103 protein-coding genes, 1 tRNA gene and 3 pseudogenes (1 of these 107 only partly in view) are annotated in these 115,343 nt (G+C 61.3%); 49 read left to right on the top strand and 58 right to left on the bottom strand.

Annotated features, from left to right (window positions below; all coding sequences use genetic code 11):
- Positions 1-69: 69 nt before the first annotated feature.
- The 8 genes and pseudogenes from K1X80_RS03030 to pilM all read right to left on the bottom strand — a co-directional run bounded on the left by K1X80_RS03030 (position 70) and on the right by pilM (position 7,160).
- Positions 70-1,644, bottom strand: a complete 1,575-nt coding sequence (locus K1X80_RS03030; RefSeq protein WP_120731330.1) for an SPOR domain-containing protein — start codon at positions 1,642-1,644, stop codon at positions 70-72.
- Positions 1,645-1,654: 10 nt separating this feature from the next.
- A complete protein-coding gene (aroB, locus tag K1X80_RS03025) occupies positions 1,655-2,755 on the bottom strand; it encodes a 3-dehydroquinate synthase (protein ID WP_057958082.1) in 1,101 nt (366 codons plus the stop codon).
- 147 nt (positions 2,756-2,902) lie between these two features.
- Positions 2,903-3,421: a shikimate kinase AroK gene (gene aroK, locus K1X80_RS03020; RefSeq protein ID WP_057437234.1), complete on the bottom strand. Its 519-nt coding sequence runs from the start codon at positions 3,419-3,421 to the stop codon at positions 2,903-2,905.
- Between the two features lie 4 nt (positions 3,422-3,425).
- Positions 3,426-4,757: a type IV pilus secretin PilQ gene (locus K1X80_RS03015; RefSeq protein WP_220172948.1), complete on the bottom strand. Its 1,332-nt coding sequence runs from the start codon at positions 4,755-4,757 to the stop codon at positions 3,426-3,428.
- Positions 4,758-4,826: 69 nt separating this feature from the next.
- Positions 4,827-5,210 (bottom strand): annotated as a pseudogene (locus tag K1X80_RS03010) (pilus assembly protein PilP); the annotation flags it as partial.
- Between the two features lie 128 nt (positions 5,211-5,338).
- Entirely contained in the window at positions 5,339-5,959 is a 621-nt protein-coding gene (locus K1X80_RS03005) for a type 4a pilus biogenesis protein PilO (RefSeq protein ID WP_057958080.1), read from the bottom strand.
- A complete protein-coding gene (locus K1X80_RS03000; RefSeq protein ID WP_057958079.1) occupies positions 5,956-6,507 on the bottom strand; it encodes a PilN domain-containing protein in 552 nt (183 codons plus the stop codon). The genes K1X80_RS03005 and K1X80_RS03000 overlap by 4 nt, the downstream gene beginning before the upstream one ends.
- On the bottom strand, positions 6,507-7,160 hold the full coding sequence (pilM, locus tag K1X80_RS02995) for a type IV pilus biogenesis protein PilM (protein WP_057958078.1): 654 nt from the start codon (positions 7,158-7,160) through the stop codon (positions 6,507-6,509). Before pilM ends, K1X80_RS03000 begins: the two co-directional genes overlap by 1 nt.
- 220 nt (positions 7,161-7,380) lie before the next feature.
- Between pilM and K1X80_RS02990 the strand changes: the two genes are divergently transcribed.
- Positions 7,381-9,822, top strand: a complete 2,442-nt coding sequence (locus tag K1X80_RS02990) for a penicillin-binding protein 1A (protein ID WP_370693729.1) — start codon at positions 7,381-7,383, stop codon at positions 9,820-9,822.
- Between the two features lie 210 nt (positions 9,823-10,032).
- Here the strand turns inward: K1X80_RS02990 and K1X80_RS02985 are convergent, their stop codons facing one another.
- From K1X80_RS02985 to rpmE, 3 genes are all read right to left on the bottom strand, one after another.
- Positions 10,033-11,301, bottom strand: a complete 1,269-nt coding sequence (locus K1X80_RS02985) for a malic enzyme-like NAD(P)-binding protein (protein ID WP_057958076.1) — start codon at positions 11,299-11,301, stop codon at positions 10,033-10,035.
- A 182-nt stretch (positions 11,302-11,483) separates the two neighbouring features.
- Positions 11,484-12,290: a thermonuclease family protein gene (locus tag K1X80_RS02980; protein ID WP_057958075.1), complete on the bottom strand. Its 807-nt coding sequence runs from the start codon at positions 12,288-12,290 to the stop codon at positions 11,484-11,486.
- A 14-nt stretch (positions 12,291-12,304) separates the two neighbouring features.
- Positions 12,305-12,535, bottom strand: a complete 231-nt coding sequence (gene rpmE / locus K1X80_RS02975; protein ID WP_029296053.1) for a 50S ribosomal protein L31 — start codon at positions 12,533-12,535, stop codon at positions 12,305-12,307.
- A 202-nt stretch (positions 12,536-12,737) separates the two neighbouring features.
- Between rpmE and K1X80_RS02970 the strand changes: the two genes are divergently transcribed.
- The 10 genes from K1X80_RS02970 to K1X80_RS02925 all read left to right on the top strand — a co-directional run bounded on the left by K1X80_RS02970 (position 12,738) and on the right by K1X80_RS02925 (position 25,663).
- Positions 12,738-14,957 carry a primosomal protein N' gene (locus tag K1X80_RS02970; RefSeq protein ID WP_057437227.1) on the top strand — a complete coding sequence of 740 codons (2,220 nt, stop codon included), beginning with the start codon at positions 12,738-12,740 and terminating at the stop codon, positions 14,955-14,957.
- A gap of 180 nt (positions 14,958-15,137) precedes the next feature.
- Positions 15,138-16,874 (top strand): arginine--tRNA ligase, encoded by a 1,737-nt coding sequence (gene argS / locus K1X80_RS02965; protein ID WP_057958086.1) that lies wholly within the window; start codon positions 15,138-15,140, stop codon positions 16,872-16,874.
- Position 16,875: 1 nt separating this feature from the next.
- A complete protein-coding gene (locus tag K1X80_RS02960) occupies positions 16,876-17,577 on the top strand; it encodes an SPOR domain-containing protein (protein WP_115127198.1) in 702 nt (233 codons plus the stop codon).
- A 255-nt stretch (positions 17,578-17,832) separates the two neighbouring features.
- Entirely contained in the window at positions 17,833-18,363 is a 531-nt protein-coding gene (hslV, locus tag K1X80_RS02955) for an ATP-dependent protease subunit HslV (protein ID WP_017738857.1), read from the top strand.
- Between the two features lie 39 nt (positions 18,364-18,402).
- Positions 18,403-19,740 carry an ATP-dependent protease ATPase subunit HslU gene (hslU, locus tag K1X80_RS02950; RefSeq protein ID WP_057437226.1) on the top strand — a complete coding sequence of 446 codons (1,338 nt, stop codon included), beginning with the start codon at positions 18,403-18,405 and terminating at the stop codon, positions 19,738-19,740.
- Positions 19,741-19,902: 162 nt separating this feature from the next.
- Positions 19,903-20,280, top strand: coding sequence for a gamma-butyrobetaine hydroxylase-like domain-containing protein (locus tag K1X80_RS02945; protein ID WP_057437225.1), 378 nt, complete (start codon positions 19,903-19,905; stop codon positions 20,278-20,280).
- Between the two features lie 250 nt (positions 20,281-20,530).
- The gene (gene phaC / locus K1X80_RS02940) at positions 20,531-22,210 is read left to right on the top strand and encodes a class II poly(R)-hydroxyalkanoic acid synthase (protein WP_057958071.1); all 1,680 of its coding nucleotides are present in this window, start codon (positions 20,531-20,533) and stop codon (positions 22,208-22,210) included.
- A 156-nt stretch (positions 22,211-22,366) separates the two neighbouring features.
- Positions 22,367-23,224 carry a poly(3-hydroxyalkanoate) depolymerase gene (gene phaZ, locus K1X80_RS02935; protein ID WP_057437223.1) on the top strand — a complete coding sequence of 286 codons (858 nt, stop codon included), beginning with the start codon at positions 22,367-22,369 and terminating at the stop codon, positions 23,222-23,224.
- 102 nt (positions 23,225-23,326) lie between these two features.
- On the top strand, positions 23,327-25,009 hold the full coding sequence (phaC, locus tag K1X80_RS02930; RefSeq protein ID WP_170059437.1) for a class II poly(R)-hydroxyalkanoic acid synthase: 1,683 nt from the start codon (positions 23,327-23,329) through the stop codon (positions 25,007-25,009).
- Between the two features lie 27 nt (positions 25,010-25,036).
- The gene (locus tag K1X80_RS02925; protein ID WP_120731324.1) at positions 25,037-25,663 is read left to right on the top strand and encodes a TetR/AcrR family transcriptional regulator; all 627 of its coding nucleotides are present in this window, start codon (positions 25,037-25,039) and stop codon (positions 25,661-25,663) included.
- Between the two features lie 98 nt (positions 25,664-25,761).
- On the opposite strand, the gene K1X80_RS02920 is transcribed toward K1X80_RS02925, so the two are convergent.
- The gene (locus K1X80_RS02920) at positions 25,762-26,121 is read right to left on the bottom strand and encodes a hypothetical protein (RefSeq protein WP_220172654.1); all 360 of its coding nucleotides are present in this window, start codon (positions 26,119-26,121) and stop codon (positions 25,762-25,764) included.
- 42 nt (positions 26,122-26,163) lie between these two features.
- On the opposite strand from K1X80_RS02920, the gene K1X80_RS02915 reads away from it, so the two are divergent.
- On the top strand, positions 26,164-27,060 hold the full coding sequence (locus K1X80_RS02915) for a LysR family transcriptional regulator (RefSeq protein ID WP_057958069.1): 897 nt from the start codon (positions 26,164-26,166) through the stop codon (positions 27,058-27,060).
- 82 nt (positions 27,061-27,142) lie between these two features.
- Here K1X80_RS02915 and K1X80_RS02910 read toward each other — a convergent pair whose 3' ends face one another.
- The 3 genes from K1X80_RS02910 to K1X80_RS02900 all read right to left on the bottom strand — a co-directional run bounded on the left by K1X80_RS02910 (position 27,143) and on the right by K1X80_RS02900 (position 28,956).
- The gene (locus tag K1X80_RS02910; protein WP_220172653.1) at positions 27,143-28,108 is read right to left on the bottom strand and encodes a phasin family protein; all 966 of its coding nucleotides are present in this window, start codon (positions 28,106-28,108) and stop codon (positions 27,143-27,145) included.
- 11 nt (positions 28,109-28,119) lie between these two features.
- Entirely contained in the window at positions 28,120-28,542 is a 423-nt protein-coding gene (locus K1X80_RS02905) for a phasin family protein (protein ID WP_057437211.1), read from the bottom strand.
- Between the two features lie 138 nt (positions 28,543-28,680).
- Positions 28,681-28,956, bottom strand: a complete 276-nt coding sequence (locus tag K1X80_RS02900) for a polyhydroxyalkanoic acid system family protein (protein WP_038445377.1) — start codon at positions 28,954-28,956, stop codon at positions 28,681-28,683.
- 155 nt (positions 28,957-29,111) lie between these two features.
- Between K1X80_RS02900 and ubiE the strand changes: the two genes are divergently transcribed.
- The 13 genes and pseudogenes from ubiE to K1X80_RS28435 all read left to right on the top strand — a co-directional run bounded on the left by ubiE (position 29,112) and on the right by K1X80_RS28435 (position 39,246).
- The gene (ubiE, locus tag K1X80_RS02895; protein ID WP_003209306.1) at positions 29,112-29,882 is read left to right on the top strand and encodes a bifunctional demethylmenaquinone methyltransferase/2-methoxy-6-polyprenyl-1,4-benzoquinol methylase UbiE; all 771 of its coding nucleotides are present in this window, start codon (positions 29,112-29,114) and stop codon (positions 29,880-29,882) included.
- The gene (locus K1X80_RS02890; protein ID WP_128593008.1) at positions 29,882-30,505 is read left to right on the top strand and encodes an SCP2 domain-containing protein; all 624 of its coding nucleotides are present in this window, start codon (positions 29,882-29,884) and stop codon (positions 30,503-30,505) included. Before ubiE ends, K1X80_RS02890 begins: the two co-directional genes overlap by 1 nt.
- Positions 30,502-32,106, top strand: a complete 1,605-nt coding sequence (gene ubiB, locus K1X80_RS02885) for a ubiquinone biosynthesis regulatory protein kinase UbiB (protein ID WP_220172652.1) — start codon at positions 30,502-30,504, stop codon at positions 32,104-32,106. Before K1X80_RS02890 ends, ubiB begins: the two co-directional genes overlap by 4 nt.
- 64 nt (positions 32,107-32,170) lie before the next feature.
- On the top strand, positions 32,171-32,563 hold the full coding sequence (gene hisI / locus K1X80_RS02880; protein WP_029296001.1) for a phosphoribosyl-AMP cyclohydrolase: 393 nt from the start codon (positions 32,171-32,173) through the stop codon (positions 32,561-32,563).
- Between the two features lie 2 nt (positions 32,564-32,565).
- A complete protein-coding gene (locus K1X80_RS02875) occupies positions 32,566-32,898 on the top strand; it encodes a phosphoribosyl-ATP diphosphatase (protein WP_029295998.1) in 333 nt (110 codons plus the stop codon).
- 27 nt (positions 32,899-32,925) lie between these two features.
- Positions 32,926-33,204 carry a twin-arginine translocase TatA/TatE family subunit gene (locus K1X80_RS02870; RefSeq protein WP_038445371.1) on the top strand — a complete coding sequence of 93 codons (279 nt, stop codon included), beginning with the start codon at positions 32,926-32,928 and terminating at the stop codon, positions 33,202-33,204.
- Between the two features lie 10 nt (positions 33,205-33,214).
- Positions 33,215-33,622: a Sec-independent protein translocase protein TatB gene (tatB, locus tag K1X80_RS02865; protein ID WP_057958066.1), complete on the top strand. Its 408-nt coding sequence runs from the start codon at positions 33,215-33,217 to the stop codon at positions 33,620-33,622.
- Positions 33,619-34,410 (top strand): twin-arginine translocase subunit TatC, encoded by a 792-nt coding sequence (tatC, locus tag K1X80_RS02860; RefSeq protein WP_057958065.1) that lies wholly within the window; start codon positions 33,619-33,621, stop codon positions 34,408-34,410. The genes tatB and tatC overlap by 4 nt, the downstream gene beginning before the upstream one ends.
- Positions 34,407-35,114 carry a 16S rRNA (uracil(1498)-N(3))-methyltransferase gene (locus K1X80_RS02855; protein ID WP_120731318.1) on the top strand — a complete coding sequence of 236 codons (708 nt, stop codon included), beginning with the start codon at positions 34,407-34,409 and terminating at the stop codon, positions 35,112-35,114. The genes tatC and K1X80_RS02855 overlap by 4 nt, the downstream gene beginning before the upstream one ends.
- A 121-nt stretch (positions 35,115-35,235) precedes the next feature.
- A pseudogene (locus tag K1X80_RS28450) lies at positions 35,236-36,249 on the top strand (methyl-accepting chemotaxis protein); the annotation flags it as partial.
- Positions 36,250-36,279: 30 nt separating this feature from the next.
- Positions 36,280-37,152, top strand: coding sequence for a methyl-accepting chemotaxis protein (locus K1X80_RS28445; RefSeq protein ID WP_370693728.1), 873 nt, complete (start codon positions 36,280-36,282; stop codon positions 37,150-37,152).
- 186 nt (positions 37,153-37,338) lie between these two features.
- Positions 37,339-38,544: pseudogene (locus K1X80_RS28440) on the top strand (methyl-accepting chemotaxis protein); the annotation flags it as partial.
- Positions 38,533-39,246, top strand: a complete 714-nt coding sequence (locus K1X80_RS28435) for a methyl-accepting chemotaxis protein (protein ID WP_408980321.1) — start codon at positions 38,533-38,535, stop codon at positions 39,244-39,246. The pseudogene K1X80_RS28440 and the gene K1X80_RS28435, both read left to right, overlap by 12 nt.
- 15 nt (positions 39,247-39,261) lie before the next feature.
- Here the strand turns inward: K1X80_RS28435 and K1X80_RS02840 are convergent, their stop codons facing one another.
- The 22 genes from K1X80_RS02840 to hutC form a co-directional block, all read right to left on the bottom strand.
- Positions 39,262-39,996: an amino acid ABC transporter ATP-binding protein gene (locus K1X80_RS02840; RefSeq protein ID WP_057958061.1), complete on the bottom strand. Its 735-nt coding sequence runs from the start codon at positions 39,994-39,996 to the stop codon at positions 39,262-39,264.
- Positions 39,989-40,948 (bottom strand): amino acid ABC transporter permease, encoded by a 960-nt coding sequence (locus tag K1X80_RS02835; protein WP_057958060.1) that lies wholly within the window; start codon positions 40,946-40,948, stop codon positions 39,989-39,991. The genes K1X80_RS02840 and K1X80_RS02835 overlap by 8 nt, the downstream gene beginning before the upstream one ends.
- A 123-nt stretch (positions 40,949-41,071) precedes the next feature.
- A complete protein-coding gene (locus tag K1X80_RS02830) occupies positions 41,072-41,869 on the bottom strand; it encodes a transporter substrate-binding domain-containing protein (RefSeq protein WP_057958059.1) in 798 nt (265 codons plus the stop codon).
- 221 nt (positions 41,870-42,090) lie between these two features.
- The gene (locus K1X80_RS02825) at positions 42,091-42,891 is read right to left on the bottom strand and encodes a transporter substrate-binding domain-containing protein (RefSeq protein WP_198799420.1); all 801 of its coding nucleotides are present in this window, start codon (positions 42,889-42,891) and stop codon (positions 42,091-42,093) included.
- 229 nt (positions 42,892-43,120) lie between these two features.
- A complete protein-coding gene (gene mdoH / locus K1X80_RS02820; RefSeq protein ID WP_057437190.1) occupies positions 43,121-45,691 on the bottom strand; it encodes a glucans biosynthesis glucosyltransferase MdoH in 2,571 nt (856 codons plus the stop codon).
- Positions 45,684-47,411, bottom strand: coding sequence for a glucan biosynthesis protein G (locus K1X80_RS02815; RefSeq protein WP_057958074.1), 1,728 nt, complete (start codon positions 47,409-47,411; stop codon positions 45,684-45,686). Before K1X80_RS02815 ends, mdoH begins: the two co-directional genes overlap by 8 nt.
- A 266-nt stretch (positions 47,412-47,677) precedes the next feature.
- Entirely contained in the window at positions 47,678-48,115 is a 438-nt protein-coding gene (gene dtd, locus K1X80_RS02810) for a D-aminoacyl-tRNA deacylase (protein ID WP_057958057.1), read from the bottom strand.
- On the bottom strand, positions 48,112-49,083 hold the full coding sequence (pip, locus tag K1X80_RS02805; protein WP_220172651.1) for a prolyl aminopeptidase: 972 nt from the start codon (positions 49,081-49,083) through the stop codon (positions 48,112-48,114). Before pip ends, dtd begins: the two co-directional genes overlap by 4 nt.
- Positions 49,084-49,421: 338 nt before the next feature.
- The gene (locus K1X80_RS02800; RefSeq protein WP_128593011.1) at positions 49,422-49,790 is read right to left on the bottom strand and encodes a hypothetical protein; all 369 of its coding nucleotides are present in this window, start codon (positions 49,788-49,790) and stop codon (positions 49,422-49,424) included.
- A gap of 7 nt (positions 49,791-49,797) precedes the next feature.
- Positions 49,798-50,274, bottom strand: a complete 477-nt coding sequence (locus K1X80_RS02795) for a hypothetical protein (RefSeq protein ID WP_128593012.1) — start codon at positions 50,272-50,274, stop codon at positions 49,798-49,800.
- Positions 50,275-50,372: 98 nt separating this feature from the next.
- A complete protein-coding gene (gene hutG / locus K1X80_RS02790; protein WP_057958054.1) occupies positions 50,373-51,188 on the bottom strand; it encodes an N-formylglutamate deformylase in 816 nt (271 codons plus the stop codon).
- 29 nt (positions 51,189-51,217) lie between these two features.
- Complete coding sequence (gene hutI, locus K1X80_RS02785) at positions 51,218-52,423, bottom strand: imidazolonepropionase (RefSeq protein ID WP_057958053.1); 1,206 nt, start codon at positions 52,421-52,423, stop codon at positions 51,218-51,220.
- A 15-nt stretch (positions 52,424-52,438) separates the two neighbouring features.
- Positions 52,439-53,848 carry an amino acid permease gene (locus K1X80_RS02780; RefSeq protein WP_057437175.1) on the bottom strand — a complete coding sequence of 470 codons (1,410 nt, stop codon included), beginning with the start codon at positions 53,846-53,848 and terminating at the stop codon, positions 52,439-52,441.
- Between the two features lie 92 nt (positions 53,849-53,940).
- Complete coding sequence (gene hutH / locus K1X80_RS02775; protein ID WP_115127187.1) at positions 53,941-55,479, bottom strand: histidine ammonia-lyase; 1,539 nt, start codon at positions 55,477-55,479, stop codon at positions 53,941-53,943.
- Positions 55,480-55,498: 19 nt separating this feature from the next.
- Positions 55,499-57,022 (bottom strand): histidine ammonia-lyase, encoded by a 1,524-nt coding sequence (hutH, locus tag K1X80_RS02770; RefSeq protein ID WP_057958073.1) that lies wholly within the window; start codon positions 57,020-57,022, stop codon positions 55,499-55,501.
- 136 nt (positions 57,023-57,158) lie between these two features.
- Positions 57,159-57,983 carry a glycine betaine/L-proline ABC transporter ATP-binding protein gene (locus K1X80_RS02765; RefSeq protein ID WP_220172650.1) on the bottom strand — a complete coding sequence of 275 codons (825 nt, stop codon included), beginning with the start codon at positions 57,981-57,983 and terminating at the stop codon, positions 57,159-57,161.
- Positions 57,980-58,831 carry a proline/glycine betaine ABC transporter permease gene (locus K1X80_RS02760; RefSeq protein WP_057958051.1) on the bottom strand — a complete coding sequence of 284 codons (852 nt, stop codon included), beginning with the start codon at positions 58,829-58,831 and terminating at the stop codon, positions 57,980-57,982. Before K1X80_RS02760 ends, K1X80_RS02765 begins: the two co-directional genes overlap by 4 nt.
- Positions 58,832-58,903: 72 nt before the next feature.
- A complete protein-coding gene (locus K1X80_RS02755) occupies positions 58,904-59,872 on the bottom strand; it encodes an ABC transporter substrate-binding protein (RefSeq protein ID WP_057437168.1) in 969 nt (322 codons plus the stop codon).
- A gap of 68 nt (positions 59,873-59,940) precedes the next feature.
- Positions 59,941-61,410, bottom strand: coding sequence for a cytosine permease (locus K1X80_RS02750; RefSeq protein ID WP_220172649.1), 1,470 nt, complete (start codon positions 61,408-61,410; stop codon positions 59,941-59,943).
- A 175-nt stretch (positions 61,411-61,585) separates the two neighbouring features.
- Complete coding sequence (gene hutU / locus K1X80_RS02745; protein WP_057437164.1) at positions 61,586-63,271, bottom strand: urocanate hydratase; 1,686 nt, start codon at positions 63,269-63,271, stop codon at positions 61,586-61,588.
- A 391-nt stretch (positions 63,272-63,662) separates the two neighbouring features.
- The gene (locus tag K1X80_RS02740; RefSeq protein WP_057958049.1) at positions 63,663-64,223 is read right to left on the bottom strand and encodes a HutD family protein; all 561 of its coding nucleotides are present in this window, start codon (positions 64,221-64,223) and stop codon (positions 63,663-63,665) included.
- A complete protein-coding gene (gene hutC / locus K1X80_RS02735; RefSeq protein ID WP_169959940.1) occupies positions 64,220-64,999 on the bottom strand; it encodes a histidine utilization repressor in 780 nt (259 codons plus the stop codon). Before hutC ends, K1X80_RS02740 begins: the two co-directional genes overlap by 4 nt.
- Before the next feature lie 78 nt (positions 65,000-65,077).
- Here hutC and K1X80_RS02730 point away from each other — a divergent pair, with 78 nt between their 5' ends.
- Positions 65,078-66,442, top strand: a complete 1,365-nt coding sequence (locus tag K1X80_RS02730; protein WP_128593016.1) for a formimidoylglutamate deiminase — start codon at positions 65,078-65,080, stop codon at positions 66,440-66,442.
- A 338-nt stretch (positions 66,443-66,780) separates the two neighbouring features.
- Positions 66,781-67,089, top strand: a complete 309-nt coding sequence (locus K1X80_RS02725; protein ID WP_057958046.1) for a DUF6124 family protein — start codon at positions 66,781-66,783, stop codon at positions 67,087-67,089.
- Positions 67,090-67,137: 48 nt separating this feature from the next.
- Here K1X80_RS02725 and K1X80_RS02720 read toward each other — a convergent pair whose 3' ends face one another.
- From K1X80_RS02720 to K1X80_RS02695, 6 genes are all read right to left on the bottom strand, one after another.
- Complete coding sequence (locus tag K1X80_RS02720) at positions 67,138-67,707, bottom strand: lipocalin family protein (protein ID WP_032862264.1); 570 nt, start codon at positions 67,705-67,707, stop codon at positions 67,138-67,140.
- A 30-nt stretch (positions 67,708-67,737) separates the two neighbouring features.
- On the bottom strand, positions 67,738-67,992 hold the full coding sequence (locus tag K1X80_RS02715; RefSeq protein ID WP_038445326.1) for a lipoprotein: 255 nt from the start codon (positions 67,990-67,992) through the stop codon (positions 67,738-67,740).
- A gap of 237 nt (positions 67,993-68,229) precedes the next feature.
- The gene (locus K1X80_RS02710; RefSeq protein ID WP_057437154.1) at positions 68,230-69,240 is read right to left on the bottom strand and encodes a class 1 fructose-bisphosphatase; all 1,011 of its coding nucleotides are present in this window, start codon (positions 69,238-69,240) and stop codon (positions 68,230-68,232) included.
- A gap of 111 nt (positions 69,241-69,351) precedes the next feature.
- A complete protein-coding gene (locus tag K1X80_RS02705) occupies positions 69,352-70,689 on the bottom strand; it encodes a DUF3999 domain-containing protein (RefSeq protein ID WP_220172947.1) in 1,338 nt (445 codons plus the stop codon).
- A complete protein-coding gene (locus K1X80_RS02700) occupies positions 70,689-73,760 on the bottom strand; it encodes a DUF2339 domain-containing protein (protein ID WP_220172648.1) in 3,072 nt (1,023 codons plus the stop codon). The genes K1X80_RS02705 and K1X80_RS02700 overlap by 1 nt, the downstream gene beginning before the upstream one ends.
- Positions 73,761-73,916: 156 nt before the next feature.
- On the bottom strand, positions 73,917-76,367 hold the full coding sequence (locus K1X80_RS02695) for a glycogen/starch/alpha-glucan phosphorylase (protein ID WP_220172647.1): 2,451 nt from the start codon (positions 76,365-76,367) through the stop codon (positions 73,917-73,919).
- A gap of 240 nt (positions 76,368-76,607) precedes the next feature.
- Here K1X80_RS02695 and K1X80_RS02690 point away from each other — a divergent pair, with 240 nt between their 5' ends.
- Positions 76,608-77,042 carry a YkgJ family cysteine cluster protein gene (locus tag K1X80_RS02690; RefSeq protein ID WP_032862271.1) on the top strand — a complete coding sequence of 145 codons (435 nt, stop codon included), beginning with the start codon at positions 76,608-76,610 and terminating at the stop codon, positions 77,040-77,042.
- 206 nt (positions 77,043-77,248) lie between these two features.
- Here the strand turns inward: K1X80_RS02690 and typA are convergent, their stop codons facing one another.
- Positions 77,249-79,069 carry a translational GTPase TypA gene (gene typA / locus K1X80_RS02685; protein WP_053140412.1) on the bottom strand — a complete coding sequence of 607 codons (1,821 nt, stop codon included), beginning with the start codon at positions 79,067-79,069 and terminating at the stop codon, positions 77,249-77,251.
- Between the two features lie 139 nt (positions 79,070-79,208).
- The gene (gene thiI, locus K1X80_RS02680) at positions 79,209-80,663 is read right to left on the bottom strand and encodes a tRNA uracil 4-sulfurtransferase ThiI (protein WP_057437149.1); all 1,455 of its coding nucleotides are present in this window, start codon (positions 80,661-80,663) and stop codon (positions 79,209-79,211) included.
- Between the two features lie 333 nt (positions 80,664-80,996).
- Here thiI and glnA point away from each other — a divergent pair, with 333 nt between their 5' ends.
- The 3 genes from glnA to ntrC all read left to right on the top strand — a co-directional run bounded on the left by glnA (position 80,997) and on the right by ntrC (position 85,385).
- On the top strand, positions 80,997-82,403 hold the full coding sequence (gene glnA, locus K1X80_RS02675; RefSeq protein WP_057958042.1) for a glutamate--ammonia ligase: 1,407 nt from the start codon (positions 80,997-80,999) through the stop codon (positions 82,401-82,403).
- A gap of 463 nt (positions 82,404-82,866) precedes the next feature.
- Positions 82,867-83,952 (top strand): nitrogen regulation protein NR(II), encoded by a 1,086-nt coding sequence (gene glnL, locus K1X80_RS02670; RefSeq protein WP_057437145.1) that lies wholly within the window; start codon positions 82,867-82,869, stop codon positions 83,950-83,952.
- Positions 83,949-85,385, top strand: a complete 1,437-nt coding sequence (ntrC, locus tag K1X80_RS02665) for a nitrogen regulation protein NR(I) (protein WP_057958041.1) — start codon at positions 83,949-83,951, stop codon at positions 85,383-85,385. Before glnL ends, ntrC begins: the two co-directional genes overlap by 4 nt.
- A 312-nt stretch (positions 85,386-85,697) precedes the next feature.
- Here the strand turns inward: ntrC and K1X80_RS02660 are convergent, their stop codons facing one another.
- The gene (locus K1X80_RS02660) at positions 85,698-86,138 is read right to left on the bottom strand and encodes a hypothetical protein (RefSeq protein WP_057958040.1); all 441 of its coding nucleotides are present in this window, start codon (positions 86,136-86,138) and stop codon (positions 85,698-85,700) included.
- On the opposite strand from K1X80_RS02660, the gene K1X80_RS02655 reads away from it, so the two are divergent.
- On the top strand, positions 86,137-86,592 hold the full coding sequence (locus K1X80_RS02655) for a tRNA (cytidine(34)-2'-O)-methyltransferase (RefSeq protein WP_057437141.1): 456 nt from the start codon (positions 86,137-86,139) through the stop codon (positions 86,590-86,592). The two genes, K1X80_RS02660 and K1X80_RS02655, sit on opposite strands and share 2 nt — an antisense overlap.
- A gap of 157 nt (positions 86,593-86,749) precedes the next feature.
- Here the strand turns inward: K1X80_RS02655 and secB are convergent, their stop codons facing one another.
- From secB to K1X80_RS02640, 3 genes are read right to left on the bottom strand one after another with little or no spacing between them, the layout of a single operon-like run.
- Positions 86,750-87,235, bottom strand: coding sequence for a protein-export chaperone SecB (gene secB / locus K1X80_RS02650; RefSeq protein ID WP_057437139.1), 486 nt, complete (start codon positions 87,233-87,235; stop codon positions 86,750-86,752).
- Positions 87,236-87,279: 44 nt separating this feature from the next.
- Complete coding sequence (gene grxC, locus K1X80_RS02645) at positions 87,280-87,534, bottom strand: glutaredoxin 3 (protein WP_115127178.1); 255 nt, start codon at positions 87,532-87,534, stop codon at positions 87,280-87,282.
- A gap of 1 nt (position 87,535) precedes the next feature.
- On the bottom strand, positions 87,536-87,949 hold the full coding sequence (locus K1X80_RS02640; protein ID WP_029295907.1) for a rhodanese-like domain-containing protein: 414 nt from the start codon (positions 87,947-87,949) through the stop codon (positions 87,536-87,538).
- 151 nt (positions 87,950-88,100) lie between these two features.
- Here K1X80_RS02640 and gpmI point away from each other — a divergent pair, with 151 nt between their 5' ends.
- The 4 genes from gpmI to K1X80_RS02620 all read left to right on the top strand — a co-directional run bounded on the left by gpmI (position 88,101) and on the right by K1X80_RS02620 (position 93,283).
- Positions 88,101-89,627: a 2,3-bisphosphoglycerate-independent phosphoglycerate mutase gene (gene gpmI / locus K1X80_RS02635; protein WP_169989250.1), complete on the top strand. Its 1,527-nt coding sequence runs from the start codon at positions 88,101-88,103 to the stop codon at positions 89,625-89,627.
- A 257-nt stretch (positions 89,628-89,884) separates the two neighbouring features.
- Positions 89,885-91,171 carry a murein hydrolase activator EnvC gene (locus K1X80_RS02630; RefSeq protein ID WP_169989249.1) on the top strand — a complete coding sequence of 429 codons (1,287 nt, stop codon included), beginning with the start codon at positions 89,885-89,887 and terminating at the stop codon, positions 91,169-91,171.
- A gap of 29 nt (positions 91,172-91,200) precedes the next feature.
- Positions 91,201-92,508, top strand: a complete 1,308-nt coding sequence (locus tag K1X80_RS02625; protein ID WP_057958036.1) for a S41 family peptidase — start codon at positions 91,201-91,203, stop codon at positions 92,506-92,508.
- Position 92,509: 1 nt separating this feature from the next.
- Positions 92,510-93,283: a divergent polysaccharide deacetylase family protein gene (locus K1X80_RS02620; RefSeq protein WP_198817967.1), complete on the top strand. Its 774-nt coding sequence runs from the start codon at positions 92,510-92,512 to the stop codon at positions 93,281-93,283.
- Between the two features lie 3 nt (positions 93,284-93,286).
- Here the strand turns inward: K1X80_RS02620 and K1X80_RS02615 are convergent, their stop codons facing one another.
- The 7 genes from K1X80_RS02615 to K1X80_RS02585 form a co-directional block, all read right to left on the bottom strand.
- The gene (locus K1X80_RS02615; protein WP_057444609.1) at positions 93,287-94,042 is read right to left on the bottom strand and encodes an ABC transporter substrate-binding protein; all 756 of its coding nucleotides are present in this window, start codon (positions 94,040-94,042) and stop codon (positions 93,287-93,289) included.
- 66 nt (positions 94,043-94,108) lie between these two features.
- Positions 94,109-94,879, bottom strand: a complete 771-nt coding sequence (gene hisF / locus K1X80_RS02610; protein ID WP_003171107.1) for an imidazole glycerol phosphate synthase subunit HisF — start codon at positions 94,877-94,879, stop codon at positions 94,109-94,111.
- A 9-nt stretch (positions 94,880-94,888) separates the two neighbouring features.
- Positions 94,889-95,626 carry a 1-(5-phosphoribosyl)-5-[(5-phosphoribosylamino)methylideneamino]imidazole-4-carboxamide isomerase gene (hisA, locus tag K1X80_RS02605; protein ID WP_038445290.1) on the bottom strand — a complete coding sequence of 246 codons (738 nt, stop codon included), beginning with the start codon at positions 95,624-95,626 and terminating at the stop codon, positions 94,889-94,891.
- 39 nt (positions 95,627-95,665) lie between these two features.
- Positions 95,666-95,923, bottom strand: a complete 258-nt coding sequence (locus tag K1X80_RS02600; protein WP_029295898.1) for a DUF2164 domain-containing protein — start codon at positions 95,921-95,923, stop codon at positions 95,666-95,668.
- A complete protein-coding gene (gene hisH, locus K1X80_RS02595; protein WP_057437127.1) occupies positions 95,923-96,561 on the bottom strand; it encodes an imidazole glycerol phosphate synthase subunit HisH in 639 nt (212 codons plus the stop codon). Before hisH ends, K1X80_RS02600 begins: the two co-directional genes overlap by 1 nt.
- Entirely contained in the window at positions 96,561-97,154 is a 594-nt protein-coding gene (gene hisB, locus K1X80_RS02590; RefSeq protein ID WP_003218037.1) for an imidazoleglycerol-phosphate dehydratase HisB, read from the bottom strand. Before hisB ends, hisH begins: the two co-directional genes overlap by 1 nt.
- Positions 97,155-97,408: 254 nt before the next feature.
- A complete protein-coding gene (locus K1X80_RS02585) occupies positions 97,409-99,070 on the bottom strand; it encodes an OFA family MFS transporter (protein WP_057958034.1) in 1,662 nt (553 codons plus the stop codon).
- A 296-nt stretch (positions 99,071-99,366) separates the two neighbouring features.
- On the opposite strand from K1X80_RS02585, the gene K1X80_RS02580 reads away from it, so the two are divergent.
- The 6 genes from K1X80_RS02580 to K1X80_RS02555 all read left to right on the top strand — a co-directional run bounded on the left by K1X80_RS02580 (position 99,367) and on the right by K1X80_RS02555 (position 106,353).
- Positions 99,367-101,586, top strand: a complete 2,220-nt coding sequence (locus tag K1X80_RS02580) for an AsmA family protein (protein WP_220172646.1) — start codon at positions 99,367-99,369, stop codon at positions 101,584-101,586.
- Positions 101,583-102,650 (top strand): A/G-specific adenine glycosylase, encoded by a 1,068-nt coding sequence (mutY, locus tag K1X80_RS02575; RefSeq protein WP_057958032.1) that lies wholly within the window; start codon positions 101,583-101,585, stop codon positions 102,648-102,650. The genes K1X80_RS02580 and mutY overlap by 4 nt, the downstream gene beginning before the upstream one ends.
- The gene (locus tag K1X80_RS02570; RefSeq protein WP_198799412.1) at positions 102,647-102,919 is read left to right on the top strand and encodes an oxidative damage protection protein; all 273 of its coding nucleotides are present in this window, start codon (positions 102,647-102,649) and stop codon (positions 102,917-102,919) included. The genes mutY and K1X80_RS02570 overlap by 4 nt, the downstream gene beginning before the upstream one ends.
- 103 nt (positions 102,920-103,022) lie before the next feature.
- Positions 103,023-103,098 (top strand) — tRNA-Phe (locus tag K1X80_RS02565).
- Between the two features lie 207 nt (positions 103,099-103,305).
- Complete coding sequence (locus K1X80_RS02560) at positions 103,306-103,974, top strand: hypothetical protein (protein WP_057437122.1); 669 nt, start codon at positions 103,306-103,308, stop codon at positions 103,972-103,974.
- 303 nt (positions 103,975-104,277) lie between these two features.
- Positions 104,278-106,353 carry a TonB-dependent siderophore receptor gene (locus tag K1X80_RS02555; RefSeq protein ID WP_057437686.1) on the top strand — a complete coding sequence of 692 codons (2,076 nt, stop codon included), beginning with the start codon at positions 104,278-104,280 and terminating at the stop codon, positions 106,351-106,353.
- 29 nt (positions 106,354-106,382) lie between these two features.
- Here K1X80_RS02555 and K1X80_RS02550 read toward each other — a convergent pair whose 3' ends face one another.
- Positions 106,383-108,023 (bottom strand): glycosyltransferase family 39 protein, encoded by a 1,641-nt coding sequence (locus tag K1X80_RS02550; RefSeq protein WP_220172645.1) that lies wholly within the window; start codon positions 108,021-108,023, stop codon positions 106,383-106,385.
- Between the two features lie 326 nt (positions 108,024-108,349).
- Between K1X80_RS02550 and K1X80_RS02545 the strand changes: the two genes are divergently transcribed.
- Positions 108,350-109,258: an alpha/beta fold hydrolase gene (locus tag K1X80_RS02545; protein WP_186625107.1), complete on the top strand. Its 909-nt coding sequence runs from the start codon at positions 108,350-108,352 to the stop codon at positions 109,256-109,258.
- Between the two features lie 70 nt (positions 109,259-109,328).
- Entirely contained in the window at positions 109,329-109,742 is a 414-nt protein-coding gene (locus tag K1X80_RS02540; protein ID WP_220172644.1) for a hypothetical protein, read from the top strand.
- Between the two features lie 255 nt (positions 109,743-109,997).
- Here K1X80_RS02540 and gabP read toward each other — a convergent pair whose 3' ends face one another.
- Positions 109,998-111,389 (bottom strand): GABA permease, encoded by a 1,392-nt coding sequence (gene gabP, locus K1X80_RS02535; protein WP_057437117.1) that lies wholly within the window; start codon positions 111,387-111,389, stop codon positions 109,998-110,000.
- Between the two features lie 553 nt (positions 111,390-111,942).
- On the opposite strand from gabP, the gene K1X80_RS02530 reads away from it, so the two are divergent.
- From K1X80_RS02530 to K1X80_RS02510, 5 genes are all read left to right on the top strand, one after another.
- Entirely contained in the window at positions 111,943-112,716 is a 774-nt protein-coding gene (locus K1X80_RS02530; protein ID WP_128593020.1) for an ABC transporter ATP-binding protein, read from the top strand.
- 13 nt (positions 112,717-112,729) lie between these two features.
- Positions 112,730-113,482, top strand: coding sequence for an ABC transporter substrate-binding protein (locus K1X80_RS02525; protein WP_057437113.1), 753 nt, complete (start codon positions 112,730-112,732; stop codon positions 113,480-113,482).
- 74 nt (positions 113,483-113,556) lie between these two features.
- Complete coding sequence (locus K1X80_RS02520; protein WP_057437111.1) at positions 113,557-114,252, top strand: ABC transporter permease; 696 nt, start codon at positions 113,557-113,559, stop codon at positions 114,250-114,252.
- 38 nt (positions 114,253-114,290) lie between these two features.
- Positions 114,291-114,980: an ABC transporter permease gene (locus tag K1X80_RS02515; RefSeq protein ID WP_029295855.1), complete on the top strand. Its 690-nt coding sequence runs from the start codon at positions 114,291-114,293 to the stop codon at positions 114,978-114,980.
- Positions 114,961-115,343, top strand: the 5' end (the start) of a protein-coding gene (locus K1X80_RS02510; RefSeq protein ID WP_220172643.1) for a methyltransferase. 841 nt of this gene lie beyond the right edge of the window; 383 of the gene's 1,224 nt are visible here — the first part of the coding sequence; its start codon is at positions 114,961-114,963; its stop codon lies beyond the right edge, outside the window. The genes K1X80_RS02515 and K1X80_RS02510 overlap by 20 nt, the downstream gene beginning before the upstream one ends.

Below are 115,343 nucleotides of genomic sequence, written 5' to 3'. Positions count from 1 at the left end.
TCAGGGCTGCACGCTGTTGTAGTTTTTTTGAGGTGCTGGGAGGGCGACCTGGGTAAGGTCGCCGGTTCTTCAGCGAGTTGTTGCGAGTTCTTGTTGAACGCTGGCAACAGTGCGAGGCCAAGGTTTACCAGCCTGGACCTTCGCTGGCAAGGCTTTGATAGCGGAATCGGCAGCCGCACGGCTCGGGAAACTGCCGTAGGTGATCACGTAGAGAGGCTTGCCGTTGAGCACTTTCTTGAAGTAACGGTACTCGCCGCCGTGCTCTTTGACGAACGCCTGGGCGTTGCCTTCGGAGCTGGTGCCGAGGATCTGCACCACATAGTTCTTGGCCGGTTGGCTGCCGTACCAGCCGCTGCCGGCAGCAGCCTTGGCCACGGTCACCGGTTTTTCAGCAGGCTTGGCGGCTGGCGCGGGCTTGGCCACCGGGGCTGGCGTCGGCTTGACCACTGGCGCCGGGGCTGGCTTGGCGGTGGCAACCTGGGTCGGCGCAGGCGTTGGCTTGGCCGCCGGCACAGGTGCCGGGCTGGCTGTTTCACCAGGTGGCGGAGCTACGGTGGTAACGGTCGGCGGCGTGGCGCTGGAGCCTTCTACCGGCACACCGTCGTCGCCTTCGGAGATGGCGCCGGCCTCTTCTGCCAACGGGCCACGCATGACCGGCTGGCCAACCATCGGCAGGTTGGTAGGCTGGCCGGAACCGGCAAACTCAACGGCAGGTGCGCCATTGGTGGTGGGCTTGCCCAGTGGCAGTTGTGCCTGCTCGGTAGGCGCGCCTGGTGCGGTCGGTGCCTTGCTGCGGCCAGGAATCAACCAGGCGGCGGCTACGGCAACCACGACAACGGCAGAAATCGCCAGTACGTGTTTCTTCGGCATGGTGAACCCCATCTTTGGACGCTTAACCGCAGAGCGGCTGGCAATCATGGCTTCGATCATTGCATCGCGGGCAACCTGGTTGATGGTGCCAGGCCAGCCGTCGGAGCTTTCGTGAATATCAGAGATCTGCTGGGCAGAGAAAAGTTCGATGCCCTGGCCGGCACCTTCAAGGCGCTGGGCCAGGTACTCGCGGGTTTCTTCTTCTTCGTAGGGCTGCAATTCGATGACGTGAAACAGCTCTTGCTCGCCACTGAGCTGCTCCAGATCGGCAATCAGCGACGCCTCACCGAACAGGAAGACATGGGGACGACCTTCCGGCGTACCCGCCGCCAGGGCCAGCAACGCTTCCAGGGCGGACTCGTCGAGCTGCTCGGCATCGTCCACCAGCAGGTAGACTTCCTGGCCGGTCAGGCCCAACTGCACCACTTGCTTGAGAATTGCGGCGGGCTCGGCATTGGCCACGTCCAGCGCCTGGGCAACCTGGCGCAACACGCCTGCCGCATCGCCGGCACCACGGGCGGAAACCACCACGCTCTGCACCGATTGCTTGTTAGTGCTGGCCACCAGGGCCTGACGCAGCAAAGTCTTGCCGCTGCCCAGAGGGCCAGTGACCACCAGCAGCAACTGGCTGTAGCGCGCCAGGTGATGCAACTGCCCCAGCACCGGCTTGCGCTGCGCAGGGAAAAACTTGAAACCGGGAACCCGTGGCGCAAAAGGGTCGTGGCTCAACTGGTAATGGCCGAGGAAAGCCTCGTCGGCATGCAAACTAGTCATCGGGATCTGGTTAACCTTTCAGCTGGGCCAGGGCGCGGTAATCCGCTCCCAGCGTGGCCTGTAGAATCTCTTTCGGATAATCGTCGGTCACTACCGCTTCGCCCATTCGGCGCAACAGCACCAGACGCAAACGACCATCGATCACTTTTTTGTCTATCGCCATATGTTCAAGGAAATCAGCCTCGGTCATCTCCTCAGGGGGGATGACCGGCAACCCGGCGCGCTGGAACAGGCGGATACCGCGATCACGCTCTTGGACACTGATCCAGCCCAGGCGTTGCGACATCTCCAACGCCATCACTGTGCCAGCCGCTACGGCCTCTCCATGCAACCAGACACCATAGCCCATGTGAGTTTCAATCGCATGGCCGAAGGTGTGGCCCAGGTTCAAGGTGGCACGCACACCAGACTCACGTTCGTCGGCATTGACCACCAGCGCCTTGGCCGCGCAGGAGCGGGAGATAGCTTCGGTCAGCGCCACCTGATCCAGGTTGCGCAAGGCATCGACGTGCTCTTCAAGCCAGGTCAGGAACGGCTCGTCGCAGATCAACCCGTACTTGATGACTTCCGCCAGGCCCGCCGACAGCTCGCGGGGCGGCAAGGTGTTGAGGGTAGCGGTGTCGATCAACACAGCATTGGGCTGGTAGAACGCGCCAACCATGTTTTTGCCCAGGGGATGGTTGATCCCGGTCTTGCCGCCCACCGACGAATCGACCTGGGACAGCAGGGTGGTCGGCACCTGGATAAAGTCCACACCACGCTGGTAACAGGCCGCCGCAAAACCGGCCATGTCGCCGATCACGCCGCCACCAAGGGCCACTACCGTGGTCCGCCGGTCGTGGCGCGCGGTGAGCAGGCCGTCAAAAATCAGCTGCAGGGTTTCCCAGTTCTTGAAGGCTTCGCCGTCGGGAAGAATCACCGAGATCACCGAATACGCCGCAAGGCTGCGACTCAGGCGCTCAAGGTAGAGCGGCGCCACGGTCTCGTTGGAGATGATCGCCACTTGTCGCCCGGCAATGTGCGGCGCGAGCAACTCGGGCTGGTCCAACAAACCCTCGCCAATATGGATCGGGTAGCTACGCTCGCCAAGATCGACCTTAAGTGTCTGCATGTGTCCCCGCGCTGAAGATGGAAGCAGGCATCCTGCCCTGTATTAACGTTGTCGGCACCGTCGAGATCGGACGCTGCCTGATGGCTCTACGCCACACCTCGGACGGCTGTAACGCGCTGCCGAGGATAGCGCATTTCGGCCCTGGCTTTAACGGGGCGGCAGTTGCTGCAGGCGCTCGAGAATGTCGATTACGACCATGCGCGGTGGCCGTTCATCGGTTTCCACCACCAGATCGGCGATTTCCCGATAAAGCGGATCGCGCAGCGCCAGCAAGTCCCGCAGGGTTTTCTCGGGGTTGGCGGTGCGCAGTAATGGCCGGTTGCGGTCACGTGCGGTGCGCCCGACCTGCTGCTCGACCGACGCATGCAAATAGATCACCCGACCGCCAGCATGCAGCGCCCGCCGATTTTCCTCGCGCATCACGGCGCCGCCGCCGGTGGCCAATACCACGCCATCGCAGCCGCACAGCTCGGCAATCATTGCCTGCTCGCGATCACGAAAGCCCAGCTCGCCTTCCTTATCGAAGATCCACGGGATATTGGCGCCCGTGCGCAATTCAATTTCCTTATCGGAGTCTTTGAATGGCAGGCGCAGCTCTTTGGCCAGCAAACGGCCGATGGTGCTTTTTCCAGCCCCCATCGGCCCTACAAGAATCAAATTTCGCACAGAATCAACGACTCACAGCAATCGCCTGGTTATTCATAATACGCGGAGTCAGGAATACCAGCAGCTCGGATTTTCTTTGGGCAACCACATCACGCCGGAAAAGGCGGCCAAGATACGGCACATCGCCCAAAAATGGCACTTTATCTACCACCTTGCTTTGGTTTTTGGAGAAAACCCCACCGAGGACGATGGTCTCGCCGTCCCTGACCAGAACCTTGGCGTTGACCTCGTTCTTCTTGATCGGCGGCACATCGTTGAGTTTGTTCAGGTAGTCGGGCTCATCCTTGGTCACCCGAACCTCCATGATCACCTGGTCATCGGGGGTGATTTGCGGCGTCACCTCCAGGGACAGCGAGGCTTCCTTGAACGAGACCGAGGTCGCCCCCTCGGACGTGGCTTCCTGGTAAGGAATCTCGGTGCCCTTGAGAATCCGCGCAGTTTCCTTGTTGGAGGTGACCACCTTGGGCTGGGAGATCACTTCGCCATTGCCGCCTTTTTCCATGGCCGTGAGTTCCAGGTCCAGCAGCACGTTATCGGTGATAAAGGCGATGCCCAGGCCGGAGCTCGGGCTGACCACGCCCAGGTCAACGAACGGTGAGCTATCGGGCGACTCGCCCTCACCGGACGGTTTTTTATCGACCCCGCCCCCACTCCAATTACCTTTACTGCGCAGCAACCCGCCCCAGCGCACCCCCACGCTTTTGTCATAGTCGACATTGGCCTCGACTATCCGCGCCTCGATCATCACCTGGCGTACCGGCACATCCAACTGACTGACGATGCGCCGCAGCTCCTCCAGGCGCTCGCCCGTCTGGTGGGCGATGATGTTGTTGGTGCGGTCATCCACCGTCACCGAACCGCGCTCATCGGTCGCCCCCTCCAGCCCGGTCACCGACTGGAACAGCTTGGCCAGCTCAGACGCCTTGGCGTAATTGACTTGCAGCAGCTCCCGACGCAGTGGCGTCAGCTCGGTCATCAACTTGTGCGACTCCAGGGCCAGCAACTCCCGTGCGGCCAGTTCCTCGGCCGGGGCCACCAGCAGCACGTTGGCGGTCACCCGCCGGTCCAGGCCCTTGGCCTGCAACACCAGGTCCAGGGCCTGGTCCCACGGCACGTCCTTGAGGCGCAGGGTTATCGAGCCTTGCACATCATCACCGGCCACCAGGTTGAGCCCGGCCACATCGGCAATCTGCTGCAAGACGGCGCGCACCTCAATGTTCTGAAAGTTGAGGGACAGCCTGTTGCCGGTAAATGGGCCACGCGCTGTGTTCAAGGGCGAACTACCGGGAGGAGGCAATTGAATCAGGTCGATTCGCTTGGGCACAGCCTCAGTCATCGGTGCTGTGAACGCTATCCATAGCGCCACACCGAAGGACGAAATAATCCTTTTCATTTTTTGCTTCCGTTATGAGTTCACGTTCAATACCAAAGTGCGCGGACGCTCAAGCCAGGCGCCCTCACCATCGGGGAAAAGCTCGACCAGCTCCAACTGCCCCTCATGGATCGCCACGACGCGCCCATGATCAGTCCCCAGGTAATCCCCCACCGCCAGGCGATGAACACCCGCTGCGCCGCGTAGCAGGGCAAACGTCTGCGCGCCCAGCGACAGGGTGCCGACCATCTGGAACTGATCCACGGCAAACCCTTCGAGAAACTGCCGGGGGCGGTCGAGGTCCGGCGCAGGTCCAGGCTTGCCGGTAGGACGACTGGCGGGCTGGTCCGGCGGCTGGAAGGGGTCACGCAGGGGTGGCGAGCTGGAGACAAACCGTGATCCCGGTCTCGCCACGGGCACCTCATCCGCAAGAGGCTGCGCTTGCTGGCGAATCGTTTGCAACTCGTCATTCAGTGCCTGCAACTGCGGGTCACTGTCGCATCCAGCAAGCAATACCAGGCCCAGGCCCACAACCTTGAAACGGCTCATGGCAATGCTCCCTGCTCGCTGTACCTGTAGGTCTTGGCGAGCATCGTCAGGCTCAACAAGGCCCCACCCTCGGAATCCGCAGGGCGAATGACAAAGTCATGCAGGGTAACGATCTGCGGCAACCCGGCCACGCCACTGACGAAGGCCAGGAGGTCGTGATAGGTGCCTAGCAGCTTGAGCTGCATCGGCCGCTCGACGAACACCGGCTGCACGTGTTCATCCAGCACACTGAGCTGCTCCACCAGTACCCCGCTGAGCTGCCCCAGCCGAGTGAAGTCGTCCAGCAGACCGGGCATTTGCCTCAGCGTCGGCATTTGGCGCAACTGTTCAGTGAAGGCGGTGCGCAGGGTTTCAAGCTCGCGCACCACGCTGTCATGCTGCGCGGCTTGCCGGGCTTTGGCAGCAAACTGCTGGCGCAGGCTTATCTCTCCCACCTCGTGACGCTGCAAGACCTCGCGCGCGCTGCTCAGGTAGACAGCATTCCCGACCATCAGCACCAGCAAGGCAAGCACCGCGCCCACCACAATCCGGCCAGCCAAAGGCCAGTGGGCGGTGTTGCGGTACAGCGTGGAGAGTTGCGGGAGTGCCAGCCCTGACAGGCTGGACCCAAGGCTCACCGCAGCGTCTCCTGATGCTCCCCATGGTCCACCATCAACTGGAAGGCGCTACTCGCACCGCCCTCCTCGGCCCGTACATGGCGCAGATTAGGCGCACGCAGGGTATTGGAGGCTTCCAGGCTACGCATCAGCCGGGTGACATCATCGCTGGACACCGCCGTACCAGTGACCTCCACCGATGTGCCACTGACGCTGACCTCGCTCAGTTGAACCCCATCTGGCATGGCGCGGGCCAACTGGTCGAGCAACTCCTGGCCCGATGTGCGATGGCCCTGGAGGTCTTCGACCACCTTCATCCGCTCCATCAGTTGCTGACGCTGCTCACGCAGTTCGTCGATGGTCTTGATACGCGAATCCAATACCGTGACTTGCTTGCTCAAGTGGTTGTTACGAGCCACCTGCCGATCAATCGCGCGGTCGATGACCCGGTCGGCCAGCCAGACGGCGACCAAGGCAATAGTGGTAATTGCCAACAGGAAAATCAGGAAAAATTTGCGACGGCGCTCAGCGCGTTCTTCACGCCAGGGTAAAAGGTTGATTCTTGTCATCAATCGAAACTCCTGAGGGCCAAACCGCAGGCGACCCGCAATCCCTGGGCATCGGCAGCCCATTGTGCACTATTGATCCCACTCCCCGGCGCTATCCGGGCGACCACCTGATCGGTCATCCGCGCCAGGGCAAACGCCTCTACATCCACCACTCGAGCAACCAGGCCGGCCATGGCCAACACCGCTTCGCGCGCTTCTACCTGCTCCTTGAGGCATGCCACAAGCAGCACATCAACATAACCGGGTTCACGACTCGATGGGCCCTGGACCTGAAAATCAATTGCAACCTCATCCAACGGATAAGGAATGTACTGGTCAGCTTCGCAGCGCAGGCGCTGCTCCATCTCGCCTGCTTCAAGCCCCGCCTCCAGCGCAACCACCCGGCTGATCACCGAAGGGCCCGCCACGGCAACCGCCGCATGGGCGACCTGGGTCTGCGCCCGGAACAATGCCTTGGAAAGGGTCTGCGCGACAACCTCCAGATCAACGATATTACTGTCGACTACCGCATGCCCCGGTAAAGCCTGGCTCGCATACGCGTGCACTGCATATCCATCGCCGGCGCGGGCCAGCTCCAGAACCTTCACGCCGCTGTCCTGGATGTCCACCCCCAGCACGGTATCGGCTTTTTGCCTGAAAAATCCCTTTCTCATAAAACTCCCTAAAGCTTTGCCTGTCTCAGGGCTGGTCAGTTCCGGGCTTGATGCATTCGGTCGGCTCGGTTGAGCGGCGCCCATGACGCCCCGAGGCGAAAAATGCTTTAATGCCCAGCGTTTTTTCCCGCTTTTTATCTGCAGGTCGGGTCGATACATCCTTAGTCATGCCTATCCCGACACCTAACCCATTCTTTTCTCTGGAAATCCAAAAGCCTTGATTCGTCTGCTGAAGTTTTTCGGGTACTCCTTCGTCGCTATCGTTTGCGGGCTGCTGCTCGTGTTCAGCGGCGCCTATCTCTACCTTAGTCCGGGATTGCCCTCGGTAGAGGCCCTGAGAAGTATCCAGTTGCAGATTCCTTTGCGGGTCTACAGCAGCGATGAAAAACTGATCGCGGAGTTCGGCGAAATGCGCCGCACCCCGATCCGTTTCGCCGACATTCCACCCAATTTCATCAATGCCCTGTTATCGGCCGAAGACGATAATTTTGCCAACCACTATGGCGTGGACCCCAGCAGCCTGGTGCGTGCAGCCACGCAGCTGGTAAAAAGCGGACACATTCAATCGGGCGGCAGCACCATCACCATGCAGGTGGCGAAGAACTTCTTCCTCACCAGCGAGCGCAGCTTCTCGCGCAAAGCCACGGAAATCCTCCTGGCGCTGCAGATCGAACGCCAACTGACCAAGGACGAAATCCTTGAGCTGTACGTCAACAAGATCTACCTGGGCAATCGGGCCTATGGGATCGAGGCAGCGTCCCAGGTGTACTACGGCAAGTCGATTCGTGATGCCAGCCTGGCACAAATGGCAATGATTGCCGGCCTGCCCAAGGCCCCGTCACGCTTTAACCCGCTGGCCAACCCGGCCCGCAGCAAGGAGCGCCGCGACTGGATCCTGGGGCGCATGTACAAGCTGGGCAAGATCGACCAGAGCGCCTATGAAAGCGCGGTGGCCGAGCCGTTGAACGCCAGCTACCACGTGCCGACGCCCGAGGTCAGCGCGCCGTATATCGCCGAAATGGCCCGCGCCGAAATGGTCGGCCGCTATGGCAGCGATGCCTACACCGAAGGTTTCCGTGTCACCACGACCATTCCGAGCAACTTGCAGGAAATCGCCAACCACGCGGTGCATGAGGGCCTGATCGCCTATGACCAGCGCCACGGCTACCGTGGGCCGGAATCGCGCCTGCCAGGCAAGACCCTGAGCGCCTGGACGGTTGAACTGGGCAAGCAGCGCTCCATCAGCGGCCTGGATCCGGCCATCGTCACCCAGGTTAAAAAAGATGGCGTGCAGGTCCTGACCCGCAGCGGCGAAGAACATGTGGCATGGGACAGCATGAAGTGGGCCCGCCCTTTCCTGAACACCAACAGCATGGGGCCGATGCCCAAGCAGCCATCTGATGTGGCCCAGGTCGGCGACCTGATCCGCGTGCAGCGCCAGAAGGACGACAGTCTGAAATTCAGCCAGGTCCCGGTCGCCCAGGGCGCCCTGGTCTCCCTGGACCCGCAGAACGGTGCGATCCGCGCCCTGGTCGGTGGCTTCGCCTTCGAGCAGAGCAACTACAACCGCGCCACCCAGGCCAAGCGCCAGCCGGGCTCCAGCTTCAAACCGTTTGTCTACAGTGCCGCGCTGGATAACGGCTATACCGCCGCCAGCCTGGTCAACGACGCGCCTATCGTGTTTGTCGACGAGTACCTGGACAAGGTCTGGCGTCCGAAGAACGATACCAATACCTTCCTCGGTCCGATCCGCGTGCGCGAGGCGCTGTACAAGTCGCGCAACCTGGTGTCGATCCGCTTGCTGCAGGCGATGGGCGTGGGCAAGACCATCGACTACATGACCCGCTTCGGCTTCAACAAGCAGGACCTGCCGCCAAACCTGTCCCTGGCCCTGGGCACCGCGACCCTCACGCCAATGGAGATCGCCACCGGCTGGAGTGTATTTGCCAACGGCGGCTACAAAGTCACGCCGTACCTGATCGACAAGATCGAAAGCCGCAACGGCGACACACTGTTTCTCGCCAACCCACCGAGCGTGCCCAACGGCGTCGTCGCCAGCGATGGCCTGGCTGCACCGGCCAACGGCGGTATCACCATCGAACCGACACCCGGTGCTGCACCCACTGATGCCACGCCGGCTCCAGCCGCACCAGCGGTGGCGGAGCGGATTGTCGATGGCCGCACCACCTATATTCTCACCAGCATGCTGCAGGACGTGATCAAGCGCGGCACCGGCCGCCGCGCCCTGGCCCTGGGCCGTACGGACCTTGCGGGCAAGACCGGTACCACCAACGAATCCAAGGACGCCTGGTTCTCCGGTTATAACGCCGACTACATCACCACCGTCTGGACCGGCTACGACCAGCCAGAAAGCCTCGGTCGCCGCGAATACGGCGGCACCGTCGCCCTGCCGATCTGGATGAGCTACATGGGCGGCGCCCTCAAGGACAAGCCGGCCCACACCCAGGCCGAGCCGGAAGGCATCCTCAGCCTGCGCATCGACCCGATCAGCGGCCGCGCCGCCGCACCGGGCACGCCGAATGCGTACTTTGAACTGTTCAAGAGCGAAGACACGCCGCCGTCGATGAATGAACTGGGCAATGGCGTGGCACCGGGCAGCCCGTTGCCGGCGGATGAATCTGCGCCGATCGACTTGTTCTGATCAACACAGATTCAACTGTGTGCGGGCTTGTGTGGGAGCGGGCTTGCCCGCGAAGACGTCGGCCCAGCAAACATTGATGTTGACTGACCCACTGCTTTCGCGGGCAAGCCCGCTCCCACATTGGACGGTGCACACTCCCCCCGTTTTGCAGCCACAAAAAAAGCCCCGACTCGCAAGAGCCGGGGCTTTTTGTTGGTGCGCTACAACGGCTTAGCCGTTGAACACATCATCCACGCTTTGCAGCGGGTAGTTCTTCGGATACGGCAGGGTTGCCACACCTGTCTCGATGGCGGCCTTGGCCACGGCATCGGAGATCACGGTGATCAGGCGCTTATCCATTGGTTTTGGAATGATGTACTCACGGCCGAATTCCAGCTTGGCGCCACCGTAGGCGTCGCATACGTCCTGGGGCACTGGCAGCTTGGCCAGTTCACGCAGGGCGTTGGCGGCAGCCACTTTCATCTCTTCGTTGATGCGCTTGGCGCGAACGTCCAGGGCGCCACGGAAGATGAATGGGAAGCCCAGTACGTTGTTGACCTGGTTCGGGTAGTCCGAACGGCCAGTGGCCATGATCACGTCATTACGGGTGGCGTGTGCCAGTTCCGGGGCGATTTCCGGATCAGGGTTCGAGCAGGCGAACACGATCGGGTTGGCCGCCATGGACTTCAGGCCTTCAGCGCTCAGCAGGTTCGGGCCGGACAGGCCAACGAACACGTCAGCACCATCCAGTGCGTCAGCCAGGGTGCGCTTGGAGGACGGGTGGGCAAACATCGCCTTGTACTGGTTCAGGTCGGTACGCTCGGACTGGATCACGCCCTTGCTGTCGACCATGTAGATGTTTTCAAGGCGCGCGCCCATGCTCACGATCAGCTTCATGCAGGAGATAGCCGCTGCACCAGCGCCAAGGCAGACGATTTTCGCGTCGGACAGGGTTTTGCCAGCGATTTCCAGGGCGTTGATCATGCCGGCCGCAGTAACGATCGCGGTGCCGTGCTGGTCATCGTGGAATACCGGGATGTCGCACTGTTCGATCAGGGCCTTTTCGATCTCGAAGCACTCAGGTGCCTTGATGTCTTCCAGGTTGATGCCACCAAAGGTGATGGAGATGCGCTTGACGGTGTCGATGAAGGCTTGCGGGCTTTCGGAGTCGACTTCGATGTCGAATACGTCGATGCCGGCAAAGCGCTTGAACAGTACGCCCTTGCCTTCCATCACTGGCTTGGAAGCCAATGGGCCGAGGTTACCCAGGCCGAGAATCGCGGTGCCATCAGAAATCACTGCAACCAGATTGCCCTTGCCGGTGTATTTGTAGGCCAGTTCAGGATCGCGGGCGATTTCACGCACGGGCTCGGCTACACCGGGGCTGTACGCCAGCGACAGGTCGCGTGCGGTAGCAGTGGCTTTGGTGAGCTCGACACTCAGCTTTCCTGGACGAGGATGGGCATGATATTCGAGAGCGGCAGTTTTCAAATCAGACATATCGGCATTCCGCTTTTTACTGTTGGACGACGGACCGCCGAGGATACTCGCCTCGCAAAGTCCCTACAAGACTGGGTAGTCACCGGTGTCAAGGGCCCTGCCCTACGACTTTCGGCCAAGAGCCACGGGATACAAGGCCTACAACTGTTCACAATCGACAGAAAAAATGTCTACAATTTTTCTTATTGTGCCAATTGCAGCATGCCGGGATCGGTCAAGGGGAGCAGCCAGCGCGCCTGGCCACTTTTCAGGCCGCCACGCCGGGAGCGATCCAACACCCAGCCACGGGCCTCGATATCCTGGCCTTGCAGGCGCTTGAGCAGGGCATTGTCGAATTGCCCGACCAGATTGGGTGCAACCCGTAATACCAGGGAGTCCTGCAGTTCGATCCAGATCCCGCCGCGATTGCGTTCGACCTTGCTCACGCGACCGCTGACTACGGCGAAGCCCGACTGCTGGATTTGCCCGGCTTCTTGCACAGGCGACTGACGCCACAGGCCCAACCTGGCTGCGCGCGCACTGCGCTCGGCAGCTTGCTGGCAGGCGACCAGGTCGACATTGGGGGCCACCGCCACCAGGAACCCGAGCCCCTCGGCGAGCAGTTGGGCCTCCAGATTCGCGCCGTTGGCCCCATACAGATGGGCCAGGGTTCGCCCATAACGGTCCTTGCCCTCGCGACCTGGCACGACCCCGACCCGACCGTCGCTGGCATCCACCAAGCCTTGCAGGCGTTGGCGCGCAGCCACGGCGAACGGCTCGTCCGGGCGGCCTTTCTTGCCGGTCTCAGGCGCATTGACGCCGATCATGCGCACACTGCGCCCGTCCTTGAGACGGACGGTGTCGCCATCCACCACGCGCTGTACCTCGAAGGTGCTGACCGCCGCAGGCGCAGGGCAAAACACCTCGGCCTGGGCGGTCGACAGCCAGATCGCAGGCACAAAAAAGGCGCCCGCAAGGGACGCCTTCTTCATAAGCAGGTAAAAGCCCATCAGGCTTTCGAACCTTACTCTGCAGCAGCTGGAGCTTTCTTGCCGAAAGCACCGAAACGGTCGGCGAAGCGCTGTACACGGCCGCCAGTATCCAGAGTCTTCTGCTTACCGGTGTAGAACGGGTGGCACTCGTTGCATACGTCAGTGCCCAGTGGCTTGCACAGGTTCGAACGGGTTTCGAACTTGTTGCCGCAGCTGCAAGTAACTTGGATGGTTTCGTACGCTGGATGGATATCGGCTTTCATGGTGTCTTCCTCAGGCTAGCGTGCCGCCACTCGACACTATTGTCGAATACCGCACGTAATTAGGCCGCGGATTCTACCAGAGCTTTTTAAACGCGCAAGCGCCGCCATGCCCCCTTTCATCAGAAACTGTGGCAGGACACTCCCCTGCGGGTCTGCTAGGCTCGCGCCCTTCTCCACCGCCTGCCATATGAGAACCTCCCGCGTGCCCGACGCCATTTTGCGCCTCGCCCTGCCCTCGCCCCTGCGCCGTCTGTTCGATTATCGGGCGCCTGCGGGTGTCGTGCGGTCGCAGTTGCAGCCGGGGATGCGCGTGCGCGTGCCGTTTGGCCGACGGGAGATGATCGGGATTCTGATCGAGGTGGCGGACCACAGCGAAGTGCCGGCAGAAAAGCTCAAGCCGGCCCTGGCCATCCTCGATGCCACGCCGCCGCTGCCGGCGTCGCTGTTCAAGCTGTGCCTGTGGACCTCCCAGTACTACCAGCACAGCCTGGGCGATACCTTGAGCTGGGCCTTGCCGGTGCTGTTGCGCCAGGGCGAGTTGGCCGAGGCCCGCCAGGAGCGTTTCTGGTCGATGGCCCCCGGCGCGCGCCTGGACGACCCACGCATCGCCCGCGCCCCGCGCCAGCGTGAGGCCCTGGCCACCCTGGCGCAGCATCCCCATGGCGTTGCTCACCAGTTGCTGAGCAAGCTGATGTTGAGCAAGGACAGCCTCGACCTGCTGCTGGCCAAGGAGCTGGTGCAAGTGGAAATCCGCCGCCACGCCCCCGGCGAACGCCATGAACACTGGCTGGCCCAACCGGAATTGCCGCTGAACCCGGAACAACGCGCGGCCTTTGAGGCCATCAGTGCCGGTGCCGACAGCTTTCACGCGTTCCTGCTGGCCGGTGTCACCGGCAGCGGCAAGACCGAAGTCTATTTGCAACTGATCCGCGAAACCCTGGAAGCCGGCAAGCAGGCACTGGTGCTGATCCCCGAGATCAACCTCGGCCCCCAGACCCTGGCGCGCTTCGAGCAACGGTTCAATGCACGGATCGCCCTGGTGCACTCGGCCGTCAACGACCGCGAACGCCTGGAATCCTGGCTCGCCGCCCGGGACGGCGAGGCCGACATTATTATCGGCACCCGCTCGGCGCTGTTCACGCCGATGAAAAACCCCGGCCTGATCATCATCGACGAAGAACACGACGGCTCTTATAAGCAGCAGGAAGGCCTGCGCTACCACGCCCGCGACCTGGCCCTGGTGCGTGCGCGCCAGGAAAACATCCCGATTGTGCTTGGCTCGGCCACCCCCTCCCTGGAAAGCCTGCACAACGCCTACACCGGGCGCTACGGCCTGCTGCGCCTCAACGAGCGCGCGGGCGGCGCCAAGCAACCGCGCTTCCTGCGCCTGGATGTGAAAAGCCGGCCACTGGACAGCGGTATTTCCGGGCCGATGCAACAAGCCATTGGCCAGACCCTGGCGGCCGGCCAGCAAGTGCTGGTGTTCCTCAACCGCCGGGGCTTTGCGCCGACCCTGCTGTGCCATGACTGCGGCTGGATGTCCGAGTGCAACCGCTGCGATGCGCGCATGACGGTGCACCAGCGCTCCGGCGAGTTGCGCTGCCACCATTGCGGCCATGTGGAGCGAGTGCCACGCCACTGCCCGCAATGCGGCAAAGTCGACCTGCGGCCGGTAGGCGCCGGCACCGAGCGCGCCGAGGAGCGCCTGGGGATTCTGTTCCCGGACTTCCCGGTACTGCGGGTGGACCGCGACAGTACGTCGCGCAAGGATGCGATGAACCAGCTGTTCGCCACGATCCAGAAAGGCCAGCCGTGCATCCTGGTGGGCACGCAGATGCTTGCTAAAGGTCATCACTTCCCCCGCGTGACCCTGGTTTCGATCCTGGATGCCGATGGCGGCCTGTTCTCCGGGGACTTTCGCGCCAGCGAACGCATGGCGCAGCTGATCGTGCAGGTCGCAGGCCGCGCCGGGCGTGCCGAAGAGCCTGGCAAGGTGATCATCCAGACCCACCTGGCCGACCACCCATTGCTGATTCAGCTGACAGAACAAGGCTACTTCGCCTTCGCCGAGCAGGCCTTGAGCGAGCGCCGCTCCGCCGGTTTGCCCCCCTTTGCGCACCTCGCGCTGTTGCGCGCCGAGGCCCATAAACCGGGGCAGGCCGAAGGTTTCCTGGATGAAGCGTGCAGCGCGGCTGAACGTTTGCTCGGCGAGCTGGGTCTGAGCGGCATCGAGTTGCTGGGCCCCGTGCCTGCACCGATGGAGCGCCGCGCCGGGCGTTATCGCGCACAGCTCCTGTTGCAAGCCACCGCCCGCGCGCCGCTGCATCGGCTATTAAGTAGCTGGTTGCTTGCTCTGGAGCAAATGCCCAGCGGGCGACAGGTGCGATGGTCATTGGATGTCGATCCGGTGGATTTGTACTGATAGGTAAATCGCTATCGTCGGCAAGCCAGCCTACATTTTGAACGGTGGGCTTGCCCGCGATGAGGCCCGCAGGTCCAGTAACCGACCTTGATGGTTGGCAAGCCCGCCCTCGCACCGGATAATGTCCAGTTTTTCCACCTGCGCATCGCGCGCCGCCGCATGCGGTCGAAAGAGAACACCATGAAAGACACAATTCGCCAGTTGATCCAACAAGCCCTCACCCAACTCGTCAACGAAGGTGTGTTGCCTGAAGGCCTGACGCCGGCGATCCAGGTGGAAAACTCTCGAGACAAGACCCACGGCGACTTCGCCAGCAACATCGCGATGATGCTGGCCAAGCCCGCGGGCATGAAACCGCGCGACCTCGCGGAAAAAATCATTGCCGCGCTGCCATCTGATCCGCAGGTCAGCAAGGCCGAAATCGCCGGCCCCGGTTTTATCAATATTTTCCAGAACACCCAGGCCCTGGCTTCGCGCCTGGACGCAGCCCTGGCCGACGCCAAGATCGGCGTGCGCAAGGCCGGCCCGCTGCAGCGCGTGGCCATCGACCTGTCGGCCCCCAACCTGGCCAAAGAGATGCACGTCGGCCACCTGCGCTCGACCATCATTGGCGACGGCGTGGCACGGGTCCTGGAGTTTCTCGGCGACACCGTGATCCGCCAGAACCACGTGGGCGACTGGGGTACCCAGTTCGGCATGCTGATGGCGTACCTGCAAGAAAACCCCATCACCAGCAACGAGCTGTCGGACCTGGAAAACTTCTACCGCGCCGCCAAAAAGCGCTTTGACGAATCCGAAGAGTTCGCCAACCGCGCCCGTGGCCTGGTGGTCAAGCTGCAGGCCGGCGACCCGGAGTGCCTGGAGCTGTGGGCACGTTTCCGCGATATTTCCCTGTCCCACTGCCAGAAAATCTACGAACTGCTGAACGTCAAACTGACCATGGCCGACGTGATGGGCGAAAGTGCCTACAACGACGACCTGATCAACGTGGTCAACGACCTCAAGGCCAAGGGTCTGCTGGTTGAGAGCAACGGCGCCCAGTGCGTGTTCCTCGAAGAATTCAAGACCGCCGACGGCGAGCCGCTGCCAGTGATCATCGTCAAGGCCGACGGCGGCTATCTGTACGCCACCACCGACCTGGCGGCCGTGCGCTACCGCAGCGGCGTGCTGAAAGCCGATCGCGCGCTGTACTTCGTCGACCAGCGCCAGTCCCTGCACTTCCAGCAAGTGTTCGAAGTGGCGCGCCGCGCCGGTTTCGTCACCCACCCGATGCACATGGAGCACATGGGCTTCGGCACCATGAACGGCGCCGACGGCCGCCCGTTCAAGACCCGCGACGGCGGCACCGTGAAGCTGATCGACCTGCTGAACGAAGCCCAGGAGCGTGCCTACAACCTGGTGAAAGAAAAGAACCCGGAACTGGCCGAAGCCGACCTGCGCAATATCGCCAAGGTAGTGGGTATTGGCGCGGTGAAATACGCCGACCTGTCCAAGCACCGTACCAGCGACTACAGCTTCAACTTCGAGCTGATGCTCAACTTTGAAGGCAACACCGCGCCGTACCTGCTGTATGCCTACACCCGTGTGGCGGGCGTGTTCCGCAAGCTGGGCAAGGATTTCAGCGAAGTCGAAGGGCAGATCGTGCTGGACGCGCCCCACGAGCAGGAACTGGCGGCCAAGCTGGCGCAGTTCGGCGAAGTGCTCAACAGCGTGGGCGAGAAAGGTACGCCACACATTCTGTGCACCTACCTGTATGAAGTCGCCGGGTTGTTCTCCAGCTTCTACGAGAACTGCCCGATCCTGAGCGCCGACGACGAAACGCAAAAGCAAAGCCGCCTGCGCCTCGCCGCACTGGCTGGACGGACCCTCAAGCAAGGCCTGGAACTGTTGGGCCTGGAAACTCTGGAGCGTATGTAAGTTGGCAGCCAAGAAAAAACCTGCACCCAAGCGCGGCGCCAGCCGCTACCAGGCACCGGCAAAACAACCGATCCCGGGCTGGATGTGGCTGGCCATCGGCCTGTCGGTCGGTGCGTTTATCGTGTTCCTGATGAAGCTGGAGCCGGGCCAGGGCGAAGACGTGAAGCGGGTCAAGCAGGAGCAGCAGAAGGCCAGCAAGATCGCCGAAGCGAACAAGACACCGCCGAGCCCGACCGCGCCGGTAAAGCCGAAGTACGACTTCTACACGTTGCTGCCGGAATCGGAAGTGATCGTGCCGCAAGACGCCGTGCCGGAGAAAACCCTGCCGACCCCGCAAGTACCGACCACCCCGGTGACCCCGGCAGAAGCGGCGAAGATCGACACCGCGCGGGCCCAGGCCGCACTGGCCGGGATTACCCCGCCACCGGCACCACCGGTCGCCACCACCAAGGCGGCGCCGGTGACCAAGTTCTTCCTGCAAGCGGGCTCGTTCCCCAAGCAGGCGGATGCGGACCGAGTGCGGGCGCAGATTATCCTGCTGGGGCAAGCGGTAACGGTGGAATCCGGGACGGTGAAGGAAGCGACCTGGTATCGCGTGCTGGTGGGGCCGTTCAGCAACCGTGAACAGCTGACCGTGGCGCAGAAACAACTGGCGGGCGCGGGCTTTAGCAACCTGTTGTTACAACAACGCCAGAGCCGCTGAGCCGCAGCCAACACGGATCAACTGTGGGAGCTGGCTTGCCGGCGATGACGGTGCATCAGTCAATATTTTCAGTGACGGGTGCACCGCTATCGCAGGCAAGCCAGCTCCCACATTGGTTTTATAGGGCTCTCGAGCCTGTGCCAGTGCGCTAGACACCACTCGTCCGCGCACCCTTCCTACGGTTGAAATCTCCCCCGCCACCCCCATATGAGTTCCATCAGGGCATTTTCGCCCCGCAGCGTGGAGACTCTCCCCTTGACCACCATCGTTTCAGTTCGTCGCCACGGCAAAGTCGTCATGGGCGGCGACGGCCAGGTTTCCCTTGGCAATACCGTGATGAAAGGCAACGCGAAAAAAGTGCGTCGCCTGTACCACGGCCAGGTCCTTGCCGGTTTTGCAGGGGCCACCGCTGACGCCTTTACCCTGTTCGAGCGTTTTGAAGGCCAACTGGAAAAACACCAGGGCCATCTGGTGCGTGCCGCCGTCGAACTGGCCAAGGAGTGGCGCACCGACCGCTCCCTCAGCCGCCTCGAAGCCATGCTCGCCGTCGCCAACAAAGACGCGTCCCTGATCATCACCGGCAACGGTGACGTGGTTGAGCCCGAAAACGGCCTGATCGCCATGGGTTCCGGCGGGGGCTATGCCCAGGCCGCAGCCAGTGCCCTGCTGAAAAAAACCGACCTGTCGGCCCGGGAAATCGTCGAGACCGCCTTGGGTATCGCCGGCGATATCTGCGTGTTCACCAACCACAACCTGACCATTGAGGAGCAGGACCTCGCGGAATAAGCCCGTCGGCTTTTTCCTGCTTGAGGACCACACACCACTATGTCCATGACTCCCCGCGAAATCGTCCATGAACTCAATCGCCATATCATCGGCCAGGACGATGCCAAGCGCGCCGTTGCCATCGCCCTGCGTAACCGCTGGCGCCGGATGCAACTGCCCGAAGAATTGCGCGTTGAAGTAACCCCCAAGAACATCCTGATGATCGGCCCGACCGGTGTCGGCAAGACCGAAATCGCCCGGCGCCTGGCCAAGCTGGCCAACGCACCGTTCATCAAGGTCGAAGCCACCAAGTTCACCGAAGTCGGCTACGTGGGCCGTGACGTCGAGTCGATCATCCGTGATCTGGCCGACGCCGCCCTGAAACTGTTGCGCGAACAGGAAATGACCAAGGTCAGCCATCGCGCCGAAGACGCTGCCGAAGAGCGCATCCTCGACGCCCTGCTGCCACCGGCACGCGCGGGCTTCAATGAAGACGCCGCTCCTGCCTCCGATTCCAACACGCGCCAGCTGTTCCGCAAGCGCCTGCGTGAAGGCCAGTTGGACGACAAGGAAATCGAGATCGAAGTCGCCGAAAGCGCTGGCGTCGATATCTCGGCGCCGCCTGGCATGGAAGAAATGACCAGCCAGTTGCAGAACCTGTTCGCCAACATGGGCAAGGGCAAGAAGAAAAGCCGCAAGCTCAAGGTCAAGGACGCGCTCAAGCTGGTGCGTGACGAAGAAGCCGGGCGCCTGGTCAACGAGGAAGAACTCAAGGCCAAGGCCCTGGAAGCCGTCGAGCAGCACGGCATCGTGTTTATCGACGAGATCGACAAGGTGGCCAAGCGCGGCAATTCCGGCGGCGTTGATGTCTCCCGCGAAGGCGTACAGCGCGACCTGCTGCCGCTGATCGAAGGCTGCACGGTGAATACCAAGCTGGGCATGGTCAAGACTGACCATATCCTGTTTATCGCATCCGGCGCGTTCCACCTGAGCAAGCCAAGCGACCTGGTGCCGGAGCTGCAAGGCCGCCTGCCGATTCGCGTGGAACTCAAGGCGCTGACCCCGGGCGACTTCGAACGCATCCTCAGCGAGCCACACGCTTCGCTGACCGAGCAATACCGCGAGCTGCTGAAAACCGAAGGCCTGGGGATCGAGTTCCTGCCAGACGGTATCAAGCGTTTGGCGGAAATTGCCTGGCAGGTCAACGAGAAGACCGAGAATATCGGTGCCCGTCGCCTGCACACCCTGCTTGAGCGCCTGCTGGAGGAAGTATCCTTCAGCGCCGGCGACATGGCGGGCGCGCAGAATGGCGTGGCGATCAGGATCGACGCCGACTACGTCAACAGCCACCTGGGCGAGTTGGCGCAGAACGAAGACCTGTCTCGTTATATCCTGTAAGGCTTACGCAGGAACCGCTCTGCTTTAATGTGGGAGCGGGCTTGCTCGCGAATGCGGTGGGTCAGTTTATGCAACTGTGACTGACCCACCGCATTCGCGAGCAAGCCCGCTCCCACATTTTAAAGCCGGTTCCTTCAGGATCATCCACGAGCGGTTCCCCCAATGTCTAAAATGCCCACCGCCATCAATCTGCACAAAGCCTCCAAGACCCTCTCGCTGACCTACGGTCCCGACGAGGTCTATCACCTGAGCGCCGAACTGCTGCGGGTGCACTCGCCTTCCGCCGAGGTCCAGGGCCACGGCAAACCGATCCTGCAATTCGGCAAGCTGAATGTCGGCCTGACCAAGATCGAACCTGCCGGGCAGTACGCACTGAAATTGACCTTCGACGACGGTCATGACAGCGGACTGTTCACCTGGGACTACCTCTACCAACTCGCCGTACGTCAGGACGCGCTGTGGGCCGATTATCTTGCCGAGCTCAAGGCGGCCGGAAAAACCCGCGACCCGAGCCAGTCCGTCGTCAAGCTGATGCTCTAAATCAAGCCTCTTGCTCATTAGTGGGCATTTTCTAATTTCATCTGCTTGAATGCCCTGTGGTGTGACCAAAGATTGGTCCGCTTGCGCATTAAATAAAACTCGGGTAACCAATGGAGTTGGCAAGTTCCCTGCATTTTACGATGCGGTATCAACGGTCACCCGAGCAGCAGTACCAGGCTTGTGTTGTGCCTCGATAATTGGGTGCACAGCGGTACCCGGTACTCGTCTTTCGGACAATGGAGCGTCGTGGATGAGTAACAAGAATAACGATGACTTGAAACGCCAGGCCTCGGAAAACACCCTGGGGCTGAACCCGATCATCGCATTACGGAAAAAGGATTTACTGGCTTCTGCGCGCATGGTGCTGACCCAGGCCATCAAGCAACCCCTGCACAGCGTCAAGCACGTCGCCCACTTTGGCGTCGAATTGAAAAACGTGGTGTTCGGCAAGTCCGAGCTTGCCCCTGAAAGCGATGACCGTCGTTTCAACGACCCGGCCTGGAGCCAGAACCCGCTCTATAAGCGCTACCTGCAAACCTACCTGGCGTGGCGCAAGGAACTACACGACTGGATCGGCGACAGCAACCTGTCGGAGCAGGACATCAGCCGTGGGCACTTCGTCATCAATCTCATGACCGAAGCCATGGCCCCCACCAACAGCGCCGCCAACCCGGCAGCGGTCAAACGCTTCTTTGAAACCGGCGGCAAGAGCCTGCTCGATGGCCTCTCGCACCTGGCCAAGGACCTGGTGCATAACGGCGGCATGCCGAGCCAGGTGAATATGGGCGCCTTTGAAGTGGGCAAGAGCCTGGGCACCAGCGAAGGCGCGGTAGTGTTTCGCAATGACGTGCTGGAGCTGATCCAGTACAAGCCGATCACCGAGCAGGTGTACGAGCGCCCACTGCTGGTGGTGCCGCCGCAGATCAACAAGTTTTATGTGTTCGACCTGAGCCCGGACAAGAGCCTGGCGCGTTTCTGCCTGCGCAATAACCAGCAGACCTTTATCGTCAGTTGGCGCAACCCCACCAAGGCCCAGCGCGAATGGGGCCTGTCGACCTATATCGAAGCGCTGAAAGAGGCGGTCGACGTGGTCACGGCGATTACCGGCAGCAAAGACATCAACATGCTCGGCGCCTGCTCGGGCGGCATCACCTGCACCGCGCTGCTGGGCCACTATGCGGCGCTGGGCGAGAAGAAGGTCAACGCCCTGACCTTGCTGGTCAGTGTGCTGGACACCACCCTCGACACCCAGGTAGCCCTGTTCGTCGATGAGCAGACCCTGGAGGCGGCCAAGCGCCACTCCTACCAGGCCGGCGTGCTGGAAGGCCGGGACATGGCCAAGGTGTTCGCCTGGATGCGCCCCAATGACCTGATCTGGAACTACTGGGTCAACAACTACCTGTTGGGCAATGAGCCACCGGTGTTCGACATCCTGTTCTGGAACAACGACACCACGCGCTTGCCGGCGGCCTTCCACGGCGACCTGATCGAACTGTTCAAGAACAACCCGCTGATACGGGCCAATGCCCTGGAAGTGTGCGGCACCCCGATTGACCTCAAGCAGGTGACGGCCGACATCTACTCGCTGGCGGGCACCAACGACCACATCACGCCGTGGCAGTCCTGCTACAAGTCGGCGCAACTGTTTGGCGGCAAGGTCGAGTTCGTGCTGTCCAGCAGCGGGCATATCCAGAGCATCCTCAACCCCCCCGGCAACCCCAAGGCGCGTTACCAGACCAGCGAGAGCATGGGCGAGAAGGCATTGGACTGGCAGGAAAACGCCACCAAGCATACCGACTCGTGGTGGCTGCACTGGCAGGGCTGGCTAGGGGAGCGTTCGGGCAAATTGAAGAAGTCGCCTGCGAACCTAGGCAATAAAGCCTACGCGGCGGCGGAGGCTGCACCAGGGACATACGTTCACGAGCGCTAAGGCCACACTTTTGTGTGATTGCAATGAGATCAAATGTGGGAGCTGGCTTGCCTGCGATAACGGTGGGTCAGCCAACACATGTACTGACTGACCCGCCGCTATCGCAGGCAAGCCAGCTCCCACATTGACCGCAGTAACACTTCACAGGGCTTGAGCATGCCGCAACCGTTCATCTTCCGTACCATCGACCTGGATGGCCAGACCATCCGCACGGCGGTACGACCGGGCAAGTCTCACTTGACGCCACTGCTGATTTTCAACGGCATCGGCGCCAACCTTGAGCTGGTGTTTCCGTTCGTCCAGGCCCTGGACCCGGACCTGGAAGTGATTGCCTTTGATGTACCCGGAGTGGGCGGGTCATCGACACCCAGCCGCCCCTATCGCTTTCCCGGCCTGGCCAAACTCACCGCGCGCATGCTCGACTACCTGGACTACGGCCAGGTCAATGCCGTCGGGGTTTCCTGGGGCGGCGCCCTGGCACAGCAATTTGCCTACGACTACCCGGAGCGCTGCAAGAAGCTGATCCTGGCCGCCACCGCCGCCGGTGCCTTTATGGTGCCCGGCAAACCGAAGGTGTTATGGCTGATGGCCAGCCCGCGGCGCTATATCCAACCGTCCCATGTGGTACGCATCGCGCCGATGATTTACGGCGGCTCGTTCCGCCGGGATTCAAAACTGGCCGCCGAACACGCAAGCAAAGTGCGCTCGGCCGGCAAGCTGGGCTACTACTGGCAGCTGTTTGCGGGCCTGGGCTGGACCAGCATTCACTGGCTGCACAAGATCAAGCAGCCGACCCTGGTGCTGGCCGGCGACGACGACCCGCTGATCCCCTTGGTCAATATGCGCATGCTGGCCTGGCGCATCCCCAATGCGCAGTTACACATCATCGACGACGGCCATCTGTTCCTGATTACCCGGGCCGAAGCGGTAGCACCGATCATCATGAAGTTTCTCCAGGAGGAGCGCTTGCGCGCGGTGATCCATCCGCAGCCGGCGCCCCATAGCCACACCTGAGCGGTATCGGGTCAGGACGACCCCTACGCGCAACTTGGCCAGAACCGACTATGGTTCTGAATTGGCGTGCTTGTTGGCGAATTGACGAAGGAGTGTTGACCCATGCGTGACAGACCCGTAAACGTCCCGGCGCCTACACCCGCCGCGTTCATCAATGCACAAAGTGCAATCACCGGCTTGCGTGGCCGGGATCTGCTATCGACCCTGCGCAGTGTCGCCGCCCACGGGTTGCGCAACCCGTTGCACAGCGCCCGGCATGCGTTGGCATTGGGTGGGCAACTGGGCCGGGTGCTGCTGGGTGAGACCGTGCATGAACCCAACCCCCACGACAGTCGTTTCGCCGACCCTACCTGGGCCCTCAACCCCCTGTACCGGCGCAGCCTGCAAGCGTATTTAAGCTGGCAGAAACAAACCCGGCACTGGATCGACGACAGCAGCCTGAGCGAAGACGACCGCGCACGGGCGCACTTTGCCTTCTCGTTGCTCAACGATGCAGTGTCACCGTCCAACACCCTGCTCAACCCGCTGGCGATCAAAGAGCTGCTCAATTCCGGCGGCCACAGCGTGGTGCGCGGCGTAAGCAACCTGTTCGATGACCTGCTGCACAACAATGGCCTGCCACGCCAGGTCACCAAGCAAGCGTTCGAGGTGGGCAAGACGGTAGCGACCACGCCCGGTTCGGTGGTGTTTCGCAATGAGCTGCTGGAGCTGATCCAGTACAAGCCCATGAGCGAAAAACAGTACGCCAAGCCACTGCTGGTGGTGCCGCCGCAAATCAACAAGTACTACATTTTCGATTTAAGCCCGGCCAACAGCTTCGTGCAGTACGCCCTGAAAAACGGCCTGCAAGTGTTTATGGTCAGTTGGCGCAACCCGGACGTGCGCCATCGCGAATGGGGCCTGTCGACCTATGTGGCGGCGCTGGAGGAAGCATTGAATATCTGCCGGGCGATCAGCGGCGCCCGCGAAGTGAACCTGATGGGTGCCTGCGCCGGCGGCCTGACCATCGCCGCCCTGCAAGGCCACCTGCAGGCCAAGCGCCAACAACGGCGGGTCGCCAGTGCCACTTACCTGGTAAGCCTGCTGGACAGCCAGATCGACAGCCCCGCCACGCTGTTTGCCGACGAACAGACCCTGGAAGCGGCCAAGCGCCGTTCCTACCAGGAAGGGGTGCTGGATGGCCGCGACATGGCCAAGGTCTTTGCCTGGATGCGTCCCAATGACCTGATCTGGAACTACTGGATCAACAATTACCTGCTGGGCAAGGAGCCGCCGGCGTTCGACATTCTGTACTGGAACAACGACAACACCCGCTTGCCGGCGGCCTTGCACGGCGATCTGCTGGATTTCTTCAAGCACAACCCCTTGAGCCATCCCGGTGGCCTGGAAGTCTGCGGCACGCCCATCGACTTGCAGAAGGTTACCGTCGACAGCTTCAGCGTGGCCGGGATCAACGATCACATCACCCCGTGGGACGCGGTCTACCGTTCGACCTTGCTGCTGGGCGGCGACAAACGTTTTGTGCTTTCCAACAGCGGGCATATCCAGAGCATCCTCAACCCGCCGGGCAACCCCAAGGCGAACTTCGTCGAGAACCTCAAGCTGAGCAGCGATCCGCGCGCCTGGTACTACGACGCCAGCCACATCGAGGGCAGTTGGTGGCCGCAGTGGCTTGAGTGGATCCAGCAACGCTCCGGGGTGCAGCGCGAAACCCTGACAGCCCTGGGCAACCAGAACTACCCACCGATGGAAGCAGCACCGGGCACCTATGTGCGGGTGCGCTGAGCTCAACGATCAGATTAAGAAGACTGGATGAAAACCCGCGACCGGATCCTTGAATGTGCCCTGCAGTTGTTCAACCACAAGGGCGAGCCAAATGTTTCAACCATGGAGGTGGCCAATGAAATGGGGATCAGCCCCGGCAACCTCTACTACCACTTCCATGGCAAGGAGCCCCTGGTACTGGGGCTGTTCGAGCGCTTTCAGGGGGAGTTGGCACCGCTGCTCGACCCGCCGCCGGATGTGCAGTTGGCGCCCGAGGATTACTGGCTGTTCCTGCACCTGATCGTCGAGCGCATGGCGCACTATCGGTTCCTGTTCCAGGACCTGTCGAACCTGGCCGGACGCTTGCCCAAACTGGCCAAGGGGATTCGTAACCTGCTGACCGCGCTCAAGCGCACACTGGCCTCACTGCTGGCACGGCTCAAGGCACAAGGGCAGTTGGTCAGCGAGACCCAGGCACTGGGGCAGTTGGTGGAGCAGATCACCATGACCCTGCTGTTCTCCCTGGACTACCAGCGGATCCTGGACCGCGAGGCCGAGGTGCGGGTGGCGGTGTATCAAGTGATGATGCTGGTGGCACCGCACCTGTTGATGCCGGCGCGGTTGGCCACCGAGCGTTTTGCACTACGCTACCTGGACGACACACAGCCCTTGTAGGCCGGCGACTTACAAGTCTGCAACCAACATTGACGGAGTTACCTCGTCATCTATTGCTGTTGCAACTTTCCGCTATTGCTTTTCCCACTTGGCAATTATCACAGGCGCCAATGTATTACGCCGGCAGCCTCTTTGAAGTAACCATCACCGAAAACCCTGATCGACGAATAGCGCATAACGATATGGGTAACTTTGAATACGATCGCAAACACACTCTTGAGCACTGCGTTCACCGGCGCTTTCTTTTCCTTCTCAAGAGCCCCCGTGCCCCACGCCACCTGATGCAGACGGCCAGGGCAGCGAACCACGGGTGGAATTTCAAATTCGTGCAAATACCTAACCAAACCGATAGGTGGCATCATCAAGCTCTGTAACATGATAGGTAACACGAAAGATTGACCGTATGTAACATGCCCGAGTTTTATAATGACGATTAAAGAGTAACGACGTAGCATCATTATAAAAAACGTATTACATATCTCTCAGCGAAAGGGATTCTTGTGGATATCAGATTTCTCGAAAGTTTGATTGCCGTCATCGAGACCGGCTCAATCGCCGCAGCGGCGCGCAGGGAAAACCTTACCGCCCCGGCGATCAGCCAGCGTATCCAGGCGCTTGAACGCTCTCTTTCCTGCGAATTGCTCAACCGAGCGGCCCATTCTGTCGGTCCTTCCGAGCAGTGCCTTGTACTCTTGCCGAGCATTCGCGCCCTGATACAGGGCTGTGCACAACTACACGACGAACTGGATGCGGGCGGGCTGTCCGGCGACCTGCGGCTGGGAGCCGTGTCCACGGCATTGACCGGTATCCTGCCGCAGGTCATGGAACAACTACTGGTCGCGGCACCACGCTTGCGCCTGCGGATCACCCCGGGCGATTCGCGCAACCTTTATGAACAGGTCGTCGCCGGCGAGTTGGACGCTGGCATCATGGTGCGACCGCCCTTTGCGTTGCCTAAAACCCTGACCCTGGAAGTGTTGCGGCGCGAGTCATTGATGATTCTTACAAAAGCGCCTGTCGAACCCGGTGAAATTGCCTCGACCATTCTCTCCCACCCGCTGATCAGCTATGACACCAATGCCTGGGGCGGCCAGATCGCCCAGCAGTACCTTCAAGACCACCAATTACAGCCAGATGTGCTGTGCAATCTGGATGCCTTGGAGGCGATATCCCTGATGGTCGCCAAGGGCATGGGCGTATCCCTGGTGCCGGCATGGGCCGGGTTGAAGACCGACGATGTGTACGCAACACCAACAAGCCACACGAACGCCTACCAGCGGGAGATTGTTCTGCTCTACCGATCAACCCCGAGGCGGCCCCAGGCATTGAAGGTACTCAACAACCTGCTGATGCAAACCTGCCGCGAATCCGAGGCCCCAGGCGAGCCCGACCGTTAGACGTGTATCACTGTCGGTGTTCCACCCGCCAAAAAAAACGCCCGGCCTTTAAGGCCGGGCGTTTTTACACGTCCCCCGAAAATCAGGACTGACTGGATGGCGTCGGGGTTGCCGGCGTTACAGTCGGGGTCGCCGCGGCCGGCGTCGGCGCAGTGGCCGAGTTGGTCGCAGGTGCCGGGGTTGCAGGCTTGGCCGCGACAGCTGGCTTGGGCGCTGCAGGCTTCTTGGCTACGGCGGGTTTCTTCGCCGCGGGCTTTGCAGCAGGTTTCGCGGCCGGTTTGGCAGCGGGTTTGGCTGCAACTGGCTTGGTCGCCGGCTTGGCGGCAGCGGTTTTGGCCACTGGCTTGGCGGCAGGTTTGGCGGCAGGTTTGGCTGCCGGCTTGGCCGCTGGTTTTGCCGCAGCTTTGGCCGCTACCGGCTTCTTGGCTGCTGGTTTGGCTGCTGCCGTTTTCGCCGCTGGCTTGGCTGCTGCCTTGGCCGCAGGTTTAGCTGCTGGCTTGGCTGCAGGTTTGGCTGCAGGTTTGGCTGCGGCCTTGGCCAATGGCTTGGCCACGGTTTTCGCTGCTGGTTTGGCCGCAGCCGTTTTCGCGGCCGGCTTGGCAGCAGGCTTGGCCGCCGCTTTGACTGGAGCGACTTTAGCGCCGGTCAGCTTTTCGATTTGCTTGGTCAGGGTATCGACCTTGCTGTGCAGCGCCTTGACTTCATTGCGGCTAGGCACACCCAGGCGCGAAATAGCACTGTTCAGGCGCTTGTCGAGTGCGCCTTCGAGTTCGCCCCAAGTACCCAGTACCTGTTTTTTTGCATCACTGATACGGGACTTGGCAGAGCTCGCGCTCGCCTTGGCCGCATCGACTTGCTTGCCCACTGTGCTCTTGGTCAACTTCTCGGCCTTCTCGCCGTCTTTAACCAAAGTCTCGAAGAGTTTGCTACCGTCACTGTCGATCTTCGAGTACACGCCTAAACCAGCCAGCCAGATCTTGCGGGAGTATTCTTCAACTTTCCCGACCCAAGAGCTGCCTTCTTTCTGAGTAGTCTTTTTAACAGCCATCCGATGTCTCCTTAGTGTTTACGCGCGACACGTTCGAGCAATGCCGTTAGCTCATCGAGCTTAGCAGAGAGTGTCTCCACGTCATGTTTAGACGCAATGCCGATTCGATTCAAGGCACTTGCAACACGCTCGTCAAAAGCCTTCTCGACTTTATCCAGTTGCACTTCGACGCGACCTTTGACGCTGGAGACATTGCTCTTAACGTAATCAATCTGACTGTTGGCGGCATCAAGTTGTTCATTCACAACTTTTTTGCCTTTACTTTCAACATGTTGACCCGTCTTAACGAGTTCCTTGAAGTACTCGCTGCCTTCGCTGCCGACCTTCGCGTAAGCCCCCAAACCCGCCAACCAGATCTTGCGAGCATAGATTTTAACGTCGCTCAGGGCGCTGATTTGGGTGTCGATTTTTTTCTTCAAAATAACTTTGGCCATGGTGCACCTCACGCATAAAAGGGTGGAGGAACTGCCCACAGGAGTTGAGGGCTGAGTACAAAGTAGGGAGAAAAATTAGAATCGGCACCCTAAGAACGGCGCAATCGACCGGCACCCAATGCGGCGCGCGGTCGCAGATCAGGCCAGGGCCTTATCCAGGGCCTTCTCGATTTCGGACTTGATAGTGCCACTCATGGCCGACATCAACAGACCCAGTTCCACGTCGATCCGTAACGAATCCTCGGCCACTTTCAGTGTGCCTTTGACGCCGGAACGCTTGAGGTTCAACGTGTCGCCAGACCAAGACGGCTCCAGGCCATATTGTTCCTTGAGTTTATGCGCCAACTTCTCGGCTTTCGCCCTGGCAGCTTCCTTACCCAGTGCGTGGGCACGTTCAATCTGAATGCGGGCCATTTGAATGACTCCTCGTTATAAAGACGTATTGAGCACCCTACTCACCCGCCATGCGGCAAAAGGTCTCGGTGGCCACCCATCTTACCTTCAGCCTTGCCAAGACAAAGCATGCCTTGGGGATTAGAATGCCCCCATTCTCTTTTGGTGACAGCGATATGACTGATCAGCGCAAAGGCAGCGATGCCGAACCCACCACTCACTTCGGCTTCAAGAACGTCCCGGAAAGCCAGAAAGCGGAAAAAGTCGCTGAGGTGTTCCACTCCGTGGCCGCCAAGTACGACCTGATGAACGACGTGCTGTCGGGTGGCATGCACCGCCTGTGGAAGCGCTTCACCATCGAATTGTCGGGCGTGCGCACCGGCAACCGGGTGCTGGATATCGCTGGCGGCACCGGCGACCTGGCAGCCAAGTTCTCCAAGCTGGTTGGCCCCACCGGCCAGGTGGTATTGGCCGACATCAACGGCTCGATGCTCAAGGTCGGCCGCGACCGCCTGCTGGACAAGGGCGTGGCGGGCAATATCGAGTTCGTCCAGGCCGACGCAGAAAAGCTGCCGTTCCCCGACAACCATTTCGACTGCGTGACCATTGCCTTCGGTCTGCGCAACGTGACCCACAAGGAAGACGCCCTGCGCTCGATGCTGCGGGTGCTCAAGCCGGGCGGGCGCCTGCTGGTGCTGGAGTTCTCCAAGCCGACCAACGCGCTGATGTCCAAGGTCTACGACACTTACTCATTCGCCTTTATGCCGCTGATGGGCAAGCTGATCACCAATGACGCCGAGAGCTATCGCTACCTGGCCGAGTCGATCCGCATGCACCCCAACCAGGAAACCCTGAAGTCGATGATGGTCGAGGCCGGTTTCGACCGCGTGACCTATCACAACATGACCTCGGGCATCGTTGCCCTGCATCGCGGCATCAAGCCCTGATGTTGTTCACCGGCCTTCTCGCCAGCGTCGAACACGGCCTCAACCGTGTCCTGCGCCTGGACAGCACCGCCCTGGCGCGGCTGGCGCACTTGCACGGCAAGATCATTGCCGTCGATTGCAGCAGCCCGGCCTTGCAGCTGTTTATCCTGCCCAGCGATGAAGGCCTGATGCTCGCCGCGCACTGGGCCGCCGATGCCGACTGCACCCTGCGTGCGCCAGCGGCGAGCCTGCTGCGCCTGGCTTTGAGCCGCGACAAGACTGCAATCCTGCACGGCCCCGATGTGACCCTTGAAGGCGACAGCGCGGTGCTGATGGACCTCGCCGCGGTGCTGCAAGACCTCGATCTGGACTGGGAATACGAGCTGTCGCGCTGGCTCGGCCCGGTGGCCACCCAGTTGATCGGCGGGCACCTGCGCAGCCGTTCGCGCTGGTACCAGCAGGGTTTCGCCAGCCTCAATCAGAACCTCGCCGAATACCTGAGCGAAGAATCGCGCACCCTCGTCGGACAACGGGAAGCGGAAGCGCGCTTTCGTGAACTCGACCAGGCCAAACTCGACCTGGAACGGCTTGAGGCGCGCTTCGAGCGCCTGAGCCGCTCCCTTGATCCAAGCGATAACGCATGAAGCTGCTCGCCGTCCGCCGTTTGTTCCGAATCCAACGCGTCGTCATTCGCTATCGCCTCGATGACCTGCTGTTTGCCCTGCCGCTGCCGTGGTTCCTGCTGGCGGTGCGCTATGTACTGCCGTGGCGCTGGTTCCCGCGCAAGACCCTGGACCTGAGCCGTGGCGCGCGCCTGCGCCTGGCACTGCAGGACCTGGGGCCGATCTTCATCAAGTTCGGGCAGATCCTGTCGACCCGCCGCGACCTGTTGCCCGAAGACATCGCCGACGAGCTGATGCTGTTGCAGGACCGCGTGCCACCGTTCGACTCCCAGCAGTCGATGAAGCTGATCGAAGAACAGCTGGGCAAGAAAATCAGCGAAGTGTTCAGCCGTTTCGACGTCGAGCCCCTGGCCTCGGCCTCGGTCGCCCAGGTGCACGCCGCACAGCTGAAAACCGGCGAAGAAGTGGTGGTCAAGGTGATCCGCCCCGGCCTCAAGCCGATCATCGGCCAGGACCTGGCGTGGCTGTTCATTCTGGCCCGCGCCGCCGAGCGTTTCTCTGCCGATGCACGCCTGCTGCACCCGGTGGACGTGGTCGCCGACTACGAAAAAACCATCTACGACGAACTCGACCTGTTGCGCGAAGCGGCCAACGCCAGCCAGCTCAAGCGCAACTTCGAAGGCTCGACGATGCTGTATGTGCCGCAGGTCTATTGGGACTGGTGCCGGCCAAAGGTGCTGGTGATGGAGCGCATCTACGGCGTGCAAGTCACCGACCTGGCGACCCTGGCCGACCAGCGCACCGATATGAAGATGCTCGCCGAGCGTGGTGTGGAAATCTTCTTCACCCAGGTGTTCCGCGACAGCTTCTTCCACGCCGACATGCACCCCGGCAATATCTTCGTCAGCACGGTGAACCCGTGGAGCCCGCAGTACATCGCGATCGACTGCGGCATCGTCGGCAGCCTCACGCCCGAGGACCAGGACTACCTGGCGCGCAACCTGTTTGCCTTCTTCAAGCGTGATTACCGGCGCGTGGCGCAGTTGCACATCGACTCGGGCTGGGTGCCGGCCGAGACCAAGCTCAATGAATTCGAAGCGGCGATCCGCACCGTGTGCGAGCCGATCTTCGAAAAACCGTTAAAAGATATTTCATTCGGCCAGGTGCTGATGCGTCTGTTCCAGACTGCGCGGCGCTTCAATATGGAAGTGCAGCCGCAGTTGGTGCTGCTGCAAAAGACCTTGCTCAATATTGAAGGCCTGGGCCGCCAGCTGTACCCGGACCTGGACCTGTGGAACACCGCGCAACCGTTCCTCGAACGCTGGATGCGCGAGCGGGTCAGCCCGAAAACCCTGCTGGGCAACCTGCAAAGCCAGGTCGAGCAACTGCCGCACCTGGCCAACATGACCCGCGACCTGCTGGAGCGCATGTCCCAGCTCCACGCCAAGGACCCGGCGCCGCCGTGGCACCAGCGCAAGGACGACTGGTTCCTGCGCCTGCTCGGCGCGGCGCACCTGGGCGGTGGCGCGGTGCTTGCCGCCGGTGGACCGTTGAACGAGCTGGGCCATTGGCCGGCCGGGATCATGGTCGCCGTGGGCCTTTATCTGGTCGTGCGTCGATAGGTCGACCGGTTATACACTGTTGCACATTGCCGGGGCGGGTCGCGCACGGCTGTCGGAGTCGAAGATGAAAGACTGGCTGGACGAGATCAAATGGGACAGTGATGGCCTGGTGCCAGCCATTGCCCAGGACCACAAGACCGGGCGCATCCTGATGATGGCCTGGATGAACCGCGAGGCCCTGAGCCTGACTGCCGCCGAGCAGCGTGCCATCTACTGGTCACGTTCCCGTGGCAAACTATGGCGCAAGGGCGAAGAGTCCGGGCATGTGCAAAAACTGCACGAAATGCGCCTGGACTGCGACGCCGACGTGATCGTGCTGATGGTCGAGCAGATCGGCGACATCGCCTGTCATACCGGCCGCCACAGCTGCTTCTACCGGGTGTTCGAGAACGGCGCGTGGAAAACCGTCGAGCCCGTACTCAAAGACCCGCACGCCATTTACTCGGCAGGACATTGAACATGAGCGATACCCTGAACCGTGTGGCCCAGGTGCTGGAGGACCGCAAAGGTGCGGACGCCGACAGCTCCTATGTCGCCAGCCTGTACCACAAGGGCCTGAACAAGATTCTGGAAAAACTCGGCGAGGAATCCGTCGAGACCATCATCGCCGCCAAGGATGCCGAGATCAGCGGCGATTACAGCGATGTCATCTATGAGACTGCCGACTTGTGGTTCCATAGCCTGGTCATGCTCGCCCAACTGGGGCAGCATCCACAGGCCGTGCTGGATGAACTGGACCGTCGCTTCGGCTTGTCCGGGCACGCCGAAAAGGCCTCGCGCCCGTCCGCCTGAATAACTTTCTGACTGAGGAATTGCAGCATGGGCATTTTTGACTGGAAACACTGGATCGTTATTCTCGTGGTAGTCGTCCTGGTGTTCGGCACCAAGAAACTGAAGAACCTGGGCACCGACGTCGGCGAGTCCATCAAGGGCTTTCGCAAGGCCATGAACGACGACGAAAAACCGGCCGATACCGGCGCAAACCCGGTCCCGCCGGCACAGCCTGTACACCCCCAGGCAGCCCAGCCGATCACCGAGCGCCGTACCTTCGACGTGCAGGCCGAGAAAGTCGAAGAGCCGTCCCGCAAAGACTCGTGAGCACTGACTAATGTTTGGTATCAGCTTCTCTGAACTGCTGCTCGTCGGCCTTGTTGCCCTGTTGGTGCTGGGGCCTGAACGCCTGCCCGGCGCCGCACGCACGGCCGGCCTGTGGGTCGGGCGCCTGAAACGCAGTTTCAACGCCATCAAACAGGAAGTTGAACGGGAAATCGGCGCCGACGAGATTCGTCGGCAGCTGCACAACGAACATATTCTGTCCCTGGAGCAGGAGGCGCGCAAAATTCTCACGCCCCAGCAACAGGCGCCGACACCGGTTGAACCGGTGGCCGAGCAGAGCATTGCGCCGGTGGCCGAGACGGCCCCGATCGCCACGCCCGCTCCTCCAGCAGAGCCCGCGCCGACGCCCGCCGCGTCGCCCGCTCCCCACGACCCTACATTGCCGCCGCGAGCCCCATGAGCGCTGATAAACCGGAAAACGACCAGCATATGCCGCTGGTCTCGCACCTCACCGAGTTGCGCACCCGCTTGCTGCGGTGTGTGGCGGCGATCTTTGTGATCTTTGCCGGGCTGTTTGCCTTTACCCAGCAGATCTACACCTTCGTCTCGACACCGCTGCGCGATTACCTGCCGGTGGGCGCGACGATGATCGCCACCGACGTGTCCTCGCCGTTCCTCACGCCGCTCAAGCTGACGATGATGGTGTCGCTGTTCCTGGCGATCCCGGTGATCCTGCACCAGATCTGGGGGTTTATCGCGCCCGGCCTGTACAAGCATGAAAAGCGTATTGCCGTGCCACTGCTGGTGTCGAGCATCATGCTGTTCTACACCGGCATGGCGTTCGCCTACTTCCTGGTGTTCCCGCTGATCTTCAAATTCTTCGCCGCCGCCACCCCGGCCGGCGTGGAAATGATGACCGACATCAGCAGCTACCTCGACTTCGTGATGACGCTGTTCTTCGCCTTTGGCGTGGCCTTCGAGATCCCGGTAGCGGTGGTGTTGCTGGTGTGGATCGGCGTGGTCGACGTCAAATACCTGCGCAAGATCCGCCCGTACGTGATCATCGGCTGCTTCGTGGTCGGCATGATCCTGACCCCACCGGATATCTTCTCGCAGACCTTGCTGGCCGTGCCGATGTGGATGCTGTTTGAAGTGGGCATCCTGTTTGGCAGCCTGGTGAGCAAGCGTGGCGAACACCCGGATGACCAACCTGCCGATGACGACCAGCCGCCAGCGACCCAACCGTGAACCTGTTGCTGCTGGAAGAGGCCGACTTTATCGCGGCCGACCGGGTGATCCTGCGGGATCGGCGCCTGGTGCATATGCAGGAGGTGCATCGTGCGGCGGTTGGCGACAGCCTGCGCGTCGGACGCATTGGCGGGCTGATGGGCAATGCCGAGCTACTGCGCCTGGAGGCGGGTGAAGCCGAGCTGCAAATCAGCCTCGACCAGCCGCCACCGGCCAAGTTGCCACTGACCCTGCTGCTGGCCCTGCCCCGCCCGAAAATGCTGCGTCGGGTCTTGCAGACCGTGGCGTCCATGGGGGTGCCACGGGTGGTCCTGGTCAACAGTTATCGGGTCGAGAAAAGCTTCTGGCAAACCCCATTCCTGGAGCCAGAAGCCGTACGCGAACAACTGATCCTCGGCCTGGAACAGGCGCGGGATACCGTGCTGCCCGAGATCATCATCGAAAAGCGCTTCAAACCCTTCGTCGAAGACCGTCTGCCGGCCCTGGCCCAGGGCACTCTCGGCCTGGTCGGGCATCCCGGCGACTACCCGTCCTGCCCACGCGGGCTGGATCAGCCGGTGACCCTGGCCATCGGCCCCGAAGGTGGCTGGATTCCCTACGAGGTGGACTTGCTGGCCAAGGCCGGCTTGCAGCCGGTGCAACTGGGCGCGCGGATCCTGCGTGTGGAAACTGCCGTTACCGCGCTGCTCGCTCGCCTCTTCTGATTCCGCCCCTCCAAAAACACCACAAAGCCAGCTCCCACAGGGCTTTGTGTCGCTACAGAATCGCGCTTGCATGCCGATATCCTCAGGATAAGTCCAAGCCTTGTTCAGGGGAGTCCACCGCATGTACCGTTGGTTAGCTGAAAAACTGGGGAATGTAAGCGTCAATCGTAAACTGAGCGTGGGGTTTGGCCTGGTATTGCTTCTCACCCTTCTAATCACCTTCACCGGCTGGACAGGCCTGAGTGGCGTGATCAGCCGTGGCGATAAGCTGGGCTTTATTTCCAGCCTCAATGAGCTGACCAAAGACCTGCGCCAGGCGCGCCTGGACTATGAAATGCGCCGTGGCGAGCAAGGCCCGGAGCGGGTCAATGAGTTGATGGAGAAACTCGACAGCGGCCTGAAAACCGCCCGCAGCCAGATCGAGCAACCGGCAGACGACGCCTTGATCGACGAGCAACTGGCCGCGGTTGCCAAGTATCGGCAATCCTTCAGCGCCATGGTCCAGGCCGGAGCCCAACGCGAAGATGCCCGCAGCAAACTCGGCGCTACCGCCGACAACGCCGTCGCACGCATCGCGGAGATCGAAAAAGTCCTGCTGCAAGGTGATAGCGTCACCCAGTTCAACAGCGTGATCGAGTTGAGCAAGCTGATTCAGCAAGCGCGCTTCCAAGTGCGTGGCTACACCTACAGCGCCAAGGTCGAAGCTGAGCAGCCGGCACTGGAGGCCATCGCCAATGCCCTGAAGAGCGCCGACAGCCTGCGCAGCCAACTGCCTGAGCAGTACGGCGCCAACCTGCAAGAGGCCAGCAACTCCCTCAAGGCCTATCTCGCCGCCGTCAGCCAGTTCCGCGACTCCCAGGTCGCCAGCACCGCAGCGCTCAAGGCCATGGCTGAGCAAGGCGACCTGCTGTTTGATCGCAGCAAGAAACTGACTGCTTCACAAACCGTGATCCGCGACAACGATGCCGCACAGGCCAAGTTCCTGTTGATGCTGGCCGCAGCCCTGGCACTGTTCTGTGGCATCGTCGCGGCCTGGACGATTACCCGGCAGATCGTGATCCCACTGGGCCAGACCCTCAAGGTCGCCGAGCGCGTCGCCGCCGGCGACCTGACCCACGACCTGGTTTCGCAACGCCAGGACGAACTGGGCCAACTGCAACGCGCCATGCAAAGCATGACCATGGGCCTGCGCGATCTGATCGGCGGGATCAGTGATGGCGTGACGCAAATCGCCAGCGCCGCCGAGCAGCTATCGGCCGTTACCGAGCAGACCAGCGCCGGGGTCAACAACCAGAAGATCGAGACTGACCAGGTCGCCACTGCGATGAACGAAATGGCCGCCACCGTGCAGGAAGTGGCGCGCAATGCCGAGGAAGCCTCGGAAGCCGCCGTCGCCGCCGACCAGCAGGCCCGCGAAGGTGACAGGGTCGTCGGTGAAGCCATCGCCCAGATCGAGCGCCTGGCCGGCGAAGTCGGAAACTCCACCGAGGCCATGGGCCACCTCAAGCGCGAAAGCGACAAGATCGGCAGCGTACTGGACGTGATCAAGTCCGTGGCCCAGCAAACCAACCTGCTGGCCCTTAACGCGGCCATTGAAGCCGCACGCGCCGGGGAAGCCGGCCGTGGCTTCGCGGTGGTGGCCGATGAGGTGCGCAGCCTGGCGCAACGCACCCAGAAGTCCACCGAGGAAATCGAAGAGCTGATCGTCGGCCTGCAAAGTGGCACCCAACAGGTGGCGACCATCATGGACAGCAGCCGCAGCCTCACCGACAGCAGCGTCGAGCTGACACGCCGGGCTGGCAATGCCCTGGAAAACATCACCCGCACGGTCTCGGCCATCCAGGCCATGAACCAGCAGATCGCCACTGCTGCCGAGCAACAGAGCGCCGTGGCCGAAGAGATCAACCGCAGCGTGCTGAATGTACGCGATGTGTCCGAACAGACCGCAGCGGCCAGCGAAGAAACCGCCGCCTCCAGTACCGAACTGGCGCGCCTGGGTTCCCATCTGCAGGCGTTGGTCGGGCGCTTCCGGGTCTGACACCTCCCCTTCGCGGCGACCCGTCCGGGTCGCCGCATGCAACTTGTGAAATTTCCTACATGTTTTTCAGGCCCTGATCGGTACGCCTGGCGCCCAAGGGAACTAGCGTTCAATGGGTTCACTGTGTCCACGCCCCTCGGCGTCCCGGCACGTTGATTTCCTTTGTGCACTTGCCGGAGGTTGGCCATGCTTCGTCGAATGACTCAACTGCTGGGTAACGCCAGCGTCACCCTCAAACTGGTCCTGGGTTTTGCCTTGGTGTTGGCCCTGAGCCTTGTGATTGCCCTGACTGGCTGGCAGGCCCTCGCCGCCTCGCTCTACCGCTCACAGACTCTGACCGTTCTCGCCCAACTGGCGGTCGCCGGCGAGGAGCTAAGGGCCGACCGCATCGTCTACCGCACCCTGGACGACGAGGCCAGCCTTGGCAAACTGAGCCAGTCCATGGAGAAGATCGACGGATATCTGGCCGAGCTTGCACAACGTCTGAAAGCGCCGAAACCCCAACAGTATTTGCAAAGCATGGGGAACCTCTCCGAGCATTTCAAAACGACGCTCAAGGATGTCCCCGCGCGGGTCAAACAACGGGAAACCGCCCGTGAGCAGCTCAAACAGAGCTCGGTGCGCACCAGTGACGTCCTCGCGCAATTGGCCAGCGACCTGCCGGACCAGGAAGACGAAAAAGCCCTCGATGCCATCGAAAGCCTGCGCCTGGCCATCGAACAGGCCGAAGACCGCGCCCTGAGCCCGGCCTGGGCCGCCAGCAGCCTGGATGTCTATACCCAGGAGGTCAGCGACGCAGAACGCAGCCTCGAACTCGCCCAGGCGGCCGTGGAGAGGCTGCCCGTGGACAGCAGCGCATTGAAAAATGCCGTACTAGGCATTCGCACGCACCTGACACGCCTGCGGGACACCCAACTGACGACCGAAACCGCGCAAAACCAGCTCGAGCAGCAGTTGGACCAGCTACTGGCACAAAGCGACCTGCTTACTCAGGACCAGACTCAGCGCCGTGACCGGGAAGCCGAACAAGCCCGCACCCAGACCCTGGCCATTACCGGGGCGGCCCTGCTGTTCGGCGCCCTCGCCGCCTGGATAATCTCCGGGCAGATCGTCAAACCATTGCGCAGGGCGCTCACAGTGGCCAATCGCATTGCCGAGGGCGACTTGAGCCACGATGTGCAGACCCAGCGCCGTGATGAACTGGGCCAGTTGCAATGCAGCATGGCGCGAATGACCCTGAACCTGCGGGGGCTGATTGGCAGCATCAGCGACAATGCCCGGCAAATCGCCAGCGCCGCCGAGGAGCTTTCGGCCGTTACCGAGCAAACCCGGGCCGGCGTCAGCAATCAGCGCGACGAAACCGAGCAGGTGGCGACCGCCATGAACCAGATGCTCGCCACTGCCCAGGAGGTCGCCCGGCACGCCGAACAGGCCTCGATCGCCGCCACCCAGGCCAATCAGCAGACCGAACTGGGCGACCAGGTGGTGGCCGATGCGGTGGCACACATAGAACACCTCGCCCACGAAATGGCACGCTCAAGCCAGGCCATGCTGGGCCTGCAGCGGGAAAGTCAGAAGATCGGCAGTGTGCTGGAGGTGATCAAGTCGGTGTCCCAGCAGACCAACCTGCTGGCGCTCAATGCGGCAATCGAGGCCGCACGTGCCGGTGAGGCCGGCCAAGGGTTTGCGGTGGTGGCCGACGAAGTACGCAGCCTCGCCCAGCGTACCCAGCAGTCCGCTGAGGAAATCGAAGAGCTGATTGGCGGATTGCACAGCGGCACGCAACAGGTCGCCGATATCATGGACAACAGCCGCACCTTGACCGACCGCAGCGTCGGCCTGACCCGCAACGCCGGCGACGCCCTGACGGAAATCGCGCGCACCGTGCTGGTCATCCAGGAAATGAATCCACAGATCGCCGCCGCTGCCGAACAGCAAAGTGCGGTGGCCGAGGAGATTAACCGCAGCGTGTTGAAAGTCCGGGATGTGTCGGAGCAAACCGCCGCTGCCAGTGAACAGACAGCGGCGGCGAGTATCGAATTGGCACGCCTGGGCACGGACCTTCAGCAGTACGTGGGCAAGTTCAAGGTATGAGCATGCCCCTGGGCTTTACAGAACCTGGCGCAAGAACGCTTGTGCCCGTGGGTCCTTCGGCGCATCGAAGAACTGCGCGGGCGCAGCATCTTCCAACAGTTTGCCGTGATCAAAAAACAGCACACGGTCCGCCACTTCCCGGGCAAAGCCCATTTCGTGGGTCACGCAGACCATGGTCATGCCTTCCAGGGCCAGGGTCTTCATGACGTCCAGCACTTCGCCGACCATTTCCGGGTCCAGCGCCGAGGTGGGCTCGTCAAACAGCATGACCTTGGGCTCCATGGCCAACGCCCGGGCAATCGCCACACGCTGTTGCTGGCCGCCGGAGAGCCGTGAAGGAAACTCGTTGGCTTTCTGCGCAATGCCGACCTTTTCCAACAAGGCCAGGGCCTTGGCCTCGCGCTCTTGCTTGCCGCGCTTGCGCACGACTTTCTGCGCCAGGCACAGGTTTTCCAGCACGGTCATGTGCGGGAACAGGTTGAAGTGCTGGAACACCATGCCGACTTCCCGGCGATAGGCGTTCACATCGGTCTTGGGGTCGGCCAGTTGCAGGCCGTCGATGCTCACCGAGCCCGAGTCGAACTCCTCCAGGCCGTTGAGGCAGCGCAGGAACGTCGATTTGCCGGAACCGGATGGACCGATCACCACCAGCACTTCGCCCTTGGCCACCTGGGTGGTGACGTGATCCACCGCGCGCACCACGTGCCCACGGGTGTCGAAGACTTTTACCAGATCGCGGACTTCAATCACTTTGGGCGAGCCTCCGCTCAAGCCGGCTGGCCATTTTCGACAGCGGCAGGTTGATCAGCAGGTACAGGCCTGCGACACAGAACAGGATTTCAAACGGCGAAAACGAGGTGGTGATGACTTCGCGGCCGCTTTTGAGCAGCTCGGTGATAGCGATCACCGACACCAGCGAGGTGTCCTTGACCAGGCTGATAAATTGCCCGGCCAACGGCGGCAGCACGCGCTTGAAGGCTTGCGGCAATACCACGTGGCGCATCGACTGGCTGGCACTCAGCCCCAGGGAACGGGCCGCTTCGCCCTGGCCACGGGCAATCGACTGCACGCCCGCGCGCACGATTTCCGCCACGTAGGCGCCGGTAAACAGCGACAGCGCGGCGATACCGGCGAACTCACGCGACAGGTTCAGCACCGTGCCGATAAAGAAGTAGAAAATGAAGATCTGTACCAATAGCGGCGTGCCTCGCACCAGTTCGACGTAGATCGTCGACAGATCGCGCAAGGTCGGGTTATTCGATAACCGACACAAACCGGTCGCCAGGCCGATGAACAGGCCCAATACCCCCGAAACCAAGGACAGCCACAGGGTGGTCCACAAGCCCCACATCAACGGGCCCAACGCCCAATGCCGGGTCACACCGATCACATCGCCTTCGGCCACATCGTCGCCACGGGCTACTTGCAGGCTGTTTTCGGCCACCGTCAGGTGCTGCTCGGCACCTGCGTCGTTACGCAGGGTGACTTCAGCCACGTCGCCCTTGCGCACCAACTCGACCACCGTGGAAATATCCGCCGCGCGCTTGGACTCTTCGGCCTGGTAGGCAAAGTATTGCGGCACACGGTTCCAGCGCCATTCGTAGGACATCAGCGAGGTGGCGTAGTACAACGCGCCGGCCATGCCGACCAGCACCAGCACGGTCAGCAGGTGCCAGGGCCATTGGGCTTTTTTCTGTTTCATTGCGAGTTCCGGGAGGTGTATCGGCTGTCAGGCCGCCATCGCGGGCAAGCCCGCTCCCACCTTGGAATGCACTCCAACTGTGGGGGCGGGCTTGCCCGCGATGGGCGCGACGCGGTTGCTAGCTTATTCCATGTCCTTGAGCCACTCGGAGCTCTTGAACCACTTGTCATGGATGCGATCGTAGGTGCCGTCGTGCTTGATCTGGTGCAGGAAGTTGTTGATGAAGTTGATGCTGTCGTAGTCGCCCTTCTTCAAGCCGAATGCCAGAGGCTCATAGGTGAAGGGTTCTTCGAGGTATACCAACTTGCCGTTGCCGACTTTTTTCTCGGCCACCACGTTGTACGGCGCGTCGTAGACAAAGGCATCGGCCTTGCCGTTGACCACGTCAAGCACACCTTCCTGCTCGTTGTCGTAGCCGTGGTACTTGGCCTTGGAGATCAGCTTCTTGGCCACCATCTCGCCGGTGGTGCCGAGCTTGGAGGTCAGACGGTACTTCTCGTCGTTCAGGTCTTTGTAGGACTTGATAGTGCCTTCCAGTTCCTTGCGGATCAGCAGGGTCTGGCCCACCACGATGAACGGTTCGCTGAAGTTCAGGCGCAGGTTGCGCTCCTGGGTCAGGGTCATGCCGCTGCCGATCATGTCGAACTTGCCGGTCAGGAACGCCGGGATGATCCCGTCGTAACCGGTGGAGACCAGTTCCAGCTTGACCCCCATGGACTTGGCCATTGCCTTGAGCAGGTCGACTTCAAAACCAATGATTTCGCCGCGTTTGTTGGTCATCTCGAACGGCATGTAGGTCGGATCCATGCCGACTTTCAAGGTGCCGCGCTTGACCGCTTCGTCAATCGCCCCGGCCTGGGCCGTATTGACCGCCAGCAGGGCCGTCACGCCGAGCATCAGCATCGAAAGATACTTTTTCATCACCAAGTCCCCTGACTCATTTTATTTTGATGCGAGCCCCAGCAGGGCTGCACTATTTCTTCGGGGAGCGATGCTAACCCACTCGCCCACTGGCACAAAGGTCTAGCCGGGATTTGTTGGCTGATATGACAGAAAAACCCTACAAAAACCCGGAGAAAGCGCAGTTAGAGGGCTTGCCCTACTGGGCGCCTCCCATGTGAGTATGTAAGCAGTTGTGACCGTCATTCGATCTCCGACAGCCAGTCCGTGTCCCGGAACCACTTGTCATGCAGCCGATCGTAGGTGCCGTCCTGGGCAATCTGATTAAGGAAGTGATTGATCCAGTTCAGGCTGTCGTAGTCGCCCTTCTTCAGCCCAAACGCCAGGGGCTCGTAGGTGAAGGGTTGCTCCAGGGCCAGCAGTTTGCGGTTTTGCGGCTTGGCCAGGGCGATCAGGTTATAGGGCGCATCATGGATAAACGCATCAACCTCACCGCTGACCACCTGGCGGACGCCTTCCTCCGCCGTGGCAACACTCTGCAGCTGTGCAGCCCCCAGGAAGCGCCGCGCCGCCACTTCGCCCGTGGTGCCATCCGCCGCCGCAATCCGGTAGCCGGCTTCGTTCAAGTCTTCAATGCTGCTGACTTTGCCGGCCAGGCGCGGGTGAAGCAGCACGGTCTGGCCGACAATGATGAATGAATCACTGAAGTTGAGTTTGAGGTTGCGCTCCTGGGTCACGGTCATGCCGCTGCCGATCAGGTCGAACCGGCCGGCCAGCAGGCCCGGGATCAGTTCGGTATAAGCCACCGGAACCCATTCCAGCCTCACCCCCAGGGCTTTGCCCATTTCTTCGAGCAGGTCTGCTTCGAGGCCGATGACCCGCCCCTGTTTATCAGTCATCTCGAAGGGCACATAGTTGGGATCCGTCCCCACCTTCAAGACCCCGCGCCGCACGGCCTCATCAATCGCGCCTGCGTGTGCCATCTGCAGCTGTACCAACGCGACAATGCCCAGCAGCAGCATCGACCAGTAACCCTTGATCATGAAAAGCCCCTTTTTCATTACACAGCCGCACACCGGGCGTTGCGGGTTTAGCGCAAACCAGAGGCGGTCGATTCAGATTTGGGGGGCGATGCTAACCCACCGGCAGGCAGGGCAATACGCCTTGAACCAGGGTCTTTTGTATCGAAGTTAGAAGGGTGAAGCAGAAGCGACAAGCGCTGTAGGAGAGGCGTATCAAGCGCCCCCGAGACAGGTCTCGGGGGCGTCTGAATCAGGCAGGTTGCGCCTGGGATGACAGCGGTTGCAGCGGCAGCAACGGCGCATGGGGGTCGGCCTTGACCGACTCGCGCCAGGCACCCAGCCATTCGGCATGCCCCTCGCTCCAGACTTGCTCATGCAGGCGTGCCAGGGCCACCGGGTCGCTGAGCAACGCCACGCGCTCGTTGTTGTTCAGGCCAGCAGGGCCGACTTTCAACGCATGCCGCACACGCTCGATACGCAGCCACTCGATCGGCTCTGCCTGACCATGTCGGGACGTTGCCAGGGCACAGGCCAGGGCATTCTGTTGCGGATCGACCACTGCCCGGATAAACCCGTCATTGAGTGCATGCCAACGGTTTTCGTGGGTATAGCGGTCGGTCGACAGCAGCGCCTGCGGCGGATTGTATTCCTCGGGGATCAGGAACAGGCTTTCGTCGCGGGACTTGAGGCCCAGATTGACCCGGCTGGAGATCACCGACACCGGGATCGATAGCATCAGCGAACCGACAATCGGCACCAGCCACCACAGGAAGCTGGGGTTCAACCACACCACCAGCAGCGCCCAGAAGAAGCCCAGCAAGGTCTGCGGACCGTGGCGCTTGACCGCCTCGCTCCAGGGCGTGGAGTCGTCGTCACGTTGCGGCGAGTTCCAGGTCGCGGCCCAGCCGAGGAACGCGGCGAGCACGAAACGGGTGTGGAAAATCATCCGTACCGGCGCCAGCAGCATGGAGAACAACATCTCCAAGAGCATCGACAAGGTCACCTTGAACTTGCCACCGAACTCTTTCGCGCCCTTGGCCCAGATCAGGATGATGCTCAGCAACTTAGGCAGGAACAGCAGCACGATGGTGGTGGAGAACAGCGCCACCGCCTTGTCCGGATGCCATTGTGGCCACAGCGGATACAACTGGCGCGGCGCCATGAAGTACTGCGGTTCCATCAGGGTGTTGACCGCCAGCAGGGCCGTGGACAGCACCAGGAACAGGAACCACAACGGTGCCGACAGGTACGACATCACGCCGGTGAGGAACACCGCACGGTGCACCGGGTGCATGCCCTTGACCAGGAACAGGCGGAAGTTCATCAGGTTACCGTGGCACCAGCGACGGTCACGCTTGAGCTCGTCCAGCAGGTTGGGCGGCAGTTCTTCGTAGCTGCCCGGCAAGTCGTAGGCAATCCACACGCCCCAGCCGGCACGGCGCATCAGCGCAGCTTCAACGAAGTCGTGGGAAAGAATCGAACCGGCGAACGCACCTTTGCCGGGCAACGGCGCCAGGGCGCAGTGCTCGATAAACGGCTTCATGCGGATGATCGCGTTGTGGCCCCAGTAGTGGGATTCGCCCAACTGCCAGAAGTGCAGGCCGGCGGTGAACAGCGGGCCGTAGACGCGAGTGGCGAACTGCTGCATGCGTGCATACAGGGTGTCCATGCCCGAGGCACGTGGCGCGGTCTGGATGATCCCGGCGTCCGGCGTGGCTTCCATCAGGCGCACCAGGCTGGTCAGGCATTCGCCGCTCATCACGCTGTCGGCGTCGAGGACCACCATGTACTTGTAGTCACCGCCCCAGCGACGGCAGAAGTCGTCGAGGTTGCCGCTCTTGCGTTTGACGCGACGGCGACGGCGGCGATAGAAGATCTTGCCAAAGCCACCGGCTTCGCGGCACACGTCGAGCCAGGCTTGCTGTTCGGCGATGCAGATATCGGCGTCGTTACTGTCACTGAGCACGAAGAAATCGAAGCGGTCCAGATCGCCAGTGGCAGCGACCGACTCAAAGGTCGCACGCAAGCCGGCAAACACCCGGGGCACGTCTTCGTTGCAGATCGGCATCACCAGCGCGGTACGGGCCTCTTTCGGGATCGGCTCGTCGCCGGCGCTTTTGCCGGAGATCCGGTACTTGTCGTGACCGGTAAGCAGTTCAAGGAAGCCCATCAGCGCGGTCCAGAAACCTGCCGAAACCCAGCAGAACAGAATCCCGAACATGATCAGGATGCTGGTTTGCAGGGCGTAGGGCAGGACCTGGGTAGCGGTTTGCAGCAGGGTCTGGTTGCGCACCTCGTCAAAGTCGACGAAGGACCAGCCCTGGTAAGGCATGATGCCTTTCATGTACCAGCCGGCCACAATCGTCTGGCCGAGCATCAGCACCAGCAGGATATAGCGGCGGATCGAACCGACCGTGCGCCAGCGCGCAGCCGGCAGCACGCGCTCGTCTTTCGGCGGCGCAGGAGGGTTGCTGCGGCCGGTCAACCGGCGCCAGCCACGCACCAGAATATTGGTGCGCCAAGGCTCGGGCACCACTTTGGTACGGCGGATCGGCGGCGTGGCCTTGAGGCAAACCCGACCGCTGGCGTCGAGCACCAGCATTTCGGCTTCCTCTAGCTCCTCGGCAGTGTTGAGGGTCAGCCGGCGGCCAACCGACGCCTGCGCGGCGTCCACCGGTGCGTCAAAGGTCGACGACGACAGGCGCTCGTGCAGTTCGGAGAAGGACTTGCAGCCCGCCAGTTCGGCGCGCTGCTCGTCGGTCATCGGAAGATGCGCCAGGTACTCGGCAAGAGTCTCTGGCTGGACTTGAGAATTACTCATCGGCAGGCAACTGATTGCTCCAGGTTTCGGTCAGGACTTGTTCTGTCTTGACTGGCTCCGGGGTGGCTGGGGCAGCTTCTGGCTGCTTGTCCTTGGCGTCTTTCTTGGCCTGTTTCTCGTGTTGCTTGGCCAAGACTTTGTCAGCCTTCAGGACTTGGGTGGAAGCCTGCTCTGGCTCAGGCTTGACGATATCCTGGACCAGGGCCGCACGCATTTCGGTCGGTTTGCCTGCATCCTTGATCTTCAAGCGCAGGGTCAGGCGCCAGCCTTTGGTGTGCGGGTTGTAGCGCACGCTGTTTTCCACGACTTCGCCGTTTTCGCCGACGCTGACCTGGCTGCGCACTGCTGCATCGGGCTTCAGGGCCTTGAGGGACGGGCCTTCGAAGTCCACCAGATAGGCCACGCTGCCGTCTGGCTGACGGATCAGGTTGGACTGTTTCACATCACCGGTAGAACGCAGGGTCTGCTTGACCCAGGCACTGTCCGGCGAGTGGAACGGTGCATCGTTGAGAGTCCAGTGCAGGCGGTAGGCGATATCCAGCGGCTCGCCGGGCTTAGGCAGTTCGGCCGGGCTCCAGAAGGCAACGATGTTGTCGTTGGTTTCATCGGCGGTCGGAATCTCTACCAGATCCACGGAACCCTTGCCCCAGTCGCCTTGCGGCTCGATCCAGGCGCTTGGGCGCTTGTCGTAGTTGTCGTCGAGGTCTTCGTACTGGCTGAAGTTGCGACCACGCTGCAACAGGCCGAAACCACGCGGGTTTTCTACCGAGAAGTTGCTGACCGACAGGTGTTTTGGGTTGTTCAGCGGGCGCCAGATCCACTCGCCGTTACCGGCATGGATCGACAGGCCGCTGGAGTCGTGCAGTTCGCGACGGTAATTGAGCACTTTGGACGGCTGGTTGGCGCCGAACAGGAACATGCTGGTCAGCGGGGCAACGCCCAGCTTGCTGACATTGTCACGCAGGAACATCTGCGACTTGACGTCGACAATGGTGTCGGTGCCCGGACGCAGGATCAGGCGGTAGGCGCCGGTGGCCCGTGGCGAATCCAGCAAGGCGAAGATCACCAGGTGCTTGTCGCCCGGCTTTGGACGCTCGATCCAGAACTCGGTGAAACGCGGGAACTCTTCGCCGGACGGCAGCGCGGTATCAATCGCCATGCCACGGGCCGACAGGCCATAGACCTGGTCCTTGCCCACGACGCGGAAATAGCTGGCGCCGAGCATGGTCATGATTTCGTCTTGCTTGTCGTCCTTGTTGATCGGGTACAGCACGCGAAAGCCGGCATAACCCAGCTGATCGGTGGCTTTAGGATCAAACTTGACGTCGCCGAAATCGAAACGAGTCGGGTCGTACTTGATTTCCTGGACGTCGGTCGCGGTGACTTCGTTGATTTTCACCGGCGTGTCGAAGTGCATGCCCTGGTGATAGAAGGACAGCTTGAACGGGGTTTTCTGCTCGGCCCACTCGGCTTTTTCATTGCGGAAACGAATTTTCTGGTAATCAGCGAACTTCATTTCGCGGAATTCGTTCGGCAGATTGCTGCGTGGGGCTTCGTATTTCTGCCCGGCCAACTCTTTTGCCTTGGCCGACACATCGTCCAGACTGAATGCCCACAGTTGACCCGCGCCGAACAGGCAAAACAGGGCGGAGCCCGTCACCAGTGCGTTTCGTAACCGTTTGGCAGACAATTTTGGTGCATTACAGGGACTAACAATCACGAGCAACCCTCGCCGAAAACAGATCAAAAAACCAACGGCCAGCTATCTATATGCCAGGTTGGCGAGCATTGTTCCGACTCCGATGGGGCTAAATGATTCCCCAAGGGCGACCGGACAAGTCTCTACCTAAATCAAAACTGGACCAATTTACGCTGGTCCCCGTAGCGCGCGATTATCTAGTAGCCCGTGAGATAACGCAGCAGGGGCAACCAAGTATTTGTAGCGAAAACTTGCGTTTTGCGCATTAAAAGTCGTTTTTCATACAATCAGGTCTGTAACAGGAAGGTGACCGGCCCGTCATTGACCAAATGCACCTGCATATCCGCGCCAAAACGCCCCGACGCCACCGTGCCATGCAATTGTTGCGCTTGTGACAACAAGTGCTCGAAAAGCGCCTCGCCCAACGCCGGTGGCGCCGCTTTGGAGAAGCTCGGACGCAGGCCGCTCTTGGTGTCGGCCGCCAGGGTGAACTGGGACACCAGCAGCAAACCACCGCCAATGTCCTTCAACGACAGGTTCATCTTGCCCTCGTCGTCACTGAACACCCGGTAGTTAAGCAGCTTATGCAACAACTTGTCGGCACTGGCGGCGGTATCTGAAGGTTCAACGGCCACCAGTACCAGCAAACCCTGGTCTATCGCACCCACCACCTGCCCCGCCACCTCGACCCGGGCGCCACGCACCCGCTGCAAAAGGCCCTTCATGCTTCTTCAGGGGGCAGATCAAGCAGGCGTCGTGCCATCTGGCCCGCCGCACGCACCAGCGCATCGGTGATACCCGGCTCGGACGCCGCGTGGCCCGCCTCGCGGATCACCTGCAACTCACTGTTCGGCCAGGCCTGGTGCAGCTCCCAGGCATTATCCAGCGGGCAGATCATATCGTAGCGGCCATGCACAATGATCCCCGGCAGATGGGCGATCTTGTGCATATCGCGAATCAGTTGGTTGGGCTCCAGGAACGAGTTATTGGTGAAGTAGTGGCACTCGATACGCGCAATCGACAAGGCGCGCTGGGGCTCGGAGAAGCGCTCGATCAGCTGCGGGCTGGGGCACAGGCCGAGCATGCGGCCTTCCCAGGTGGACCATGTCTTGGCGGCATGCATCTGGGCGATCTGGTCATTGCCGGTCAGGCGCTTGTGGTAGGCGCTGATCATGTCGTGGCGCTCTTCCACCGGGATTGGCGCGATGTAATCCTGCCAGTAGTCCGGGAACAGGCGGCTCGCGCCGGCCTGGTAGAACCACTGGATATCCTGCGGGCGGGCCAGGAAGATGCCGCGCACAATAAGGCCATGTACGCGATCAGGGTGGGTTTGCGCATAGGCCAGGGCCAGGGTCGAGCCCCAGGAGCCACCGAACAGCACCCATTTTTCAATGCCCAGGTGCTCGCGGATCCGCTCAAGGTCGGCGACCAGGTCCCAGGTGGTGTTGTTTTCCAGGCTGGCCCGCGGAGTGGAGCGCCCGCAGCCGCGCTGGTCAAAGGTGACGATGCGGTACAGGTTCGGATCGAAATAGCAGCGACTGTTGGCATCGCAGCCGGCGCCGGGACCGCCATGGATGAAGACCACGGGCAAACCTTGCGGGGAACCACTTTCGTCGACATACAGCGTGTGGGTTTCATCGACGGCCAGATCGTGCCGGGCGTAGGGTTTGATCTGCGGGTACAAAGTCTGCATTGCGCGCTCCGTAAGGGGTCGGGTCCATCCCTGGGGGGACGTCTATTATTTTGCCGTCTGGCATCATAAACCCGAATTGTGCAATGAGCATGTCCTTGAGGACTTAGACCTGTGTCAGTGATCAGCCAGGAAGGTTCGCGCACCACCTGTGGGAGCGGGCTTGCTCGCGATAGCGGCGGATCAGTCGACATATTTGTGAACTGACAGACCGCCATCGCGGCGATGCGGCGATCCGACCAGCCCGCTCCCACATTTCGCCCCCATTGTTTGATCTGGCGCTTACGACGTGAGGACGCCGCTGCATCCTGGAACGGTTGTGGATCCTTTGCGTCGTGTTATCAACACATCCTATTGAACAGCCGCTTTATGCCTCGCCACTGAGTACGCTTGAGGTTTTCATCCAGAAGCCGACAAACCCACAGCAAGAACTGGTGGTTGTTACAACCGAAGTAATGCTCTGAAAAACACAACTCATAATCAAACGGTGCTGCATTGCGCAGTCCACCAGGTGTCAGGTTATTACGCAGGTAGCCGTGAATTTCCCGCTTGAGTAGCAGGACACTGAGGCGGGAATGGGCGTCAACATAGCCTTGCACAATAGCCGGCAAGGAAAGAGGCACAATCGCAGGTTCTCCTTCCCTGCGCCACGCACCGACTTTCTCACCCACTTCGCTATACATGAAACCCGTTAAACGCTGATAAGCCATAACCGCCTCAGATAATCGGAAAGGCGGTCAGCACATAATTAAGCCTCATCCTGCCACCCTGAAAGGATGAGACTCGAAAAGCCGCGTAGAGGCTGGCGGTGGATAACGGCACGGCAAACTCACCAGCTAAACCAATCACCTGCCCTGTTGCAGGTGAGGCTCCCAAGCCAGCGGCTATCGCCTGACCGGATCTATAGGCGTACGACGCAGTTGTCTCGCCGCTGAGCAGTTGTGCGGTACCGGCAGCCAACTGATCAGAGGCGTGTACCCCCATGGCAACACAGCCCATCTTGCTGATCATCGTCGGCTCAGGTAATGCGCACAAAACACCTGCGCCCGCCAATTCGATGATCCCACCAACGACACGCAAACCACCAAAAATTCGATTTGAGGCGATTTCAGCAGCGCTCAGGGATTGGTGTTCCAAAATCGCTGCCATCTGCGCATAACTTAAAACAACTCGAAATTCCTCTTCCTGAGACACCACCGTTGGCCCTTCCTGATCGCAGAGGCCCGCAGACTAACCAAACAACATAGATGTACTAAGGGTGGTAACCACATTAAGGAAATAACCTACTCAAGTTACGGAATAGGCCTTGAAGACAACTGCTTCTGGCCCCACGCCAAGAACCCTTCCAGCAACTGCCTCAACACCACCCGCGTCGGCTCGGCCAGATCCTGTCGATACCTGAACGGCTCAAACTCCTCCATATACGTGCACTGCCCCAACTCCAACTGCACCGCATGAATATCCTGCGCCGGGTTGCCGTAGTGCCGGGTGATATGCCCGCCCTTGAAACGCCCGTTCAGCACATGGCTGTAGTGCGGATGCGCCGCGCAGATGGCTTCCAACTGGCTGGCCAACTCGGGGTCGCAGGCGGCGCCATTGAAGGTGCCGAGGTTGAAGTCCGGCAGCTTGCCGTCGAACAGGTGTGGGATCACCGAGCGGATCGAGTGGGCGTCGAACAGCAGCGCGTAGCCGAATTCGGCCTTGAGCCGCGCCAGTTCCTGTTGCAGGGTCTGGTGATAAGGCGTCCAGATCTGCTCCAGATAGGTCGCCCGCTCCGCCTTCGACGGCTCCTTGCCTTCAATAAACAACGGCACGCCATCAAACAGCGTCGCGGGAAACAGGCCGGTGGTCGCCCCGGCATACAGCGGCTTGTCGTCCGACGGCCGGTTCAAGTCGATGACAAACCGCGAATACTCGGCCGCCAGGGTGCTGGCCCCCAGCTCTGCAGCAAAATCGTACAGCGTAGGGATATGCCAGTCGGTATCCGGCAGGCTTTGCGCCTCGGGGATCAGGCCCGCTGCAACCGCAGGCGTCAGGCGCAGGCCGGCGTGGGGCATGCTGATCAGCAGCGGTGTGCGGCCTTGTTTGAAGTTCAGAACCTTATCCACAGCAGTACTCCTTACTCACAAAGGCAACCTTACACATCGACGTCGACGCCATGGCGCACGACGCGTTTATCCAACTCGCCACCCAGCCAGTAGGCCAGGTCGGCGGGGCGGTCGATCTGCCAGGCGACAAAATCCGCGACCTTGCCCACTTCCAGCGAGCCATGGGTGTCGCCCATGCCCAACGCCGTGGCGGCATGCCGGGTAACACCGGCCAGGGCTTCTTCCGGGGTCATGCGGAACAGGGTGCAGGCCATGTTCAGCATCAGCCGCACGGACAAGGCCGGCGAGGTGCCGGGGTTGAGGTCGCTGGCAATGGCGATCTTCACCCCGTGCTTGCGCAAGGCGTCCATCGGCGGCAACTGGGTTTCGCGCAAAAAGTAAAACGCGCCCGGTAGCAACACGGCGACGGTGCCGGCGGCGGCCATGGCGATGGCGTCTTCTTCGGTCATGAACTCCAGGTGATCCGCCGACAGCGCCTGATACCGCGCCGCCAGGCTGGAGCCGTGCAGCGACGACAGTTGCTCGGCGTGCAACTTTACCGGCAACCCCAAGCGCTGCGCGACCTTGAACACGCGCTCTACCTGCTCGGTGGAAAACGCCAGGTATTCGCAGAACGCATCCACTGCGTCCACCAACCCTTCTGCTGCCAGGGTCGGCAGCATCTCGTTGCAGATGTGCTCGATGTAGTCGTCGGCGCGATCCTTGTACTCCGGCGGCAACGCATGGGCCGCCAGGCACGTGGCACGCACGCTGACCGGCAGCTCCTGGCCCAGGCGCCGGGCCACCCGCAGCATCTTGCGCTCGTTGGCCAGGTCCAGACCGTAGCCGGACTTGATCTCCACCGTGGTCACGCCATCGCGCAGCAAACTGCGCAGGCGCTTGCGGCTGCTGTCGAACAGCTCGTCCTCGGTCGCCGCACGCGTGGCGCGTACGGTGCTGGCAATGCCGCCGCCGGCCGCCGCGATCTCGGCGTAGCTCACGCCTTGCAGGCGCTGCTCGAATTCGCCGCTGCGGTTGCCGCCAAATACCGTGTGGGTATGGCAGTCGATCAGCCCCGGCGTGACCCACGCCCCTTGCAAGTCATGGGTCTGCGCGTAGTCGCCAGGCGGCAGCTCGGCACGGGGGCCGATCCACTCGATCAGCGAACCGGCCGTGACCATGGCGCCATCCTCGATGATCGAGTACTCGCCCCGGGCCATGGTTGCGATGTGGCAGTGTTGCCAAAGCGTTTTCATCAACGCCTCCCTAAGTTATCGGTGAGACAAAGCCGGGTCGTAATTGACCTTGGCCGCTTGCCCGGCTGCGGGCTTGACCCACAGCAGGTAGGCGAGGACCAGCAACACGATCCATACGGCGCCCACCAGCAGCGCGGCCTGGGTGTCCGGGAAGTAGCCCAGCACACCAAAAATAAACAGCATGAACACAATGGCCGCCGCCGGCGCATAGGGCCAGAACGGTACCGGGAATTTCAGTTCGGCGATCTGCGCCTTGGTCATCGAGCGGCGCATCGCCACCTGCGTGACCAGGATCATCAGCCACACCCACACGGTAGCGAAGGTGGCAATCGAGGCAATCACCAGGAATACGTTTTCCGGGATCAGGTAGTTCAACACCACGCCGCCCAGCAGCGCTGCGCCCATCACCACCACGGTCATCCACGGCACACCGTGGCGCGACAGTTGCGCAAAGCCCTTGGGCGCCTGCCCTTGCTGGGCCAGGCCGTACATCATGCGGCCGGCGCCGAAGATGTCACTGTTGATGGCCGAGACGGCCGCCGAGATCACCACGATATTGAGGATGGTCGCCGCCGAGCCAATCCCCAGGTTGCTGAAGATCTGCACGAATGGGCTGCCCTGGCTGCCGATCTGCGGCCATGGGTAGATGGCCATCAGCACAAACAGGGTCAGCACGTAGAACAGCAGGATGCGCAGCGGTACCGCGTTGATCGCCTTGGGGATCACCCGTTGCGGGTCCTTGGCTTCACCGGCAGTGATGCCGATGATCTCGATGCCGCCAAAGGCAAACATCACCACCGCAAACGAGGCGATCAGGCCGCCCAGGCCATTGGGCATGAAGCCACCATGGGCCCACAGGTTGCTCAACCCGCTGGCCGGTGCGTCAGCCGCCGAATGCACGCCAAACAGCATGATGCCGAACCCGCCAAGGATCATCGCGACAATCGCGCCGACCTTGAGCAACGACAGCCAGAACTCCATTTCGCCGAACACCTTGACGTTGCACAGGTTCAGCCCGCCGATCAGTAGGACGATGCCGAGCACCCAGACCCAGCGTGCGACCTCGGGAAACCAGAAGCCCATGTAGATGCCGAAGGCGGTGACGTCCGCCAGGCAGACGATGATCATTTCAAAAGCGTAGGTCCAACCGAGGATAAAACCGGCCATCGGGCCCAGGTAAGTGCTGGCGTATTGGCCGAACGAGCCGGACACTGGATTGTGCACGGCCATTTCGCCGAGGGCGCGCATCACCATAAACACCGCGGCGCCGCCGATCAGGTAGGCCAGCAACACCGCCGGGCCGGCCATTTGGATCGCCGAGGCAGAACCGTAGAACAGCCCGGTGCCGATCGCCGACCCCAGTGCCATGAAGCGAATATGGCGGGCGGTCAGTCCGCGTTTGAGACCTTGTGCTTGCTGGTGCATTTCTCGTCCCTAATTATTGTTATCCAGAGAGAATCCGAACCTATGGGCGACCCCATGCGGGAGCCAGCTCCCACACAGGATCGGTGTGCGGCTTACAGGCTCGGCAGCAGCTTGGCTGGCACCAACTCGTTCAGGCAGCGGCTGGCCAACAGTTCGCTGGCGGCGTTGATATCCGGGGCGAAGAAGCGGTCCTTGTCATAGAAGCCCACTTTGGCGCGCAGGATCCCACGGGCCTTTTCCAGCTTGGGCGAGGTTTTCAGGCCATCGCGCAGGTCGAGGCCCTGGCAGGCGGCCAGCCATTCCACTGCGAGCACCCCACGGGTATTTTCAGCCATTTCCCACAGGCGCTTGCCGGCAGCCGGCGCCATCGACACGTGGTCTTCCTGGTTGGCCGACGTCGGCAGGCTGTCGACGCTATGGGGATGGGACAACGCCTTGTTCTCGCTGGCCAACGCCGCTGCCGTCACCTGGGCAATCATGAAACCGGAGTTGACCCCGCCATTGCCCACCAGGAACGGCGGCAATTGCGACATGTGCTTGTCCATCATCAACGAGATACGGCGCTCGCTCAGGGAGCCGATTTCAGCGATGGCCAGGGCCATGTTGTCGGCGGCCATCGCCACCGGTTCGGCGTGGAAGTTACCGCCGGAGATCACATCGCCTTCGGCGGCGAATACCAGCGGGTTATCCGATACCGCGTTGGCTTCGACCACCAACACTTCGGCCGCCTGGCGGAACTGGGTCAGGCAGGCGCCCATGACTTGCGGCTGGCAGCGCAGGGAGTACGGGTCTTGCACTTTGTCGCAGTTCTGGTGGGACTGGGACACCTGGCTGCTTTCACCGAGCAGGTCGCGATAGGCGGCGGCCGAGTCGATCTGCCCACGCTGGCCACGGGCCGCATGGATGCGCGCGTCGAACGGCGAGCGCGAGCCCAGCACCGCTTCCACGGTCAGGCCGCCACAGGCGATGGCGGCGGCGAACAGGTCTTCGCCTTCGAACAAGCCGCGCAGGGCGTAGGCCGTGGAGACCTGGGTGCCATTGAGCAGCGCCAGGCCTTCCTTGGCAGCCAGGGTCAGCGGCGTGAGGCCGGCGACTTTCAGCGCTTCGGTCGCCTCCAGCCACTCACCTTTGTAACGGGCCTTGCCTTCGCCCAACAGCACCAGGGACATATGGGCCAGCGGCGCCAAGTCACCGGACGCGCCCACCGAGCCCTTGAGCGGGATATGCGGGTAGACCTCGGCGTTGATCAAGGCGATCAGCGCGTCGATCACCTGGCGGCGAATCCCGGAGAAACCGCGGCTCAGGCTGTTGACCTTGAGCACCATCACCAAACGCACCAGCGCATCGCTGATCGGCTCGCCGACGCCGGCCGCGTGGGACAACACCAGGGAACGCTGGAGGTTTTCCAGGTCTTCGCTGGCGATACGGGTCGAGGCCAGCAGGCCGAAACCGGTGTTGATGCCATAGGCGGTGCGGTTCTCGGCGAGAATCTGCTCGACACAGGCCACGCTGGCTTCGATCTGCGCCGAGGCGCTGTCATCCAGGCTGAGGGTTACCGGCTGCTGGTAGATGGCCCGCAGTTGGGCAAGGGTCAGTTGGCCTGGAATCAGATTTAGCGCAGTCACATTCATGCTCCTTTTGAAATAGGGTTCAGTGCAAATTCGGTAAAGCGTGGTTCAACAAATCGGTGTTCTTGAGCAGCGCCGCCGTGGTCGCGATGTCCGGCGCCAACCAACGGTCCTGCTCATAGGCCGGAACGTGCTCGCGCAGCAGGCGCCAGGCGGTGTGGGTGCCGGCGCCGAAGCCTTGCGCCTTGAGGAACTCAAAGGCCTGGGCCGCCAACAGGTATTCGATGGCGAGGATCTGGGTGAGGTTTGCCAACACTGAGTGCAGCTTGAGCGCGGCGTTGGTGCCCATGCTCAGGTGGTCTTCCTGCAGGCCCGAGGTGACGAAGTTGTCGAGCACGGCCGGCTGCGCCAGTTGGCGATTCTGCCCACAGAGGGAAGCGGCGACGTACTGCACGATCATCATCCCCGAGTTGACCCCCGGGTTGCTCACCAGGAATGCCGGCAAGCCGCTAACGTGGGGGTTGATCAGGCGGTCCAGACGGCGCTCGGCGATGGAGCCGATTTCCGCCATGGCGATGGCCAGCATATCCGCCGCCAGCGCCACGGACTGGCCGTGGGGGTTGGCCTGGGACACCACGCGGTAGTTGTCCGGCGTGCCCAGCAGCAGTGGGTTGTCGGTGGCACCGTTGAGTTCGGTTTCGATCTGCCGGGTCGCGTGCTCCAGCTGATCGCGGGCGGCGCCGTGGACCTGGGGGATCGAACGGATGCTCAGCGCGTCCTGGGTACGAATGCCACGGCTGGCGGCAATCACCTCGCTGCCCTCGAGCAAGGCCCGCAGGTTACTGCCGACCTGCTGCATGCCGGGGTGTGGCTTGAGGGCGATGATCTGCTCATCGAAGGCATCGATCTGCCCGCGTTGTGCTTCAAAACTCATGGCGCCGATCACATCGGCCCATTGCAGCAAGTGGTGGGCATCGGCCAGGGCCAGGCAGCTCAGGCCACTCATGCATGGTGTGCCATTGACCAGGCACAGGCCGTCCTTGGCGCCGAGCACCACCGGCTGCAAGCCTTCGGCGGCCAGCGCCGCCTCGGCCGTCACAATCTGGCCGCGATAGCTGACATTTCCCACTCCCAGCAGGGCAATGCCGATATGGGCCATGTGGGTCAGGTAGCCCACCGAGCCCTGGGACGGCACGTGCGGGGTGATGCCATGGTTGAGCAGCGCCAGCAGCGAATGCACCACCTGCGGATGCAGGCCGGACTTGCCCTGGCTGAAGTTGATGATGGCCGCGCAGATGATCGCGCGGGTCTGTTCATCACTCAGCGGCGCTCCCACACCACAGGCGTGGCTGAGCAAGGTGTTGCGCGACAGTTGACTCAGTTGCTCGCCCTTGAGCGACACATTGCACAAGGCGCCCAGGCCGGTGTTGACGCCATAGGCCCGCTCGCCGCTGGTGACGATGCGTTGCACGATGGCCTGGGCATTGTCGATCCGCGCCCAGGCCGGGCCCGACAGCTCCAGCTCGGCGCCGAAGCGCGCGACGGCAACCACGTCCTGCCAGTGCAGGGGGGTGTCGGCGATGACGATTTTTTTAGCCTGGGACATCTTCATACCTTCTTCAATTCTTTTGCAGCCTTGCCGGCCTCTTCGCGAGCAAGCCCGCTCCCACACTTGGAATGCGTTCCCCTGTGGGAGCGGGCTTGCTCGCGAAGAGGCCAGCCGACTCACCACAAACCCCGGCTCAGACCACCGCCGCCCGCCGCTGAACAAACCGGTCCACATACTCATCCGCCGGCGAATGCAAGATCTCCCGCGGCGTGCCGACCTGGATCAGCTTGCCGTCCTTGAGGATCGCGATGCGGTTACCGATGCGCACGGCCTCATCCAGGTCGTGGGTGATAAACACGATGGTCTTGTGCAGGGTCTTTTGCAGCTCCAGCAACTGGTCCTGCATCTCGGCGCGGATCAGTGGGTCAAGGGCGCTGAACGCCTCGTCCATCAGGATGATGTCGGTGTCGGCCGCCAGGGCCCGGGCCAGGCCCACGCGCTGGCGCATGCCGCCCGACAACTGGTGCGGGTATTTGCTTTCGTAGCCCTTCAGGCCCACGGTTTCGATCCAGTGCAATGCACGCTCGGTGCACACTTGCTTGGTTTCACCGCGCACTTTCAGGCCATAGGCGACGTTGTCCAGCACGCTCTTGTGGGGCAGCAGGCCGAAGCTCTGGAACACCATGCTGATCTTGTGCCGGCGGAACTGGCGCAGGGCTTCCATATCCAGTTGCAGGATGTCTTCGCCGTTCACCAGGATCGCGCCGCTGGTGGGGTCGATCAGGCGGTTGAAGTGGCGCACCAGGGTGGACTTGCCGGAACCCGACAGACCCATGATCACAAAGATCTCGCCGGTGCCGATGCTCAGGGACAGGTCATTCACGCCCACCACACAACCGGTCTGTGCCAGCACCTGGTCCTTGGTCTGGCCTTGGCCAATAAGCGCCAGGGCTTCCTGCTCACGCGCACCGAAAATCTTGAATACGTTTTTCACTTCGATCTTGCTGACAGTAGTCATTTGCTCGCCTCATGCCGTGGACGACCATAGGCCTGGGTAATGCGGTCGATGACCACTGCGAGAATCACAATCGCCAGGCCAGCCTCCAGGCCGCGCCCGACGTTAAGGGTCTGGATGCCCACCAATACGTCCTCACCCAAGCCACGGGCGCCGATCATCGAGGCGATCACCACCATCGACAGGGCCATCATGGTGGTCTGGTTGATCCCGGCCATGATGCTCGGCAGGGCCAGCGGCAGTTGCACGCCAAACAGTTGCTGCCAGCGGTTGGCGCCGAAGGCATTGATGGCTTCCATCACTTCCCGGTCCACCTGGCGAATGCCCAGGTCGGTCAGGCGAATCAGTGGCGGCGCGGCGTAGATCACCGTGGCGAAAATCGCCGGCACCTTGCCCAGGCCAAACAGCATCAATACCGGGATCAGGTACACGAAGCTGGGCATGGTCTGCATGATGTCCAGCAGCGGCATCAACACCGAGCGCAGGCGATTGCTGCGCGCCGAGAGAATGCCCAGGGGAATGCCGATCAGCACCGAGATCACCGTGGCCACCATCATCAGCGCCAGGGTCTGCATCAGCTTGTCCCACAGGCCGACCGCTCCCACCAGGAACAACAGGCCGACGATCACCGCCGTGGTCAGCACCTTGCGGGTGGCGTGCCAGGCAATGCCGCCGACTATCGCCAGCATCAGCCACCAGGGTGCCGCGCGTAGCAGGCCCTCCAGGTTGACGATGGCCCACAGCAAGGTGTCGGAGATCTGCCGGAACACATCGCCGTAATTGGTCACCAGTGCATCGACCCAACCGTTGACCCAGTCGGCGATGGAAAACGTAAAACTCTCAGGAAACATAACGTGCTCTCGATCCAGTGGAGTGTGGCCGGGTGCCCGGCTGCCTGTTCAGGGTAGCCGGGGGCACTGGGCCTACAAGGCCGCGTCGATTTTCTTGGCTGCGTCTTCACTGACCCAGGCGTGCCATACCTGCGGGTGCTCCTTGAGGAAGATCTTCGCCAGCTTCGCCGAGTCAATGCGCTCCTTGCTCATGCGCGCCAGGTTCTGGTTGAGCAGGTCTATGGGCAGGTTGACCTTCTCCAGCACCGCCACCAGTTCCGGGGCCTGCTCGTAGAAAGTCTTGGACAGGCCGACCTTGATGGTCACGCGTTTATCCACACCGGGTTTTTCGTCGAGTTTGACCAGGTCCACCTGGCCCATCAGCGGCGTCGGCGACCAGTAGTAGAACAGGATCGGCTCGCCACGCTTGTAGCTCGACAGCACCGCCGCATCGAGCGCCGGGCCAGTGCCAGGGCGGAAGTTGGTGTAGGAACTTTCCAGGCCATAGCTCTTGAGCATTTCGCTGTTGTCCAGCTCGCAGGTCCAGCCGGCCGGGCAGTTGTAGAAGCGGCCTTTGGCGGGCTCTTCCTGGTCCTTGAACACCGCAGAATACTTGGCCAGGTCGGCGATGTTTTTCAGGTCCGGGGCCTTGGCTTCGAGTTTGCGCTTGGCGTCGCCTTCGATCACATAGCGCGGCACGTACCAGCCTTCAACCGCACCGACCACAGGGGCGCCGACACCCACGACCTTGCCGGCCTTCTCGGCCTTGTTCCACACTTCGCTACGGCCAACCCACTCTTCGGCGAAGATCTGGATATCGTTGCTGCCCAGGGCGTTTTCCATGGTGATGGAATTGCCCGGCAGGCTATCGGTTTTGCAGTCGTAGCCTTTTTCCAGGACCACTTGCAGGACGTCGGTCAGCAACATGCCGCTTTCCCAGTTAAGGCCGGCGAACTTCACCGGTTTGCCCGACTCGCACCAGCCGGCCGCCTGGGTGGCGCCAGCACTGGCCAGCAGGCCGGCGGCGAGCAATGGGGTCAGCAGGGTCTTATGCATTCTCATTATGTGACGCTCCCAATCATGAAATGGATTACGGCAGTCAAAAGGCATCCTGCCTTGTCCACGTCCCATCAGGCTTGTGTAATCAGCCCGTTGTTTTTAGGGGTAGCTATAGCTGTAGCGCCCTGCTCTATCGGCAAAATCAGTCGTTCAGGCATTGCGCCGTGCCATTTTTTTGCACACACGTAATACAGGGCCGCGGGCAGTACCAGGCCGATGATCCAGGAAATATCCACCCCGCCCAGGCTGGCCACCAGGGGCCCGGTGTAGAACTTGGTGGCGATGAACGGCAACTGCACCAGCACTCCGAACACATAGACGCTGATACCCAGCAGGTTCCAGCGGCCGTAGCGACCGTTCGGATCGGCCAGTGCCGGCACGTCATAGCGGTCGCGGGTGATGCAGTAGTAGTCCACCAGGTTGATCGCGCTCCAGGGCGTAAAGAACGCCAGCAAAAACAGGATGAAGGACTTGAACGCACTGAGGAACGAGTGCTGGCCGAGCAACGCGATCAGGGTCGCCGCGCCGACAATCAGCAGCACGAAAACCAGGCGCTGCAGGCGCGTGACCTCCATGCGCCCACGAAAGCCACTGACGATGGTCGCAATGCACATAAAGCTGCCGTAGGAGTTCAGCGTGGAGATGGTGACCTTGCCGAATGCGATGCTGAAGTACAGCAATGCCGCCGTGGCCCCCGTGCCGCCCAGACCTACGATGTAGGCCACTTCGTTACCGGCAAATTGCCCGTTGGACATCGCAGCGGCAAACACGCCGAGGATCATCGCCACTTGGGCGCCAATGACCGAACCTGCGCCTGCGGCCAGAAAGGTTTTCACCGAGGACGTGTTGCGCGGCAGGTAGCGGGAATAGTCAGCCACATAAGGCCCAAAGGCGATTTGCCAGGAGGCCGCGAGCGACACCGCGAGCAGGAAGCTGCTCCAGCTGAAGTGACGGATTTTCAGGAGCGCGCCAACGTCGGTCTGGCTCATCAGACGGCTGAACAGGTAGACAAAGGCAATCACCCCAATGACGCTGGCGACACGGCCGATGAAATGGATCACCCGGTAACCGAGCACCGTGACCAGCACGATGACACTGGCGAAAATCAGAATGCCGACACTGTCGCTGACCCCAAACAACTGGCCCAGCGCCTGACCGGACAGCACGGTCCCGGTGGCGGTGAAACCGAGGTACATCAAACACACCAGCACAATCGGGATGGCTGCGCCATACACACCGAACTGCACCCGGCTGGAAATCATCTGCGGCAGCCCAAGCCTGGGCCCTTGCGCCGCATGCAACGCCATCACGCCGCCGCCCAGCAGTTGACCGATCAACAGACCGATCAACGACCAGAACACATCACCGCCCAGCACCACGGCCAGGGCCCCGGTGACAATCGCGGTGATTTGCAGGTTGGCGCCCATCCACAGGGTGAACTGGCTCAATAGACGACCGTGTCTTTCCGCTTCCGGGATGTAGTCGATCGAACGCCTTTCGATCAACGGGGTGGAGCTTGCACGCGCGTCTTTTGCAGCCATGGGTGTTCAACCTCTAATGGATTGTTTTCGGTGGTGCGGCTCAAACATGTTTCAAATACACAGCAGGTCAAATGTGGGAGCTGGCTTGCCTGCGATTGCATCACTGTGGTCTGCCTGACAGACCCAGTCGCCCGCATCGCAGGCAAGCCAGCTCCCACAGGAACCGAGCCAGGCGTTACTTGATCATTGGCAGGTTCAGGCCCTGCTCCTTGGCGCAATCAATCGCGATCTGATAACCCGCATCAGCATGACGCATCACCCCGGTGGCCGGGTCGTTGTGCAGCACGCGGGCAATACGCTCGGCGGCTTCGTCGGTACCGTCGCAGACGATGACCATGCCGGAGTGCTGGGAGAAGCCCATGCCCACGCCGCCACCGTGGTGCAGCGAAACCCAGGTCGCGCCGCTGGCGGTGTTGAGCAGGGCGTTGAGCAGCGGCCAGTCGGACACGGCATCGGAACCGTCCTGCATGGATTCGGTTTCGCGGTTGGGGCTGGCCACCGAGCCGGAGTCCAGGTGGTCACGGCCGATCACCACCGGCGCCGACAGTTCGCCGCTGCGTACCATTTCGTTGAATGCCAGGCCGAGCTTGGCGCGTTGGCCCAGACCAACCCAGCAGATGCGTGCCGGCAGGCCCTGGAAGCTGATGCGCTCGCGGGCCATGTCCAGCCAGTTGTGCAGGTGGGCGTCGTCGGGGATCAGCTCTTTGACCTTGGCGTCGGTCTTGTAGATGTCCTGCGGGTCGCCCGACAGTGCCGCCCAACGGAACGGGCCTATGCCACGGCAGAACAGCGGGCGGATGTAGGCCGGTACAAAGCCTGGGAAGTCGAAGGCATTTTCCACGCCTTCTTCCTGCGCCATCTGACGGATGTTGTTGCCGTAGTCGAAGGTCGGTACGCCCATCTTCTGGAAGTCCAGCATCGCCTTGACGTGTACGGCCATCGACTGTTTGGCGGCCTTGATCACGGCAGCCGGCTCGGTCTTGGCACGGGCGCGGTACTGCTCCCAGGTCCAGCCGGCAGGCAGGTAACCATTGAGTGGGTCGTGGGCGCTGGTCTGGTCGGTGACCATGTCCGGGCGCACGCCGCGCTTGACCAGTTCCGGGAGGATTTCGGCAGCGTTGCCCAGCAGGGCGATGGAGATGGCCTTGCCTTCCTTGGTGTACTTGGCGATGCGCGCCAGGGCGTCGTCGAGGTCGCTGGCTTGTTCGTCGACATAACGGCTGTTCAAGCGGAAGTCGATACTGACCTGCTGGCATTCAATGTTCAGCGAGCACGCGCCGGCCAGGGTCGCGGCCAGCGGTTGGGCGCCGCCCATGCCGCCGAGGCCGGCAGTGAGCACCCAACGGCCTTTGAGGTTGCTGTCGTAATGTTGGCGACCGGCCTCAACGAAGGTTTCGTAGGTGCCCTGGACGATGCCCTGGCTGCCGATGTAGATCCAGCTGCCGGCAGTCATCTGGCCGTACATGGCCAGGCCCTTGGCATCCAGTTCGTTGAAATGCTCCCAACTGGCCCAGTGCGGCACCAGGTTGGAGTTGGCGATCAGCACACGCGGGGCATTGCTGTGGGTCTTGAACACGCCGACCGGCTTGCCGGATTGCACCAGCAGGGTTTCGTCGTCGTTCAGGTTGGTCAGGCTTTCGACGATCTGGTCGTAGCATTCCCAGTTACGCGCCGCACGGCCGATACCGCCGTACACCACCAACTCTTTCGGGTTCTCGGCCACTTGCGGGTCGAGGTTGTTCATCAGCATGCGCAGCGGCGCTTCAGTCAGCCAGCTTTTGGCGGTGAGCGTGTTGCCACGGGCGGCGCGGATTTCAACGTCGCGGTACTTGGTAGGCTTGTTCTGGGAAAAGTCAGTCACAAAAAACTCCTCAGCAATCGATGCGCGAACACGATGGTGCGAAGAGGATGTTTAGCGACTCTTATGCACACACCTTTACTTGTACATACAAGCATATGCAATCTGACTGCCAACTTGGGAAGTCCGTGATGAAGATTTATTGCCGAGGCGCGTGCAAGCCTTGGAAATAAAGGCTTAAAGGCTTTATGAAATTTCTGAAAGGGGTGATTTGAAGCGCTGGAGGATTGCTACAAAGGCAGGGCATTGCGCCATGCTGGGGCATTCGGTAACAACTTGGTGCGGGCCTGGAAACAGATTGTGCAGCCTCTACATATCCATGTGGGAGCTGGCTTGCCTGCGATAGCCACTTGTCTGACACACCGCAATCGCAGGCAAGCCAGCTCCCACAGGTTTAATCGCGTGCGGTCAGTTCGATCAGGCAGCAGCGGCCTGTCACGCTGATATCCAGCAAGTCACTGTTACCGTCCACCTGCAAACAATCATGATGACCCAGCACTTCGCCCAGCACCTTCACCTCATCAGCCACACTGAACACCAGCACGGTGTGCGCGGTACTGAAAAACTGCTGCACCCCATCCACCCACTGCAAACGTGCGTGGTAACGCTGGGGCGAGTAGATCAGGTTGAAGTCGCGAATCGGCCCGGTGATCAGGCGGCACACCACCTGGCTTTCACCCTTGAAGGCGAACGGTTGCAGCGGTAACAATCCGCGCTGCTCTTCACCGTCCACGGTCAGCACCATGCCCGCACCCTGAATCACGGTGATGACCCGTTGATACCCGGCAAACGTGGAAAAGCCGCCCGACTCCCCGATATCGGCAATCGACAGGCGCCAGCCAAAACCTTCCAGGCCGTGGCCGGCATCACGGGTGATTTCTTCGGTGCTGCCGCCGCCGTTTTTCCACGGCATGCGTACGTAATCGGCAGCACGCCAGACCTTGACTGCACTCATTTGCTGAAACGTCCTTCGAGGCTATGGCGGGAACCGGGGTGGATCAGGCGTGCGGCAGTCACCGGCTGGCGCCCGGACCAGGTACGCCGGCGAATCAGCAGGCACGGCTCGCCGGTCTCGATCTGCAGCAGCTTGCATTCCTGCGGGTCGGCCAGGATCGCTTCCACCACATGCTCGCCCTCGGTCAGCGGCGCCACCTGGTTGAGATAGGCGTAAGGGGTTTGCTGGGTGAAATCCTGTTGCAGGTATTCCGGTGCCACCAACGCGTTGACGAAACGGTCTTCGATTTGCACCGGGATATCGTTTTCGTAGTGCACGATCAGCGAGTGGAACACCCGCCCGCCTTCACGCATTTCCAGGGCCACGGCGCGCTCGGAACCGGCGGCTTCTTCGCCCAGGGTAATCACCTTGCAGGTGTGGCGATGGCCACGGGAGGCGATCTCATCGGCGATGTTATGCACCTCGAACAGCGCCGACTGGCTCTTGGGCTCGGCGACAAAAGTGCCGACGCCTTGCATGCGCACCAGCAGACCTTCGGCGGTCAGCTCCCGCAGGGCCCGGTTGATGGTCATGCGGCTAAAGCCCAGTTGGTTGACCAACTCGCTTTCCGACGGCACGCGATAGTGCGGCGGCCAGTTGCCGTTGAGAATCTGCTGGCTGATCATCTGCTTGACGCGGGCATACAAGGGCGCCGGACTTTCGTCCATGTGGGCAGCCAGCGGGGACTTGGCGGGCGGAGTCGGCACGGGGAATCCTTGCAGGGGGAAAAGATGCATAGATTGCCGGAGTTTACCGAGCAGGCAAACGTCTGTATATGTATATACAAATAAACACACGACCGGGGTGCCTTGATCATGTCCGCTTTCTTTGCCGAACGCGCGCTGCTGCCTAATGGATGGGCCACTGATGTACGGCTTGAAGTCAGCGCCGATGGCCTGCTGACCAACGTGACGGCCAATGCCAGTGCAGACGGCGCCGAGCGGCTGAGAGGCCCGTTGTTACCGGGCATGCCGAACCTGCATTCCCACGCGTTTCAACGGGCCATGGCGGGGCTGGCGGAGGTCGCCGGCAACCCCAATGACAGTTTCTGGACCTGGCGCGACCTGATGTACCGCATGGTCGGCCAGATCAGCCCCGAGCAATTGCAGGTCATCGCCCGCCAGCTGTATATCGAGATGCTCAAGGCCGGCTACACCTCGGTCGCCGAGTTCCACTATGTGCATCACGACATCAGCGGCCAGCCTTACGCCGACCCCACCGAACTGTCGCGCCAGATCAGCCAGGCGGCAGCCAGCAGCGGGATCGGCCTGACCTTGCTGCCAGTGCTCTACAGCCACTCGGGCTTTGGCGGCCAGGCGCCGAACGACGGCCAGCGCCGCTTTATCAACAGCACCGATAACTACCTGAACCTGCAAGCGCGCCTGCAACCGATCCTGGCCGCGCAACCGGCGCAGCAACTGGGCCTGTGTTTCCACTCATTGCGCGCAGTCACTCCGCAACAGATCAGCGCGGTATTGGCCGCCAGCGATAAGAGCTGCCCGGTGCATATCCATATCGCCGAACAGCAAAAGGAAGTCGATGACTGCCTGGCCTGGAGCGGCAAACGCCCGCTGCAATGGCTGTATGACCATGTGAACATCGACCAGCGCTGGTGCCTGGTGCACGCCACCCACGCCAACTCCGACGAAGTGACATTGATGGCCCACAGCCGGGCGATTGCCGGGCTGTGCCTGACCACCGAGGCCAACCTGGGCGACGGGATTTTCCCGGCAGTGGATTTCCTGGCCCAGGGCGGGCGCATGGGGATTGGTTCGGACAGCCATGTGTCATTGAGCGTGGTCGAAGAACTGCGCTGGCTGGAATACGGCCAGCGCCTGCGCGACCAGCGGCGCAACCGCCTGTATCGCAGCGATCAACCGATGGTCGGCCGCACCCTGTATGACGCAGCACTGGACGGCGGCGCCCAGGCGCTGGGGCAACCGATTGGCCGCCTGGAAGTCGGCAAGCGTGCGGACTGGCTGGTGCTGGACGGCAATGATCCGTACCTGGCGACGGCCAGTGCAGACGGGATTCTCAACCGCTGGCTGTTTGCCGGGGGTGATCGACAGGTGCGTGATGTGCTGGTCAACGGCCAGTGGGTGGTGCGCGATGGGCATCATGCGGGCGAGGAAGAGAGCAGCCGGGCCTTCACGCAAGTCCTGAGAAACTTGTTGTCTTAAGAACAACCCATAACCCCTGTGGGGGTGTTGGTCATGGTTTGTAAAGGGCCAGCAAGGCGTGTCCCTTTAAATTGCAGGACGTTTCCGAGACAATCCCTGCCGCCTTGTGCCTGTTGGATTCGATGGCTAGCCTGCGGCCTGTCACTGCTCATCAGTGATCGGGTTTAGTCGCCCGGCACATCACAAGGCGCATGGTCACATGAAGTTTTATGGCGGCTGTGCGCAGGGCACCCTCGGGTGCGCCGGATTCCTTGTGGCCGGTCGACTAACCTGCGTACAGCCGCCACCCTTCGTTTAGTCGCGACGGACCGGCTCCGACTCTCACAAGGAGCTTCACCATGCATAAAATTGTCCCCGACCCACCCAGCGACCCCGCCAAAGACCGCGCCGCCTTCAACCGCGCCATCGACCACTACCTGCCGACCCAAGATGCTCACAGTGCCCGCGACGATTTGAGCTTCGAAGACGCCCTGCTCTACACCGCCAGCCTGCTGGACAGTGCGTCAGCGACGGCGCTCGATTGTGGAGAGATGCTGCAAAGCCCCGAACGGGCAAAGGTGTTGGCGGTGTGGCATTTACTGGAGATCGCCAAGACCACGGTTGATCGATCCATTGCACACCTGCACCCCGCCACGGCCAGAACCTGAGGGCAAAAAAAGGGCGGGTTTATTAAAAAACCCGCCCTTTGTTTCGCATTACTGCGAGGTCTTGGCCATCTGCTTGTCCGACGTACGCCAGATCAAACGTGTGGTGTCGTAACCCTGCTGGCGCGCCCTGCTCAGCAAGTCTTCGCGGGTGTCGGCACTGACGGTCGGCGTGCGTGACAACAGCCACATATAGCGCCGGCTCGGGCTGCCGACGATGGCGGTCTTGTAGTCATCGCTGACGTACAACACCCAGTAATCGCCCTTGGCCACGCCCGGTAGCAACGCGGTGAACCAGTTATTGAATTCGACCCACAACTTGTCGGTCTTGCCCGGGACCTGCGGCGTGGCCGTGCCCTTGGCTTCTTCCCACTTCCACTCGGTGGTCAGGCAGCGATTGAACACTGACATGTCGCCATCGGGTAGCAGGGAGTAACGGGCCTCGGATTGCGCGCAGTTGCGCTGGAAGTACATGGGCAGGCGGGCCAGTTCGTACCAGGTGCCCTGGTAACGCTTGAGGTTGACGCTGCCGACAGTCTTGGGTTGCAGATCATCGCCAGAATGGCTGGCGCAGCCTGCCAAAAACAGGCTGGCGCAAAGGTATAAAACAAAACGCATCATTCTTCTTCTCCCGCAGGCTTGCGCCCCGGTTTACTTCAGGCCTTGCCCGGAAAACATCAGAACTTTGTCACCGGCGTACTGCACGCTGATAAAGCTGTTTTTGTCGCCCCAGGTGCAACTGGACATGCCCAGTGCGCCAGAACAATCGGTGGGCTTACCCAACAGCGACTCCACCTCGGCCTTGGCCATGCCAGCCGAGAGCTTCTGGTAATTTTCCTGGGTGACCTTGCTGCAAGCGGCCAACAGCACGCAAAAGCACAAGAGGGCGAGACGGCGTAACGACATGGTAGAGCTCCTGGAGGGACACGCAGCAGTGGGGGTCTGCCAGAAGCTTAGAAGGGAAAAGGGGGGTCTGGTTCCCGCAAGGCAAAAACAAAAAAAGCCCCGAATCGCTGAAACGTTTCGGGGCCTTGGTCTGGCGCATGATTCATTGTAAAAGCGAGCTGGCTCGCGAAAAACATCCAGCCAACGCAGCGCTGCGCCGGGAATACTTCGCGAGCAAGCCTGCTCCTACAGAAGGCCTTAGGCCTTGTGGTAACCCGTCACACGCGCCACTTCTTCCTTGGACCCCAGGAACACCGCCACACGCTGGTGCAGGCCTTCAGGCTGGATGTCGAGGATGCGCTGGTGGCCGTCAGTCGACGCACCGCCCGCCTGCTCAACCAGGAACGACATCGGGTTGGCTTCGTACATCAGGCGCAGTTTGCCCGGCTTGGACGGCTCGCGGCTGTCGCGTGGGTACATGAACAGACCGCCACGGGTCAGGATGCGGTGTACGTCGGCAACCATCGCGGCCACCCAGCGCATGTTGAAGTTTTTCTTCAGCGGGCCTTCTTCGCCTTCCATCAACTCGTTGACGTAGCGCTTGACCGGTTCTTCCCAGTGGCGCTGGTTGGACATGTTGATCGCGAATTCCTGGGTCGAGGCAGGAATGGAGATGTCTTCGTGAGTCAGCACAAAGCTGCCCATTTCACGGTCCAGGGTAAAGCCCTTGACGCCATCACCCAGGGTCAGCACCAGCATGGTCTGTGGGCCGTAGATCGCATAGCCGGCAGCAACCTGCTCGGTGCCTGGCTGCAGGAAGGCCTTTTCGTTCAGCGCTTCGTTCTGGCTCAGGTATTCGTTAGGGCAACGCAGTACCGAGAAGATGGTGCCGACTGGCGCGTTGATGTCGATGTTCGACGAGCCGTCCAGCGGGTCGAATACCAACAGGTACGCGCCTTTAGGGTATTTGCCCGGGATCTGGTAGGCATTGTCCATTTCTTCGGACGCCATGCCGGCCAGGTGACCGCCCCATTCGTTGGCTTCGAGCAGGATTTCGTTGGAAATCACGTCGAGTTTCTTCTGCACTTCGCCTTGCACGTTTTCAGTGCCCATGCTGCCCAGGACGCCGCCCAGCGCGCCTTTGGACACGGCGTGGCTGATTTCCTTGCAAGCACGCGCCACCACTTCGATCAGGAAGCGCAGATCGGCAGGGGTGTTGTTGCTGCGGGTCTGCTCAATCAAATAGCGACTCAGGGTAACGCGGGACATGGACGGCTCCGGAGAATGGGGGGCTAAAAACCCGCGCAGTTTAGCGCGAGTCGGGGCGCATTTCCTCCTATCAGACGAGATAACCCTGACAGAGTTCATGTAGGCCCCGGCTCAGGGCCTGGTAGGCGGCTTGCGCAACAGGTTGTAGGCCATCGCCCCAAGTGCCGCTACGCCCAGCAGCAATACGGCCCACAGGCCGATTGTCTGCCAGTTGATACCTGCGACATTTGGCGCGGCTGGCGGGTTGGCGTGCCATTCGCCATCGACCCGAGCCTGGCCCAGAGCCGCGAGGCGCTGGGGTTGGTAGTCGGGAATCAGGGTCGTCAACGGCAGGTTCGCAGCCTTGGCCGACGGGTTGCCCAGCGCCAGGGTAAACGGCGGTTCGCCCCGCGCCAGGAACACCACTTGCGTGGCCCGCACAGCAAAACTCAACGCCGGCGCCTGCGCGCCCAGACCACCGCCCCGCTCGTCTACGTCCAGCTTGAGTTGCCGCACCGGATAGCCCGGCAACTGCAATTGATCCTGGGTGACTTCTTGCCCGCCCTGCGTCAACCGATAGAGCAAACCACGGCTCAATGGCTGCCATGCCTGCTTGCTGTCCTGCCGCCCTTGCAGACCCACCGGCGCCAGGCTGTTGGGCTGGCGCAACTCAACGCGCACCCGCTCGATGCTTAACACGCCAGGCAACTGCCAGCTGTACTGCCCAGGCTCCAGGGTGCTGCCGGCCAATGGCTCGGACCACACCAGCGACAACGGCAGGCTGCTGGTGCTCTGCACTTCAATGGAGGTCAACTCGGGCGCGGCCTGGCCTTGCCATAGCAGGCGCAGGTAGCGCGCTGGCTGCCCTGGCAAGGGGACTTCACGCTGCTCCACCCGTTCGTCGGCAAATGCCAGACGCGCCACCTGCCCGTCACCCCAGGAGCGCCAGTGCTGCAAATCGTCACTGGCTTCGATACTGAAACGCTGGAAGCCATCATGCTCGGCAGCCCAATCGAGGATCAGCTTTTGCAACGGCGCCTTGATTGCACTGGCATCCAGCAGCCAGCCGCGTCGCACCTGCGCGCCGGCCGGCGCCTCGCTGGACGGCTGCACCTGCACCAGGGTGCCCGTGGCGTTGGATTGCACGCGCACGCTGGGCACACTGTCGCTGGCGTTGTCGGCGGCATACAGCGGGAAGCCCTTCAGCCGGGCCAGGTTGTTTGCGCTTGCGGGCGACTGCCGCACTAATGCATATGCCTGGGGCTCGCCCGCCGCGTTGAACACCCGCAGGTCACTGAGATCGGCCTGACGGGCGCTCAATTGCACCGCCAGCGGCAACTCCAGGCGATACCAGGGGCCTTCGCCGCTGACCGTCAGCGGCACTTGGGCGGTGAAGTCTGCGGGGCCTCCTGCGGCCGACGCCGATAACGCGGCGCACAGGCCCACCAGTGCAATGCTCAGTTTGCCGATCAAGAGGACGCTCCTTGGGTTTGAATCTCAGGTTCGCTGCGTTTGGGCGGCAACGGAGCGAAATAGCCCACCACCAGCAACAGCCCGCCCACGCCGATAAACGACACGATCCGCTCCAGCCCGCCACGGTTGCTCAGCTCGACGAGGAACAACTTGGCGACCACCACGCCGATCAGCACCGCGCCCACCAGCCACACTTCCCGGCGATTGCGCAGGTGCCCGCCGATCATCAGGCCCAGGGCAATCAGGGTCCAGACAATCGACAGCCCGGCCTGCACCAGCATCGAGTCAAGCAACGCATCCAGATCAAACGGCACGCCGCCCCAATGGTGCGCTGCGCGCATCACCAGTGCGGTGAAGAAGGCAAACAGCGAGACCCCGGCAACGCCCTGGGCAATCCACGGGGTGCGGCCGCCCAGTTGCGGCGCCGCGCTGCGCGCCCACAGGTACACGCCCAGCAGCGCAAACAGCAGGCCAAGATCCAAGGGGTTGAGCAACGGCACATACGGCAATGGCCTGGCCGTACCGTCGCTGAACATATTCGCCAACCAGAACCACACCAGCATCAGCGCGGCCAACGGCAGCGCGGCCAGCAGGCGATATTCGCGTGGATAAGCCGATAGCGGCCACGGCCACTGGCGCGGCACAGCAATGGCTATCAGGTACAGGCTTGGGAAAATCGCCCAGCCCAGCCAGCGCCAGGCGTTGTATTGCACCGAAAGCACCAACAGGCCGTAGCGCAATTCCAGGGCCAGCATGCCGATCAGCATCCAGCAGCCCAGCACGTGGGCGACGCTCAAGGCTTTTGCCGCCGCCAGGTCGGCCAAATAACGCAGCGCGATGAAATGCACGGCGAACACCGCGAGCCAGGCCAGCCAGCCCCATTCGGCCGCCGGGTGGTAATAGCGATGCAACGACACCAGCACCACCAGCGCCGCCGCCGGCATCAGCAACAGGCAGAGGGTGCCCAGCGCGGCCCAGCGCAAGCGCAACGCCAACAACGTCCACAGCGCCGCACTGGCCGCAGCCGCCGCCAACAGGAAGGTGGCTTGCAGCTCTGGCGGGGTGAAGCGCAGCACTTCGTGGTTCAGCGCCAATACCCACCACGCCGCGCCCCAGGCCAGCAGGCCGTTGGAAAGATGGGGCAACTTGAGTCGTTGATCACTGCCCCGCAAGCGCCAGGCGCCGACAAATGCGGCCAACCCGACCAGCATCGGCGCCCAGAAACCGATATGCCGGAACGCCGGCAGTTCTTCGCCGCCCCAGGATGTCAGCGTAACCAAAGCCCCCGCCAGCACCTGCACGCCGAGCGCGCAGAACAGGAAGGTGCGCGAAGCGATAGATACGCCGACAAACACCGTCACCAGTCCCGCCAGCACCCAACTGATCGCGGTGCCCTGCTCGGCCACCAGCAACGGCGCCAGCAGGTACACAAAGCCCAGGCCAAGGCCGCCCAGGACCGGCAAGCCCTGGCGCTCCCACTTCGAGGTCTGCTCCAGCGCGGCCGTGCGCAGTTGCTGGAAGCTGAACAGCAACGCCACGCCGAGCAACAAGGCGCCCAGCGCCGCGCCGTCCAGCAGCGTGTGTTCGCCCACGTCCAGTTCGCTGAGAAACGCCAGCGCCGAGCCCAGTTGCAACAGCAGGCCAAACGCCCGCGCCAACGAGCGTTGCTGACGCAGACCGAGCCAAAGGATGCCGGCGCCTTCCACCGCCCAGGCCGCTGTGGTCCAGCGCGCGTCCAGGCCCAGCGGGATTGCCAGGCTGGCGAAGATCACACCCAGGGCCAGGCAGGTTTCTGCCAGCAACACGGTGCGCCCACCGCTAAGCACCCGCGCCAGGACCATGTAGATGATGCCCAATGCCAACGCACTGAAGGCCGGGGCGAAGGCCAGGTGCTGCACCAGGGTGAACTGCAAGCCAAATGCCACAAGCGGCGGGCCGAACAGCAGGCCGCCATCCACATAATCGCCCTTGGCCGCCGACCAGCGCAGCAGCGCGGCACGGCTGTCATCGGCCGGGGCGTCGGCCGTTTCCAGGAGTTTGCGCCGCGCAAACAGCAGGCCGATGGCCAGGTACATCAGGAAAAACAGAATCAGGAACGGCTCGGTACTCCACAGCAGTTCCGGTGTGTAAGAGCGAATACCCCAGGCAAACCCGATACCGAAGGTGCCGGCAAAGCCAATCACATTGAGCAAGCGCCAGGCCTTGAACCAGGCGATGGCGAGGATCCCGGCGTTGAGCAGGGCGAAGTAGCTGAACAACGCCACATGGTTACCCTCGCCGGTAGACGCGAGGATTGGCGCGGCAAACCCGCCGAGCGCGGCGGCGCAGGCCAGGCCGATGGCGTCCTGGGTAATCGCCAGGATCGCCGAAAACACCGTCACCGCCACCAACAGGCCCAGTGCCGCGCTCGGATCGAGCAATGGGTGCAGGCGCATGGCGGCGAACACCGTAAGGTACAACACGGCGATGCCCGCGCCTTGCAGGATCAGCGCATAACTGCCCCGGCGCAGGCGCAGCCACCACCCCAGGCCCAGCAAGCCCAGGGCACAGGCAGCGACACCGGCGTAGCGCAGCTCGATGGGCACCACCATGCCTTCGGTGGCATAACGCAGCAAAAATGCCAGGCCGAGGAACAACAGCACCACGCCGACCCGCAGCACGGTATTGCCGCCCAGCAGCCAGTTGCGCGCGGCGCCGATGGCACGTTCGATCAGGGTGGGGCTACGGGGGATTTCGGGTTCAGCTTCGCGGGCAACGGCGGCCGGTTTCCACAGGTCGTCCGGCAGCGGCGGGCTCGGTTCGGGAGCCGGGGTGGATTGCAGTTCGGCGGGCAACTCCCAGACCAGCTCTGGGGCGGGCGCGGGTTCGGCCATGGACGGTTCGACCTGAGGCGGCTTTTCCAGCAGCGCGAGGCGTTGCTCCAGCGCCTTCAGGGCACTGCCAAGGTGCGACAGGCGAATGGCCTGGCCAATCCCCAAACCCAGCAGTGCACCGAAGCCTGCATCACTGAACGATTCATCCAGCGCCCAGCCGAGCACCAGGCCAATCAGCATGAACATCCATTGCATGGTCCAAATCCCTAAGCAAACCGAGACCCAGTATATAGACGCATAACCCATGTGGGAGCGGGCTTGCTCGCGATAGCGGTGCATCAGTCACCTATTTGCTAACTGACGTACCACTATCGCGGGCAAGCCCGCTCCCCCATTTTGCTCCTGCGGCGTTTAGTCCAGGGCTTTCCAGATCTCGGTCGCATATTCCCGGATGGTGCGGTCCGACGAGAACCACCCGGTACGCGCGGTATTGAGCACCGCCGAACGCCACCATTCCTTGGAGTCATGCCAATGGGCTTCGACCCGCGCCTGGGCGTCCCAGTAGGAATCAAAATCGGCGCACACCAGGAAGCGGTCGTAGTCGATCAACGAATCAATCAGCCCCACATAGCGCCCTGGATCATCCGGCGAGAACACCCCGCCACGAATCGCCTGCAGCACATCGTTCAGGCGATGGGAGGCGGCGATTTCGGGAGCGGCGCTGAATTCACCGGCCTGTTTACGCGCTTCCACCTGTTCGGCACTCAGGCCGAAGATAAACATATGCTCGCCGCCGATGCGCTCATGCATCTCCACGTTGGCGCCGTCCATGGTGCCGATGGTCAATGCACCATTGAGGCCGAACTTCATATTGCTGGTGCCCGAGGCCTCGAAGCCGGCGGTGGAGATCTGCTCCGACAGGTCAGCGGCCGGGATGATGTTTTCCGCGAGGCTGACGTTGTAGTTAGGCAGGAACACGACCTTGAGCAAACCACGCACGGTCGGGTCGTTGTTCACCGTACGGGCGATGTCGTTGGTCAACTTGATGATCAGCTTGGCCTGGTGATAGCTGGCCGCCGCCTTGCCGGCGAAGATCTTCACCCGCGGCACCCAATCCACCTCGGGCTCGGCACGAATCGCCTGGTACAGGGCGACGGTGTGCAACAGGTTCAGCAACTGGCGCTTGTACTCGTGGATGCGTTTGACCTGCACGTCGAACATCGCCGCCGGGTTGACCGCGATCCCCAGGCGTTCATGGATGATATCGGCCAGCACGCGCTTGCTGTGCAGGCGTTGCTCGGCAAAGGCTTTGCGAAATGCCTGTTTCTCGGCAAAGGTTTCCAGCTCCACCAGGCGCTGTTCCATATTGTCGAGAATATCCGGGCCCAGGGCTTCCACCAGCATCGCGGTGAGCTTGGGGTTGGCCTGGAACAGCCAGCGGCGGAAGGTAATGCCGTTGGTCTTGTTGTTGATACGCTCGGGGTAGAGCTTGTGCAGTTCGGAGAACACCGTGCTGCGCATCAACTGCGTGTGCAACCCGGACACGCCGTTGACGCTATGGGAGCCGAGGAACGCCAGGTTGCCCATGCGCACACGCCGGCCGTTGTCCTCTTCGATCAGCGAGACGGCGCGCAGCACATCGAAATCGTGGATGCCCTTGGCCCGCAGCGAATCAATGTGCTGGGCGTTGATCAGGTAGATGATCTGCATGTGCCGGGGCAGCATGCGTTCCATCAGGCCCACCGGCCAGGTCTCCAGGGCTTCGGGGAGCAGGGTGTGGTTGGTGTAGGACAGCGTCTCCACCGTGACCTGCCAGGCCGCCTCCCAGGCAATATCGTGCAAGTCGACCAACTGGCGCATCAACTCGGCCACGGCGATGGACGGGTGGGTGTCGTTGAGCTGGATGGCCGCGTGCTCGCCCAGGCTCAGGACCGAGCCGTGCATGTTTTTGTGGCGCCGCAGCAGGTCTTGCAGGGAGGCCGAGACGAAGAAGTATTCCTGGCGCAGGCGCAGTTCCTGCCCCGCTTCGGTGCTGTCGGCCGGGTAAAGCACCCTGGAGATGCTTTCGGCACGGGCCACTTCGGCGACGGCGCCCAAATGGTCGCCGGCATTGAAACGCTCCAGGTGCAAGTCTTCCACGGCCCGCGCGCGCCACAGGCGCAAGGTGTTCACACTGGCACCGCGCCAGCCGACCACCGGGGTGTCGTAGGCCACCGCGCGCACGGTTTCATTGGGCGACCAGACCTGGATCGACTTGCCGGACGCATCCAGCACGGTCTCGACACTGCCGCCAAAACCGATCGGGTAGATCACCTCGGCGCGCTCGAACTCCCAGGGGTTGCCGAAATCCAGCCAGCGCTCGGTCTGTTCCTGCTGCCAGCCATCGACAATCGCCTGGCGAAACAGCCCGTGCTCGTAGCGAATGCCATAACCATGGCCGGCAATGCCCAGGGTCGACATGCTTTCCATAAAGCACGCGGCCAGGCGCCCCAGGCCACCGTTGCCCAGGGCCGCATCGGGCTCCAGCAGGCGAATGCGCTCAAGGTCCACACCCAACTCGCCGACAGCTTCGCGCGCCACCTCCCACAGGCCGAGGTTGCTCAGGCTGTCAAACAGCAGACGGCCGATCAGGAACTCCAGGGACAGGTAATACACCCGCTTCTGCCCGCTGCGGTAGATACGCCGGGTGTGGTCCATCCAGTGCTCGACCATATAGTCGCGCGCCGCCAGGGCAATGGCTTCGAACCAGTCGTGGTCGAAGGCGTGATCGGGGTCCTTGCCCACCGCATAAGTGAGTTTGGTCAAGACAGCATCGCGAAACGCGGCTACCTCTGCTTCTCGTGCAAGCGGTTCCTGAGACATCGGTGCGACCTCGGGCGAGATAGAAGAAGGGAAATCCTAGAGCCTAGACGGTCTGACCCATGGCATGGCTGACGGTTCGGCAGTTTTTTCACTCATTCACGCATACCGGTTTTAGATGCAGGGGCCGTGCCCGTTTGTGCGTCGGACCGGCCTTTGAGCCGAAACCCGCAAAATATTGTTCAAAAAATCACCAATCCCGGTATCATCGCGCGCCCGGACAAAGCCCCTCTTGGAAACCTGATGAAGCCTCAACTGATCGCCGCCGCGGAACTCGACCGTCTCGAAACGTGGCAGAAATACTCCAGCCACATGTGCGGCGGCTGCACATCCAACTGCTGCACCCTGCCGGTTGAGGTGAAGATCAAGGATTTGATCCGCATTGGTATCGTTGACGAGTTCGAGCGTGGCGACCCGCCGAAGAACATCGCCAAGCGCTTGCAGAAGGAAGGCATCGTCGAGCGGTTCAACTCCAAGTCCGAGATCTTTACTCTGCAGCGCATGAGCAACAACGATTGCCTGTACCTGGATCGTAAGACGCGCTTCTGCACTATTTATGACAAACGCCCGGATACCTGCCGCAATCACCCGAAAATCGGGCCACGGCCGGGGTATTGCGCGTACAAGCCCAAGGAAGTGGTGCGCGAGACCAAGTTGCGTACGCTCGACAAGTTCTAACCGATGATCGTTCCCACGCTCCGCGTGGGAATGCCTCCTGGGGCGCTCTGCGCCCCGCTGCCAAGGGCAAACGCAGAGCGTCCAAGGCTGCATTCCCACGCGGAGCGTGGGAACGATCACAGGCCAGACACCACACAATCTGCAGGCATAAAAAAACGCCCCCGGCCTTTCGACCGGGGGCGTTTTTTTTCAGCTGGAACTAAGTATCAGTTCTTGGCCTTTTTGGCAGCGCGGGTACGCTCGCCTTCGTCCAGGATCTTCTTACGAAGACGGATGGACTTCGGCGTTACTTCGCACAGCTCGTCGTCCTGGATGAATTCCAGAGCCTGTTCCAGGGTGAAGCGAACAGGTGGAACCAGGGCGATGGTTTCGTCTTTACCCGAAGCACGCATGTTGTCGAGCTTCTTGCCTTTGGTTGGGTTGACGCCCATGTCGTTGTCACGGCTGTTCAGACCAACGATCTGGCCGTTGTAGATCTCTTGACCGTGTTCAACGAACAGCTTGCCACGCGCCTGGAGGGTTTCCAGGGAGTAGGTCAGCGCCTTGCCGGTTTCTACCGATACCAGAACACCGTTCTGACGGCCGGACATGTCGCCGGACTTCATGGTGTCGTAGCGATCGAAGATCGAGGTCAGGATGCCAGCACCGTTGGTCAGGGTCAGGAACTGGTTACGGAAACCGATCAGACCACGAGCAGGGATGTTGTATTCCAGACGCACACGGCCTTTGCCATCCGGCACCATGTTGGTCAGGTCGCCCTTACGCAGGCCCATCTCTTCCATGACCTTGCCCTGGGATTCTTCAGGGGTGTCGATGGTGACGTTTTCGAACGGTTCCTGCTTCACGCCGTCAACGGTACGGATGATCACTTCAGGACGACCAACGCCCATTTCGAAGCCTTCGCGACGCATGGTTTCGATCAGTACCGAGAGGTGCAGCTCACCACGGCCGGAAACCTTGAACTTGTCAGCCGAGTCGCCTTCTTCAACGCGCAGTGCAACGTTGTACAGCAGCTCTTTGTCCAGACGTTCCTTGATGTTACGGGAAGTCACGAACTTGCCTTCTTTACCGCAGAAAGGCGAGTCGTTTACCTGGAAGGTCATGGAAACGGTTGGCTCGTCAACGGTCAGAGGCTTCATCGCCTCGACAGTGTCCGGCTGGCACAGGGTGTCGGAGATGAACAGCGAGTCCATACCGCTTACGCACACGATGTCGCCGGCGAAAGCTTCTTCAACGTCGATACGGTGCAGACCGTGGTGACCCATCAGCTTCAGGATACGACCGTTACGCTTCTTGCCGTCGGCGCCGATAGCCACAACCGGGGTGTTCGGCTTGACGCTACCACGAGCGATACGGCCAACGCCGATAACACCCAGGAAGCTGTTGTAGTCCAGTGCCGAGATTTGCATCTGGAACGGGCCTTCACGGTCAACCTTCGGAGGTGGAACGTGGTCAACGATCGCCTGGTACAGCGGGGTCATGTCTTCCGCCATGGCGGTGTGTTCCAGACCGGCAATACCGTTCAGGGCAGAGGCGTAGATCACTTGGAAATCAAGTTGTTCTTCGGTAGCACCCAGGTTGTCGAACAGGTCGAAGATCTGGTCCAGAACCCAGTCCGGACGCGCGCCTGGACGGTCAACCTTGTTGATGCACACGATCGGACGCAGGCCGGCTTCGAAAGCCTTCTTGGTCACGAAACGGGTTTGCGGCATAGGGCCGTCTTGGGCATCAACCAGCAGCAGAACGGAGTCAACCATCGACATTACGCGTTCTACTTCGCCGCCGAAGTCGGCGTGGCCCGGGGTGTCCACGATGTTGATGTGGTAGCCGTTCCAGTTGATAGCGGTGTTTTTTGCCAGGATGGTAATACCGCGCTCTTTTTCCTGGTCGTTGGAGTCCATCACGCGCTCGTCGTTGAGCTCGTTGCGCTCCAGGGTGCCGGATTGACGCAGGAGTTTGTCTACCAGGGTGGTTTTACCATGGTCAACGTGGGCAATGATGGCGATGTTACGTAGATTTTCGATCACTTGTGTATCTCGATCAGAGGATTCGGTGTGCTGACAGGTCGTGGCAGCGATTAACAGTAGAGTCAGGCCTTGCCGTTACAGCTTGACGGCAGAGTCGGGGGGCCGGTGACGCAGGCCACAGGCAAACAGCCCCGGGCTCTTAGCTCGGTCGATAAACGCGCACATTGGCATATCCCTCACTGAGCAAATGGTGGGCATGCAGGCGACTCATCACGCCTTTGTCGCAATACAGCAGGTACTGACGGCTGTTATCCAGTTCCTTGAAACGCGCGTTCAGTGCATAGAACGGCAGCGTTTGCACGTCGATGCCAGCGATTTCCAGTGGCTCATCTTCAGCGGCATCCGGGTGACGGATGTCGATGACGATCTGGCCGGCCAGGGCTTCGCTGACTTCTTCGATCTGCACATCCTGGCCCAATTCATCGATTACCCGATCAATCGGCACCAGTTTGGCGTTCTCGAGCGCTCGCTCCAGAATCGCCATGTCGAATTCTTTCTCTTCATGCTCCACGCGGTAGCGCTTGGCATGGGTCTTGGGGTTCACCGAGATGACCCCGCAGTACTCTGGCATGTGCTTGGCGAAATCAGCGGTGCCGATTTCGTTGGCCAGGTCGATGATGTCTTGCTTGTGGCTGGCGATCAGCGGGCGCAAAACCAGCTTGTCGGTCACACAGTCGATCACGGACAGGTTCGGCAGGGTCTGGCTGGAGACCTGGGAAATCGCCTCGCCGGTAACCAGCGCTTCGATTTGCAGGCGGTCGGCGATTTTCGACGCTGCGCGCAACATCATACGCTTCAATACGACGCCCATATGACCGTTATCGACTTTTCCGAGAATTTCTCCCAGGACTTCCTCGAACGGTACGCTGACAAACAGCACGCGCTGGGAGCTGCCGTACTTCTTCCAGATATAGTGCGCGACTTCCATCACGCCCAATTCATGTGCACGCCCGCCCAGGTTAAAGAAGCAGAAGTGGCTCATCAGGCCGCGGCGCATGATCTGGTAGGCCGCCACGGTGGAGTCGAAACCGCCGGACATCAGTACCAGGGTCTGCTCCAGCGCGCCCAGCGGATAGCCGCCGATGCTGTTGTGCTGGCTGTGGATCACAAACAACCGTTGGTCGCGAATTTCGATGCGCACTTCGATTTGCGGCTCTTTAAGCGAAATTCCAGCGGCGCCGCACTCGCGACGCAGCTTGCTGCCGACGTATTTCTCGACATCCATGGAGCTGAACGGGTGCTTGCCGGCACGCTTGCAACGCACTGAAAAAATCTTGCCTTCAAGGCTGTTGCCGAAGTGCAGTTTGCATTTTTCAGTGATGTCGTCGAAATCGCCCAGCGGGTACTCGTCGACCTGCAGGAAGTGCGCGATGCCCGGCATGCAGCTCAGGCGCTCGGTCATGTCTTTCAAGGCTTTGGCGTCAGTAATGCGGGTTTCCAGCTCGAGATTGTCCCACACACCGTTCACCACCACAGCCGGGTCCAGGTCACGGAGCACGGCGCGGATATTCTTGGCCAATTGACGGATGAAACGCATCCGTACCGGTCGGCTCTTGATGGTGATTTCGGGGAAGACTTTAACGATTAATTTCATGGAAACAGCGCGCGCAGGGCCAGCCGAAAAAGGGGGGCGCGGATTATAGCGGAAATCGCTCAAGGTTTGACCAGTTAATATACAAACGGCACACCATGCACCAAACAGGTGCATTTACAGGCAGTTGCGCTACATTGCAGTGCGCAATTTTTGCCGTTTTTTCGATTTGCACCTTTATAGGGGCGATTTTGAGGCAAAAAACCCATGTCGGGGCACTGGCATGCAATTTGCTCTCTTGTGAGGCAGGTTGCCATGGCGGACTATCCGCGCCGGCATCACCCACATTCTAAGGGCTACTCCACTACCCAAGCCCGAAGCCACCCGGAGGACACTATGTCGAAGTCGGTTCAACTCATCAAAGATCATGACGTTAAATGGATTGATCTGCGCTTCACGGACACCAAAGGCACTCAGCACCACGTGACCATGCCGGCTCGCGATGCGCTGGATGACGCCTTCTTCGAAGAAGGCAAAATGTTCGACGGCTCCTCCATTGCTGGCTGGAAAGGCATCGAAGCCTCCGACATGATCCTGATGCCGGACGACTCCACCGCCGTACTCGATCCGTTCACCGAAGAGCCGACCCTGATCATCGTCTGCGACGTGATCGAGCCTTCGACCATGCAAGGCTACGACCGCGACCCACGTGCGATCGCCAAGCGTGCCGAGGAATACCTGAAGTCCACCGGTATCGGTGACACCGTATTCGTGGGCCCGGAACCAGAATTCTTCATCTTCGACCAAGTGAAGTTCAAGTCCGACATCTCCGGCTCGATGTTCAAGATCTACTCCGAACAAGGTTCGTGGATGTCCGACCAGGACGTGGAAGGCGGCAACCATGGCCACCGTCCAGGTATCAAAGGTGGTTACTTCCCGGTTCCGCCGTTCGACCACGACCACGAAATCCGTACCTCCATGTGCAACGCCATGGAAGACATGGGCCTGGTCATCGAAGTGCACCACCACGAAGTGGCCACTGCCGGCCAGAACGAAATCGGTGTGAAGTTCAACACCCTGGTGGCCAAGGCTGACGAAGTCCAGACCCTGAAGTACTGCGTACACAACACTGCCGTTGCCTATGGCCGTACCGCTACCTTCATGCCTAAGCCACTGTACGGCGATAACGGTTCGGGTATGCACGTTCACCTGTCCATCGCCAAAGATGGCAAGAACACCTTCGCTGGCGAAGGTTATGCCGGCCTGTCCGACACTGCCCTGTACTTCATCGGCGGTATCATCAAGCACGGTAAGGCCCTGAACGGCTTCACCAACCCGTCGACCAACTCCTACAAGCGTCTGGTCCCAGGTTTCGAAGCACCGGTAATGCTGGCCTACTCGGCTCGCAACCGTTCCGCGTCGATCCGTATTCCTTACGTGTCCAGCCCTCGCGCTCGCCGTATCGAAGCACGCTTCCCGGATCCAGCAGCCAACCCGTACCTGGGCTTTGCTGCACTGCTGATGGCTGGCCTGGACGGCATCCAGAACAAGATCCACCCAGGCGACGCCGCCGACAAGAACTTGTACGACCTGCCGCCTGAAGAGGCCAAAGAGATCCCACAAGTGTGCGGCAGCCTGAAAGAAGCCCTGGAAGAGCTGGACAAGGGCCGTGCGTTCCTGACCAAAGGCGGCGTGTTCAGCGACGACTTTATCGACGCCTACATCGCCCTGAAAAGCGAAGAAGAAATCAAGGTCCGCACCTTCGTACACCCACTGGAATACGAGCTGTACTACAGCTGCTGATCCGGTAGCGCTGCTTAACGTGGCGTGACAAAAAAGACCTCCTTCGGGAGGTCTTTTTTTTGCCTGAAACAATGACTATCCACCTTTGCAAACCCCATCAGAACTGTGGGAGCTGGCTTGCCTGCGATAGCGGTGTATCTGTCACATCACGACTGACTGAACCACCGCTATCGCAGGCAAGCCAGCTCCTACAGTTTGACTGGGGTTTTTCAGGAAATATTTGATCGCTGAACAGAATGTGGGAATTCGCACTATATTGGTGCGATAGGTTGCACCCTTGCCCACCCATCAACCCATTTTGGGTCGAAATCTCCCGAGAGAGCTGGCCGAACGCCATAGTTTCGCGCCTAAAGCCCCCATTTCAGGGCTTTTACGCTTCTTTTCGGAGCCTTGGTTTGGTTTTTGCATTTTCCTGGTATCAGCGTGTGCCTCAAGCCCACGCCTTGCTCCAAAAGAGGTCCTAATGACCATCAGCGACGCACTGCACCGCTTGCTACTCGACAACCTGACCACCGCGACCATTCTGCTCAATGACGAACTGCGCCTTGAGTACATGAACCCCGCGGCGGAGATGCTCCTGGCCATCAGCGGTCAGCGCAGCCATGGGCAATTTATCAGCGAGCTGTTCACCGAGTCCGCCGAGGCCTTGAGTTCCTTGCGCCAGGCCGTGGAGCAGGCCCACCCGTTTACCAAGCGTGAAGCGATGCTCACGGCCCTCACCGGCCAGACCCTGACCGTCGACTACGCCGTAACGCCGATCCTGAGCCACGGCGCCACCTTGCTGCTGCTGGAAGTGCATCCCCGGGATCGCCTGCTGCGCATCACCAAGGAAGAAGCCCAGCTGTCCAAGCAGGAAACCAGCAAGATGCTGGTGCGCGGCCTGGCCCATGAGATCAAGAACCCGTTGGGCGGGATTCGCGGCGCCGCACAGTTGCTGGCCCGCGAGCTGCCGGATGAGAACCTCAAGGACTACACCAACGTCATCATCGAAGAAGCCGACCGCCTGCGTAACCTGGTGGACCGCATGCTCGGCTCCAACAAGCTGCCGTCGCTGGCGATGACCAATATCCATGAGGTACTGGAGCGCGTCTGCCAGTTGGTGGAGGCCGAAAGCCAGGGCTGCATCACCCTGGTGCGCGACTATGACCCGAGCATTCCCGATGTCCTGATCGACCGCGAGCAGATGATCCAGGCGGTGCTCAATATCGTGCGCAACGCCATGCAAGCCATCAGCAGCCAGAACGAGTTGCGCCTGGGGCGCATCAGCCTGCGCACCCGCGCCTTGCGCCAGTTCACCATCGGCCATGTGCGCCATCGCCTGGTAACCAAGGTCGAGATCATCGACAACGGCCCGGGTATCCCGGCCGAACTGCAGGAAACCATTTTCTTCCCAATGGTCAGCGGCCGCCCGGACGGTACCGGGCTGGGCCTGGCCATTACCCAGAACATCATCAGCCAGCACCAGGGCCTGATCGAATGTGAAAGCCATCCCGGCCACACGACCTTTTCGATCTTTCTGCCACTGGAACAAGGAGCCCCATCGACATGAGCCGTAGTGAAACTGTCTGGATCGTCGATGACGACCGTTCCATCCGCTGGGTCCTGGAGAAAGCCTTGCAACAGGAAGGCATGACCACCCAGAGCTTTGACAGCGCCGATGGAGTGATGAGCCGCCTGGCACGCCAGCAGCCCGACGTGATCATCTCCGATATCCGCATGCCCGGCGCCAGTGGCCTGGACTTGCTGGCGCGGATTCGCGAGCAGCACCCGCGCTTGCCGGTGATCATCATGACCGCGCACTCGGATCTGGACAGCGCTGTCGCGTCCTATCAGGGCGGCGCCTTCGAGTACCTGCCCAAGCCATTCGACGTCGATGAGGCGGTGGCGCTGGTCAAGCGCGCCAACCAGCACGCCCAGGAACAGCAAGGCCAGGCCGTGGTACCGACCCTGACCCGCACCCCCGAGATCATCGGTGAAGCACCGGCGATGCAGGAAGTGTTTCGCGCCATCGGGCGCCTGAGCCACTCCAACATCACCGTGTTGATCAACGGTGAGTCCGGGACCGGTAAAGAGCTGGTGGCCCATGCCCTGCACCGTCACAGCCCGCGGGCGGCCTCGCCGTTTATCGCGCTGAACATGGCAGCAATCCCCAAGGACTTGATGGAGTCCGAGCTGTTCGGCCACGAAAAAGGCGCGTTTACCGGCGCGGCCAACCTGCGTCGCGGGCGTTTTGAACAGGCGGACGGCGGCACGCTGTTCCTCGATGAAATCGGCGACATGCCGGCCGACACCCAGACCCGGCTGCTGCGGGTACTGGCCGACGGTGAGTTCTATCGTGTCGGCGGCCATACGCCGGTCAAGGTCGACGTGCGCATCATCGCCGCGACCCACCAGAACCTGGAAACCCTGGTGCACGCCGGCAAGTTTCGCGAGGACTTGTTCCACCGCCTGAACGTGATCCGCATCCATATCCCACGCATGTCGGACCGCCGCGAAGATATCCCGACCCTGGCCCGTCACTTCCTCAGCCGCGCCGCCCAGGAGCTGGCGGTGGAGCCCAAGCTGCTGAAGACGGAGACCGAGGAATACCTGAAGAACCTGCCATGGCCGGGCAACGTGCGCCAACTGGAAAACACTTGCCGCTGGATCACGGTGATGGCGTCCGGGCGCGAAGTGCATATCAGCGACCTGCCACCGGAACTGTTGAGCCTGCCCCAGGATTCAGCACCGGTGACCAACTGGGAACAGGCCCTGCGCCAATGGGCCGACCAGGCCCTGGCCCGCGGCCAGTCAAGCCTGCTGGACAGCGCCGTGCCGACCTTTGAGCGGATCATGATCGAAACCGCCCTCAAGCACACCGCAGGCCGGCGTCGTGATGCCGCAGTGCTGCTGGGCTGGGGCCGCAATACCTTGACCCGCAAGATCAAGGAATTGGGGATGAAGGTCGATGGTGGGGATGATGATGAGGGCGAAGAGGGCTGAGTACAGCCCTCCAGCACATTTGTGTGGTGTGCACCGCTTCAACGCACCATGAACCGGTATCGCGCACAAAACCCAGGCTACTTTTAAATAAATCCTGAGCCCCGAAAACACCAAAGCCCCGTAATCCGGGGCTTTGCGCTTTATAAAAGAAAACTCTCAGACAATCTCGCCACTCTGGCACGCCCCCTGCAATAACCCTGGTACTACCCAGTTTCGGGGACCTTGGTACAGGCAGGCCGAGAATCCCCTCTTTAATTCGAGCGTCAAACCGTTTTGGGAGCCCTGGTACAGGCAGGCCGGGAACTCCCTCTTTTATTGCTCCAGGAGATGGATCTCCAGTCGCCAGCGGTCATCGACCGCCTTGCCCGACCATTCCCCGCGCAGCGGCCGCGCCGCCACCAGGTTCAGCAGCAAGCCAGCATCGGTCTTGCGCACGCGCCAGTTCACATCCTTGTCATTGACCTTCAATTGCCCCGCCTGGGCCTGGCCCTGGGCGTCGAACAGCAGCGCCACGGTGCCGTCGATATGCTCGCCATGCAGCTTCGGCTCGCTGTTGAACCACACCACCAGGCCATCTGCGGCAGGCTCGACCTGCAGCAAGGCAGTCGGGTCCGGGGTGGTCAGGCGACCGATCATCAAACCCACCATCAGGCCGACAATCGCCAGCGAGCCCAGGACGCGAGGCAATAGCTTCGGCCTGGGGTCGTCTTCAGGGGTAGAATGCGCTGCATCTTTATCTTCGGAGCCGTGCATGTTTCACGTCATCCTTTTTCAACCAGAAATTCCGCCGAATACCGGCAACGTTATCAGGCTGTGCGCCAACAGTGGCTGCCACCTGCATTTGATCGAGCCGCTGGGCTTCGAGATGGACGACAAGCGCCTGCGCCGCGCGGGCCTGGACTATCACGAGTACGCCACCCTGCAGCGCCACGCCGACCTCGCCAGTTGCCTGGAGAGCCTCGGCCAGCCGCGCCTGTTTGCGTTCACCACCAAGGGCTCGCGGCCGTTTCATGATGCCAGCTTTGCCGAAGGGGACGCCTTCCTGTTCGGCCCAGAGAGCCGTGGCCTGCCGGCAGACGTACTCGACGCCCTGCCCGACGGCCAGCGCCTGCGCCTGCCGATGCGCGAAGGCTGCCGCAGCCTGAACCTGTCCAACACCGTGGCCGTCGCCGTCTACGAAGGCTGGCGCCAGCTCGGGTTCAAATAACCCCCAAAACCAAATGTGGGAGCGGGCGTGTGTGGGAGCCGGGCTTGCCCGCGATGCAGGCACCTCGGTGTGTCAGTGACACAGAGGTGATGCTATCGCTGGCAAGCCAGCTCCCACACACGCCCGCTCCCACATTTAGAGCAGCGTCGGGTTCAGCTTACTGAACCGTCGGTGCGCCTTCCTGTTGCATGCGCTGCAGCTCTTGCGCATACAGGGCATCGAAGTTCACCGGGGCCAGCATCAGGGCCGGGAACGAGCCACGGGTGACCAGGCTGTCCAGGGTCTCGCGGGCATACGGGAACAGGATGTTCGGGCAGAACGCGCCCAGGGTGTGGCTCATGGACGCATCGTCCAGGCCCTGGATCAGGAAGATACCGGCCTGCTGGACTTCAGCGATGAATGCCACTTCTTCACCGTTCTTCACGGTGACCGACAGGGTCAGTACCACTTCGTGGAAGTCGCCTTCGAGCTGCTTCTGACGAGTGTTCAGGTCCAGGCCGACGCTTGGGGTCCATTCCTGACGGAAGATCGCCGGGCTTTTCGGCGCTTCGAACGACAGGTCACGCACGTAGATACGCTGCAGGGAAAATTGTGGGCCTTGAGCCTCTTCTGCTGCCGCTTCGATGTTCGGTTGGTCAGTCATCTCGCAGATCCTTCTTGATCTTGGGGTCTTTTAGGTTTTTGGAGTCAGACGTGAAGCAGCGCGTCGAGTTTACCGGCGCGCTCCAGGGCGAACAGGTCGTCGCATCCACCGATATGCTGGGTACCGATCCAGATTTGCGGCACAGAGGTGCGCCCCGCCTTCTGGGCCATCTCGGCACGCACCGCAGGCTTGCCATCGACCTTGATCTCTTCGAAGGCAACCTTTTTGCTCTGGAGCAACTGCTTGGCTCGCATGCAATAGGGGCAATAATCGCTGGAATAAACGACAACCTGGCTCATATCACTTCACCAACGGCAGGTTATCGGCGCGCCAGCTGGAGATACCACCCGACAGCTTGGCGGCGGTGAAGCCGCTTTTCATCATTTCGCGGGCATGGCCACCGGAGTGCTGGCCTTGGGCGTCGACCAGGATAATGGTCTTGGCCTTGTGCTTTTCCAGCTCGGCGATGCGGGCGATCAGCTTGTCCTGGGGAATATTCAGCGCGCCGACGATATGACCGGCGGCAAAGTCCTTGGCCGGGCGGATGTCGACGACAACGGCCTGGTCCTTGTTGACCAGCGCGGTCAGCTCGGCGGTGCTGAGGCTACGGCCGCCACGGCTCACTTCATGAGCAATCAGCAGCGCCAGCAGTACGACGAAGGCACCGACCAGCAGATAGTGAGAGGTAGCAAATGCAATCAGGTGATCAACCATCAAGGAGGTTCCAGGGCGTTAAAATGGCGGTAAGTATACACAGCCGCCATGGGGGGCCAACCCCCGTAAAGCGGTGACGGCATCGGAACTTCGCTTTAAACTGCCACTCCCTTTTCAATCGCCTTCCTTTAATAACGCCGCGAGAGGATCTATGACTACCACGCCTAAACCTTTGGTCCTGATGATTCTCGATGGCTTCGGTCACAGTGAAAACCCCCACGACAACGCCGTATTCGCGGCGAACAAGCCGGTACTGGACCGCCTGTGCGCCAGCGTACCCAATGGCCTGATCTCCGGATCGGGCATGGACGTCGGCCTGCCGGACGGCCAGATGGGCAACTCCGAAGTCGGCCATATGAACCTGGGCGCCGGACGAGTGGTATATCAGGACTTCACCCGTGTGACCAAAGCCATCCGCGATGGCGAGTTCTTCGAGAACCCGACCATCTGCGCCGCGGTGGATAAAGCCGTTGCCGCCGGCAAGGCCGTGCACTTCATGGGCCTGCTGTCCGACGGTGGCGTACACAGCCACCAGGATCATCTGGTAGCCATGGCCGAACTGGCCTTCAAGCGCGGTGCCGAGAAGATCTACCTGCACGCCTTCCTCGATGGCCGCGATACCCCGCCCAAAAGCGCGCAATCGTCCATCGAACTGCTGGACGCGACCTTCGCCGCCCTCGGCAAGGGCCGTATCGCCAGCCTGGTCGGCCGCTACTTCGCCATGGACCGCGACAACCGCTGGGACCGCGTGTCCCAGGCCTACAACCTGATCGTCGACGGCAACGCCGAATTCAACGCTGCCACCGCCCAGCAAGGCCTGGAAGCCGCCTACGCCCGTGGCGAGAGCGATGAGTTCGTCAAGGCCACCACCATCGGCGAGCCGGTGAAGGTCGAAGATGGCGACGCCGTGGTGTTCATGAACTTCCGCGCCGACCGTGCCCGCGAGTTGAGCCATGTGTTCGTCGATGAGGGTTTCAAAGACTTCGAGCGCGCGCGCCGCCCGCAGGTCGAATTCGTGATGCTCACCCAATACGCCGCCAACATCCCGGCCCCGTCGGCCTTCGCCCCGGGCAGTCTGGAAAACGTGCTGGGTGATTACCTGGCGAAGAACGACAAGACCCAGCTGCGCATCGCTGAGACCGAGAAATACGCCCACGTCACGTTCTTTTTCTCCGGTGGCCGCGAAGAACCGTTCCCCGGCGAAGAGCGCATCCTGATCCCGTCGCCGAAAGTCGCCACCTACGACCTGCAGCCGGAAATGAGCGCGCCGCAAGTTACCGATAAAATTGTCGACGCCATTGAACACCAGCGTTATGACGTGATCGTGGTCAACTACGCCAACGGCGACATGGTCGGCCACAGCGGCAACCTGCAAGCAGCAATCAAGGCCGTGGAATGCCTGGACCTGTGCGTAGGCCGGATCGTCGAGGCCCTGGAGAAGGTCGGCGGCGAAGCGCTGATCACCGCTGACCACGGCAACTGCGAGCAGATGTCCGACGAATCCACCGGCCAGGCCCACACAGCCCACACCACCGAGCCAGTGCCATTCATTTATGTCGGCAAACGCGACTTCAAGGTGCGCGAAGGCGGCGTGCTGGCGGACGTGGCACCGACCATGCTCATGCTGATGGGCCTGGAGAAACCTGCCGAGATGACCGGCACCTCGATTCTGGTCTGATTTTAAAACCACCACCAAACAATGTGGGAGCGGGCTTGCCCGCGATAGCGACGGATCAGCCGACATTGCTATGGCCGACACAGCGCAATCGCGGGCAAGCCCGCTCCCACATGGGTAAGTGGCGTTTTTGAAGGTGGCTTTTAGCCACACCCCCGCCACTCGGCACCTAACTTGCCCGCCAGCCTGAATTGGGCGTTTTTTTTGCAGCGTGGGGCGGGCATACTAGGCCGTCCCTTTCCCTGGTGTCGCCCGCCTCTATGCTTCGCGCCTTGATTACCCTTGCTCTTGTCTGCGTGCTCCAACCGGCCTTGGCCGACGAACGTGCGCAAACCCAACAACAGTTGGACGCTACGCGTCAGGACATTACCGAGCTGAAAAAGCTGCTCGGCAAGCTCCAGGAAGAAAAATCCGGGGTGCAGAAAGACCTGCGCGGCACGGAAACCGAAATGGGCAAGCTGGAGAAGCAGGTCCAGGAGCTGCAAAAAGAATTAAAGAAGAGCGAGTCGGAACTGGAGCGACTCGACGGTGAGAAAAAAAAACTCCAGAGCGCGCGCGTTGAACAGCAACGCCTGATCGCGATCCAGGCCCGTGCCGCCTACCAGAACGGCCGCCAGGAATACCTCAAGCTGCTGCTCAACCAGCAGAACCCGGAAAAATTCGCCCGCACCCTGACCTACTACGATTACCTGAGCACCGCGCGCCTGGAGCAACTCAAGAGTTTCAACGAGACCCTGCGCCAGTTGGCCAACGTCGAGCAGGAAATCGCTGACCAGCAAAGCCAACTGCTGGCCCAGAAGAGCAGCCTGGACACCCAGCGCGACGAGCTGGACAAAGTGCGCAAGGAGCGCCAGCAGGCCCTGGCCAAGCTCAACAGCGACGTAAAAGCCCGTGATGCCAAGTTGCAGGCGCGTCAGCAGGACCAGGCCGACCTGGCCAAAGTACTCAAAACCATCGAGGAAACCCTGGCACGCCAGGCCCGCGAGGCCGAAGAAGCGCGGCAGAAAGCGCTGATCGCCCAGCAGGAAGCAGAAAAAAAGCGCCAGCGTGAAGCCGAGGCGCTCGCCAGCGACGCCCCGCGTAAACCGGCGCGTGCAGCACCCGGCCCGCTGGTTTCCAGTGCCGGCGAATCGTTTGGCGGGCCTTTTGCTACTGCCCGAGGCAAACTTCCATGGCCAGTTGATGGTCGACTACTGGCACGCTTTGGTGAAACCCGTGGCGATGACACCCGTACCAAGTGGGACGGCGTGATGATCAGCGCCTCTGCGGGCAGCCAGGTGCACGCCGTCCACGGCGGGCGCGTGGTGTTCGCCGATTGGCTGCGCGGCGCCGGGTTGCTGGTGATTCTTGACCACGGCAATGGCTATTTGAGCCTGTACGGCCACAATCAGACGTTACTCAAGGCCGCAGGTGATGTTGTAAAAGCCGGTGAATCCATCTCCACTGTCGGTAACAGTGGTGGCCAGGACACCCCGGCGCTGTACTTTGCTATTCGTCAGCAGGGCCGCCCGAGCGACCCTGCACAATGGTGTCGCGCCCAAGGATAGGCCGCACCTACATTAGGAGTTCGTTCGACATGCTGCATTTGTCCCGCCTCACTTCGCTGGCCCTGACGATCGCCCTGGTGATCGGCGCGCCTATGGCATTCGCCGACCAGACCGCACCGTCTGCCATGGCCGCGACCACCAAGGCACCGCTGCCGCTGGACGAATTGCGCACCTTTGCCGAGGTCATGGACCGGATCAAGGCCGCCTATGTCGAACCCGTGGACGACAAGACCCTGCTGGAAAACGCCATCAAAGGCATGCTCAGCAACCTCGACCCGCACTCTGCCTACCTGGGCCCGGAAGATTTCGCCGAGCTGCAGGAAAGCACCAGCGGCGAATTCGGCGGCCTGGGCATCGAAGTCGGCGCCGAGGACGGCATCATCAAGGTGGTGTCGCCAATCGACGACACCCCGGCGTCCAAGGCCGGCATCCAGGCCGGCGACCTGATCGTCAAGATCAACGGCCAGCCGACCCGTGGCCAGACCATGACCGAAGCCGTCGACAAGATGCGCGGCAAGGTCGGCCAGAAAATCACCCTGACCCTGGTGCGCGACGGCGGCAGCCCGTTTGACGTGACCCTGACCCGCGCCACCATCGTGGTCAAGAGCGTGAAGAGCCAGTTGCTGGAGTCGGGCTACGGCTATATCCGCATCACCCAGTTCCAGGTCAAGACCGGCGACGAAGTGGCCAAGGCCCTGGCCAAGCTGCGCAAGGACAACGGCAAGAAGCTCAACGGCATCGTCCTGGACCTGCGCAACAACCCCGGCGGCGTGCTGCAATCGGCGGTGGAAGTGGTCGACCACTTCATCACCAAAGGCTTGATCGTCTACACCAAGGGCCGCATTGCCAACTCCGAACTGCGCTTCTCGGCCACCGGCAAGGACCTCAGCGAAAACGTACCGCTGGCGGTGCTGATCAACGGCGGCAGCGCCTCGGCCTCGGAAATCGTCGCCGGCGCCCTGCAAGACCAGAAACGCGGGGTACTGATGGGCACCACCAGCTTCGGCAAGGGCTCGGTGCAAACCGTGCTGCCGCTGAACAACGAGCGTGCGCTGAAGATCACCACAGCGCTGTACTACACGCCTAATGGTCGCTCGATCCAGGCCCAGGGCATCGTGCCGGATATCGAGGTGCGCCGGGCCAAGATCACCAACGAAAGCGACAACGAGTACTTCAAGGAAGCCGACCTGCAAGGTCACCTGGGCAATGGCAACGGCGGCGCCGACCAGCCAACCGGCAGCGGCCCGAAAGCAAAGCCGATGCCACAGGACGACGATTACCAACTGGCCCAGGCGCTGAGCCTGCTCAAGGGCTTGAGCATTACGCGCAGCCGTTGATATGCGTTTTGCGCTAATCCTTGCAATGTTGTGCAGCCTGGCCGGAGTCGCCCAAGCGACGCCGGCCGACAAGCCCCACAAAGCCTACCTCACGCTTATCATCGACGACCTTGGGCAAAACCTGCCCAGGGATCGTCGTGTGCTGGCCCTGCCCGGCCCGGTGACGGCGGCAATCATGCCCGACACGCCCCACGCTGCTGAAGTCGCCCGCGAGGCCCACCGCGCCGGCAAGATCGTGATTCTGCACATGCCCATGGACCCGGCCACCGGCCCCTTCGCCTGGCACCCCGAGCTGCCCATCGAAGAACTGGGCAAGCGCCTGGATGCGGCATTCAAGGCCGTGCCTTACACCGCCGGCATCAACAACCACATGGGCAGCCGCATGACGGCCGAGCCTGGCGCCATGGCGTGGTTGATGGGCGAGCTGCAGCGTCGGCACAAGTTTTTCGTCGACAGCCGGACCAGCGCCAAGACCGTGGCGGCCGCCGAGGCTCAGAAAATCAACCTGGCCCACGTCTCACGGGATGTATTTCTGGATGACGAACGGACCGAAGCGGCCATCGCCACGCAGTTGCAGACGGCTATCAAGCTGGCCCACAAACAGGGCTCGGCGGTGATGATCGGCCATCCTTATCCACAGACCCTGGCGGTGCTGGAGCGCGAACTGCCCAAGCTCAAGGCCCAGGGTATCGAGTGGATTGATATCAAGCTGATGATCAGTTTGCGCAGCAATCGGGCGATGGCTGGGCACGGCAAGGATGGGGTTTACCGCTGAAACCTACAGATAGCGCGCCATGATCTGATCCACCACACCTTCCTTGCGTAGCTGGTCCAGCGCCGCCTGCAGCTTGGCCACCACCTCATCCGGCACCTCCTTGTTCAGCGCCAGATACAACTGGGCGCTATTGAAGCGCAGCACCGTCTTGAGCCCGGAAACCCCCACCTGGCGCGCCAGATAGCGCCCGGCCGGGTCGCCGGTGGCCCAGAGGTCAATCTGCCCCTCCATCAGCTTTTGCGCATTGTCCTGGTCGCGCAGCACGATGATCGGCTTGAGCCCGCGCTTTTCCAGGGTCTGGGCAATGGCATCGCCTTTGTAGGCACCGATCTTGTAGCTACGGGCGTGCTCAAGGTCGGTCAGCTGGATCTTGCTGTCAGCCTTGGCCAGCAGCACCCAGTCATCCGGGCCGATGGGGCCGACCCACTTGAACAGCGCTTCGCGGTCCGGCAGGCGCGCCATGACAAACACGCCGTAGCCTGGTTTTTCCAGGGCGAGTTTATAGATCCGCTCCCAAGGGAAGCGCAGCGTGAGGTTGTAGGAAATACCAGCCTGCTTGAAAGTCTCGCGGACAATGTCCACCGCGATGCCTTCGATGTTCTCGTCCTTGGCGAAGTTCTTGCCGTTTTTCGCCATGTTGTAGGGCGGAAAGTTCTCCGTCAGCAGCACCAGAGAAGTGCCAGACGGCTCAGCGGCATTGGCCGAGCCCGCCAACAGAATGGAAGAACTGGCGAGGGCAAGCAGCAGGTCTTTGAGCATGTAGGGGTACCGGAATCCATGGCAGGCCCCAGAGTGCCGCGAGCCTGCCATGGTGTCCAGTGACGTTTAGCGGACGACGATTCCGCGTGCTGCCATGTAGGCCTTTGCCTCAGGCACGGTGTATTCGCCAAAGTGGAAAATACTCGCCGCCAGCACCGCGCTGGCGTGGCCTTCGATAACGCCGTCGGCCAGGTGTTGCAGGTTGCCCACACCACCGGACGCAATCACTGGAATGCCCAGTGCGTCACTGATGGCGCGGGTCACGCCCAGGTCAAAGCCGTTTTTCATGCCGTCCTGATCCATGCTGGTCAGCAGGATTTCACCGGCGCCGAGGCCTTCCATCTTCATCGCCCACTCCACCGCATCCAGGCCGGTCGGCTTGCGCCCGCCGTGGGTGAAGATCTCCCAGCGCGGGGTTTCACCCGGGCCGGAGACTTTCTTGGCGTCGATGGCGACGACGATGCATTGCGAACCGAAGTGCTGTGCGGCTTCGCCGACAAACTCCGGGTTGAACACCGCGGCCGTGTTGATCGAGACCTTGTCCGCACCCGCGTTAAGCAGGTTGCGGATATCCTGCACGGTGCGTACGCCACCGCCCACGGTCAGCGGGATAAACACCTGGCTGGCCATGCGCTCGACGGTATGCAGCGTGGTATCGCGGCCGTCGACGCTGGCGGTGATGTCGAGAAAGGTAATCTCGTCGGCACCCTGCTCATCGTAGCGACGGGCGATTTCCACCGGGTCGCCGGCGTCACGGATGTTCTCGAACTTGACGCCCTTGACCACCCGACCGTTGTCGACGTCCAGGCAAGGGATGATGCGTTTGGCCAGCGCCATGGTCAGTCCTCAGCCTTTGTAGGCATCGCAGTAAGCCTGGGCTTCGGCGACGTCCAGGGTGCCTTCGTAGATCGCCCGGCCGGTGATGGCGCCGATGATCCCCGGCGCCTTGGCGTCCAGCAGCGACTTGATATCGCCCAGGTTGTGGATACCGCCGGAAGCGATCACCGGGATTTTGGTGGCGGCCGCCAGCGCAGCGGTAAACGGTACGTTGCAGCCCTGCATCATGCCGTCTTTGGCGATGTCGGTATAAACGATAGCGGACACGCCGTCGGCCTCGAACTGCTTGGCCAGGTCGATCACCTGCACGGTGCTGATTTGCGCCCAGCCGTCTGTAGCGACGAAACCATCCTTGGCGTCCAGGCCCACGATGACCTTGCCCGGAAACGCGCGGCAGGCTTCGGCGACGAAGGCCGGGTCTTTCACCGCCTTGGTGCCGATGATCACGTAGCTCACGCCCGCCTTGACGTAGTGCTCAATGGTTTCCAGGGAGCGGATACCGCCACCGATCTGGATCGGCAGGTTCGGGTAGCGCTTGGCGATGGCCGTCACCACTTCGCCATTGACCGGCTGGCCTTCAAAGGCGCCGTTCAAGTCCACCAGATGCAGGCGACGGCAGCCACCCTCCACCCACTTGGCAGCCATGCTCACCGGGTCATCGGAAAACACTGTGGAATCTTCCATGCGGCCCTGGCGCAGACGTACACAAGCGCCGTCCTTGAGATCGATAGCGGGGATAATCAGCATCTGGCAAACCTTATTCGATATTCAGCATTGCTCGGAAAATCAGGGTTTTTCGAGCGCCCACAAGTCGCTTTCGATGCTTTCGAACCTTTCTTTAAGGTGCGTCTGCACATCGAAAATCGCCCTGTTGTAATAGTGCGGAGCAATTTCAGTGGTGAACAGCTCGAGGATCTCAGCCACCTCGAACGACCCGAGACGGAGCTCGAAGCGATCTTCCATGAAACGCTTGATCTTGTCGGTCGCCTCACTCTCCTGCTGGGGAGTGAGATTGAGGATCGGTGGCTTGATCTTCTTGGCCATTACCAGCGCCCGTCCCAACTGGCGAAGTTCTGCAACAGTTGCAGGCCATGGGTATGGCTTTTCTCCGGGTGGAACTGCACGGCAAAGCGCGAACCTTCGGCCAGCGCTGCGGCAAAATCGACGCCGTAGTGCCCGCCACCCACCACCTGGCGCGGGTTACCGGCGGCGATGTAGTAGCTGTGGACGAAGTAGAAACGCGCCATGTCCGGGATGTCATGCCACAGCGGGTGGTCGACGGTGCGGCGCACTTCGTTCCAGCCCATGTGCGGGACTTTCAGATGCTCGCCGTCTTCGTGCAGATCCTTGCCGAAAAACTTCACCGCGCCTGGGAACAGGCCGATGCAGTCGACGCCGCCGTTCTCTTCACTGCGGTCGAGCAAGGCTTGCATGCCGACGCAGATCCCGAGGAACGGCCGGTCCTGGCTGACTTCGCGCACCAGGCTGTCAAAGCCCAGGCGGCGGATTTCGGCCATGCAGTCGCGAATCGCGCCCACACCGGGGAACACCACACGGTCGGCTTCGCGGATCACCTGCGCATCGCTGGTGATCAGCACCTTGCCGGCACCGACGTGCTCGAGGGCCTTGGCCACCGAATGCAGGTTACCCATGCCGTAGTCGATAACCGCGACCGTCTGCATTACAGAACGCCCTTGGTCGACGGCATTTGCCCGGCCATGCGGTCATCGAGCTCCACGGCCATGCGCAGGGCGCGGCCGAAAGCCTTGAACACGGTTTCGATCTGGTGGTGGGTGTTGGTGCCACGCAGGTTGTCGATGTGCAGGCTGACCAGAGCGTGGTTGACGAAGCCCTGGAAGAATTCCTGGAACAGGTCCACGTCAAAGCCACCCACCGTGGCGCGGGTGTAAGGCACGTGCATCTGCAGGCCTGGGCGGCCCGAGAAGTCGATGACCACACGCGACAGCGCCTCGTCCAGCGGGACATAGGCATGGCCGTAACGGCGGATGCCCTTTTTGTCGCCGATGGCCTTGGCAAACGCCTGGCCGAGGGTGATACCGACATCCTCCACGGTGTGGTGGTCGTCGATATGCAGGTCACCCTTGCTGACGATATCCAGGTCGATCAGCCCATGACGGGCGATTTGATCCAGCATGTGCTCAAGAAAAGGAACACCGATATCAAATCGGGCCTTTCCGGTGCCATCCAGGTTGATCGAGGCTTTGATCTGGGTTTCCAGAGTGTCGCGCTCGACGGACGCCTTACGTTCGGCCATCACCAGCTCCGCAAAATCATTGGGCGAAAAAGGTGGCCATTATAGGGGCTGCGGGCGCTAAACAGAAACATCGAAGGGGATAAGACTGACGGCCTGTCGGGCATAGACATGTCAGTACAAGTGCGGGAGCTGGCGTGTGTGGGAGCTGGCTTGCCTGCGATGCAGACGCCTGCGTACTACAGATACACCGAGCGGGTTCTATCGCGGGCAAGCCCGGCTCCCACAGGAACCGGGCCCACACGGGTTATGCGGTGTTAGTGGAACAGCACTGCAGTCTTCTGCAAGGTCACCCACACGCCCCACGCCAGCGGAATACCCACCACCAGCCACGCAGCAATTGCCAATGGCACGGTGCCGGAAGCGGCTTTCCACTCCAGGGAAGTGCTGGCATCAGCACCCTTGTCATGGCCCAGCGCCTGTTCGGCGGCCAGTTCGGCGTCGGTCATGAAGTACTTGTCGGCCACCGGACGCACCAGCAGGTTGCAGATAAAGCCCAGCACCAACAGGCCGGCGAGGATGTACAAGGTGATGTCATAAGCCGCAGCACGCTCCACGCCAATGCTCAGCTGATACTCACGCAGGTAGTTGACCAGCACCGGGCCCAGCACGCCGGCCGCCGCCCAGGCAGTCAGCAGGCGACCGTGGATCGCACCGACCATTTGCGTACCGAACAGGTCCGCCAGGTAGGCCGGCACGGTCGCGAAGCCGCCGCCGTACATCGACAGGATGATGCAGAACGCCGCCACGAACAGCGAGACGTTGCCCAAGTGGCCGAGGTTCGGGATCAGCGCATACAGGGCAAAGCCCAGGGCGAAGAACACGAAGTAGGTGTTTTTACGGCCCAGGTAGTCAGAGAACGACGCCCAGAAGAACCGCCCACCAATGTTGAACAGGCTCAACAACCCGGTGAAACCGGCAGCGATGGCTGCGATGGAGGCCAGTTGCCCGGCATCCAGTTGGCCAAATGGCACATCCACACCCAGCAACTTGCCACCAAACACTTCCTGCAACAGCGGCGACGCCATGCCGAGAATGCCGATACCGGCCGATACGTTCAGGCACAGCACCAGCCATACCAGGCGAAATTGCGGGGTTTTCCAGGCCACGTTCACGTGCACATGGCGATGGGTAATCATCGCGTTGCTGGCTTTTTTCGCCGGCGCGGTCCAGCCCTCAGGCTTCCAGCCGGTCGGCGGGACGCGGTAGGACAAGGCGCCGCCGATCATGAACACGAAGTAGATCGCGGCCATCACCAAGAAGCTCTGCCATACGCCCACGCCCGTCGGCGAAGCGAAGTGGCCCATCAGTGCCGCTGCCAGGGGGGCGCCGACCATCGCACCACCACCAAAGCCCATGATCGCCATGCCGGTGGCCATGCCGCGCTTGTCCGGGAACCACTTGATCAGGGTCGAGACCGGCGAGATATAGCCCAGGCCCAGGCCGATACCGCCGATGACCCCGGAGCCGAGCCACATCAGCCAGATCTGGTGGGTATAGATCCCCAGCGCCGAGATCAGCAGGCCACCACACCAGCACAGCGCCGAGACCACACCGGCCTTGCGCGGCCCGGCGTGTTCCAGCCAGCCGCCCCAGATCGCTGCCGAGCAGCCCAGGAAGATGAAGAACAGGGTGTAGATCCAGCCCAGCATGGAGATCGGCCAGTCGCAGGACGACGAGAAGATCTGCGCGATAAAGCTCATATCCGGCGCGCATGCCACCGGTGCGGTGACGCCCAGCGCCTTGGACAGTGGCAGCCAGAACACCGAAAAGCCGTAGGCCATGCCAATGCACAAGTGGATAGCCAGGGCGGCCGGCGGAACCAGCCAGCGGTTAAACCCTGGCTTGGCGATGATGCGTTCCTTGGACAGGAACGCAGGCTGCGCAGCAGGAATGCCGGCCGCAGTGCTAGTGTTCATTGGTGTTTCCCCCAGTTGTTGGTCTGTGTTCGCCAGGCGCTCTCCTCCTCGGCCTTTGCACGCAATGCGTGGCCGTTTTGTCGAGTGAAGCTCCCTGTAAGCGCGACGTTTCGTCGCAGAAGGCGGGCGAACGCGCAAAGATTAGCATTTGGCGCCGCGAGAAAAACCAAACTGACACTACCTTTTTCGGCTCATCTGTTTTGTTTGACACTATGTAACGATGCGTAAACAGCCGCAGGTCCAGCGGCGTTATACTCTGCGGCTAAATTTTGAAATCGACATACAAGGACTCGCCCATGAAAGCGTTCGGCAAAATCCTGGGTCTGGTACTTCTCGGGCTGTTGCTGATCATTGTGGCTCTGGGCTTTGCCCTGACCCACCTCTTCGATCCCAACGACTACAAAGACGAGATTCGCCAGATTGCCCGCGACAAGGCCCACATCGAGCTGACGCTCAATGGCGATATCGGCTGGAGCCTGTTCCCGTGGCTGGGCCTGGAGTTGCATGAAGCCAGCGTGGCCACCCTGAGCAATCCTGCCCAGCCGTTTGCCGATCTGCAGATGCTCGGCCTGTCGGTACGGGTACTGCCGCTGCTGCGTCGTGAAGTGCAGATGAGCGATGTGCGCGTCGAGGGCCTGAACCTGCGCCTCAACCGCGACAAGCAAGGCCACGGCAACTGGGAAGATATCGGCAAGGCACCGCCCGTTGCAGCCACCGGCACCGCCGAGGCACCCGTGACGACTGCGCCAACCACGGCGCCAGCGCCGGACAAACCGGCTCAGCCGATCCGCCTGGATATCGACAGCCTGACGGTCAACAACGCCCGCATCGAGTACAACGACGAGCAGACCGGCAAGCAATTCAGCGCCGAGAGCATTCAGTTGAGCACCGGTGCCGTGCATGAAGGCGCGAGCATCCCGGTCAAACTCACTGCCTTCTTCGGCAGCAACCAGCCAGTGATGCGGGTCAAGAGCGAACTCAGCGGCGAACTGCGTTTTGATCGCGCCCTCAAGCGCTATCAGTTCGAAGACATGAAAGTCGCAGGCGAAGCCACCGGCGAGCCGCTGCAAGGCAAGACCGTGACCTTTGCCACCCAGGGCCAGTTGCTGGTGGACCTGTCGGCGAACATTGCCGAGTGGACCGGCCTCAAGCTGTCGCTCAACCAACTGCGGGCACTGGGCGAAGTAAAGGTCAACGACCTGGATAAAACCCCACAGATCAGCGGCGCCCTGTCGATTGCCCAGTTTGACCTGGCCAAGTTCCTCGACAGCGTCGGCCAGCCCCTGCCGGCCATGGCCCCAGGGAGCCTGAGCAAGGTCGAACTGGTCAGCCGCCTGCAAGGCACGCCGTCGAGCATGGCCCTGGAAGACCTCAACCTGAAAGTCGACGGCAGCACCTTTACCGGGCGCCTGGCGGTGGAGGACTTTGCCAAGCAATCCCTGCGCGTGCAGCTCAAGGGCGACACGTTCAATGCCGACCATTACCTGCCCGCCAAGTCCGAAGCCGCCAACAGCGCCGCCGTCGCACGCCAGGCCGAAGTGCAAAGCAGCGAAGCCGGGGCCATGGCCGCCGGTGGCACCACGCCGTTGCCGGACGCGCCGACCAAAGGCGCCTGGAGCACCGACAAACTGCTGCCCCTGGCGCGCCTGCGCAGCCTGGACGTGATTGCCGACCTGTCCTTCGGCCAACTGACCCTGAGCCAGTTGCCCATCGAGAATGCAGCCCTCAAGGCCTCCGGCCAGGGTGGCCAGTTCAAGCTCGACACCTTGAGCGGTGGCCTCTATAACGGCACGTTCCAGGCCAACGGCAGCCTCGATGCACGGGAAGATGTGCCGGTGCTGGCGTTGCAGACCAAAATCAAGCAAGTACCGGTCGAGCGCATCCTGCAAGCCCAGGGGCAAACCCCGCCGGTCAAGGGCCAGATCACCCTCGACAGCAACCTGAACGGGCGTGGCAACAGCCAGAAAGCGCTGATCGACAGCCTCAACGGCACCGCCAGCTTCGTCATCAACAATGGTGTGCTGCTCAATGCCAACCTTGAGCAACAGCTGTGCACGGGTATTGCCCTGCTCAACCGCAAGACCTTGACCACGACACCACGTAGCAAGGACACACCGTTCCAGGAACTCAAGGGCAACCTGACTTTCCGTAACGGCGTGGCGAGCAACCCGGACCTGAAAGTGCGCATCCCCGGCCTGACCGTCAACGGCAATGGCGACGTGGACCTGCGTGTACTGGGCATGGACTACCGCGTGGGCATCATCGTCGAGGGCGACAAGCGCGACATGCCGGACCCGGCCTGCCAGGTCGGCTCGAACTTCCAGGGTATCGAAGTGCCGCTGCGCTGCCGTGGCCCGCTGGAACTGGGCGCCAAAGCCTGCCGCCTGGACAAGGACGGCCTGGGTCAGGTGGCCGCCAAGATGGCGGGCAACAAGCTCAGCGAGAAACTTGAAGAGAAGCTCGACAAGGTCAACCCCAAGCTCAAAGACGCCCTCAAAGGTTTGTTCAACCGATGAGAAACGAGCAATTTTCAGCGGCCGTGCTCGACTGGTACGACCGCCACGGTCGCCATGACTTGCCCTGGCAACAGGGCATCACCCCGTATCGGGTGTGGGTCTCGGAAATCATGCTGCAACAGACCCAGGTCAGCACCGTGCTCAATTACTTCGACCGCTTCATGGCTTCGCTGCCAACGGTCGAGGCCCTGGCGGCCGCGCCGGAAGATGAAGTACTGCACCTGTGGACCGGGCTGGGCTACTACACCCGGGCGCGCAACCTGCAGAAGACTGCCAAGATCGTGGTGGCCGAATACGGCGGCGAGTTTCCCCGCGATGTAGAGAAACTCACCGAACTGCCGGGCATCGGCCTGTCCACCGCCGGTGCCATCGCCAGCCTGAGCATGGGCCTGCGCGCACCGATCCTCGACGGCAACGTCAAGCGCGTGCTGGCACGTTTTACTGCCCAGGAGGGCTATCCGGGCGAGCCCAAGGTGGCCAAGCAGCTGTGGGCCACTGCCGAGCGCTTTACCCCCCACGACCGCGTCAATGCCTACACCCAGGCCATGATGGACATGGGCGCCACCCTCTGCACCCGCAGCAAGCCCAGTTGCCTGCTGTGCCCCCTGGAAAAGGGCTGCGAGGCGCACATGCTGGGCCTGGAAACCCGCTACCCGATCCCCAAGCCGCGCAAGACCATCCCGCAAAAGCGCACGCTGATGCCGATGCTGGCCAACCAGGAGGGCGCGATCCTGCTTTATCGTCGCCCCTCTACAGGCCTGTGGGGCGGGCTGTGGAGCTTGCCGGAGCTGGACGACCTGAACGACCTGGAACACCTGGCCAACCAGCACTCACTGGCGCTGGGCAAGCATCAGGCGCTACCTGGGCTGGTCCACACCTTCAGCCACTTCCAGCTGGCTATCGAACCCTGGCTGGTGCAGGTCGAGGAATCGGCCCATCACGTGGCCGAGGCCGACTGGCTCTGGTATAACCTCGCCACCCCGCCGCGCCTGGGCCTTGCCGCCCCGGTGAAAAAACTGCTGAAGCGCGCGGCCGACGTATTGAACGCAGGAGTTTCGTCATGACCCGCACCATCATCTGCCGCAAGTATCACGAAGAACTGCCAGCCCTTGAGCGTGCCCCATTCCCGGGCGCCAAGGGCCAGGACATTTTCGACCACGTCTCCGCCAAGGCCTGGGCCGACTGGCAGAAGCACCAGACCCTGCTGATCAACGAAAAGCGCCTGAACATGATGAACACCGAAGACCGCAAATATCTGCAGGGCGAGATGGACAAGTACTTTTCCGGCGAGGATTACGCCAAGGCCGACGGCTACGTGCCGCCTGCTCAATAATTGAGCAAAAACCGGGGTTGGCACGTAAGCGACGGTAATAATTAAATATTTTTTGAAAACTTGCTTGACGACCCCCTGAAAAACCCGTTTAATGCGCCCCGTTGCCCAGATAGCTCAGTCGGTAGAGCAGGGGATTGAAAATCCCCGTGTCGGCGGTTCGATTCCGTCTCTGGGCACCACTTATTAGTTTCAGGTGGTGCAAAAATCATCTGGAACACCCAAGAAACCCGCCTAGTGCGGGTTTTTTGTTGCCTGCGATTTAGTATCGCCAGCGCCCCTCTGGTTACTTTCAGGTTAACGCCAAGCCTTGCTGGCACCTGATGTGTTATTTATTTCCCTGCTCAACCGTCTAGCCTTAATCCAATCTTCAGCAAGGTAGTTATTTCATGACCCGGTACTTGTTATGCACGCTGTTAATGCTGACAGCGCTGCTCAGCGGATGCGCTACTACGATGGACGTCGCGATCAACGCAACCCCTGACCCGGACTATCACTTTGACCGACAGGCGACGGTGCTGGTGACGTCGGTCGGCGGCAATGCCGAGAACGCGCTCAATGCCCGCTACTACCTGCGCGATATGGTCAGCGCCATGAAGGACCAGGGGTTTCGCGAGGTGTATACCGACGTGTCCCTGCCCAAGAACCGCACGCCGAAAATCACGATCACCCTCGACATCGACAGTCACCAGGTGACCTACCGCTATACCGCCACCGAGTATGGGCAGGTGCCAACCAGCACCTCCACCGTGTGCAAGAACAGCAAGAAAAAAAGCGACCAGATGATCTGCACCAGCACGCCGAACACCACCTATGGCCCGGTAGGCAGCTCGGAGCGCACCGGCTACACCACCCTCACCACCTTCACCGCCACGGCCCGGGATGAAGCGAGCAAACGCGCGGTGTACCTGCTGCGGGTAACGTCCTACAACGAGGACTGCCAGGCCGCCAAGGTCGAAGCCTTCCTGGTGCAGCAGGGCCTGCAGAACCTGAACTTCCAGGATCGCGTGCAGCGCAACTACACCGTCACGATGCCCGAGGGGTATCGCTGCAAATAGTTCGTCGCCCCCTTCCAGGTAGTTCAGGACGAATGTCACTTCGCACTCCTGCCTGACTACCAGCCTTGATTGCCCCTCCCCGCTCAGGGCGACCCCACCCGGTCGCCCGCATCAAACACCCCCGCCAAAAAGCCAGGCTCGACTGAAGCCGATGGTTGCTAATAGCAATTATTATCATTTAAGCTGGCGCGCAAAATCCCCCCCTGCCCCACTAACAATAATCAAGGAGCTGCGATGCCCTCTGCACGCGAGTCAGGTTCATGGTTGAAGGCGTTTGGCCTTGCCCCCTTCGGATTCGCTTCGATGCTTGTCCCGGTCGCAGACGCGGCCGAGAAAACAGGCCAGCTCGAACTGCCCAGCCAAAGTATTACGGCAACTGCCTCAGAAGAAACGGCCGACGGCCCGGTCAAAGGCTACGTCGCCAAGCGCAGTACAACAGGGGCCAAGACCGACACCCCCATCACTGAGATCCCCCAGTCGATTTCCGTCATCAGCGCCGACCGCATGCGCGATCAGGGCGCGCTGACCGTGCAAGACGCATTGCGATATGTTTCCGGGGTGCGGGCCGAAACCTTCGGGCTCGATAGCCGCGGAGACTGGTCGAAAGTGCGAGGCAGCTCGCCGGCCCTGTTCCTTGATGGTTTACAGCAGAGCTTCGGCACTTACACCAACGTGCGCACCGACCCCTTCACCCTGGAACGCCTTGAAGTGCTCAAGGGCCCCGCGTCGATGCTGTATGGGCAAAGCCCGGTGGGCGGCCTGATCAACCAGGTCAGCAAACGCCCCAAAGCCGAACAGCACACCGAACTGCAACTGCAATACGGCAATTACAACCGCAAGCAGGTCGCCGTCGACACCACCGGCGCTCTGAACCCGCAAGGCACGCTGCTGTACCGGCTGGTGGCGATCCAGCGCGACAGCGACACCCAGGTTGATCATGTCAAAGACAACCGCCAGGTGCTGATGCCATCGCTGACCTGGCGCCCCAACGAAGATATCGACTGGACCGTCATGGCCAACATCCAGCGCGATGACAGCGGCTCCACCACGCAGTTCTTCCCACACAAAGGTACCGTCTGGAATGCGCCATATGGCCGGATCCACAGCAACCGGTTCGCCAGCGAGCCAGGGTTCGACGAATACGACAGTGACCAGACAGCCCTGACGTCGCAATTCTCGTGGCACCTGAACGACACATGGACGCTGCGCCAGAACCTGCGCTGGCAGAAAAGCAAAGTCAGCTACCAGTCGATTTATGCGAAATTCGCAAGAAACCCACCGTTTAACGCCGATAACCAGACCCTCGACCGTGTCTATTACGTTTCCAAGCCAGAGGTCAAAGTCTGGGTTGCCGACCAAAACGCCGAGGCCCGATTTGACACCGGCCCGCTACAGCACACGCTGCTGCTGGGGGGCGACTACCAGCATGCGGTCTCCAACCGGGAAGGTGCCAGCGGTAACGCAACACCACTGAACGTGTACGAACCGGTGTATGGCACCTTTGATCCCTCGGTCATTCGCCTCACCGCAGACCCGGAACAACGGGTCATGCAACAAGGGCTGTATGCCCAGGACCAGATCAAATACGAACAGTGGCTGCTGACCCTCGGCCTGCGCAAGGATTGGGCCGCCAGCCAAACCCAAGGCAGCGCCCGGCAAAAGGACGACAAGGTGACCGGCCGCGCAGGCCTGACCTACCTGTTCGACAACGGCATAGCGCCCTACTTGAGCTACAGCGAATCATTCCAGCCCCAAATCGGCCTCAACCGGCGAACGCTGGAGCCCTACGTACCGCTCAAGGGCAAACAGTGGGAGCTGGGGGTGAAATATCAGCCGGTTGGCAGCAACAGTCTCTACACCGCAGCGGTGTATGACATTCGCGAGCAGAACCGCCGCATGCCCGACCCCCTGGATGCGATGAATACCCTGCAAAGTGGTGAAACCCGCGCCCGTGGCCTGGAGCTCGAAGCGCTGGTGACGGTCACGCCCGACTGGGACCTGATTGGCACCTACAGCTACACCGACACCACCGTCATCAAGGGCGCGCCCGCCGAGCAAGGCAAACGCCTGTCCAGCGTTCCAGAGAACATGGCCTCGGTATGGAGCCAACATCGGTTCAGCATCGGCGACATTTCCGGGTTCAGTGTCGGTGCCGGCATTCGCTATGTGGGAACCAGCTGGGATGGCGCCGACCGCCTGAAAACGCCGTCTTCTACCCTGGTGGATGCGATGCTCGGGTACCGCTACCAGAACTGGAACCTGACGCTCAACGCGACCAACCTTGAAGACAAGACCTACTACACCACATGCCTGGCGCGAGGCGACTGCTTTATCGGCAACCGTCGTACGCTCGTCGGTACGCTGGCCTACAACTTTTGATTGAGTTGTAAATCCACGGCGGCGGCTGATCATGGCACCCGGAACACCAGCAACGGGTTGTCATTAAGCCGCCCATTGAAAGCCGGTACCAGATGCTGCAGCGGCGTGCCCTGCAGCAGTTCGGTTTCCTTGCGCGCGACAATCACCCAGGACGAGCGCGGCAGTGCGTTCAGGCGCGCAAGGTCATCGCGCCCGATAAACAGCGGCTGCTCGTCATGATCCAGGTTCATGATGTAGCGAATGGCCCAGGTGTCCTTGCCGAGGTTGAGAAACACCAGCGGCCCGGGGTGCTCGGCCCGCAGGGTTTCCACCGCACCCACAAAGTTTTTGGTGTCGAATTGCAGATCCTTGGCCGGCTCCACGACCGTCACCAGCACCAGCCATTGGGTGGCCAGCGCGATCAGGCTGAGCACCACCAGTCGCGCCCCCACACGGCTGCGCCAGCGACGCCAGGCCACCACCGCCGCCAACTGCAGGGCGATCAGCAGCGCAATCAACCCCGGCACTGAAACATCAGGCCAGTAACCGTGTTTGCTCCACAACTGCCGGCAGACCAAGACCACGACACCCCCCAGCAGCGGCAGGATCGCCACCAGCCACTCATAACCCCGACGCACCCCAAGCAACCAACCCCGGGCCTGAAGCAGCCCATAAGCCGCCACCGCGGCAAACATCGGGACCATCGGCAGGATGTAGTAGGCACGCTTGAAGTTCGGCACCGACAACCCCAGCAGGATCATCAGGCCACAGCCGCCCAGGCGCAGCATCAGCCGCACATCGGCATCATCATTGCGCGCCGACCAGGTGTGGCGCAGGGCAATCAACGTCGCCAGCGCCAGCGGGATCACCGGGAAATAGCGATACAGGCTCAGCTTGAAGTAGAAGTAGAACGGCTCGCCGCTTTCATCCAGGCGACCGGCCACCTGCATCTTCATCACCTCGTCGGCAAAAGCATCCCCCCCGCTGATCCGCGCCAGCTTCAGCAACCCCCACCAACAGGCAAGGAGCAGGACCAGGCCGATCACGCTGTGGGCAAGCACCTTTTTCAGCAAGCCAATCTTCTCTTCCCGCGTGCGGGCAGGCCCCAGCGCCCAGTACACACAAGCAACCCCACAGACCTCGATCAAGCCCAAAGGGCCACGCATGGCAAACGCCGCCACGAACAAGGGAAAGATTGCGTATTGGCGCAGCCGCGAGCCCAGGCGCTCGCCGGTGTGCAGCAAGTAAAAACAGCCCAGGCACAGCAGGGAGACCATCTGATCCAGGCAGACTGAGCGCGACTTCTCCAGCCATTGCGCGGTCAATGCCGTCAGCACTACCGTCAGCAACGCCCAGGTCCGACCGCAGGGCACCAGCAAGCGGTAGACCAGGGCCACGACCCCAGCCGACGCCAGAGCGGTGGGCAACACGTTAGCCAGGTCGTTAGGCGCACCGAACAGCCGGGCAAAGAGCAGGCTGAAATAGGTCGCCGTGCCCGGATAATCCGGGTAAGGCTCACCGTAGGTGGTGGGGAAGAGGCTCGCGCCGTGGCGAAACATCTCCTGCATAAACACCGCCCAACGCCCGTCAAACCCTTGCGGCGACTGATCCCAGATGCCCAGGGTAAATAACAACAAGGCCACCAGGAAAACACCCAGGGCCTCCACACGAAAACGGTTGCGGTGTTCCATGGTTTAACCTGTCAGGGCGGGGGAGATGCTGGCGTATATTGCCGGCAGCACGGCTGAATCACGCCTGAACCGAATGCAACATTTACCTGTACACACACACCTGTGGCGAGCGGGCTTGCCCGCGCTGGGCTGCAGGGCTGTCCCATTTTTTGGGGCCGCTGCGCGACCCAACGCGGGCAAGCCCGCTCGCCACAACCGCCTTTTTTACGGGATTGGCTGGCAGGTATCGCGCGCCTTTGGCTGGCGATTTTGTTAGTGTCAGCCTCCAATAAAAACTGCGCACGGGTCGTCACCCCCCATCGAAAGCGCATGGATCGAGGCCAGTGATGAACCTGCCCAGCCGCCCGCACCCCGAGACATTCCACGAGCCCGCCGCCGACCACTACCCCATCGGCGGCTTCACCTGGCGCCATATCCGCAGCGATATCGAACGCCCAGTGGTGATCATCAACGCCGCCACCTCAGTGTGCTGCCGCCACTATTCGCGCTTTGCCGAGTACCTGTTTGCCAAGGGTTTCGATGTCATCACCTACGACTATCGCGGCATCGGCGAGTCGCGCAGTGGCTCGTTGCGTGGGTTCAAGGCCTCGTGGTCAGACTGGGGCCGGCTGGATTTCGAGGCCATCCTGCGACGGGCGCAACGCGAGTTTGCCGGGCAGCCCATTGATGTAGTCGGCCACAGCTTTGGCGGCTGCGCGGCCGGTCTCGGGGCCTCCGGCGCCGCGATCAGGCGCCTGGTAACGGTGGGCGCGCAGTTCGCCTACTGGCGTGACTATCAAGCGAGCGGGCGCTGGCGGATGTTTGCCAAGTGGCACCTGGTGATGCCGCTGGTGACTGCCGTGTGCGGGTATTTCCCGGGCAAGCGCCTGGGCTGGCTGGAAGACACGCCCGCCGGTGTGGTGCGGGACTGGAGCACACCCACCCCCACCTACGAGACACGCCCCAGCGGGCGGGCCTTGGACGAGTTGCCTTTTGCCCGGGTGCAGGCACAGATCCTGGCGATCAGCATCAGCGACGACCCGTTTGGCACCGTGCCCGCCATTGAGCGCCTGCTGAATTACTTCCAGGCCAGCGAGCGCACGCACCTGCGTATCGCGCCGGGGGATATTGGCGAAGAGGTCGTCGGGCATTTCGCGTTTTTCCGCAGTGAATATCAGGATCGGTTGTGGCCGATTGCACTGGCGTGGCTGCAGCACGGCCAACTGGCGCCCGACACACCGGGCACCCGGCTGTAGAAACCCTTGGGATTTCGCCAGACCTGCGCTTCAATACGCCACCCAGATCCTGAACCAAGGACGTGAGCCCATGGCTTCGCCAGACAAGCAGCAAAAACGTGCCCAACGGGCAAAAGCCAAGGCCAAGCAGAACCGCACCCAGCGCGCCAATGCGCCGAAGCCGGATGCGTTTGCCGGTGACGACGACCGCATTGACCTTGAGTCGGTGGACTTGACCGAACTGTTCGTGGAAATGCGCGCGGCCGGCGAGGCCAGCCAGCAGGCGCTGTGTGCGGCATTCCTGGCGCACCCGTTGCTGGCGCTGGTGCTGGAGCAGGAAGGCGAAGAAAACGCCACGGACTTTATCCTGGCGGCGCTGATCGAGTATCGGCAGTGGTCCACCGACAGCGATGATGAAGCGGCGGCGTTGGCCTGGATTGAATCGCCACAGTTCCAGGCGGACTACGTGGCGGCATCCCAGGCGCTGACCAGCGCGCAGGATTGATACAAAACCAATGTGGGAGCCGGGCAAGCCCCAATGCCGATCAGTTAAGCGAACGCAATGCTCAACGTAGTGAAGATCAAATGTGGGAGCGGGCTTGTCGGATCGCCGCATCGCCGCGAAGACGTCGGCCCAGCCAACATTGATGTTGACTGACCCACCGCTTTCGCGAGCAAGCCCGCTCCCACAGGGGATCTGCGCTTAACTGCCCGGCTCCCACAGTGCTTTGTGGTGCCAGGCAGCAAGCATTTCAACTCGTCAGTTGAGTACCGCAGCCCCCAACTTCTGGGCCCGGCGCCGACTTGCCACCAGCAACCCCGCCAATACCACCAGCAGGCTCAACACACCGGTCGCAATAATCTCCACCCGGTGCGCTTCCTGGAACAGCATGATGGTCAACGCGCCGACGATAAACACGATCACCGCATAGGTCAGGCCTGGAAACAGCCACATCTTGAAGGCAATCTTCTCGCCCGCCGCGGTCCGTTTCTGCCGCATGCGCAGTTGCGACACGGCAATCACCAGGTACACCAGCAGCGCAATCGCGCCGGAGCTGGCCAGCAGGAATTCAAACACCGCAGCCGGGGCCACGTAGTTGGCGAATACCGCGAGGAACGCCGCGCCCGTAGACAGCATCACCGCCCAGTAAGGCGTGCCGCTCTTGTTGGTGCGTTTGGCCACTGCCGGCGCATCACCACGCCGGCCCAGGGAAAACAGCATGCGCGACGCGGTGTACAGCGCCGAGTTCAAGCAGCTGGTCACGGCGACCAATACCACCAGGTCGACGATCAGCTTGGCATTCGGGATGCCCATGCGTTCCAGCACAGTCTGGTAGGAACCAACGGCTGCCAGGGTCGGATCGTTCCATGGCACCAGGGCCACGACGATGAAGATCGATACCAGGTAGAACAAGCCGATCCGCCAGATCACCGAGTTGGTGGCCTTGGTGATCTGCTGGCCAGGGTTCTTCGACTCTGCGGCCGCGATGGTCACGATCTCGGTGCCCATGAACGAGAACATGGTGGTCAGAATCGCCGCCAGCACCGCGCCCATGCCGTTGGGCAAAAAGCCTTGGGTGTCGAACAGGTGCGAGACGCCGCTGACCTGGCTGCCCGGCAGCAAGCCAAAGATCGCCAGCACGCCGAGGATCACAAAGCCGATGATCGCCACCACTTTGATCAGGGCAAACCAGAACTCGAACTCGCCATAGTTCTTCACACTGAACAGGTTGGTCGCGGTCAGCAGCAGGGTAATGACCAGGGTGAAGGCCCAGATCGCCACATCGGGGAACCAGGCATGCAGGATGGTCGCGGCGGCGTTGGCTTCCAGGGGAATCACCAGCACCCAGAACCACCAGTACAGCCAGCCGATGGTAAAGCCGGCCCAATGGCCGATGGCCCGGTCGGCATAGGTGGAAAATGAACCGGTGTCTGGCGAAGCAACGGCCATCTCGGCCAGCATGCGCATCACCAGCACCACCAACGTACCGGCTGCGGCATAGGCCAGCAGCACGGCAGGCCCGGCTGCCGCAATCGCGTGGCCGGAGCCGACAAACAAACCGGCGCCGATCACACCGGCAATCGACAACATGGTGACATGCCGCGGTTTGAGCCCCTGTTCGAGGTCATTGGAGCTTTGCGTACTACTCATTGACACACCTTTGCGAGGAATTGCGTATTCGGTCCACCCGGTTTGCTACGTCTTCGTGAAAAGAAACAAACGGGGCGTTCTTTATTTTTTACGCAAGATTTGCGCCAAAATGTTACAAAGCCAAGGTTGACGCGGCCTGTAGGACAATCCATCAGCGCTCGCAAGCCATTGAGATTACTGGCAATCCGCCACAGCGTTACCGGTCGACTCACTTCAAGAACGAATGAGCGCACCAAAAACACACACAAAAAGTCAGTGACGCCCAATTAAAGGGCCTATAGGGGCCGTTTACCCGTTTAACCCTTCCAACACCCGGCCAAAGCTGGCACCATCGCGCCCTTTTTTACGCGACTGCCACGGGTTTATCGGTTAAAACGGCTGTTCGGTTGTTGATGGCGCGACACGCTACTGTGCCGATGCGACAACCTGTCACACACCGCCTGTTTAACGCCCGTGGCGCTGTTGGCTGTCATCCGAACGCTATGCTAGCTTGGCGCCACGCCAGGAAGGCGACCCAACAGCAGGAACGCAATGAACACAATGAGGACCGCACATGGCTTTGGCCGCGCCCGCGCTTGAAATCCGCAACTTGCATAAACGCTATGGTGAGCTGGAGGTGCTTAAAGGCATCTCGCTGACCGCTCGCGACGGCGATGTGATCTCGATCCTGGGTTCGTCCGGTTCCGGCAAGTCCACATTCCTGCGCTGCATCAACCTGCTGGAAAACCCGCACCAGGGCCAGATCCTGGTGGCCGGCGAAGAGCTCAAGCTCAAGGCCGCGAAAAACGGCGAGCTGGTGGCCGCCGACGGCAAGCAGATCAATCGCCTGCGCAGCGAAATCGGTTTTGTCTTCCAGAATTTCAACCTCTGGCCCCACATGAGCATCCTCGACAACATCATCGAGGCCCCACGCCGCGTGCTCGGCCAGAGCAAGGCCGAAGCCATCGAAGTGGCCGAAGCGCTGCTGGCCAAGGTGGGCATTGGCGACAAACGCCACGCCTACCCGGCGCAATTGTCTGGCGGCCAGCAACAACGCGCGGCCATCGCTCGCACCCTGGCGATGCAACCTAAAGTCATTCTGTTCGATGAGCCCACTTCGGCACTTGACCCGGAAATGGTTCAGGAAGTACTTAATGTGATCCGCGCACTGGCCGAAGAAGGCCGCACCATGCTGCTGGTCACCCACGAAATGGGCTTTGCCCGCCAAGTGTCCAGCGAAGTGGTGTTCCTCCACCAGGGGCTGGTCGAAGAGCAAGGATCGCCACAGCAGGTGTTTGACAACCCGCTTTCGGCGCGCTGCAAACAATTCATGTCCAGCAACCGCTAACGGAGCAACATGCATGCAGAACTATAAAAAATTCCTCCTGGCCGCCGCCGTTTCCATGGCGTTCAGCGCCACGGCCATGGCCGAGACTTTGAAAATGGGGATCGAGGCGGCTTACCCGCCTTTCAACAATAAAGACGCCAGCGGCAACGTTGTCGGCTTCGACAAAGACATCGGCGACGCCCTGTGCGCCAAGATGAAAGTCGAGAAGTGCGAAGTGTATGTCTCGGACTGGGACGGCATCATCCCGGCCCTGAACGCCAAGAAGTTCGACTTCCTGGTGTCGTCGCTGTCGATCACCGACGAGCGCAAGCAAGCCGTTGATTTCACCGACCCGTACTACTCCAACAAGCTGCAATTCATCGCGGCCAAATCCATCAAAGACTTCAAGACCGACGCCGACTACCTCAAAGGCAAGATCATCGGTGCCCAGCGCGCGACATTGGCCGGTACCTACCTGGAAGACAAACTGCCAGACACCACCGCCAAGCTCTATGACACCCAGGAAAACGCCTACCTCGACCTGACGTCCGGCCGCCTGGACGGGATGCTCGCCGACAAGTACGTGCAATACGAATGGCTCAAGAGCAAAGACGGTTCGGCCTACGAGTTCAAAGGCGATCCGGTTGTAGAAAGCGACAAGATCGGCATCGCCGTGCGCAAAGGCGACCCACTGCGCGAGCGCCTGAACAAGGCCCTGGCGGAAATCAAGGCCGACGGCACCTACAAGAAGATCAACGACAAGTACTTCCCTTTCAGCATCGAATGATCCTGATTGGCCAGTCCGGCGCGCTCGCTTGAGCGCGCCGGCTTTTCGCAAGCCTTGCGCGATATGAAAAAACCATGAATTTCGATCTCTACGGATTCGGCCCCGCACTCGCTGCCGGCGCGCTGATGACCGTCAAACTGGCACTCACGGCGTTATGCCTGGGGCTGGTGCTCGGCCTGGCCGGCGCCTTGGCCAAGACTTCCCCGTACAAGTTCCTGCAATGGCTTGGCGGCGCTTACTCGACCATTGTCCGGGGCATTCCCGAACTGCTGTGGGTCCTGCTGATTTATTTCGGCACGGTCAATATGATGCGTGCCCTCGGGGAGTTCTTCGGCAACCCCGACCTGTCGCTCAGCGCCTTCGCTGCCGGCGTGATTGCCCTGGGCCTGTGCTTTGGCGCCTACGCCACCGAAGTGTTTCGTGGCGCGATCCTGGCGATCCCCAAAGGCCATCGTGAAGCGGGCATCGCCCTGGGCCTGTCGAAGCTGCGTATTTTCACCCGGTTGATCATGCCGCAGATGTGGCGCATCGCCCTGCCGGGCCTGGGCAACCTGTTTATGATTTTGATGAAGGACACCGCGCTGGTCTCGGTGATCGGCCTGGAAGAAATCATGCGCCACGCGCAAATCGGCGTGACCGTTACCAAGCAGCCTTTCACCTTCTTCATGGTCGCGGCCTTCATGTACCTGGGCCTCACCGTCCTGGCCATGGTCGGCATGTACTTCCTGGAAAAACGCGCCGCTCGCGGCTTTGCGAGGAGCACGCAATGAACGGCGACTACAGCTGGCTGTCGCATTTCGACCTGGGCCTGAACTGGGCCGTGATCATCAAGTGGCTGCCACGACTGGCCCAGGGCGCGACCCTGACCCTGGAACTGGTGGCCATCGCGGTCATCGCCGGGCTGCTGCTGGCGATCCCCCTGGGCATCGCCCGTTCTTCGCGCCTGTGGTACGTGCGCACCCTGCCCTACTGCTACATCTTCTTCTTCCGTGGCACACCGTTGCTGGTGCAGCTGTTTTTGGTCTACTACGGCCTGGCGCAGTTCGACGCCGTGCGCGAGAGCGCCCTGTGGCCCTACCTGCGGGACCCGTTCTGGTGCGCCACCGTCACCATGACCCTGCACACCGCCGCTTACATCGCGGAGATCCTGCGCGGTGCGATCCAGGCCATCCCGCCCGGGGAAATCGAAGCGGCGCGGGCGCTGGGCATGTCCAAGCCCAAGGCGCTGTTCTACATCATCCTGCCGCGTGCCGCGCGCATCGGCCTGCCGGCCTACAGCAACGAAGTGATCCTGATGCTCAAGGCCAGCGCCCTGGCCAGTACCGTGACCTTGCTGGAACTGACCGGCATGGCCCGCACCATCATTGCCCGCACCTACCTGCCGGTGGAGATCTTCTTTGCCGCCGGGATGTTCTACCTGCTGATGGCCTATGTGCTGGTGCGCGGCTTCAAGCTGCTGGAACGCTGGTTGCGGGTCGATGCCTGCCAGGGACGCTGACAGCGGGTTGACGGGCGAGCGACTGCTGGCCCGTTTTCTCGCGCTGGATGCGTTCCTCACCGAACATCAAGGGCTGTGGCGACCACGGCCCTTCACCCATCTGCAATTGCCTTGGGAAGCCCAGCATCCAGCGCTGGCCCAATGGCTGCGCCGGCGCTCCCTGGCAGAAGCCGAGAGCAGCCATAACCTGCCCACCGAACTCCAGGCCCCTGCGCCGTTTCCCCAATGGGCGCAGCTGGCCGCCCAGCTCAGTGCTGTGGATAAGTTACCGGCGGGCGCGCTGCATGCGCCGTCGGCGCGCCTGAATGTCGATGTACCGGGGCGTAAATGGCAGCAGATCGAAGCGTTTGGCAGCGCCCTGCA

The organism is Pseudomonas sp. So3.2b (assembly GCF_019464415.1).
GTDB classification, from domain to species: domain Bacteria; phylum Pseudomonadota; class Gammaproteobacteria; order Pseudomonadales; family Pseudomonadaceae; genus Aquipseudomonas; species Aquipseudomonas shahriarae.
This window is presented reverse-complemented; position numbering and strand designations above follow the sequence as displayed.

Excerpts from the sequence above, each read along its gene's own strand:
- K1X80_RS03030 (WP_120731330.1), bottom strand. The coding sequence starts at position 1,644 with ATGACTAGTTTGCATGCCGACGAGGCTTTCCTCGGCCATTACCAGTTG.
- aroB (WP_057958082.1), bottom strand. The coding sequence starts at position 2,755 with ATGCAGACACTTAAGGTCGATCTTGGCGAGCGTAGCTACCCGATCCAT.
- K1X80_RS03015 (WP_220172948.1), bottom strand. The coding sequence starts at position 4,757 with ATGACTGAGGCTGTGCCCAAGCGAATCGACCTGATTCAATTGCCTCCT.
- K1X80_RS03000 (WP_057958079.1), bottom strand. The coding sequence starts at position 6,507 with ATGACAAGAATCAACCTTTTACCCTGGCGTGAAGAACGCGCTGAGCGC.
- pilM (WP_057958078.1), bottom strand. The coding sequence starts at position 7,160 with ATGAGAAAGGGATTTTTCAGGCAAAAAGCCGATACCGTGCTGGGGGTG.
- K1X80_RS02985 (WP_057958076.1), bottom strand. The coding sequence starts at position 11,301 with ATGTCTGATTTGAAAACTGCCGCTCTCGAATATCATGCCCATCCTCGT.
- K1X80_RS02980 (WP_057958075.1), bottom strand. The coding sequence starts at position 12,290 with ATGGGCTTTTACCTGCTTATGAAGAAGGCGTCCCTTGCGGGCGCCTTT.
- rpmE (WP_029296053.1), bottom strand. The coding sequence starts at position 12,535 with ATGAAAGCCGATATCCATCCAGCGTACGAAACCATCCAAGTTACTTGC.
- argS (WP_057958086.1), top strand. The coding sequence starts at position 15,138 with ATGAAAGACACAATTCGCCAGTTGATCCAACAAGCCCTCACCCAACTC.
- hslU (WP_057437226.1), top strand. The coding sequence starts at position 18,403 with ATGTCCATGACTCCCCGCGAAATCGTCCATGAACTCAATCGCCATATC.
- K1X80_RS02945 (WP_057437225.1), top strand. The coding sequence starts at position 19,903 with ATGTCTAAAATGCCCACCGCCATCAATCTGCACAAAGCCTCCAAGACC.
- phaC (WP_057958071.1), top strand. The coding sequence starts at position 20,531 with ATGAGTAACAAGAATAACGATGACTTGAAACGCCAGGCCTCGGAAAAC.
- phaZ (WP_057437223.1), top strand. The coding sequence starts at position 22,367 with ATGCCGCAACCGTTCATCTTCCGTACCATCGACCTGGATGGCCAGACC.
- phaC (WP_170059437.1), top strand. The coding sequence starts at position 23,327 with ATGCGTGACAGACCCGTAAACGTCCCGGCGCCTACACCCGCCGCGTTC.
- K1X80_RS02925 (WP_120731324.1), top strand. The coding sequence starts at position 25,037 with ATGAAAACCCGCGACCGGATCCTTGAATGTGCCCTGCAGTTGTTCAAC.
- K1X80_RS02920 (WP_220172654.1), bottom strand. The coding sequence starts at position 26,121 with ATGATGCTACGTCGTTACTCTTTAATCGTCATTATAAAACTCGGGCAT.
- K1X80_RS02910 (WP_220172653.1), bottom strand. The coding sequence starts at position 28,108 with ATGGCTGTTAAAAAGACTACTCAGAAAGAAGGCAGCTCTTGGGTCGGG.
- K1X80_RS02905 (WP_057437211.1), bottom strand. The coding sequence starts at position 28,542 with ATGGCCAAAGTTATTTTGAAGAAAAAAATCGACACCCAAATCAGCGCC.
- K1X80_RS02900 (WP_038445377.1), bottom strand. The coding sequence starts at position 28,956 with ATGGCCCGCATTCAGATTGAACGTGCCCACGCACTGGGTAAGGAAGCT.
- ubiE (WP_003209306.1), top strand. The coding sequence starts at position 29,112 with ATGACTGATCAGCGCAAAGGCAGCGATGCCGAACCCACCACTCACTTC.
- K1X80_RS02890 (WP_128593008.1), top strand. The coding sequence starts at position 29,882 with ATGTTGTTCACCGGCCTTCTCGCCAGCGTCGAACACGGCCTCAACCGT.
- ubiB (WP_220172652.1), top strand. The coding sequence starts at position 30,502 with ATGAAGCTGCTCGCCGTCCGCCGTTTGTTCCGAATCCAACGCGTCGTC.
- hisI (WP_029296001.1), top strand. The coding sequence starts at position 32,171 with ATGAAAGACTGGCTGGACGAGATCAAATGGGACAGTGATGGCCTGGTG.
- K1X80_RS02875 (WP_029295998.1), top strand. The coding sequence starts at position 32,566 with ATGAGCGATACCCTGAACCGTGTGGCCCAGGTGCTGGAGGACCGCAAA.
- K1X80_RS02870 (WP_038445371.1), top strand. The coding sequence starts at position 32,926 with ATGGGCATTTTTGACTGGAAACACTGGATCGTTATTCTCGTGGTAGTC.
- tatB (WP_057958066.1), top strand. The coding sequence starts at position 33,215 with ATGTTTGGTATCAGCTTCTCTGAACTGCTGCTCGTCGGCCTTGTTGCC.
- tatC (WP_057958065.1), top strand. The coding sequence starts at position 33,619 with ATGAGCGCTGATAAACCGGAAAACGACCAGCATATGCCGCTGGTCTCG.
- K1X80_RS28445 (WP_370693728.1), top strand. The coding sequence starts at position 36,280 with ATGCAAAGCATGACCATGGGCCTGCGCGATCTGATCGGCGGGATCAGT.
- K1X80_RS28435 (WP_408980321.1), top strand. The coding sequence starts at position 38,533 with ATGAACCAGATGCTCGCCACTGCCCAGGAGGTCGCCCGGCACGCCGAA.
- K1X80_RS02835 (WP_057958060.1), bottom strand. The coding sequence starts at position 40,948 with ATGAAACAGAAAAAAGCCCAATGGCCCTGGCACCTGCTGACCGTGCTG.
- K1X80_RS02830 (WP_057958059.1), bottom strand. The coding sequence starts at position 41,869 with ATGAAAAAGTATCTTTCGATGCTGATGCTCGGCGTGACGGCCCTGCTG.
- K1X80_RS02825 (WP_198799420.1), bottom strand. The coding sequence starts at position 42,891 with ATGATCAAGGGTTACTGGTCGATGCTGCTGCTGGGCATTGTCGCGTTG.
- mdoH (WP_057437190.1), bottom strand. The coding sequence starts at position 45,691 with ATGAGTAATTCTCAAGTCCAGCCAGAGACTCTTGCCGAGTACCTGGCG.
- dtd (WP_057958057.1), bottom strand. The coding sequence starts at position 48,115 with ATGAAGGGCCTTTTGCAGCGGGTGCGTGGCGCCCGGGTCGAGGTGGCG.
- pip (WP_220172651.1), bottom strand. The coding sequence starts at position 49,083 with ATGCAGACTTTGTACCCGCAGATCAAACCCTACGCCCGGCACGATCTG.
- K1X80_RS02800 (WP_128593011.1), bottom strand. The coding sequence starts at position 49,790 with ATGGCTTATCAGCGTTTAACGGGTTTCATGTATAGCGAAGTGGGTGAG.
- hutI (WP_057958053.1), bottom strand. The coding sequence starts at position 52,423 with ATGAAAACGCTTTGGCAACACTGCCACATCGCAACCATGGCCCGGGGC.
- K1X80_RS02780 (WP_057437175.1), bottom strand. The coding sequence starts at position 53,848 with ATGCACCAGCAAGCACAAGGTCTCAAACGCGGACTGACCGCCCGCCAT.
- hutH (WP_115127187.1), bottom strand. The coding sequence starts at position 55,479 with ATGAATGTGACTGCGCTAAATCTGATTCCAGGCCAACTGACCCTTGCC.
- hutH (WP_057958073.1), bottom strand. The coding sequence starts at position 57,022 with ATGTCCCAGGCTAAAAAAATCGTCATCGCCGACACCCCCCTGCACTGG.
- K1X80_RS02765 (WP_220172650.1), bottom strand. The coding sequence starts at position 57,983 with ATGACTACTGTCAGCAAGATCGAAGTGAAAAACGTATTCAAGATTTTC.
- K1X80_RS02760 (WP_057958051.1), bottom strand. The coding sequence starts at position 58,831 with ATGTTTCCTGAGAGTTTTACGTTTTCCATCGCCGACTGGGTCAACGGT.
- K1X80_RS02755 (WP_057437168.1), bottom strand. The coding sequence starts at position 59,872 with ATGAGAATGCATAAGACCCTGCTGACCCCATTGCTCGCCGCCGGCCTG.
- K1X80_RS02750 (WP_220172649.1), bottom strand. The coding sequence starts at position 61,410 with ATGGCTGCAAAAGACGCGCGTGCAAGCTCCACCCCGTTGATCGAAAGG.
- K1X80_RS02740 (WP_057958049.1), bottom strand. The coding sequence starts at position 64,223 with ATGAGTGCAGTCAAGGTCTGGCGTGCTGCCGATTACGTACGCATGCCG.
- hutC (WP_169959940.1), bottom strand. The coding sequence starts at position 64,999 with ATGCATCTTTTCCCCCTGCAAGGATTCCCCGTGCCGACTCCGCCCGCC.
- K1X80_RS02730 (WP_128593016.1), top strand. The coding sequence starts at position 65,078 with ATGTCCGCTTTCTTTGCCGAACGCGCGCTGCTGCCTAATGGATGGGCC.
- K1X80_RS02725 (WP_057958046.1), top strand. The coding sequence starts at position 66,781 with ATGCATAAAATTGTCCCCGACCCACCCAGCGACCCCGCCAAAGACCGC.
- K1X80_RS02720 (WP_032862264.1), bottom strand. The coding sequence starts at position 67,707 with ATGATGCGTTTTGTTTTATACCTTTGCGCCAGCCTGTTTTTGGCAGGC.
- K1X80_RS02715 (WP_038445326.1), bottom strand. The coding sequence starts at position 67,992 with ATGTCGTTACGCCGTCTCGCCCTCTTGTGCTTTTGCGTGCTGTTGGCC.
- K1X80_RS02710 (WP_057437154.1), bottom strand. The coding sequence starts at position 69,240 with ATGTCCCGCGTTACCCTGAGTCGCTATTTGATTGAGCAGACCCGCAGC.
- K1X80_RS02700 (WP_220172648.1), bottom strand. The coding sequence starts at position 73,760 with ATGCAATGGATGTTCATGCTGATTGGCCTGGTGCTCGGCTGGGCGCTG.
- K1X80_RS02695 (WP_220172647.1), bottom strand. The coding sequence starts at position 76,367 with ATGTCTCAGGAACCGCTTGCACGAGAAGCAGAGGTAGCCGCGTTTCGC.
- K1X80_RS02690 (WP_032862271.1), top strand. The coding sequence starts at position 76,608 with ATGAAGCCTCAACTGATCGCCGCCGCGGAACTCGACCGTCTCGAAACG.
- thiI (WP_057437149.1), bottom strand. The coding sequence starts at position 80,663 with ATGAAATTAATCGTTAAAGTCTTCCCCGAAATCACCATCAAGAGCCGA.
- glnA (WP_057958042.1), top strand. The coding sequence starts at position 80,997 with ATGTCGAAGTCGGTTCAACTCATCAAAGATCATGACGTTAAATGGATT.
- glnL (WP_057437145.1), top strand. The coding sequence starts at position 82,867 with ATGACCATCAGCGACGCACTGCACCGCTTGCTACTCGACAACCTGACC.
- ntrC (WP_057958041.1), top strand. The coding sequence starts at position 83,949 with ATGAGCCGTAGTGAAACTGTCTGGATCGTCGATGACGACCGTTCCATC.
- K1X80_RS02655 (WP_057437141.1), top strand. The coding sequence starts at position 86,137 with ATGTTTCACGTCATCCTTTTTCAACCAGAAATTCCGCCGAATACCGGC.
- K1X80_RS02660 (WP_057958040.1), bottom strand. The coding sequence starts at position 86,138 with ATGCACGGCTCCGAAGATAAAGATGCAGCGCATTCTACCCCTGAAGAC.
- secB (WP_057437139.1), bottom strand. The coding sequence starts at position 87,235 with ATGACTGACCAACCGAACATCGAAGCGGCAGCAGAAGAGGCTCAAGGC.
- grxC (WP_115127178.1), bottom strand. The coding sequence starts at position 87,534 with ATGAGCCAGGTTGTCGTTTATTCCAGCGATTATTGCCCCTATTGCATG.
- K1X80_RS02640 (WP_029295907.1), bottom strand. The coding sequence starts at position 87,949 with ATGGTTGATCACCTGATTGCATTTGCTACCTCTCACTATCTGCTGGTC.
- gpmI (WP_169989250.1), top strand. The coding sequence starts at position 88,101 with ATGACTACCACGCCTAAACCTTTGGTCCTGATGATTCTCGATGGCTTC.
- K1X80_RS02630 (WP_169989249.1), top strand. The coding sequence starts at position 89,885 with ATGCTTCGCGCCTTGATTACCCTTGCTCTTGTCTGCGTGCTCCAACCG.
- K1X80_RS02625 (WP_057958036.1), top strand. The coding sequence starts at position 91,201 with ATGCTGCATTTGTCCCGCCTCACTTCGCTGGCCCTGACGATCGCCCTG.
- K1X80_RS02620 (WP_198817967.1), top strand. The coding sequence starts at position 92,510 with ATGCGTTTTGCGCTAATCCTTGCAATGTTGTGCAGCCTGGCCGGAGTC.
- K1X80_RS02615 (WP_057444609.1), bottom strand. The coding sequence starts at position 94,042 with ATGCTCAAAGACCTGCTGCTTGCCCTCGCCAGTTCTTCCATTCTGTTG.
- hisF (WP_003171107.1), bottom strand. The coding sequence starts at position 94,879 with ATGGCGCTGGCCAAACGCATCATCCCTTGCCTGGACGTCGACAACGGT.
- hisA (WP_038445290.1), bottom strand. The coding sequence starts at position 95,626 with ATGCTGATTATCCCCGCTATCGATCTCAAGGACGGCGCTTGTGTACGT.
- K1X80_RS02600 (WP_029295898.1), bottom strand. The coding sequence starts at position 95,923 with ATGGCCAAGAAGATCAAGCCACCGATCCTCAATCTCACTCCCCAGCAG.
- hisH (WP_057437127.1), bottom strand. The coding sequence starts at position 96,561 with ATGCAGACGGTCGCGGTTATCGACTACGGCATGGGTAACCTGCATTCG.
- hisB (WP_003218037.1), bottom strand. The coding sequence starts at position 97,154 with ATGGCCGAACGTAAGGCGTCCGTCGAGCGCGACACTCTGGAAACCCAG.
- K1X80_RS02585 (WP_057958034.1), bottom strand. The coding sequence starts at position 99,070 with ATGAACACTAGCACTGCGGCCGGCATTCCTGCTGCGCAGCCTGCGTTC.
- K1X80_RS02580 (WP_220172646.1), top strand. The coding sequence starts at position 99,367 with ATGAAAGCGTTCGGCAAAATCCTGGGTCTGGTACTTCTCGGGCTGTTG.
- mutY (WP_057958032.1), top strand. The coding sequence starts at position 101,583 with ATGAGAAACGAGCAATTTTCAGCGGCCGTGCTCGACTGGTACGACCGC.
- K1X80_RS02570 (WP_198799412.1), top strand. The coding sequence starts at position 102,647 with ATGACCCGCACCATCATCTGCCGCAAGTATCACGAAGAACTGCCAGCC.
- K1X80_RS02560 (WP_057437122.1), top strand. The coding sequence starts at position 103,306 with ATGACCCGGTACTTGTTATGCACGCTGTTAATGCTGACAGCGCTGCTC.
- K1X80_RS02555 (WP_057437686.1), top strand. The coding sequence starts at position 104,278 with ATGCTTGTCCCGGTCGCAGACGCGGCCGAGAAAACAGGCCAGCTCGAA.
- K1X80_RS02550 (WP_220172645.1), bottom strand. The coding sequence starts at position 108,023 with ATGGAACACCGCAACCGTTTTCGTGTGGAGGCCCTGGGTGTTTTCCTG.
- K1X80_RS02545 (WP_186625107.1), top strand. The coding sequence starts at position 108,350 with ATGAACCTGCCCAGCCGCCCGCACCCCGAGACATTCCACGAGCCCGCC.
- K1X80_RS02540 (WP_220172644.1), top strand. The coding sequence starts at position 109,329 with ATGGCTTCGCCAGACAAGCAGCAAAAACGTGCCCAACGGGCAAAAGCC.
- gabP (WP_057437117.1), bottom strand. The coding sequence starts at position 111,389 with ATGAGTAGTACGCAAAGCTCCAATGACCTCGAACAGGGGCTCAAACCG.
- K1X80_RS02530 (WP_128593020.1), top strand. The coding sequence starts at position 111,943 with ATGGCTTTGGCCGCGCCCGCGCTTGAAATCCGCAACTTGCATAAACGC.
- K1X80_RS02525 (WP_057437113.1), top strand. The coding sequence starts at position 112,730 with ATGCAGAACTATAAAAAATTCCTCCTGGCCGCCGCCGTTTCCATGGCG.
- K1X80_RS02520 (WP_057437111.1), top strand. The coding sequence starts at position 113,557 with ATGAATTTCGATCTCTACGGATTCGGCCCCGCACTCGCTGCCGGCGCG.